Genomic DNA, 115,343 nt, shown 5'->3' with positions numbered 1-115,343 from the left:
GCCGAATTGGCCTCTGCCCGAGGCCAGCATGAAACGGCTGCGCTGGCTTTCCTACGCGCCGCCGCGCTCTACAACGAGCCCGACATCGCGCGCCGCGGTGTGCGGGAGGCCCTGGCCGCCGGGCGCGAGGATCTTGCCTACGAGCTCGCTCAGCTTTGGCAGGACACCGGCGACTCCCCGTCCCAGAGCCACGCATTGCTGCTGCGACTGGCGGTTGATGCGGGAGATGCCGAGATGGCGCGCCGTCACCTGGAGCAGGTCGTTCAGTCCGCGCAGGACGAAGGCGCCCCCGGCTACCGCCCCGTTGTACGCGCCCTCGGCGATGTCCAGCAGGCGCACAGCCTTGCACTGGATGTCGTGCAGACGCATATCGAGCAGATCAGTCGCGATGACCCCGAAGCCTGGTTCGCACTGGGATTGCTGGCCTATAACTACGAGCGCTTCGACCGCGCCCGTGCCGCCATTGAGCGCGCCGTGGCGCTGGACGCGCCGGAGATCGAGAACCGTCATCTGCTCCTGCTGGCCGGCACACTGTTGCGGGGCAGCGATGCCGCCAGCGCGATCGATGCGGTCGAGTCGCGCATCAACACCGTCGAGGAACCGGTTGCGCTGCGCCGCGACTTTGCCCAGCTGCTCCGCCAGAACGGTGCCTTTGCCGAGGCACGATCGCAGCTGGAGGCTTTGCTGGCGGCGGAACCGGGCGATGCCGACGCCCTGCTCAGTCTTGGCACCATTGCCCGCGAGCAGGGCGATCCCTCGGCCGCCGAAGACTACCTGCAGCGTGCGCTTGCCGCTGAAGAGGGCGACCGCGCGGAAATCAGCTATCAGCTGGGTGTGCTGGCGCAGTCGCGGGGCGAAAGGGATGCGGCACGGCAATGGTTCAACACGGCCGCAGAAGCCGGCGATCTGTTGCGGGCCGAACTTCGGCTGGCGCAGATTGACGCCGAGAGCGGAGACCTGACCGCCGCACGCGAGCGGCTTGACCGGCTGCGGCGCGAGAATCCCGGCATGGCTGCGCGCCTGCTCGCCGCCGAAGGCGAGATGCTATACCGAGCCGGCGCCTTCGAGGAAGCCGTGTCATTACTCGAACAGGCGCTGTCGGCCTACCCGGACCATTCCGAACTGCGCTACAACTATGCTCTGGCGCTGGAACAGGCCGGCCGCATGGATGCCGCGGAGCGCGTGTTGCGGGCACTCATCGACGAGGATGCCGACAATGCCGCGGCGCTGAACGCCCTGGGTTATATGCTGGCAATCCGCGGCCAGCGCCTGCAGGAGGCCGAGCGCTTCATCCGGCGGGCCCTCGCCATTGCCCCGGATGATCCCGCCATCATCGACAGCCTCGGCTGGGTCCTGTTCAAGCAGGGGCAGCCGAAGGAAGCCCTGGCCTATCTCGAACGGGCCTATGCGACCTACCCCAACCCCGAAGTGGCCGCCCATCTCGGCGAAGTGTTGTGGGTCTTGGGAGAACGGGAGCGGGCCCGCACGCTGCTCGAAGCCGCGCTGGCCGAGCATCCGAACGACGCCACGCTCCAAGAAACCACCCAGCGCCTTTTGCAGTGAGATTGTTCAGGCGCGCGAGCGGCGCTTGGGTGCTGACCTTGCTGCTGTCGGCCTGCGCCACCACCTCGATGCCACCCGCACGCGTCGACCGAAGCGACGCGTGGCTGGTGCACTTCTCTACCATTCGCGAGATTACGGCCTTCGTCATCGACGGACGCTTGAGCGAGGGTGGCGTCGGCTCCGCCACGCTGTTCTGGCGGCAACGCGGCGAGCAGTTCTCTGCGCGCGCCTCCGGCCCCTTTGGCAGTGGTGCGATCGCCCTTTCGGGGACGCCTTCAGCGGTCACCATCCGCGACGGCGACACGCGCATCATCACCACCCAACCGGAAGCATGGATGCAGCAGCAATTGGGTTGGCAACTCCCGATCGCAGGACTACGATTCTGGGCAGTGGGACGCCCGATGCCCGGTCGGCTGGCACGCTATGCCTATAACGACGCCGGCCAGCTCGCCGTTCTGGAGCAGGCCGGATGGCACATCCACTACGAAGCCTACGAGCCACAGGAGGAAGGGCTGTGGTTGCCGAGCCGCATCCGTTTCGTTACCGGGGAGCAGAGTGCCCTGCTGCGCATTGCGCGCTGGCGCGACATTGAAAGGAATGGAGACTGAGGCCGCAGACAGACTGGGCGCATTCGGCGCGGCGCGCTGGCCCGCGCCTGCCAAAATCAACCGCTTTCTGCACATCACGGGCCGGCGCCCCGATGGTCGCCACAACCTGCAAACCCTGTTCCAGTTTCTTGGCTGGGGCGACGAGCTGAGCTTTCGGGTGCGCCGCGATGGTGTACTCCAGCGCCAAGGTGATACCGCGACCATTCCCGAAGACGACGACTTGGTGCTGCGCGCCGCCCGCGCACTGCGCGCCGCGACCGGCGCACCGCACGGCGTCGACATTGCCGTACACAAGCGCATTCCGATGGGTTCCGGACTCGGGGGCGGCTCGAGCGATGCCGCCACCACGCTGATCGCGCTCAATACGCTGTGGAACTGCCGACTGGATACGGCCACGCTGGCCCGGATCGGGCTCGATCTGGGTGCGGATGTCCCGATATTCATCCAAGGCCGAGCCAGTTGGGCCGAGGGAGTCGGCGAAGAGCTGACGCCGGTTGCCCCGGACGAGCCCTGGCTGCTGCTGGCCATGCCCGATTGCACCGTCTCCACCACAGAGGCCTTCGCCCACCCTACGCTGGAACGTGCAGCGAAACCGGTAACAATGGATGACTTCGCCGCGGGTCGCTGTCGCAACGTGTTTGAGCCGGTGGCGCGCACACTCGCCCCGCAGGTCGGCGAGACCCTCGATGCACTGGCGCAGGCCGCCGAACGCGTCGAAAGCAACACCCGTCCCCAACTCAGTGGAAGCGGAAGTGCCTGCTTCCTGTGTTTGCCAGATCGCGCAACAGCGCGGGCTGCGCAGGCCTTCGTGCCGGTCACACTGCCGACGCTGGTCACCCGGGCGCAGAATTCTTCGCCTCTACATGTGGCAAGCCTGGGTCCAATCGGGCGATAATGTCGTAGACATGACAGCCGATGGGGCGTAGCCAAGCGGTAAGGCAACGGGTTTTGATCCCGTGATGCGATGGTTCGAATCCATCCGCCCCAGCCAACTAGCAGGGCCGCGCGCTGACGCGGCCTTTCGCATTGCAGCGACAGTCACTGGCGCTGCCGTGCAACGATTGATTCTTTCTCGGGGAAACGGCACAGAATGAGCGACGGCCATCTGATGATCTTCAGCGGCAACGCCAATAGGGCGCTTGCCAAGGATGTAGCGGCACACCTGAAGCTGCCACTGGCCAGCGCCACCGTCGGGACCTTTTCCGACGGGGAAATCAACGTCGAGATCCATGACAATGTCCGCGGCCGCGATGTCTTTGTGGTCCAGCCGACCTGCGCCCCCACCAACACCAACCTGATGGAACTCGTGATGATCTGCGACGCCATCAAGCGTGCGAGCGCGGGGCGCATTACCGCCGTCATCCCCTATTTCGGTTATGCCCGTCAGGATCGGCGGCCGCGCTCATCCCGGGTTCCGATTTCGGCCAAGGTCTGCGCCGACATCCTGACCACGGCCGGTGCCGACCGTGTACTGACGGTGGACTTGCACGCCGATCAAATCCAGGGCTTTTTTGATTGCCCGGTAGACAACGTCTACGCCTCGCCGGTCCTGCTGGGCGACATCTGGCGGCAGAAATACGACAACGTCGTGGTGGTATCTCCGGATGTGGGCGGCGTGGTGCGCGCCCGCGCTGTGGCCAAACGCCTCGATGACGCCGACCTGGCGATCATCGACAAGCGCCGCCCGCGCGCCAACGAGGCGCGCGTGATGAACATCATTGGCGACGTGCGCGACAAGACCTGTGTCATGGTCGATGACCTGGTGGATACCGCCGGCACCCTCGCCAAGGCGGGCGATGCACTGAAAGCGGCGGGGGCGCGACGCGTGGTGGCCTATGTGACACACCCGGTGCTCTCCGGCGCCGCGGTGGAGAACATCAGCGGTTCGCAGATCGACGAACTTGTGGTCACGGATTCGATCCCGCTGGCACCGGCTGCAGCGAACTGCGGCAAGATCCGGCAGCTGTCGATCGGTGCCCTGCTCGCCGAAGCCATCCGCCGCGTATCAGCCGAGGAGTCCGTTTCTTCGCTGTATTCGGACTGAGGCACGCCTGCGCTACTGGCGCCTACCTGCCGCTTCCACTACACTGCGCGCCCTTCGTGGCCTGGTCGCGGGCCGTGGAGCGTCTATTTCCCTTTTTGGAGCAAGAACATGTCCGATGAATTCGTCGTCGAGGCGAAGTCGCGCGAGGCGCAAGGAACGGGTGCGAGCCGCCGTCTGCGCCGTGATGGCTGGACCCCGGCCATCGTCTACGGGGGCGGCAAGCCTCCGCAGTCGATCGTTGTAAGCCATCGCCAGCTGTACCGTCAGATGGGCTACGAAGCCTTCTTCTCGCACATTCTGAAGCTTGAGATCGACGGCCAACCGGAGTCCGTGGTGATCAAGGCCGTGCAGCGCCATCCGGCGCGCAAGCAGGTCCTGCATGCCGATTTTCTGCGCGTACGCGCCGACCATGCCATTCGTGTGCGCGTGCCGCTGCACTTCGAAGGCGAAGCCGTAGCACCGGGTGTGAAGACCGGTGGCGGTGTCGTCGAGCACATGATGAACGACGTCGAAGTCGAGTGTCTGCCCAAGTATCTGCCCGAGTACATCGCGGTGGACATCTCCAAGCTGGAACTGGATCAGACCGTCCATCTCTCCGAGATTCCCCTCCCCGAGGGCGTCGAGCTCGTCGAACTCAAGCATGAGAACGACGCCGGCGTGGTGGCCATCCACCAGCCGCGCAAGGTGGAAGAGGACGAGGAAGACGAAGCAGACAGCGGCGATGAGGAACAGGCGTCGGACGACGAGGAAGCGTCCGAGGACTGATCCCCTCGTTCTCCCGTCATCGTGTCTCTTCCTGTCCGGTTGATTGCCGGGCTCGGTAACCCCGGGCCCGGCTACGCTGCCACGCGGCACAACGCCGGGTTCTGGTTTGTCGACGCACTCGCAACCCATGCCGCGACTGCGTGGAAGACCGAGCGGCGCTTCTCGGGGGAGACCAGCCGCCTCCCCACGGGCGTCGGAGACCTCTGGCTCCTCAAGCCCGACACCTACATGAACCGCAGTGGCCAGGCGGTCCGCGCAGTCTGTGACTTCTACAAGATCGCCGCACCCGAGGTCCTCGTGGTACATGACGATCTCGACCTGCCGGCTGGCACCGTGCGCCTGAAACGCGGCGGCGGACACGGCGGCCACAACGGGCTGCGTGACATTCACCGCCATCTGGGCACACCGGACTACTGTCGCCTCCGCGTCGGCATCGGGCATCCCGGGCAGCAGCAGGAAGTGCTGAACTACGTACTGGGCAAGCCCACAGCCGACGAATCACGCGCCATCGGCGACGCCCTGGTGCGCGCCGCAGAGGCACTCGATACGCTGCTCAGCAATGGCTGGGAGCGCGCCTGTACCCAGTTGCACACCGCCCCGACGCAGGCTTGAAGCCGTCGCTGTCCGCTCGGTGGTGCGTCTAAGCCCTCATTCCAACATTGCCCTAGGGAGTTAGCAGCGTGGCCATTCAATGCGGCATTGTCGGTCTGCCCAATGTCGGCAAATCGACCCTTTTCAACGCGCTGACCCGTGCCGGTATCGGTGCCGAGAACTACCCCTTCTGCACCATCGACCCGAACGTAGGGGTGGTGCCGGTACCCGATCCGCGCCTGCAGACCCTGGCCGGAATCGTCAAACCCCAGAAGCTGATCCCCACCGCTGTGGAGTTCGTCGACATCGCCGGTCTGGTTGCCGGTGCCAGCAAGGGCGAAGGCCTGGGCAACCAGTTCCTCGGTCATATCCGCGAAACCGACGCCATCGCGCACGTCGTGCGCTGCTTCGAGGACGACGACATCATCCATGTGGCGGGCTCCGTCGACCCGCTGCGCGATATCGACACCATCGCCACGGAACTCGCGCTCGCCGACCTCGAAGGCGTCACGCGCGCGCTGGACAAAGTCTCGCGCCAAGCCAAGTCGGGCGACAAGACGGCACAGGCCCGCGCCGACCTGCTCAAGCGCGTGCACGATCACCTCGACGCCGGGCATGCAGTGCGCAGCCTGTCCATCAGCGAAAGCGAGCGTCCCTGGTTGCGGGAGCTTTTCCTGATTACCGCCAAGCCGCTGATGTACATCGCCAATGTCGACGAAGCCGCGCTCAGCGAAGGCAACGAGGCGCTGGAGCGCGTGCGCCAACGCGCGGCCGAGGAGCACGCTGTCGTGGTCCCGGTCTGTGCCGGCATCGAAGCCGAGCTGTCGCAGCTGGATGAAGCTGACCGCGCCGAGTTTCTCGCGGATCTCGGCCTGCAGGAACCCGGCCTGGATCGCGTCATCCGTGGTGCCTACGACCTGCTCGGTCTGCAGACCTTCTTCACCGCCGGACCGGCCGAAGTCCGCGCCTGGACCGTTCGCAAGGGTGCCAGCGCGCCGCAGGCGGCGGGCGTCATCCATACCGACTTCGAAAAAGGCTTCATCCGCGCCGAAGTGGTCGCCTACGACGACTTCGTCGCCTACAAGGGCGAAAATGGTGCCAAGGAAGCCGGGCGCTGGCGGCTCGAGGGCAAGGAGTACATCGTCCAGGAAGGCGACGTCATGCACTTCCGCTTCAACGTCTAGGCCCACATCCCTGCGTAAGCCCGTGCCTCCTCGGCAAAGGGGCCGGCGGGACAACTGGCTTGCAAGCCTCCGCAGGCCGCGCTAGCGTCTGCGCGAGCCTTGCAAAAGGGGTGCGTCATGACGCCGATTCTGCGTTGGCTGTCACGCCGCTTCACCGATGGGCGGCTTGTCATCGAGTGTCCCGACGTCGACGACATCGTCGTCGGCAGCGGATCCCCTACAGCCCGACTGCGATTCAAGGATCGCGCCGTGCTGCACTGGGTGCTGCGCGACCCGCAGATGCGCTTTCCGGAAGCCTATGTGGAAGGCTTGTGGGAGCCCGAGGACGACGACCTGATGCCGGTTCTGGAGGTGGCCATGCGCAACAGCAGCCACCTGCTGTCACCGAAGACGCGGGCCCTGCGCGTACTGCGCGCCCGCCTCGGGGAGCTCAACTCCGCGGTCAGCGCCAAGCGCAACATCCAGCATCACTACGACATTGATACGCCGGTCTATCGGCTGTTTCTCGACCAGGACCTGCACTACTCCTGTGCCTACTTCCCCCAGCCGGAAATGAGCCTGGAGGCGGCGCAGCAAGCCAAGTGCGCCCTCATCGCCCGCAAGCTCCATCTGCGGCCGGGTGCGCGCGTGCTCGATATCGGGTGCGGGTGGGGCAGCAACGCGCTCTACCTCGCCCGCCACTACGATGTGCACGTCACCGGCGTCACCTTGTCCGAAAATCAGTGCGCCATCGCCCGCGAGCGCGCCGAGGCAGCGGGCCTGTCGGACCGGGTCAGCTTCCGGTTGGAAGACTATCGCCAGACGCAAGGGCAGTTCGACGCGATCGTCAGCATCGGTATGTTCGAACACGTCGGGCGCCCGCAGTATCCGGTCTTCTTTGATCGGGTGCGCGATCGCCTGAAGCCGGATGGCGTGGCGCTGCTGCATACCATTGGCAGCCGTCATCCCCCGGATCAAGGAAATCCCTGGATACGGAAATACATCTTCCCCGGGGGACAGATTCCGGCAGCCTCCGAGGTACTGGCTCCCCTCGAGCGGAGCGGACTGTGGATGACCGACCTGGAAGTTCTGCGGCTGCACTATGCCACCACGCTGGCGCACTGGCATGCCCGTTTCCAGAAAAACCGAGTCGCTATTGCCGACATCATGGGCGAACGCTTCTGCCGGATGTGGCGCTTCTATCTGCAAGCGTCAGAGGCGACCTTCCGCTGGGGTGGGCTCGCGGTGTTCCAACTGCAGCTCGCGCGCAGCCTGGACCGGCTGCCACTCACGCGTAATTATCTATTTTCTGACACGGTTTTGGGTTGACAGGGCTAGGCGAATCCCGCCAAATCGCAACGAACCCTAGTGATCGTTCATTCATGCCGCGATATCGGCGATTCGCGAGCCCGCTGTGGCTCTTTGCGTGTTTCAGCCTCAGCCTGGCGGGGAGCGTGCAGGCCGACATTGGCAATGCGGGCGCCAGCGAGGACAGCCTGCTGCACTACTACCAGGCGGCGCTGAACCAGAACGCCAACTACCGCGCCGCACTGGAGGACTATCGCGCCGCGGCCGAAGCCGAACCGCAAGCCCTTGCCCGGCTGCTCCCCAAGATCGGCCTGGAAGGGGCCTACAACCGTATCCGGCAGGAGATCGATGGCGAGTTCTTCGGCATCACCGACGTCGATGAAACTGACTACTTCGATAAATTTGCCTACGGGGTGTCGCTGCGTCAGCCGATCTACCAGCGCTCCGCCCTGCTCGGCCTGGATCGCGCCGAGCTCGCTGTCGGCCAGGCCCGGCTGCGGCTGACCGCCGAGCGTCACGATCTCATGCTGCGCACGGCCGAGGCCTATTTCGGCGTGCTGGCAGCCGGCTATGAACTCAGCTTCATCCGCGCCGAGAAAGAAGCCATCGCGCGCCAGGTCGAACAGACCGAAAGCCGCTTCGACTCTGGCCTCGTTGCCGAAACCGACCTGCTTGCGGTCAAAGCCCAGCTCGACAGCGTCAAGGCCTCGGAAATCGATGCCGAGAACGCACTCGACATCGCGCGTACACGACTGGAGTTCATCAGCGGGCAGCGCCCGGACCGCATCAGAACCCTCAATGGCGACGCCGAGTTGCCGGCGCTGGATCCGAATCAGGTGGAACCCTGGCTGGAACGCGCGCAGCGTCACAATACCGACCTTCTGGCCGAGACCGTTGGTCTCAACCTGGCTGAAGTGGACACCGACATCGCCCGCGCCCAGCGCTGGCCCACCCTCCAGCTCACCGGCTCGCACGCCTTCTTCGACGCCGACGGCGGCTTCGAGGGCGCGCGCGAGGATACCGACAGCCGCATAGGCCTGTCCCTGCGCATGCCCTTGTACGAAGGCGGCATGGTGCGCTCGCAAGTCACCGAAGCGCAGGCCCGGCAACGCGCCGCAGCCCACCAGCGGGACAGCGCAGAAACCCAGGCGCGGCTGGCCACGCGTACGGCCTTCCTCAATACCCGCGCCGCCCTCGCCCGCGCCGACGCACTGGTACAGGCGGTCGACTCCGCGCAGGCCGCCGAGGCCTCCGCGCAGATCGCCTTCGAAGTGGGCTCGCGCACAGCGGCCGACTACCTTGCCGCCGTGCGCGAGCGCTTTCGCGCACAACGCGATCTTGCGCGAGCGCGATACGACTACCTGCTCGGCCTGCTTCGACTGCGCAAGGCCGCGGGCGTCCTGCGCATGGCCGACCTCGAAGCAATGAACCGCGTGCTGCAATGAGCGGCGCCGCCTGTCGTTCCTGGCCGGTGCGCCCGGACGGCATCCAAATGAACTCTGGAGTGGACTCCCGGTGACTGCGTCTTCCCACCTTCGTTTCATTGGCCGCGTTGCCGCGGTTCCCGCGCCCAGTGGCACTGTCATCGTTGAGGCCCCATTCAATGGTGCGCGCTATCGGCTCAGCGACGATGAATACCGTATGGCGCAACTCTTCGACGGTGCGCGCGATCGCACCGCGCGCATGCGGGACGCCGGCGACAACGAGCGCGAAACGCTGATCGATCGACTCGCCCTCGAGCTCTCTGAAGCAGGGTTGCTCGAGGCCGGCAGCGAGGAGCCGCTGCCAACCCCACCTCAGATGACAGAGGATGGCGCGCCTCCCAGCGGGGCTCCCGAACAGCACCCGGCTTCATCAACCCCGGGGTCCTTGGCTGGTCCCGGCCTGCCCGGCGATTACGGTTCCGCCGCCAGTCGCGAGCGCGGGGGTGCTGCTGGCGGTATGGCTGTCCCCATTGGCCCCCTCCGCGCTCTCGGCCGGCTGATCAATCTGTTCGTCGGCCAAGCGGCGTTGCGTTGGCTGCTGTGGCTGGCCGGAATCGGTGCGTTGGGCGCCCTATGGCATCTTCGCGACGATGCCGCCGTTCATATCACTGCCGTCCTGTCGCCCTACTGGATTGCCCTTGTGGGCCTACCCTCAGCCCTCGCGATCAATCTGCTGTCGAGCGCCGCGCGCGCCGCAGCCATCGAGCGCTGGACCGCGGAAAAAGCCCCTGTGCGCCTGCGCCTGGCGCTGGGTTTCCTACCCCACTTGCATGTGGATACCGAAGGCCCCGCCGAACGTGCCGACCTCCCCGGCCGACTGCGCATTCTCGGTTCGACCCTGCAAAGCGGCGTATTGCTCTTCGTCCTGGGCATCGGCGGCTGGCTCATGCTGCGCAACAGTGGCGAGTTGCTGGCAACCTATCTGCTCGTCTTCGGCCTCATTGCCGCGGTAGGGACGCTGCTGCGCGCCAACCCGCTCGTCCCGCGCGAGGGCTATTTGCTGCTGGCGCACCGCCTCGGTGTACCCGATTTGCGCGATCAGGCCTGGATGGCGATTTTCGGCTGGGATCGCCCATGGGCCCGAAGCGCACCCCCGCCACGGCGCGCGCTGCGCCTTTTCGCCGCCCTGGCCCTGCTCTACATCGTTGCCGTCGTGGTTCTGATTCTCGCCTTCCCTGCGCGATGGTTGGGAATGGTATGGGGCGGCGTGGGTGTGGCCGTGGTGCTGGCCGCACTGCTTTTTGTAACCGTGGCGCAGATTCGTCGGGTGCGCTCACAACGCCGTGCATTGGCGGGCACCTGGGGGCATAAGGGACGATCCGGTCCACCCAGTCGCCGCACCATCGGCTGGCTGGCGCTGATTGCACTGGTGATGGTGCTGCCCTATCGCTACGACGCCAGCGGTAAGCTGACCGTGCTGCCCGCGGAGCGGGCCGAAGTCCACGCACTGGCCGCAGGCGACGTACGAGAAGTCTTTGTGGCCGAAGGTGACCAGGTCGAGGCCGGTGACGAGATCGTTCGCCTCTACGACGCTGCCCAACGCGCCGAAGTGGCCATGGCCAAGGCGGAGGTCAGTCGCCTGCAGGCCCAGCTTGCCCTGGAGCAGGCCGGGGCCCGCAGCGAATCGATCGCACTGGCCGAACAGCGTGTCGCCACTGCCGAGGCACGGCTCAAGGCCGCCGCCAGCGAAGCGCGCCGCGCCGAAGCCGCCTATGAGCGCAATGGCATATCGGCCCAGGATTACGAGCGCGCCATCAGCAACGCACAGGTACGTCGCGAGGAACTGAAGGAGGCCGAGCGACAACTGGAGGTCACCAAGGGCGGCATCCGCCCGGAACGACTGGAAGCCCTGCAGGCTCAGCTTGAAGCCGAGCAGGCCGAACTGGATTTCCATCAGCAACGGCTGCAAGACACCCGACTCCGCGCCCCGATCAGCGGGACCGTGGTATCGGATCAACTGCGCCATGCACGCGGCCAATACCTCGACATCGGTGATCCCATCGCAACCATCGAACAGCATTCGCAGATGCTGGCGGAACTGGAAGTCCCCGAAGCTCAGATTGCGATCGTCGAGGAAGGGGCGGAAGCCCGTGTCCGCATCTGGTCGCGACCGACCGAGGTGCTGCCGGCGCGGGTACTCTCCATTGCACCCAATGCCGAGGAGGCGCCTTACGGACGCGTGGTGCGCGTCACGCTGGCTGTCGAGGATCCTGACCGCCGGCTGCGCTCCGAAATGACCGGACGCGGCAAGGTCGACGGTGTCTATGAGCCCGTCATCGTCGTCTTCAGCAAAGCCATCGTGCGCTTCGTGATGGTGGAAGTCTGGTCCTGGCTGCCGTGATACCGGAGTCGCCGCCGCTATCCCAGGACCACTTCCGGCTCACCGGCCCCAGTGGTTTCGGTGACGGCATGAATCACTATGGCCACAGCATGGCCTGGTTCCATGGCAAGCTCTTCGTCGGCACGACCCGGGGCGCCATGCACATGAACAAGACCAATGTGCCCCGCCCGGACCTCAAGCCCTGGCCGGTGGATTGTCCCAACGACATCTACGACGCAGACCGCAATGCCGAGATCTGGTGCTTTGATCCCGCCACCCGGCGCTGGACACGGGTCTATCGCGCACCCGATGTGCCCGGTCGGAACGGGCGCATGGTCCCCCGCTACATCGGCTACCGCGGCATGGCGGTCTTCCAGGGCGCGTCGGATACGCAGGCCTGTCTCTACGTATCGAGCTGGGCGCCGGCAGCCACCGACCCGCCCGAGATTCTGCGCTCGGAAGACGGCGTGCACTTTGCCCCTGCTGCGCGTCCCCCATTCTCCGATTTCGTGCGCAGCTTCCGGACGCTGCAACCCTATCGCCGACGCATCCATACCAGCCCGACCAGTTCGCGCAACATCCACGACCCGGAGCAGCGTGCCCAGGACAGCGTCGGCAGCGACGCCACCATCTACGCCACGCACGATATCCCCAGCCAGGACTGGCGCCCGGTCAACGAGGCCGGCTTCGGCAATCCCGCCAATCTCACCATCTTCGAGATGGCCGAGTTCGAAGGTCGCCTCTACGCCACAACAGTGAATCCACAGGGTTTCGAGCTTTGGCGCACCGAGGATGATGGCGTCGGGCAGCTGCCCTATCGGTGGAAACGGGTGCTGCAGCACGGTGCCGGACGCGGCCCCTACAACGAGGTGGGCGTCAGCCTGTGCGCTTTCAACGGCGCGCTCTATGTCGGCACCGGCGTGCTCAACGGCGGCTTCCATCGCAATCTGCGCATCGGCCCCGCGGCAGCCGAGGTACTACGGGTCTGGCCCGATGATTCCTGGGAGTTGCTCGTGGGCCACGCCCGCGTGACCCCCGAGGGCATCCGCTACCCGCTATCTGGACTCGCGCCGGGTTTCGACAATCTCTTCCAGGGCTATGTCTGGCGGATGTGCGTGCACGACGGCTGGCTTTATGTGGGCACCTTCTGCTGGGCCAATCTACTCCCCTATCTGCCCGTGCACGTCTGGCCCGAGGACGTCATGGTCATGGTGCGCCGTTGGGGCATGGACCGCTTGGCCTACCAGCACGGCGGCAGTGAACTCTGGCGCACACGGGATGGCGTCCGCTGGCAACGCGCGGTACGCAACGGCTTCGACAACCCCTATAACTGGGGCATTCGCAACATGATGTCGACGCCCTACGGGCTGTTCGTGGCAACGGCCAATCCTTTCGGACCAACCGTGGCGCAGCGCCGCGATGGTGAATGGCGCTATCTGCCCAACCCGCGCGGCGGCACCGAGGTCTGGCTGGGCAGTGCCTTTGCGGATGCCGCATGACGCCGACCCCGATCCTGATGCTGGCACCTCCGGGCGGCGACATCGCCTGGGCCGCAGGCACCCTTGGCCGCGGCGAGCGGATGCTGGCCCTGCCCGAATTGCGACTTTCTGCGGCAAAGACCGTAGGCGAGGCGCTGGCGCTGCATGCCCGTGCCGAAGACCGCGCCGGCGACGGCCTGTTGCGCACCGTCGCACAGCTACGCTTCGGCGCCCAGCGCCTCGATACCATCGAGGCGGCCCAGGCCTGGCTGCAGCGGCGTGCGGAATGGCTCATACCTACCCTACTGGACTGGCTACTGCGCCACGCCGGCCCCCGTCATCTCGTGCTGCATGAACCCCACGCCGCGCTGCGCATCAACGACACCGAGCAACTGCTGCGCGCGCTTCCCGATGCGCTGGTCGTGCAGCTCGTCGAGCCTGTGGCACGCTATTGCGGACGCCTGCACCGCGACATGCACGGGCGGCTGTTCACGCCGCCAGAAGCGCAGCACCACGTCGGCACCTATCCGGTGCTTGCCCCTTCGCTGATGTGGTACCGGGTGCATGACACCCTGCTTCGTGTGCGCAAGGAACAGCCTGAACGCCGTTGGAGAATGCTGCGTGCCGACCTGCTGCGCCACCGGCCGGACCGCGTTCTTCCGCCGCTGTGGACCGACATCGGCCTGAACGCTGCCAGCCCTCCTCTCAGCCCCTTGCCCTTCGCCCATCCCGGGCCGGCCAATGCGCCCCTGGGGGACGATGTCAGCTATCTGCGCGCACCACAGGACTGGCCCGACCCGCCAGACGCACCGCTCGATCCCGCCATCGCGCATCCCGATCTTCGGGCACTGGCGGAGCGCCTCGGTACCCCGCTCTCACAGGGAATCGTGTCATGACTGCACTTACTGGACTCCGCGTCGTCGAGTTGGGCGGCGACGTCGCCAGCGCCTACTGCACCAAGCTGCTCGCCGGCTTCGGTGCCGAAGTGTTGCGCGTCGCGCACCCGCGCTGCGAGCGAAACGGGCCGCTGGCGCCTGCCGACACCGACAGCGCCGACTGGCTGGACACGGGCAAGAAGCGGGTTGCCTGCGATGACGACGCGCTACGTGACTTGTGCGCCAGTGCCGACCTGATCATCGATGGACTGGGTCCCAATGGACTGGAGACACTGGGGGTCGACACCGATCCCGAGCGGCAGAGCCGCGACGGACGCATTGTGGTGCGAATTGCGCCCTTCGGCCTCAGTGGCCCAATGGCGCACGCTGCCGCCTCCGACATCAGCCTCTATGCCGCAAGCGGCCTCATGAACTCGACCGGCCGAGGCGATCGCGAGCCACTCAACGCCGGTTTCCCGCTGGTCCAACTCGGCGCCGGGCTGCGCGCCTGCTGCGCTGCCCTGATGGCGCTGCACCGCCGCGCGCACGACGGCCAGGGCGACCTCATCGAAGTATCGATGCAGGAGACTGGCCTCGATACCTACGAAATCGCGCTGGTCGAACACCTGCGCACCGGCAAGGTTGCCCGGCGCAATGGCGACGAGCACGCCCTGGTGCCCTGGCGCACCTTCCGTTGCCGCGATGGCTGGGCCGCTGTGGTCGGTGGGCCTATGCGCAACTGGGGCCAGGCCAGCGCCCTGTTCGAGGATGCCGAACTCAGCGCGCCGCGGCTGGCGCACATGGCGGAGCGCATTGCCCACCGCCAGGAGGTCTACCAGCGCATGCAGCCCTGGTTGGCACGCACGGACAAGCGGACGATCTTCCATAGAGGACAGGAAGCGGGCCAAGCGTGGACTTACCTTGCCACCCTTGCCGACGCGGCCGAAGACCCCCAGTTCAGCGCCAGAGGTTTCTTCACCGCCCTGCGACCGGACACACCCGAGGCCGGCCGGGTTCCCGGCGCGCCCTTCCGGCCCGAACGCAGCCCGTGGCAGCGCCGGTCTCCCCCAACCGAGTCCCACACGGCGGCGCGGCTCGCGGGCAAGCCCAGCACGCAGTGGCGCGGGGATGGCACCGCGATTGCCCAGCCCCTGGCCGGCCTGACCGTGCTCGACTTCACCCACGACTGGGCCGGTCCGCATGCCGCACGATTGCTGGCGGATTACGGTGCCACCGTCATCAAGATCGAATTCCCGGCGCGGCTGGACGGCATGCGTGGTGCCTACAAGGACCGCATCAATGCCCACCCGCGCGTCCATCAGTTGCACCGCAACAAGCAGTCGATCACCCTCGACCTGCGTCTCGCTGAGCACCGCGAAGCCTGCCATCGGCTTGTGCAGAAGGCCGACATCCTGCTCGACAACTCGCGGCCAGGCGTCATGGCGCGCAAGGGCTTGGCACCGGACACCCTGCGCCAGTTGAATCCACGCTTGATCGCCGTTTCGCTATCCGCCTTTGGCGCCACCGGCCCCTACGCCCGCTATGCCGGCTATGGCGGCAGCATCGAGGCCGTCAGTGGCCTTCAGGATCTGACCGCCTACACCGACGATGATGAACGCTTCCGCGTGCGCGAGATGGACGTGCTGAATGGCGTGTTCGGCGCTCTGGCCGCGCTGCTCGGACTTGTTCAGCGCGACCACGATGGCGAGGGGCAGTGGATTGACCTCGCCGAAACCGAAACCACGGCCTGGCTGATCGGCGAGCATTTCCTGCGCTATTTCCGACTCTCGCAGGAGCCCGCTCCGCAGGGCAACAGCGATTCCCGCTTCGTCCTGCAGGGATGCTACTCCTGCGCAGGCGAAGACCAGTGGCTCGCCCTGACTGCCGTCGACACCGACCAGGCCCGCACACTGCGCACGCTGGTGGGGGGCGAACAAGCCTTGGAGACCGATGTCGCGCGCTGGTGCGCTGCGCTGGACGCGCAGCAGGCGGAGCAACGGTTGCTCGAGGCCGGCATTCCTGCCGCGCAGGTGCGCAGCGCCGCCGACCTCGCGCGCGACGCACACCTGAAGGCGCGCGCCTGGTGGCTCAAGCTCGACGACGAAGGCTTCCCAGGCATGCCCTTCCGTTTCGGTCGCGGCGGTGGCGCGCTGCACCGGAGAGGTCCCGACCTCGGGCAGGACAATGCCTCACTGCTGCCGGAGCTGGGTCTGGATAGCGCGCAATGGTGTGATCTCTCGGCCGATGCGCTGGGTACGGCCTACGACACTGAGGACCAGCGCGCCTGAGGTGGCACCCTAGAGGCTGTCGCCCTCGCCCGTTGCGGCCGGCGCGACCGTAAAGCCAGCCGCGCCTACGGATACCAGGTACTGCGGTAGTTCCAGCCGCGCAAGCCTGCCTGCGGCCAGCGCGTCTTCCAGATAGCTGGTGGTGTCCGCAGGCTTGCGAAAATCCACACAGTGCTTGTGTGGTGCCAGATCGTATTGCCACCACTGCAGGGCGCGCAGTCGCTCGATGAGGGCGTCGTCAAAGCGCATGCGCTTCACGGTTGCTGGCACGCCGGCGACGATGGCATAGGGCGGTACATCGCGATTGACCACGCTGCCCGCACCGATGATGGCGCCATCGCCGATGCAGACACCCCGCCGCACGATGACGCCCGCACCGATCCAGACTTCGTGCCCGATGCGCGTCGTCAGCGGCACTCCGGCGGTGTAGTGGTAGGCCTCGCTGCCGTCGGGCGCCAGTCGCGTGAAGTCCGGATCGTCATACAGATTCGGAAATTCCTCCGGCCGCGTGAAGCCGAAGGGATGGGTCGTGAACCAGTCGTGCGGGTGGTCAGGCGGGCCGATGATGGCGGATTCGGCGCACTGGAAATACCGCCCGGCCTGTACGCGGTAGAAGCTCGAACTGCCCCGCCCGTTGACGTAGCTGAAGGCACCAAAGCGGCAATGCCGAATCTGACGCGGACTGAACAACCAGAGCGGGCGTTCGTAATGCAGGCTGCCGGCGATGCCGCGGCCATCACCTGCGTAGAGGCCGTAATCGCGCAACTGCTCTACGCTCAGGCCTTCTTCCGGCGTTGAAGGCGCCATGGTCGTTTCGTTCACGCTTGCACCTGCTGGCGCTGCGCTTCAGGCGGCTTCCGGCTTGCGCGCGCTGACCAGCACATAGTCCTCGCCCGCGTCGACATAGGACTGCAGGCGATCGCACATGCGCTCGAAAGCGGCGCGCCGCTCTCCCTCCGAGCGCTGTGCGTACTGGCGCAGGGCCGCGATGAACGGGATGCGCGTCTGCTCGAGGATCGACTCGACCTGGACATCCTCGAAGCCAATCTCGCGCAGGATGCGGCTGTACTCGTCGGCGTCATAGGCGTTGACGGGCATGTCGAGGCACTGCCCGCTCAGGAACGCCCGATTGCCCTGCATGTAACGCTTGGGGTCGACGCCCCGCTTCGGAATCAGATCGGTGAGCGCCAGCCGGCCGCCCGGCGTCATGACCCGGAAAGCCTCCGCCAGGAAGGTGGCACGGGTATCGAAATGGAAGGCGCATTCGACGGAGACCACGGTGTCAAAGCTGGCGTCCGGGAAATCCATGGCCGTGGCATCGCCCAGTTGCAAGGTGATCGTGTCGCCAAAGCCGCATTGAGCAACATAGTCCTGCCCCGAGGTGATGCGCACATCGGTGACGTCGATCCCCACGACAGTGCGCGGCTTGTGGCTGCGGGCGAAGACCACTGGCCCAGCGCCATAGCCGCAGCCGACGTCGAGCACACGGGATGCCGGTCCCATCTTGGCGGTCGTGGCAACCAGCCGGGTCAACGCCTCGGCAGCGCCCTCTATGCTCTGATCCGGCTCGACCCAATAGCCATAGTTGGCAAAGGGCTGTTCGCCATAGAGATCACCGCGTGCCGTGTGCCGCGCCGTGTAATGGGCGATGACAGCTTCTCGGGGCGAATTGGCGGGCGTGCTGTTCTCGGTCATCGAAACGCTCATTCAGGTCATCCGTGGTGGTAAAAGCAATCCATTGCTTGCGTGATGCCCGACCTTCAGCGTTGTCCCGCGGCGCGCTCCAGCAGGTCGAAACCCTGGATCGTCGCGTCGAAGTCCCGACTGATGGGGCCAAAGGCGTTGAAATCCAAATCGCTTTGGTCGTCGTATCCAGGCCAGTGATGCCCACCGTCATTGACGGTGACAAGGAAGCTCCGGAATCCCCCCGGATTTTCGCACTGTGGAAATTGCTCGATGATGACGTCGCCAGCAGAGTCCCCTTCCACGGTGTCACGGGACACGACCGTTTCCTGCAGCGACCCGCTGCACCCGTTGTTGGGGGCAAAGACATCCAGGAAGAGACCCTCGTCGCTGCCGAGCACCGGGACGAGGGCGCTGAGCGCAAAGAGATCATCCAGCAGGCTCTGATTCTGCTCGCTCTCGAAGGAGTCGGCGATATCCGCGACCTGCGGGTCCTCGAAGCTTTCGGGCGCCACGTCTGTTGGCAGCCCGAGGCCAAGCGGGTCCAGGCTGCCGGGGCTCAGCAGCCCACTGAGCACACCAGGCCCACCACCGCCACGGACCGGATAGGTCAACCCGCCGCCATAGGGGGCGAGCACATCCACGGTGCCGTGCACCTGCACGGTGCCAACCGGCGCGCCATTCATGCAGGCCTCGGACTCCGCCGGGCCAATGCTTCCGGCCACGACCAGTGCCGCCTTGAACAGCTCCGGTCGCCGACAGGCAAAGCGCGCTGCATAGATCCCGCCGTTGGATAGCCCACTCACATAACGCGGAAGGCTCTCTCCGCCAAACTCGGCGAAGGCATCGAACATGGCCAACTCGATGTAGTCCAGATTGTCTTCTACCGACGCGAAGTCCAGAGAAAGACTGCTCACCAACCCGGATAGCGTCTCCCCATTCAGACTGTCGAACAAGGCGCCCAGCCCGCTTGCCGGCAAACCCGCTTCCTCCGCAGCCACGAGCAGTTCATTCTCGTCGCTGATGAGACCGAGCTGCGCCAGTGCATCATTGAGGGGCAGCCCCGCCAGCAGGTCATTCGTGTTGTCGGTCACCGTGCTTTGCGGCCAGTTGCCGGTGGGTGAGCCTGGCAGGATCACCATGACGTTGCGGGCCTTGACCAGTTCGGACTTGCGCATCAGCGCCGCGTAGGTTGCGGCTGCGGTCTGCGGATCCCGACCCAACTGACGGAAATGCAAGCTGACCAACACACTGCTGGGAGCTCGGTTGGCGGGCCTCAGCACGATGTAGTCCAGGGTGCCGGAAAAGCTGTTCTCCACGTCCGACTTCGAAACCACCTGAACATCCACGCCATCACAGGCCGGGACGCTGGTGAAACCAAAGCCGAGCTGATCCGGTTCGCTCCTGGGGCATTGCTCGAAGTAGCGTGGCGCGCAGTCCTCGCCGCTGTCCACTCGCTGGGTCGAGAAATCGCTCTGACAGCTGCGCGAAGCCGACGGCCCCGGTTGCGCCGTGCCGCCATCCGATGACCCGGGAGGTGTTCCGCTGTCGCTGTCGCTGCCACCGCCACCACCGCCACCGCCACCGCCACCGCAGCCAGCAAGGGCAGTGGCGAGCGCCGTCGCGACAAGCATTCGTCGCCATGCATGCGTGCGTGGGGCTGTCGATGTTGTTGGGTGTGTCATAGGGGTACTGCCTTGTTGTTATCGAGGGGTCGCCACCGCGGTGCGGATTGCTGCTTGCCTTCTCGTAGCCCGGTGCTCGCCCCGAATTGTAACGATTTCGTGTTGACCCAACGCCTTACTTACTCGATGAGAAGAACTGAAGAATTGTGGACGTCGCGTCGAAGTCCGATCGGTTGGGGCCGAGCAAGGCCTTGAAGTAGGTCTTGCCACCCGGCCACTGGTGTCCCACCCCATCCAGCACGCACCATTGCACGGGGCCTTGGCTGCAGCCGCTGCGCTTCTCGCAGCCGCCACCCAGGGCTGCCGCCTTGGCGACGTCGTCGTCGCAGCGATTGCGCTTGGCCAGCACCTTCACCTGATCGGCGATGGACGGCCGGAAGCTTTCCTTGAACATGCCGCCCTGCCAGGGAATGCGTTCATCCTGCTTGCCAACCACCAGCAATGCCGGGATGGCCGCGGCACCAGGGCAACCCTCGATCATCGGCCCACCGGCCACCGGTGCGATGGCGTCGAAGAGCGTGGGCGCATCACAGGCAATGCGGTGGGTCATCATCGCGCCGTTGGAAAAGCCCGTGCCGTAGACCCGATCACCGTCGATGCAGGCCGCATCGCCCAAGGTATCGACCAGCTTTTCGATGAAGCCGACATCGTCGATCTTCTGCTCCATGGGCTTGCCGCAACAGCTTCCCGCATTCCAGGCACGTGACACACCGTCGGGATAGACCACCGCGAAACCCCGTCGTGCCGCTGCTTCATCGAGCCCCGTCTGCTCGGCCATCAGCTCGCCCGTACCCCATCCCCCGTGCAGCGCCACGATGAGGGGCAGTGCTTTGTCGCCGGAAGCGGATTTCGGAACGTAGAGCCGATAGCTCCGGTCCCTGCCTTGGTGGTTGAGACTGCCCTGCTGGGCCTGATCACGTACCGCGCAGACATCCGCGGCAGATGCCGGGCCTGTGTTGACCGCACAGGCGGCGACACCAAATGCGAGCAATACACTGCCCAGGCTGCGCTTGATAGTTGTGTGCTGGATCAAACCGTTGTCTCCGTGCGTTGTTGTTCCAGAAAGTCTCCGACCCATTGCGCGACCACCGCAGCATGGCTCAGCGGGAAGAAATGCCCCGCGTCCGGGATCGTATGCAGCTGCGCGTTGGGCAGACATTTCACAAGCGCTTGCGCACTCGGCAGGTTGCGCGAATGTGCACCGTAAAGCAGCTGCACCGGAATATCGAGCGTTTGCAGCGCATCGCGATCCGCGCCGAGGCGTAGGAAGTCCTCGCGTGCCGTGGTCTCATCCAGCAGGCGGCAGAAGGCCTTCGCGCCGCGCTTGCCGCCCTTGCCATCGGCAAAGGGAGTGAAAGGATCGCGCTGACGCGCCTCGAAGCCGGCGACCCGAAGTCGGGCCATGGCCTCCAGAAAGGCAAAGCCAATCTGGCTTTCCTGATCCCAGTCGCGGCCATCGGCGCGGGCCACCTCGTCCTCGAAGGCGGTGAGATAAGGCGCATCGGCCAGCCACTGCTGCGGCTGCAGTCGATTGATGCGGGCATCCATCAGCACCAGCGCCTGCGGCGGTCGCTGCGCCATCACGGCGTGCTCCAGCGCAACCGAACCACCATAGCTATGCGCCACCACCGCCAGCGGATCCAGGCCAAGATCGTCAATCACGGCCTCCAGGTCCTTGGCCATATCGTCGGCGCTGTAGCCACTGGCGGGCATGTCGGAGTAGCCATGACCGCGCAGGTCGAACAGCGTGACCCGGTACCGCGCACGCAGGCTCTGCGCCAGATTCGCGTACCAGAAGGCGCGGTTGGTGGCCAGTCCGTGCACCAGAACCACGTCGGGCCCCTCGCCCAACTGCTGGACTGCAAGCCGGGTATCCCCGGCCTGCACGAAGCTCATGCGAACTGCTCGTGCAGGAAGTCCGCGATCTGGCCCACCGAGAGATCATCTACGTAGCGGCCCTCGTGCATCAGGACCTGCTCGAAGGGCAATTTGCGCTTGCCGAAGGCTTCTTCGATGGCGACCACCAGCTGGATGATGTCGATCGACTCGAAGCCCAGATCCTCCAGCAACTTGGTGTCGCGCCCGATGGGGGCCTCAAGTTCGGTGTCCCAGTCCTCGATGAAGTCTTCGAGTACATCCTTCAATCGCGCCAGGATGGCTTCTGGCGGTATTTCCGCTTGGGCTGCATTCGTCATGGTCAAGCCTTACTCCATGTATCCGAGCATTTGCAGCTGCTCGATGATTTGCTGCTTCTCGTTGTCATCCATTTCCTCGATGTCGCGCTGGCCGGCGGCGGCAGCCGTGGGCGCGCCAATGATGATCGGGTGACTGGCGAGCCATTCACGATCATAGAAAGGTTTCGGCACCTTGCCTTCCAGATCCTCCGGCACCGGCAATCCCAGGCTGTGCAGCAGCATGCAGGGGACGTCGGCAATCTGTCGACGCGGGCTCATGCCCCGCGCCGCGATCCCCTGGCCATAGGCCATCAGGATGCCGTCCGGGTGATGCGTGCCCGCCGGGCGTTCGCGCTTGATGACGGCCGGCTCGCGATGACGGATCGAGACGAAGCCGTGGTCGCGCAGCACCAGCGTCAGGTCCGCCGCGTATTTCATGTATGGCCCCGGGAACCAGTCCTCGCGCTTGAGCACATCCACGATGACCGGCTCTCCGTCCTCATTACGCAGCGCCTTGAGATCCTCGATGAGCTTGTCGCGGAAAGCGTCGTACTCCTCCGGCTGGATGCCTGGATCGCCTTCCTTTTCCGCCACACGAATGTGTACACCGTTGGAGCTCGGTGTACGGCAGTAGGCCAGCGTCTTGTCCCAATCCAGATTGGCGAAATCGGAGGCCTCACGCCGCAGGGCCTGCTCCGATCCATCCGACTCGGCCCAGGTCAGGTAGCCCAGATCACCGAGATAGGTGTTAATGCGCAGCTGCTCGAACTGGGCCGTGAAGCCGTGGTCCGAGCAGAAGAAGACGCGCGCCTCGGGTCCGGCGGTTTCTACCAGACTCTCGATGAAGCCATCGAGCTTGCGGAAGTACTCGACGCAGACATCGCGCATGCGCTGCTCCCACGGCGTGGGATTTTCCGGGATCAATGCCGGGTCGAGAAACTCCCAGGCCTGATGCTGGATCTTGTCGACGCCATCGAACATCACCGCCAGCAGATCGGGCTGCTCGTTGCGCAGCACATAATCGGCCACGCGATACCACTGCTCCTCGCGCGGCAGGTGGTAGCGCACCCAGTTCTCGGTGGAATCCTCGTCGAGGGCTTCCAATGCCTGCTTCTCGGATTCGAAATCCCAGGCCAGTTCCTTCGGGTCGAAACCGGGGATGTCCTGCTTCATGCGTTCGAACAGCTCCCGCGGATGCGTGTTGCGGCGCATATGCTTGGCCGGAATGAAGCCCGGCACACTGCAGCCATTGATGTGCTCGGGCGGGGGTGCCGACAGCGGAAAGTTCAGGCAGGCCACCTTCTTGCCCTGGCGGGATGCAATCTGCCAGATGGTTTCAGCGTCGATATCGCGGCTGTCATACAGCGTCCAGTAGACCTCGCCGCCCTTGTCCTCGGAACGAATGAAGTCGAAGACGCCGTGCACGCCGGGGCCGCGCCCCGTCTGCATCGTGGTCCAGGCCGGCGGCGTCAGCGGGTTCGGCGTACTGCGCAGCTTGGCGCGCGTGCCTTCCTCCATCAGGCGCTTCATGAAGGGCATCACCACGCCCACACCGGGCTGTTCGCTCGTCAGGTGATCGAGCACCGTGAAGGTACAGCCGTCGAGTCCAATGAATAGCGTTGAAGTCTTGCTCATTACGGGCAGTCTGCTTTAGCGGGAGTACATGTTCATGACTGCAAGGCGACGGATGCCGTCGTCTGCGCAGTCATGTCGGGAGAATCGGTCGTGGCGGCCAACGCCATCATTGCCTGGGCCTCGACGCGGGCCAGAAGCACCGACACCGTCTGCGCCCCATGGACGATGTCGACACTGCCATTGCCCTGCGCGTCCAGCGCTGCGCGCTTGACCTTCCAGTCGAGCGGGCGCCCGAGCATACCGGTATGCAGGGCCTTCGAGGTGGCTTCCTTCGCGGTCCAGAGTGCGAGGACGGTCGCGTCGGTGGCTCCTCCCGCCAGGACAAGATCCTGCTCGGAAAGCGCGCCCTTCGCCACGTCCTTCAGATCCACGCCTTCGGTTCGCTGGTAATCCACACCGGGGCACATGCCAGGAGGCGCCGCACATCCCACGGCGTGGCCGCGCGAATGCGCCAGACTGATCGCGGGCGGCAGGCGGCCATCCAGATGCGGACTGACTGCATAGGGCGCTCCATTCGCATCTTTGCAGATCTCGATATCGGCATTGGCCAGTGCAAGTCCGTAGTGCTCTGCAATCCATGCGCGAGCGGCTTCCTTCGCGGCGATGCGGCCGAGCAGCCATTCCTCGCGTCGGCGCCCTTTGGCGGGAAGGGCGTTGTACTGCGTGCGCTCGGCCCGATTCAGCGCCATGTGCGCCAGCATATTCTTCCAGATGCCGCCACCTTCTTCGAGAAACTGCGGCTCAAACGCGGGGACATAGCGAAGGACCCAACCCTCCGGAACCGCCATAGCCGATGTCGAAGAAAGAAAACGCGCCGTCGGCTCAAGACGATAGGCGTACAGATGCTCGGGGACCGAGAATTTGCGATCTTCCCAGCCCTCGGCCCGCGCCAGCACGGTGCCATCCGGCAGCACCAGATCAAAGGCCGCCGACAGCACATGATCACTGGTCATCGCCAAACGGCCGCGACAGAACACGCGCGTTCCCACGGGGGGCGTTTGCGTATAGACCCGGAAACGGTCCAGCTTGAACGGGAAGCAGTTGAATCCCCACGTATATTTCTCGGTCAACCAGTAGCCTGCCAACTGTCCGGCCGCATCGAGGAGTGCCGCATCAAACTGGAAGCGGGGCGATTGGGTGTGTGCACAGTAATTGTGGGTTGGCAGCACCTCCAGCTCCGCATCGATGGCGTCGTCCGACCAGCGCAGGATGCGCTTCACTCCCTGAAGGCGCGGGCCATGGAACATCCCGTGCTCATAGAGCTGCCCTTCGGGGTTGTTGACTGCGTCCTTCGATAGGCCATCGCCCCATGCCAGTGGCTCCGGTGCCCGCGGCAGCGTGGCTGCGAAGCGCACCACGCCTTCGAAGACCAGAAGACCGGTAGGCAACAGGCTGTCGCCCCGATCGAGGAAGATGCGCCCGGAAACGGTATCGGCACTTTCGCGCTGGACCGTGATACGCACTGGCAATGTGCCGTCGTCCAGTGAAAGCCAACGATGGCCACGGGCGCTGTCCATACCAGCAAAAACACGCTCGGTTCCCATCAGACGCGCGGCGGCCTCCGCAAGAATCTCCATGGAGAAGGTGAACGGAACCACCGGAACCGGACGCAGTTCGCTGTCCAGTCGCGATGGCCGGCCTCCAATGGTGTGGTCCTGCAGAAAGCAATCCTGCTCCAGCGTATAGACGCGCCGGATTTCCAGACCGTCTGGCGTCTCCTCGACCTCGCCCAGCAAGGGGAAGGCACTGGCGCTCGCCGATCCCTCTGACGCCCCTGCCCCCTGCTGTGGCGTCGCCGGAGCGGCGCCGGAGGCCGCAGCCCATACGCGCTGCTGCTGCGCGAGGAAATCCTGCATGAGTGCGAAATGGCTCTGTACCCATGCCGCACGGGGGTCGCTGCCTGCTGCGGCCGGCGCGGGCGTCGCGGTCTGCGTCGGAATCTGCGACGGGCCCTGCATCGCCGCAGACGGCGCGCTGGCCGTCGCTCCGGCGTCCTGCTGATGCTCGGAGGGCGACTCGGCGGCTGGCCCCGAATGCGCAGCGGCTTCTGGTGTGGACTTCTGCGCTGGAGCCGCTGCGGCTTCAGCGAGCGGGGGCGCCGGCAGCAGCTCGGGGCTGAAGCGCATCGCCGGCAAATGCAGGTTCAGGTGCATGACCGGCCGTCGCGCTGCCTCGGGCACTTCCAGCGTCACCTCCGCTAGATCGCGATGCGCGAACAGTGCCGATGGCGTCATCGGGCATCCCACCGCCCACAGCTGTGCCATCGCACTGTGGAAATGCTTCACATCGGGTTGGCGACGACTGTTGGTCGCGATCGAGACGATGTCATCGCGACCGCGCAGGATATCCCCGACAAAGGCCGACAGATTGGCGCTCGGCCCCACTTCCACGAACACGCGCACGCCGTCGTCGTACAGCCGCTCCACGGTTTCAACAAAGCGCACCGGCCGTGCCCACTGGCCGCAGGCGGTATCGCGGATGGCATCAGGCTCCTTCGGGAATGGCGCCACCGTGCTGCAGCTATAGAGTTCGGCCTCGCCCACCTGCATGTCGACATTGGCATAGAACTGACGGAATGCCTGCGCCACCGGCTCGAAATAGGGCGTGTGATAAGCCCGCCCGAAAGGCAGCTCGGCACAGATGCCGCCGGCAGCGGTCAAACGCTCGTGCGCGGCACTGACATCCTCAGCCGCGCCGAAATACACCGCCTGATTCGGACAATTGTCCATGGCCAGCGTGAGGCGATCAGCCAAATCGCCGAGCGCCTGCTCACGCGCCTGGGCATCCAGCGCACCGACTGTCAGCAAGCTGCCGGTGTGGATCCGGCCCTCGGCCTCAAGCTCGCGGTAGATGACATTGAGGTCATGTGCGATTCGCCCCAGTGTTTCCATGTCCTGGGCGCGCATCGTGTTCGAGGCGACCAATGCACTGTTCTCTCCGGTGGAATGCCCGACCATGATCTCGGGCACCACGCCTGCCTGACGCAGCAGCCCGAACAGCGCCTGACTGGCCGTGAACACCGATTCGGAGGCGAGGTCCATCTCGAACAAGGGACGCTCCAACTCCGCGCGCTGGTCGGCGTCCAGCCCGTTGGGCGGCGGCAGAATCGCCTCGCTGGGGCGGTAGTCGCGCACATCGGCGAAGGTGCGGTCCAGGAAATCAAACCAGGACCGGACCTGCGGATAGGCCACCGCCAGATCCGCCAGCATGCCCGGATACTGCGCGCCCTCTCCTGGAAAGATGAAAGCCACGCGCCCCGGCACTGCGCCACTGCCAGCGCTCAGACCGGTGCGTGTGCGGAAGTCGGTCTTGCCTTCGGCGATTCGCTCACGGGCCTTGCCAATTTGCTTGATGGCATCCGTCGCGTCGGCTGCCACCAGCGCGAGGCGTGTCGTGGCACCGGCAGCGACTGCCGCCTCGGCGCGCTCCGCCAGGGTCTTGGCAAGCCCGCCCAGTGAAGGCGCCGGCTGCGCCTCCAGTCGTTGGATCGCGGCATCGACGACCGCCACCAAGGCATCAGCATCCTCCGCAGCGAAGACCAGAAGTTCGCTTCCGAAGCCGTGCCACTGGGACGCAGCGGGAACACTGACCGCAGAGGACTTGGCCTGTGGCTGATACTCCTCGAGCACCACATGCGCATTGATACCGCCGAAACCAAAGGCGTTGACCCCGGCGCGACGAGGGGCCGCCTGGCCATGCACCCAGGGTCGTGTTTCATTGTTGATGAAGAAGGGCGTCCGCTCGAGGTGCAGCTCCGGGTTCACTTCATCGCACAGCGTGGGTGGCAGCACCTTGTGGTGCAGAGCCAGGGTCGCCTTGATCAGTGCCGCGCTGCCCGCGGCCGGGATACAGTGCGAGATCATCGACTTGACCGAGCCCAGCGCCACGCGCGGCGCCTTGGCGGTGCGCGCGCCGTAGACCTCGGACAGGGAAGCCACCTCGGTCTGGTCACCCAGCTTGATGCCGGTTCCGTGCGCCTCGACGAGCCCCACCGACTCGGGATCGATGCCTGCGGAGGCATAGGCCCGCTTGAGCGCCAGCACTTCACCTTCAAAGCGCGGTGCCAGCAGGCCCTTGGCGCGGCCATCGCTGGAAGTCCCGATGCCTTTGACGACGGCATAGATTCGATCGCCATCAGCCTCAGCGTCGGCCAGGCGCTTGAGCACCAGCATGCCAGCACCTTCGCCGAGCAGCGTCCCCCCCGCCTCGGAGGAAAAGGGCCGAATGCGCCCGCGGCTCAAGGCATTGATCTGACAGAAGATCATGAACAACTGGGGTGGCGTGTGGGCTTGTACGCCACCCGCCAGCACCATGCTGCAGCGCCCTGAAAGCAGCTCACGCGCTGCCAGTTCCACCGAAATCAGCGATGAAGCACAGGCGGCATCAATGATGTAGTTCGGGCCCATCAGATCGAGCCGGTTGGCGATCATGCCCGTGGTCACATTGGGTACCAGACCCGGCGCCATTTCCGCATTGAAGGCAGGAAGCTGCGCCTTGAGCGCGTCGCGCACGCGCTCGATTTCGTCGTTGCCAAGATCCGGGCGCGCGGCACGCAATGCGTCCAGCGTCTGATCCACCACCATGCCGTGCTGCATCAGCGTGGTGTAGCCACGATTGATATAGGTGCCCCGCCCAAGGATCACACCCGCGCGTTCCGGGTCGTAGCCACCGCGACGATAACCGGCGTCCGCCAGAGCATCCGTGGCGAGCTTCAACGCCAGGTAGTGGTCCGGCTCCCCCCCATCGATGGACGACGGCATGATGCCGTGCTCGGCCGGGTCAAACTTCGCCAGATCGTGGAGAAAGCCCCCCTGATTGGTATAGATGCGATCGTTGCGCGATGTTTCAGGGTCGAGATAGGGCCCGGTCCACTCCGCATCGGCTGCACCGACGGCGTCGACCTTGTCCAGAATGTTCTGCCAGAAGGTCCGAACGTCCCCAGCGCCGGCATAGCAGCCGGACATGCCAACGATGGCAATGTCACCCGCTGTTGCTGCCATATCAGGCGCCAGCCAACCGGTTCAAAGCGCGTGACGCCGTGCCTTCCGCATCCTCGACCGACAACACCACATGGCCGGTGGCATCCACCACCCAGGCGTCGTAGTGCACGTGATCGGCCGTGGAACCCTGGCGCGCGCGCCAACGAATGGTGAGCGGGCGCGACAGGTCACCTCCGGAATAGCGACGCACCACCCCCAGCCGTGACGGCAAGGCCGTGGTGTCATGCTGGGTGCGCGACCAGACAATGGCGAGCTGCGGAATCACGTCCAGCAGTCCCGGGTCGAGCAGCCACTGCCCTTCACCGAGACCGAACTGCATCGGGCTGCTTGGAATCACCTCCGCATCAATGCCGGCAGCGTTCACCCGCAGACTGTCCTTCAGTAGCTGGAAGCAGTCGCCATGGAACAGGAATTGACCATAGGCATCCTTGGCCGCGAGCGCTTGCGTACTGCCGCTGAGAGCCTCCACGCTGGCAGATGGGGCGCGTTCCAGACGTTCCACGATGCGCGCCGACGCTCGATAGCAGATCCGTCCCTTTTCGGCCGGGTCCATGATCTCCAACTTGACGATCTGACCGCCGGCATCCGAATGGCTTGAGGCACGCGCGCGCAACCGCAACTGACGAGCGGAATGGCCAGCAAGCCGCACTCCCGAGAGCACGCGCACGTCCTGCAACTCGGCCACTTCCCAGCCGGGCCAGCCGGCCTCGGCCATCTGCGCCATCCATTCGGCGGCCCCAGCGGCAGGTAGCACCGGCTCACCGTCGAGCTGATGATCACGCAGCCAGGGGTCACGCTCCACCGAGAAGGCCTGCTCCAGTTGCAAGGCCCCACCGGCGCCGATCTGCAGATCGCTGCGAATCAGCGGCGGTGTGGCGGCATCCTGCGCCTTCGTACCGGCATCCTGACCGCCTTCCATCTGCTGCCAGGGCCCCTCGCCGATGACCACCTCCACCTCGTGCCGCGGCCCGCAGGCCACCTCCTGGAGGAAATACTCACAACCACCGCGCAACGGGATTGGGATGATGCCGCGCTCGCGGAAGCTTTTCTTGACGGCCTCCGTCGCCATGCCGGCATCCCACGGTCCCCAGTTGAGGGAAACCACGCGTGTCTCTGGCCAGGCGCGAGACAACCGCCATGCCATGCGATTCAGCGCCTCGTTGGCAGCGGCATAGTCGCCCTGGCCACGATTGCCATAACGACCAGCGACCGAGGTGAAAAAGACGAGCAGCTTCAAACCATCGGGCTTGATCGCGTCAGCCAGCGCCACGGCGCCATCGACCTTGGTGGAGAAGACACGCTCGAAGGACTCCGCGGACTTGTCGGCCAGCAGCTTGTCCTCGATCACGCCTGCCCCGTGGATGACGGCATCGATGCGTCCATACCGCTGGTAGACATCGTCGACCAGCGCCTGCACAGCCTCGGCATCGCGGGCATCCACGGCGCGGTAGTCCACGATCGCACCTGCGGCTTCCATGGTGTCGATGGCATTGCGGATCTCGCGGTCGGCCAGCACGCGCGCTACGGCACGGTCGATCTCGACCGGCTTGGGCCGCTCGCCGCGAGCGGCCGCCTGCTCGACAAAGTGACGCTTCAGCGCCTTGTCATCCTGTGCCTGCGCCAGAACGGCCTCTTCCGGCTCCGGCCGGGCGCTGCGCCCAACGACGACGAAGGTCATGCCGGGTCGAACCATCATGGCCGAGATGCTGGCCGTGATGCCGCGCGCCCCGCCAGTCGCGAGCACCACCCAGTCTGCGTCAGGCGTGATATGCGGCGCGAAGGGCGTGTCCTGCAGTGGTTCGGCGATGGTGGTGCTGGTGTAGCGCGCATCCCCGACGTAGCCCACCTCGGGCAAGGATTCCGCACTGGCGAGCTCGGCCAGCAGGATCCGCGCCGCGCTTTCCGGACTCTGCCCGTTGAGGTCAACGGGGCGAAGATGCGCCTCCGGATACTCGAAGCGGGCACAGTTGAGAAGGCCAACGACGCCGCCAGCGATCGCCGAGCCGTCCGCAACTACATCCCGCCCGAGCGTGCCGCCAAGGCGTGTGGCAACCACCAGGCGCGCATCCGCTCGTTGTTCTGTCAGCGCCGTAACCGCATGGAAGGCCGCCATCACGGCGCGCTTTCCAACCGCCTTCTGCGCGACCCAGTCCGTGGCGTCCACCGGTGCCAGACCGTGGATCAGCACAACACCCGCCAGCGGCCCCGGTACATCAAGGAGCGCGGAGCGGATGGCCGCCGTGTCGGAGGCATCCGCGCAGACAGGCTTCAGGCCTGCTTCGCTACAAACCGCGCGCAATGCCTGCGCGTTCGCTCCCTCCTCGCTCTCACCCAGGATGAGGACGCTGCCTTGCAGCGTCACCTTGGACTGGATCGGCTGAATCTCGCGCGGACGCACGACATAGCGCTGCGGGAGTCCCTCCGTTGCCGGTGTTGTGGCACTGGGCTCTGCGCTGGCTGTACGTGCTGCCGGGGCTGTATTGTTTACTGCCGGGGCCGCAGCCGTAGGTGCAGCCGTGGCTGCCTGTACTGGCAGAGCGGCCAGCAAGGCGCTCAGGGAGCGTGCTCCCGTATAGCGATCCATGTCGGCCTGCATGGCTTCGGCCAGTGCGGCCGGTGTCTGCTTGGCAAAAGCGCCGACGATCTCCACACGTTTGATCGAATCAATACCCAGATCCGCTTCCAGATCGGCGTCCAAGCCAATCATGTCCTCGGGATAACCGGTGCGGTCCGCCACCAGGGCAAGCAAGGCCGCCTGCGCATCGAAGGCCGGAGCCGCATCGGCAACTGCCGGGGTTGAAGCCGTTGGCGCAGCCGTGGCCGCCTGTGTTGGAAGGGCCGCCAGCAAGGCGCTCAGCGAACGCGCACCCGTGTAGCGATCCATGTCGGCCTGCATGGCTTCGGCCAGTGCGGCCGGCGCCTGCTTGGCAAAAGCGCCGACGATCTCCACACGTTTGATCGAATCAATACCAAGATCCGCTTCCAGATCGGCGTCCAAGCCAATCATGTCCTCGGGATAACCGGTGCGGTCCGCCACCAGGGCGAGCAAGGCCGTCTGCGCGTCAAAGGCCGGAGCCGTCTCGGCCGCCGCCGGGGCTGCCGCTGTTGGCGCAGCCGCCGCCTGTGCTGGCAGGGCAGCCAGCAGGGCGCTCAGCGAGCGCGCACCGGTGTAGCGGTCCATGTCCGTCTGCATGGCCTCGGCTATAGCCGGGGGGGCCTGCTTGGCGAAGGCCCCGACAATTTCGACGCGCTTGATCGAGTCGATGCCCAGATCCGCTTCCAGATCCGCGTCCAGGCCAATCATGTTCTCGGGGTAGCCGGTGCGATCCGCCACCAGGGCGAGCAAGGCCGTCTGCGCGTCAAAGGCCGGGGCCGCATCGGCAACTGCCGGGGTTGAAGCCGTTGGCGCAGCCGTGGCCGCCTGGGCTGGCAGCGCCGCCAGCAGGGCGCTCAGCGAACGCGCACCCGTGTAGCGATCCATATCGGCCTGCATGGCTTCGGCCAGTGCGGCCGGTGCCTGCTTGGCGAAGGCCCCGACGATCTCCACCCGCTTGATCGAGTCGATGCCCAGATCCGCTTCCAGATCCGCGTCGAGGCCAATCATGTCCTCGGGATAGCCGGTGCGGTCCGCCACCAGGGCGAGCAAGGCCGCCTGCGCGTCAAAGGCCGGCGCGGCTTCTGTAACCACTGGTGCAGATGCGGTGGGCGCAGCGGTAGCCGCCTGGGCTGGCAGCGCCGCCAGCAAGGCGCTCAGCGAACGCGCACCCGTGTAGCGATCCATATCAGCCTGCATGGCTTCGGCCAACGCGGCCGGCGCTTGCTTGGCGAAAGCGCCGACGATCTCAACCCGCTTGATCGAGTCGATGCCCAGATCCGCTTCCAGATCCGCGTCGAGGCCAATCATGTCCTCGGGATAGCCGGTGCGGTCCGCCACCAAGGCCACCAAGGTCGCCTGCGCATCGAAGGCCGGCGCGGTTGGTTCTGGCTGGGGCGGTGCCGGTGTTGCGACAGCGGGCATTGTCTGCGCAGCCGCAGCCGATGGCTGCGCGCCGTCCGTCGCCGCGGGGGGCGACATGGGGGCGACAGCCGGTGCCGGCTGCGGCACGGTGGCAGCAAGCGACGGTGCTGCGGGCATCGCAGCCGCGGCGCTGGAGGCCTGGGTCGGCGGCGCACCGCTGAGCACCTGTGTCATCACCTGTTCCTGCAATTTCAGGAACTGCTGCATGGTCTGCTGGTAGGCCGCCAGAGCTTCCTGTCCCATCGCCGAGGAGGCTGCATGGGACTGCACCGCAGGCGCGGCTGGCGCGGAGGTCGGATGCGGTGGAGCCGGCTGCGCCGGTGCGGCTCCGGGCGCTGACTGCGCGCTGGCCGCAGGTGGGGCCGCTGCAGTGACAGCCGTCTGCGCAGCCTTGTCGCGCGCAGCCTGCTGGCGCTCAAGCGTCAACGGTGGCTGGCTGCCCATCTGCCGCTCTTTGCTCGTCTGCGGGCGCGCGCAGCCGCCCGAGAGGAAGAAGGCAGTAGGAGAAATCTCGGCGGCCTTGAGCAAACGCGGCAGTGCTGACGCACTATGGCGTGTCAGACCACGCCCCGCCATCAGGCGCGATACCGGAATCTCCACTCCCGCGCACAGCAGTTCCGCCATGGCCTGAAGCAGACCGCGCAGGCCACCCCCCTGCCCGTCAAGGCTGACGATGGTGACATCGCGATCCGCCAATGTGGCACGGGCCATCCCGGAGCAGATCGCCTTGGGCCCGCATTCGATGAAGCAATCGACGCCGTCATCGGCCATGGCCTGCAACTCGGCGACGAACTCCACTGGCGACAGCAAGTGCTCCTTGAGGCGTTCGGCGATGCCGACGGCGTCGTCGCTGTGTACCGCGCCGTGGTTGCCATAGACCCGACAGCGCGGCGCCTGGAAGTCGGCGGCATCGATCGCCGCATTCAACGGGGTCTGCGCCGAGGCAACCAACTCCGTATGGAAGGCACCTGACACCGGCAGGCGCGTGGCGCGCATGCCTGCGGATTGGGCGCGTGCGATCAAGGCGTCCACCGCACCAACCTCACCCGAGATCACGACCTGCTCGGGCGCATTGTGATTGGCAATCCAGACGCGCCCCGCATCGGTGAGCAAGGATTCGACATCACTGCGTGCGGCCTGAATAGCCGCCATGGCGCCGGCATCCTCCGCCGAGGCGTCGGCCATGGCCGCGCCACGTGCAGCGGAAAGACGCAGAAAATCCGCACGACTGAGCACGCCTGCGGCATGCAAGGCGGTGTATTCGCCGTAGCTGTGCCCGGCGACCGCGTCGGCCGACACGCCCAACCGCTGCAGCAGATCCAGGTATCCGGCGGAGAGCACGCCGATGACGGGCTGCGCGTGCCGGGTGTTGGTGATGGCGCGCTGCTGTGCATCGCGCGTGACGTCGCTAAAAGCCGCCTGCGGCCACATCATGCTCGACAGAGGCGATGCAAACTGCCCGTCGAAGGCTGCATCGGCTGCTTCGACGGCCGTGCGCAACTCGGGCGTATACAGGGCCGCTTCGCGCCCCATGCCGACGGCCTGCGCGCCCTGGCCCGGGAACAGCAAACCAATGCGCCTGCGTGGCTGCAACGACAGCGTGCAATGCACACCCGGGGGCAATGTCTGACCATCTGCGACATGCGCGCGCAAGCCTTCAAGCTGGCGGGCAAGAGCGTCGTGGCTATCCGCGACGAAGGTCGCCACGCAGCCCGCCCCCTTGGCCTGGTCGGCCTCACCCGCGAGGGCGAAGGCGATTTCGGCCAATGCGAGACTGTGCCCTCCCTGCAGTGCCTGTGCCAGACGCTCGATCTGCTGCTGCAGCCCGGCACGGTCCGCAGCCTTGAACACGAAAAGTTCATGCGGCCAGCGGCGGGCGCCCACCGGCTCGGCCGCGGCATAGTTGCCGCGATACTCCTCGAGTACCGCATGGAAATTGGTGCCGCCGAAACCGAAGGCCGAGACCGCGCCGCGGCGCGGGTGGTCGGCACTGGCCAGCCATGGCCGGGCTTCATCCAGCAAGTAGGCAGGTGAATCGTCCGCGGCAATGACGTCAATCGGATTCTCGACGCCCACATGCGCGGGCAGCGTGCGATGGTGCAGCGACAGGGCGACCTTGATCAGTCCGCTCACGCCCGCGGCACACTTGGTATGGCCGAGAATGGTCTTGATGGAGCCGAGCGCCACACTCTTTGCAGGCGCGCCGTGCTCGCGCCAGGTACGCGTGATGGTCTCCGCCTCGGCCCGGTCGCCGACGGGCGTGCCGGTGCCGTGGGCCTCCACCAGCTCCACCGTCTCCGGCCCGAAACCTGCCTTCTGGTAGACACGATGCAGCGCGCGCATCTGCCCTTCCGGACGCGGTGCGGTCATGCCCAACGCCTTGCCATCAGACGAACCGGCCGCCGCCTTGATAACGGCGTAGATACGGTCGCCGTCGGCTTCCGCGTCGGCCAGCCGCTTCAGAACGACCATCGCCACGCCTTCGGAGATGGCGATACCGTCCGCCGCCTTGTCGAAGGTGCGCGGCCGCCCCTTGGGCGACAGCGCCTGGGTCTTGGAGAAGCAGAGGAAGCCGAATGGCCCCTGCACGGTATCCACGCCGCCAGCGATGGCGACGTTGGATCGACCCGCTTCGAGTTCCTGGGTGGCGATGGTCACTGCCGCCAGGGAGGAGCCACAGGCCGCATCGATGGTGAAGTTCAGCCCGCCGAAATCCATGCGGTTGGCAACACGGCCCGCCGCCACGTTCTGCAGTACGCCGGCAAAGGATTCGTTGGTCCACTCGGGCAGGCGCTCCCAGGCGCCGTCGTCGGGGATCTCGACGAAACGCGGCAGTTCGGAGCGCACTCCGTACTGCATGCCCAAATCGCCCACGCCCCCGCCGGCACCGAGGATGATGGAGGTGTTCTCGCGGTCGAAGTCGTCGTCGAATCCGGCGTCTTCCAGCGCCCGCGCCGTGCACTCCAATGACAGCAGCTGCATGGGATCGATGGAGGCCATCGAGCGCGGCGGAATGCCGAAGCGCAACGGATCGAAGGTGATCTCATCGAGAAAACCACCCCACTTCGAATACACCTTGTCCCGGGCGTGCATATCCGGGTCGTAGTACAGCCGCCAGTCCCAGCGTTCCTTCGGCACCTCGCGGATGACGCTGACCTTCTGCATGACGTTGTGCCAGAAGCTGTCTGCGTCATCGGCACTGGGCAGCACCATGCCCACGCCGACGATAGCCACGTCGGAAGGTTGCGCTTGCTGGATGCGGGCCTCGACCTCGGATTCCAGATCCACCAGGCGGCGCGTACCCTCATGGCAGAGCGTTGCGTGCAACTCGGCCACCGAAATCACCTGATCGCGCATGGTGGCGACCTGGCCGATCATGTACATGCCGTCACGCTTCTGCTGCTCGGCATCGATTTCGATGATCGTGCCGCTGTCGTCGCGGGTCTTGCCCTTGGAGGCCAGGCGCAGACGCCCCAGATTCAGGTCTTCCAGCCGATCGCGAATCTCTTCGGCGGCCTCGCCGGCGGCCAGTAGTGCGCGCCGCGTGTCTTGGAACTCGCGCGCGAAGGGCGTATCCACGCAGCGCGTGGCATGCCCCGGTCCGGTTTCCAGGCTGGTGGTGTGGCGACAGGCCAGCGCTTCGTCCTGGAAGCCCTGCACGATGGCGCCACTGGACACGATCTCCTGCGTGAACAGATAGGCCGTACCCATGAGCCCGCCGACGCGGATGCCGCGCTCGGCCAGCGGGGCCGTCAGCGCCGCCAGCATGGCACCGGACACCGCATCCGACAGGCCGCCCGCGAACAGGACATGCACCTCGGGCGCCGTCTTCGCATCGACCGCTTCCAGCAGTGCAGCAATCATCTGCTCCCACAACGGGAAGCTGGCGATCGGCCCGATATGGCCACCGCATTCGCGGCCTTCAAAGACAAAGCGGCGCGCGCCCTGCTCGTAGTACATCTTGAGAAGCTGCGGCGCCGGGACGTGGATATAGGCGGGAATCCCGCGTGATTCGAACTGCTTGGCCTGGTCGGGGCGCCCGCCAGCGATCAATGCAAAGGGCGGCTGGTGCTTCCAGATCGCCTCGCACTGTTCATCGCGCAGCGCCTGCGGCACAAAGCCGAGCAGCCCAACACCCCAAGGGAGATCGCCCGCCTTTTCCTTGGTCTCGGCGAGCAGCGCATCCACCTGCTCCCCGCGCATCAGAGCCAGTGCCAGGAAGGGCAAGGCGCCGGCCTGGGCGACGTCGACGGCAAACTGTGCACTGTCCGACACCCGTGTCATCGGCCCCTGCACCAGCGGGTAGCGGGTGCCATGGGAGCCCGCCAGCGCGCCGCCTTCGTCCAGATGCCGTTGGGTGGCCGCCACCCGCAATGAGGCAAAACTTTGCGCGCGAACGCTCTTGATCAGCCGGGCTACGCGCTGTGCACCCTGCGCCACCGCCACGCCGATGCCCTGGCCAATGGGCCTGAGCTGGTCGGCGCCCCAGCCCACCTTGGGTGCGAGCCGTTCCCGCCACTGCGTCGCTGCCAGGCCTTCCCCTTCCGCCTTTTCCAACATCTCCGTGGCTGCCTGCAGCACAGCACTGCCCGGCCGCGCGTAGACGCGGCAGGGTGCGCCCAAGGGCTCACCCAAACTGCGCGTTTCCGAGCCATTCAGACGGCCGATTTCCTGCTTGAATTCGGCGTCAAGGGGCGTTTCGGCGCAGAGCAGGATCTGATCGTCCAGCACCACACCCGCGGCGCCGACAGCGCGCAGCGCAGCCGCCGAATGCGGCCCCACACCGCCACGCACGAGCAAAGGCAGCTGCGTGTGTGCCAACCATTTCTGAGCCAGAACGTAGCTGGAATCCTCGCCGCCCCAGCCTGGCGCCTCGAAACCGCGCGCGATGATGCCGTCCGGCTTGAACTGACCCAGCTTGAGGCTGCTCTCAGCGGTTTCGATCAACAGCCGGTCACCCGCTTCCTGGCCGCGCTGCTTGCGCAGGGCACGCGCCAGCTTGACGACGCTATCGCCTGGTCCGGCTGCGATCAGGACGAGCGGACGTGCCTCAGGTGCTGCGCCGAGGATACTGATTGCCAGGTCCGCCTGCTCAGGGGTGACGCGTAAGCCGATTTCGCCGTGACCGCTTTCCTTGAGCGTGCGCGCGAAATGCGCCGCCGCTCGTGCGGCGTCCTCGCAAAATTCGAGATCCAGGATCCCCACCCCGCCGGCGCGCGCAGCGGCAACTGCCACTCCGGGATGCGCCCAGCTGGCTGGACTCAGCGTAATGACGTCAAACGATGGCCGTTGCGTCATATTGTCACCCTCTCTTCCGTATCAACGGATCCCAAGCATTGGTCTGCGGACGGCCGTGTCGCCGTTCGTGTGCTACGTGTGCTAGCGCTTCTTGCCCTCAAGGAAGGGCACTTCCATGACTTTCTCGTGGACGATCGGGCCGTGGCCGAAATATCCACCCTCGCCAAAGCATTCCCCGTGGTCTGCGGTCACGATGAAATGCGTGTTGACGGGAGCCTTGCTGATCAACTCATCCAGAATCGTGTCGACGTGTTCGACGGTCTTAACCTGCTGGGCGTGCAGATCGTGCATCTGGCCCTCATCAAAGAACCGATCCTCGGCCTGGGCACCCATATCGTCGTCCATGCGCTTGAACACGCCGTGCACGCCGGAAATGTGCGGCAGGCTGTCGCCGTCGAGCATGTAGGGGTAATGGGTTTCGCCCAGATTGCAGAAATAGAAGGAAGGCTCGTCCTCATCGAAAGCCATCTCCTTCACCATGCCGCCGAAGTCGTTGTGATCCTCCATCAACTTGTAGTCGTCGAAATGGCGGTTCAGATGCGACTGCGGATTGAGCACCGGCAGGGAAACCCTCGCCACGGTGCGATAGCCCTCTTCCTGCAGCACATGGGGTAGCGAAAGCTGCGGCACAAAGCTCTTGAAGGACAGCCCCTCAATGCCAGTGCGATCCACCCAGAGCGCGAAGTCTTTCTTGTACACCTCCGAGGCAAAGACACCGCGTGGCGAGGCGTGCGGAATCATCCCCATGAGATAGGAGTAGTGCGACGGCGATGTCCACGAAGCATAGGAATACCGACGAGCGCCTTCCCCCAGCCGATCCATGCTGGGCGTGCGCGCGCGTTGCCAGCTATCGAAGCGGCAACTGTCCATGACGATGTAAATGAGGTTGTTTGGCAGCACAGGTCTGAGGCCTTGACCGAACGATTAGTAGTTTTTCAGGAGACTGCCTACCCTAACGTGAACCGCACTTATCGCGATGTAGGCAAATTTCGACATCGCAGACGTAATATGGGTTGCAAATCTGAGCATTGCCGCAGTCCGCGGGGAGACTGGCGGGCTTAAGGCGTTTTGGTCTAGAATCTCGCGCCTTCGGCGGCAAGGTAGCTCAGCTGGTTAGAGCGCGGCACTCATAATGCCGAGGTCGCGGGTTCGAGCCCCGCCCTTGCTACCAATAAAATCAATAGCTTGCGGCATTGCGCTGCTGGTCATTCTTTGACCACTGTGCCAAAATTGTGCCAAACGGTGGCACACCCGGCCTAAGCCGGTTCCTGCCAATGCACGCGTTCGGCGTGCGAGAGCAAATGGGCCGACGATAGGTGGGCATAACGCCGCACCATCTCCGCCGATTTCCAGCCGCCCATCTCCTGCAACACGTTGAACGGCGTGCCCGCCTGAGCGTGCCAAGACGCCCAGGTATGCCGAAGATCGTGCCACCGGAAATCGTGCAATCCCGCCCGAGCCACTGCCGCCCGCCACGCCTTGGTATTGACCTGTGTGACCGGCTTGCCTCGATAGGTGAACACGTACTCCGGATGCTGCCCTTGCCTTTCCCTGAGTACCGCCAACGCATTGGCATTCAGGGGTACGGCAATGGCATTGCCCGTCTTCGACTGGTCGGGGTGGACCCAGGCGCACGCCCGTTCCATGTCCACGTCCGCCCAAGCAAGGCGACTGACGTTGCGTTGACGAAGGCCGGTGGCGAGTGTGAAGCGCATCATCGCCGCCAAGTGATCCGGAAGCTCGGCAAGAAGTTTTGCGGCTTCTTGCCGAGAGATCCATCGGGTCCTTCTGGAATCCACCGAAAGCATGGGTGCCTTCGGGACCCGGTCGATCCACTCCCAGACCTCGCAGGCCCGCCGAAGCACAGCCCGCACCAACGACATGTGTCGATTGGCGGTGGACGGACTCGCCTCGGCGGCCTTGGCCTCCAATATCTCGAACAGGAGGACGCGATCGATCTGATCGAGCCGTTTGCCTCCGAGATAGCGGTCTACCCAACGAAAAATCTCCTTGTCCTTCTCTAGCGAGGCTTTGTGGCTCTTTTCCTTGAGCCACTGCACCACCGCCATTTCCCAGGTGTACCTCGGTCTTTCCTCGATGTTCCCTTTACGCCACGCTTGGCTTCTCAGCCGGTCGTGGAGTTCTTGGGCCGCTCGCTTGTTCGTAGTCCCAGCAGACTTTCGTACTCGCGAACCATCGGGGGTTGTGAACCGAATCCACCAAATGTCGCCGCGTTTGTATATCGACATGCTCCAATCTCCAACTTGGAGCCACTTAGCGGCGCTTGCCGAGAGGCAGCGTATAACCGCCCCAGGTAGTCGGCAAGGTCGTCTTCGAGAAAGACCCACCGCTTGCCCGGCTTCGCGCCTCTGATCTCCCCTGCGGCGGCCTTACGACGAAGGATGGTGGGTGACATGCGCAGGAAGTGCGCGGCCTCCTGAAGGTCATAGGTTCGCATGGCATCACTCCTGATCTCCATCGAGGCCGGGGATATCCGCGTCCCAATCCTGGTCCCAGTCGTCGGACTTGTCGCGCAGGTTGCGCTTGGTGCGCTGGTATGCCTTTCGCTCGGCTTCCTTGAACTGCTCTTCGCCCTTTTCCAGATAGTCGTGGAACGGCAGATGCCATTGCTTGGCCTTCAGAGCGGCTTTCTTGCGCAGATGGTCCTCGAAGCCCTCATCACGAACGAAGTACATGCCGTCGTGAAAGTCGACTGCTTTTCCGAGCAGTTTGGTATTGGCGAAGAATGGGTCCGCAATGTCGTACTTCGCCATGACACCTGTAATCGCGCTGACAAAGCGTGAGATGAGAACTTCATCGCGGGGTGCTCGTGCTATGTGTACATCGACCCGCTTCGCGGTCTCCGACCCATCCCAAGCTAGCTCTGCAATCGTCTGCCAAGCCGGATGGGTAGGCCAGCGGCTACGCGTGGTGTCGCCCTCCACAGGGACAGCCAACCGCAACCACTCCGTGGTGCAGTAGCGCCACAGTTGGCCGGCCTCCGTAAACAACTTGTCGAGGCTTTGAAACCCGAGCGACTTCAACGCCTCGCCACGCAACTGAAACTCAACCCGAATAACCCGCTTTGGTGGCTCCCACCCAGCTTGGTGCCACACCACCTTCCAATAGTCCTTGCCCGAGTGCTTGATTTCTTCGGTCTTGTCATAGATGCGCGCAAGAATGACGCCGCGTCGCCCGAAGACGAAGCCTGTCCGCTTCGCTACTGAGCCAAAGTCCTGGATATCTCTTGCCCGGCACACCCAGTCCGACCGGTTCATGGAGTCCAGGTCAAACGGCTCGCAGGCGTCTACGTAGAGATCGACGCGGCTAACATTCGGGCCGCTACCGTCACGCTCTATCAATGCATCAATAATGGCGGTGAGCTTCCGGACGGCTTCTTCCTGCCCATCTCTAAGCAGGCATGCGCTCGACACCTTGCAATACGCTTGCGGGAACTTCGTTCCTGGGCGGTCCGCGATGCCGAGGTCGAAATCTGTATTGCGAAGAACGAACCGATACCCCTTCCGTCCATGGGACGCGACTTCGAGCCTTTCATCGGCAAGCAGAATTTGAGCTTGTGCCCGCAAACCCAGGTCGGACTCGCAGGCTTGCTCCTTCTTCGCATCCAGGCGCCGCTGCATGTCTCCGTACACGCGCCCGTAGTAGGAGAGATAAAGACTATCTAACCCCGCCTTGAGGACAAGAGGCTTACCGCCTCTGTCTCCTGAATTGCAGTTACCGGGTGCTGTGTTACTAGGGGGCGCACCCGCGCCGCTGCGCGCGGCGGTTGTCCTGCCGGACAAAGCGCCGCCCGCCGCGGCGTAGTCGTTGCTCGGGAGGAAGTGTGATTGATCCAGCATGTCGAAACCTCAACTTAGTGAATGAGGTTCCAAACACTATTGCCGGCCCCACCAGAATCCGACCAGTCAAAACATCCAATTCACGTGGTTGACTCTTTCCGCCATTCGTAAAAGCGCGAGAAGAGCCCTTTCATCGCGTCGGCCTTCCGATGATCGTATTCCCGTAGCCTATCTACGACCAGTTCATAGATGCGTTCACGACCTTCTGCGAACGCTCCAACCTCCTCCAGCAGCAAGTGAAGCAGACGAAGTCGTGAGTACGGCTTCCGAGCCTCCTGCGGCCCCTTGAGTGCCGTCCGCACCCTACGTGCCATCGCCTTCCTATCTGCCAGGCAGCCATGCGCCAACACACGCGCCATTGTTGGCGACGTAAGCGAAACCGGATCCACACGGATCGCATTCTTGAAAGCCTCCCAATCACCCTCCCCCGCGCGCTCGACGAGCCTGTTCATCGACGTCGAGTAAAGCGACAAAGCCGAAAGAGAATAGGTTGCGCTCACTAGAACGCCGAGCAACACGGAGACTTCTTCACTTGACAGGCCCTGAAGGTGGTCAAAGAATCCGGGTTCGTCGGATGCCATTACAAAGGCCACCAACCCTTCTGCATGGCGTTCATATCCGAGAATTCGCTCAATCCACTCTGCAAAACCAAACAAAATAAACAGTAACCCGATAAGCAACGGGAACTGAATCTCATAAAACTCTGACCACTCTACCACCAAGCACTCATCCGCCTCCTTATCTTTAGCGCCAACTCTTAACGCGATTTCCGGCGCCAACGCCTTGAACTCCGTAGTTAAGGAATCAAACCAAACGAGAAATTGCCTTAACTCGTCCTCAGAAGCTTTACCGAAAATATCATTCATTGCGGCGCTCATCTAACGAACAAGACCCTAAATGTACACCTTTGCCGTGGGCCAGTCATGCAACTCTCTTAAGTTAACCATCGACTGCGATGTTATGTTCGCCAATCCTGGATTCGCTGCAACATGGCTGCCAGATCCTTGGGTACGAGACGAATTCTTCGCATAGCGTTAATGAGGCGAGGCAAGCTCAACACTTTCACGCCTCCAAAGGCTGCTTGGTAATGCCGCTCCAAGTCATGGCCACGCTGACAGATCATCCAGTCGCGGTATTGAAGGGTCACTCCATTTGTAAACTCTACAGACCTATGAGGTTTGTTGGCATCCGGGTTGAAGGTAGGGTTGGCTTCAATCTTATCTCCAAAGAATTCAATTATTTCTTGAAGGACTGATTGTTCCTTGGATTCTATCAGGTGCTCATTTCCAACGGTGACCCCAATGTCTGGGAGGTCGCTCGTTAGATGACTATCAAGCAATACACCGAACACATTTATAGGGTCGAAAAGATAATTTTCAATGCTATAACGGTCAGATACAAAGATGCGACCTTCTTCTTCAACATGACCATCATGATCAACCACACCGAGAATAATATGGTCGAGCGGATGTGCATCAAATTTGTCTACCCATTTACGGACGACACTCGAACCTCCGCCAGTTTTCTCCACGCCAGAACCCGTTGATGCAGGTAGAAAGACAATGCTTGGAGCAGGAGCAAGGGCGCAACGATCCCTTCTTGGCCCGTATTCAGACAAAATGCTTTTAACTGCAGAGTAGAATTCCACATCGCCTTGGTCTTCTACGAGAACGTATCGCGTAGCCTCACCGACAGTAACCAACCCTGAAGTTAAAAGTCCTACGCTATGTGATTTTGAAGGAGGGCGGGAGATGCGTGGTGCATCGCGTGACATCACGAAAATAGATGAAGCAGGGCTCATTGCTACCGTCGATGGAGAGTGCGTCGTGAGTATCACGCGTACACCATAACGATCCACAAGCACATCCTTTAGCACACTCATAAAGTGCTGTGTCATGGATGGATGTAGGTGTGCGTCAGGCTCGTCCAGTAATAGCAGCTTTGGGAATTTCCTGTAGTTCTTTGCATTGTATAGCCACATTACGACACCCAAAATCATTTGCTCACCAGAAGACAGCCTCTGGGGGTCAATGCAAATGTCTTTTTGAGAATCATACAATTGAAGACTGTATCCACTTTCCAAGTCGCTGTGAAGAGGGGATGTGACCTCGTATGGAAATCCAGAGGCTCGAAAAACTTCGTTCAAAACTTCCCAAGGAGGGGGGCCAATTTGCGCCTCCCACTCAGCCTCAGGCACACGCCGCTCATACAATTCGAACTTTTTAAATCGATACGCAAAGAATATATCGGCAAGCCCTTTTGTTACGTTAGTGTAATCCAAAAGGTGCCAGTTGCGATCAGGCATTGCTTCGATAACTTCTTCGGTCGTATATTCCGTTATGGGTCTATCTAGAATACCCTCGATTCTTGCACGCGCCTCTTTCTCCTCATGATTGCGTGGGGATTTAATAATTTGCCTAAGTCGTTCTCTTTGCTCTGTGACCGTCTCCAGTCCCGCTCGCCCACCACCATTCACCTTCCATGTATTAGGTATATAAGCAACGTCACCGGGAGAGAAACTATCACCTTCTATATCTAGCGCCATATTAGCCATAGGTGGCTTTGATGAATCAGGCAACTTTTTTAGCTTATGGGCGAGAAAGTCGAGTAATTGCGTTTTCCCCGCCCCGTTCTCGCCAGTTAAAACGGTTAGGAGGGGTATATTCCGCCATTCCAATGAGCCAATTGAATGGTAACTGGCCCCATCATTAGGATTTATTATTATATTTATGACATCGCTTTTTGAGGCACTTGTTGATGCTTCACTTTCGACCAAGACGAACCCCCATAGTAAATGAGACGACCGAATAGCTTCCCGGCGCTTCTCCATACAAGAAGTATTCTTTGCGTACGGAGAGAAACTCGAAAAGCAGGTTATTGCAAGTTAGCATAGGGGCAACAGAACAGTAGCGTCCATACTAGAAACTGCCACTGAGATGACACAGAACCGGCGCGGTCGCAATTGGCGAGCATCACAAGCTCCTGCCGCAATTGACGTTCCTAACCCACCCTCACGCTCTCAACGTCAAGGGTTGTGCGGGTATCCCCAAATATGAAAGCCGCTCTCAAGGAGCGGCTTCCGTTGTCACCTACCCGGCTAGCGCCAACTACCTAGCTTTCACGGACATCCGTAGACGGCGCATTCTTCTTCACAGACTCGATCCCGTTGTCGCGGCTCGATGCTGAGGTATACATCTCACTCTTGCCGATGGTCTGGCCGTTGCCGGCCTTGAGAAGGAACCAGTAGTTGCCCTTGTCCGACGACTTGCGCTCATAACGGTCATCGTTCGCACCGTTGCTCCGTACTGACGCGATACCGTTCTCAGCGCCGGACTTGGCTGTGTAGCCTTCCGACTGCAAGATGATCTCGTGGTTGCCCGCCTTGAGGTTGAAGTACCACTCCCCGCTCTTCTCGCTCTGGAACAACGTGTAGTAACCAGCCATACGACCCTCCTTCTTCTTCTTGGAAAAACCGACTGTCAGTCAACTGGATTGCGGTCTTATGACAGTCGAGTAATGCAGGAGGCTAGCATGGTCTTTGACTGCGTAGTCATGTGCTCTACCAAAGGCCACCGAAGTGGCACAAAATTGGCACAGTGGGGGTCGGCAAACGCCGCAAGTGGCTGTTTCACTTACGGTTTATGAGCCAGCAAACACGCTCTCATAATGCCGAGGTCGCGGGTTCGAGCCCCGCCCTTGCTACCACGCAATTCCCTCACTGCATTGGCGAACCGCGCTGGCCACAAAACCCGCGACGCTTGCAAGCAATGCACGCTGTCAGCCTGGTGGTGTGCCTGCGCAGCCGGGCTGGAATGCGCCCAAAGGTTCGAAGGGTTGTTTTGGCCCCTCCTCGAGGCCTGTGCTGCTCTGCCCTGTGCCCTGTGCCCTGTGCCCGTCGCAGCTTCGCGCGCGACACGATCCTCACGCTGCCTGCCTGAATGTGGCGCCCCCACAAAAAAGAAATGCTGCGGTCCTGTGCCCGGGTCAGGAGGATCCTTCCGGGACAGGCCGCAGCCAAGGGAGGAGACTGGTTGTCGCGTCAGCTGCCGCCGAGCTTGTTGAGTGGCAGCTTGAGGTAGGCAATGCCGTTGTCTTCCGGTTCTGGCAACACACCGGCGCGGACGTTCACCTGCAGTGATGGAAGTATCAGCACCGGAGCACGCAGCCCTGCGTCGCGGTTCTCGCGCACTTCCACGAAGCTGTCCTCGTCTACCCCGTCGCGAATCATCTTGTTGTACTGCCGGCTCTGCGACACGGTGGTTTCCCACTGCGGTTCGCGTCCGCCTGGCATGTAGTCGTGGCACATGTAGAGGTGCGTATCCGCAGGCAGACGGTGAATGCGCTGGATGGAGCGGTACAGCGTGCGCGCATCTCCGCCCGGAAAATCGGCGCGTGCAGTGCCGTAATCCGGCATGAACAGGGTGTCGCCCACAAAGCAGGTGTTTTCGATGACGTAGCTGATGCACGCCGGGGTATGCCCCGGCGTGTGCATTACCCGGCCCTTCAGCTTGCCAATGGAAAAGCTCTCGTCATCGGCAAAGAGATGGTCGAATTGCGACCCATCCGTCGGGAAATCACCGCCAAGATTGAACAGGCCTGCAAAGGTCTGCTGCACCTGGCGGATATTCTCACCAATCGCGATCTTGCCCCCGCAATGCGCCTTGATCCACTGTGCCCCGGTCAGATGATCCGCGTGGGCATGCGTCTCGAGGATCCACTCCACCTGATAGCCATGCTCACGGATGGTGGCTGTCAGCTGCTCTGCCGACTGGTGCGACGTTCGCGCAGCGCTTGGATCGTAGTCCATCACTGGATCGACCACTGCGCAGACGCCAGTCTCTGGATCGGCAACAACGTAGCTCACCGTAAAGGTCGCGCGGTCAAAGAATGCGTGAACCGTTGGTATTGGCATCGAATCCTCCTGTGGCGGGATGTCGGCCTGCGCAGGGGTGGCAAGGGTGCTGTCGTCCATGGCGATCTACTCCGCGTCGGTCAATGGCGAGCGCTTCGTTGCGGGATCACGATATATACCTATTTATACATATCGTTATTCCTTCATGAAAGCTGGGTGAAGGCTATCCCTGGCGGAAGATTTGTGCCTTGATCTAGATCAAGGCGCGCATTCACCGCGCCGAACCGAGCCGGGCTATGGTGCGTAGCACCCGGTCTGGCCTGATGGAGGTTGCATTTGCCCACGGACATCTCAGCAGTGGCCATCGCACAACTGGCGATAGGGCTGTTGCTTCTGCTCGGTTTGGCCGCGGAAGCCATTGGCCGTCGTACCGCCGTGCCAGGCGTGACACTGCAGCTCTGCCTCGGCATTGCGGTCGGACCCGCGGCCTTCGATCTTTTGCCCGCCGATGCACACCGATGGTTTCCGGTTGTCACCGATATCGCCCTCGTCATGGTGGGCTTTCTCATCGGCGGCGAGTTCACGCGGGAGCGGATTCACACACTCGGCCGTACCGTGCTCATCGCCGCGGTGGCGCAAGCCGCGGTGACCTTCGCGCTGGTTGCGGGCGGCTTGCTGCTCCTGGGTTTCGGCACGCCCTTGTCGCTCACCCTGGCAGGGATCGCAACGGCGACCGCCCCCGCCGCCACCGTAGCGGTGGTGCATGAACTGGGTTTGCAGGGACGCTTCTCCCGCATCCTGATGGGCGTCGTGGCCGTCGACGACGTCATTGCCCTGCTCGCTTTCGCCTTGGCACTGAGCGTGGCCAGCGGCACGGGTACGCCCCTGGAGGCGGCGCAAGAGGCCGGAGCAGAGATTCTGGGAGCTGTGGCCCTGGGCGCGGTCCTGGGCATGCCAATGGCATGGCTGACCGGCCGCATTCGACCGGGCTACCCGAGCCTTGAAGAGGCGTTGGGCATCGTGCTGATTCTGACCGCCCTGTCGAGCACTTTGGCCGTCTCTCCCATTCTCGCTGCCGTGGTGCTGGGCGCGGTCGTATCGAATCTCGCGCGCCATCACGAGCGCCCTTTTCACGAGATCGAGCACATTGAGCGGCCCTTTCTGGTGGTGTTCTTCGTGCTGGCGGGTGCCAGCCTGGAGTGGGACATGCTGCTCGCCTCCGGTAGCCTCGGTATTGCCTACGTACTGCTTCGTTCCGCGGGCAAGATCAGTGGCGGCTGGCTCGGCGGAGCGCGCGCCGGCCTCCCTTCGGGCGAAGCGGCCTGGCTGGGGGTGGCGCTGCTCCCACAGGCCGGGGTCGCGCTTGGTCTGGCACTGGCGGCATCCGAGCGCCTGCCGGAGGGCCCACAACTCCTGTCGGTCGTGATCTTCGCCACAATTGTCTTTGAGCTGACGGGGCCCATCGGGACCCGCGCCGCGGTCGAACGCGCCGAGGGCCGCAGTGGTGACCACTCCCAGGTACTTCCCCCGCGCAAGCGCCGCCCTCGCCATCTGCCGCGCTGGCTGCGTCGCGGCACCGGTCCGCGCTGACACGGCCGGGGTGGCGGTCAGCGCGCCACCGGCACGCGGTGCACGAGCACCGGAGCGTGCGCGCTGCGCACCACCTTGTCGGCCACGCTTCCCAGCAGCAGACGTCCCGCCGTGGACATGCCGGTGTTGGACACGATGATCAGGTCCGCCTGCCGCGCCTGTGCCGTTGCGACGATCTCCTGATCCGCCAGCCCCAGGACCACCACCTGTTCGGCGTCGGTCTTTAAGCCAAGTTTCCGCACAAAATCCGCGAGGGCGCGCCGACCATTGGCAGGGTCAATGTGGGGCGCAATCATTACAGCGTCGTAGGGATCGACCATGGGCGGCACCATGACATGCACGATGCAGAGACGGGCGCCGTGCGCCTGAGCCAGTGCATCGGCTTGGCGCAATCCTGACGCGGATACCTCAGACAGGTCCGTGCTGGCGACAATGCATTTGATCCCGTCCGCATGCGTCCCTTGCTCGTCCTGACCCGCAACCAGCACCGAGCAGGACGCGGCATGCACCACCTTGCTCGCCACGCTGCCGAGCAGAAAGCGCTTGACTGCGCTCAGGCCGCGTGAGCCAACAATGATCAGATCGATTTGCTGCTCCTCGGCGTAGTCGAGGATCGCATTGGCGGGCGACTGGTCATTGCGCACCGAGCGCACCAATGACAGGCCGGGTTCGTCCTGGAAGTCCTCCAGGGTATTGCGGCAGGCCTCGACCACCTGCAGGGCATAGGCTTCGATGCCGGACAGGCCGCGATACTGCAAATGCTCTGCCGACAGCACATTGACGTGCAGCACGTGCAGCGTGGCGCCATCGCGCCGCGCCAGACTGCGTGCCAGCGCGGCGGCGCTATCGGCGCTCGGAGATAGATCGGTGGCGAGAAGAATGCGGCGATACGTCATGGTGCGCTCCACCTGCGGGCGGTGTGTGTCGTCGTGGTTCTGCGGACCCCGGCAGGGAGGCACGCCCTAGCTGTCAGGTCCCGAGTGATTACGAACAGCTTTTTTGAATATGTCCGGCTTGTGCGCCTGCCAGTCCTTCATGATTTGAATGGGCGTGCGATGGCTGATCGCCTTTTGTGGCAGATGCTGGTTGTACAGCCAGACATAGCGCTTGAGCGTGGTTTCGAGGTCGTCGCGGCTGCGGAAGTGGTGCGTGCGCAGGACGTCGGCAATTCGTCCATTGAAGCGCTCGACCATGCCGTTGGTTTGGGGCCGGCCCGGCGGAATGAGCCGGTGCTCGATGCCGAGTTCGGTGCAGCGCCGATCAAAGCCGTGCGTCCCGGTGGGCTGCCGCTGGCCGTTGGCGGTGAAGCGGTCGGTGAATTCCTTGGCGTTGTCGGTCAGGATCGTGTGGATATTGAACGGGGCCGCCTCGTGCAACGCCTTGAGAAAGCGCTCGGCCGAGCGCGTGCTCTTATCGGCCATCAATTGCACATAAACCCAGCGCGTGGCGCGGTCGATGGCCACAAAGGCGTAGCGCCGCGTGTCCTCGTCGCGCATCTGGGGCAGGTACTTGATGTCGATGTGCACGAAGCCCGGCTCGTAGGGCTTGAAGGGCTTGCTGGGCTTTGCCTCGGCATCGGCTTCCTTCGGCAACTTCGAGACGCCATGGCGCCGCAGCATCCGGTCCAGCGCCGAGCGACTCATCTGCGGGGCAATGAACTCGCGCGTGACTGCCAACAGATCGTCCAGGGGCAGGCGCAGCGTGGTGCGCAGATACAGCACCAGCGCCTCCTGCCCGTCGTTCAGCGTCTTGGAGAGCCGGTGCGGCGTGTGACTGCGATCCGCCGTCGACTCCCGGCGTCGCCACTTCATGATGGTGTCGCGCGACTGCCCGAAGCGCGCCGCCAGCTCGTCAACGGTGCCTTCGGCCTCTCGAATCGCTTGGCGCGTCGCCGGCGTGGTGGTCGCGTTCTTGTGCAAGCTCAGCAGCATCCCGGATCCTTCTCCCATCGTGCCAAAACTCCCGCCAGGGCTTCACGGCCCATCAGCAGTGGGCGCCTATTGTGAAGAAGGTGATCATCCGGGACCCGACACCTAGCCGACGCCGGCGGAAACCCTCGCCACGCCGGAAGCGGCACTGTCCACGTCGGTCGGCCATTCATGGTGAACCAGAACGGCGCAGGGAGTGGTGCGCAGTACGCGCTCGGTCACGCTGCCCAGGAAAAGCCGCTCGACCCGTCCAAGTCCGGCGCGGCCCATGACGATGAGATCAATTTTCTTGCGTCGCGCGAACTCGGTAATGCAGCGATGCGGCGTGCCGCGCTCGATCACCCGATGATGCTGCACTGGCAACTCGGCCGCCTCCACAAAGGTCTTCAGTGCCGCTTCGGCGTGCGCCGCATTGTCCTGCTCCATGTGCTCCAGCGGCAGGTAGGGCGGCAACGCTAGCGGCTCCAGTGCCAGATAGACCGTCAACCCGGCACCAAGGCGGGACGCCAGATCGCCGGCCGCGCGCATCGCCTCGCCGGAGGAAGGCGACAGATCCACTGGTGCCAGGATGCGCTGGATTCCAATGGGCGCATCGCCCCCCTTCCGCCGACCCTGGGTCACCAGAACATCACAGCCGGCCTCGCGCAGCACGCCGTGCGCCTCGTTGCCGAGGAAGGGCACCGCCAGATCGTGATGACCGTGCTGGCCGAGAACAACCAGGTCGGCGCGCTCGTCCTTGGCGTAATGCAGAATCTGCGGCGCGGCGTCCTGCCTGCCCGCAACCACGCGCATGACGCTCACTTCCTCCTCAAAGCCTGCGGCGCGAATCCAGGCACGTACGGCGCGATCCCCCATCAGTTCGGCCGTGGGATTGTCTATGCCGAGGGTCGTGGACACCACGCTCTGCACGGGGGAACGCACATGCAGCACATGCAGTTGTGCATCGTCGCGGCGGGCCAATTGCGCGGCCGTGGCGAGCGCGGTCTCCGCCGTAGGGGACAGGTCCGTGGCGACGACGATGCGGCGGTATCGAATCATGGGGGGTCCGGATACAACGTAAGGAATGGCACTCAGTCTCCATCGCTGCCGTTGCCACCACATTGACCTGCGTCAAGCTGCCGCAGCCCTTGGTTGGGCGCGCGCTACACTACGGCCATGGTCCCCCGCCCCGTTGAGCAAGGCATCCGTCCTGTCGCCACCGACCGCTTCGAAGCGCTGCTCGATGCAGCCGTCGATGCCATCGTCCTGATCACCCGCGAGGGGCGTATCACGCGCTTCAGCCGCTCGGCCGAGAAGCTGTTCGGCTATCGCGAGCAGGAAGTGATCGGCCAGAACGTGAATCTGCTCATGCCCACCCCAGAGCGCGAGCATCACGACGGCTATCTGCGCAACTATCGGGAAACCGGCGAAAAGAAGATCATCGGGATCGGCCGCGAGGTCATGGCCCGCCACCGGGATGGCAATACCTTTCCCATCGAACTCTCGGTGGGTGAATTCGAAAGCCAGGATGGCCACGGCTTTGTCGGCATCCTGCGCGATATCTCGCAGCGCAAGGCCCAGGAAGCCCAGCTCACGCAGCAGGCCGAGGAGCTGCGCCTGGTTTTCTCCAACGCGCCCATGGCCTTTGCCGTCACCGATCCGGATGGGCGCGTGGTCAACGTCAACGCTGCCTGCTGCACGTTATTCGGGGGTGTCAGCGACGACTTCCTGCAGCGACCCATCAGCGCGTTGATGCACGAGGAGGATCGCGATGATGGCACGCGTGCGCTCAATTCACTACTCGCGGTCGGTGGCAGTGTCCGCCGTCCGCTGCGTTTCGTCGATCACCTTGGCGAAACCATCCATACCCAGATGTACGCCGCTGTCGGACGCGACAATGACGGGACGCCCCGCATGCTCATCGTGGCGCTGATGGATCGCGGCCCGCTGATCCGCGCCACGCGTGAGGCCGAGGATCTGCGCAATCGACTCACGCACGTCGGGCGCCTGGGCACCCTCGGCGAAATGGTGAGCGGCATCGCCCACGAATTGGGGCAGCCGCTCAGTGCCATCGTCAACTATGCGCATGCCTCGCGGCGCATGCTGGATAACGACAGCATCAGCAGCGACGAGCTCAAGGAGATCCTGCAGAAGATCGCCGCCCAGGGCGAACGCGCCGGGCAGGTTATCCGTGGATTGCGTGCCCTGCTGCGCCGTCGGGATGAATCGCGCGAGGCTCTGGATTGCAGCGCCCTGGTACGAGAGGTGGTCCAACTGTGCGAACACGATATCCGCCAGGCTGGCTTCAACCTGATGCTTGACCTCGCCCCGGACCTGCCACCGGTGCACGGTGATGCCATCCAGATCCAGCAGGTGATTCTCAATCTGTTGCGCAATGCCCTCGACGCCATGCGCGAGCACGCCCGCGACGACCGCATCATCGTCAGCACGCGCTCGACAGGTGGGGATGTGCTCGTCGCGGTGGCGGACGGGGGGCCCGGTATCGAGGAGCAGCATGACGACCGCGTCGGGGAGCCCTTCTTCACGACCAAGGAGGAAGGCCTGGGGCTCGGTCTCTCGATCTGTCATTCCATCGTGTCGGCTCACGACGGCAGCCTGCGCTTCGAGCGCAATGCCCGCGGCGGCACCACGTTCCGCCTCTGCCTTCCCAAGGCTACGGACCGAAATAGCCATGAGTGATCAAGCCGCTGATCTACAACGTTCGACCGTATTCATCGTCGATGACGAGTCCGCCGTTGCGGACAGCATTGCGCTGCTGCTGCGCTCTGTCGGCATCCAGACGCAGGTTTTCTCGAGTGCCGCCGCCTTTCTCGACGGCTATCAACCAGAGGCGCCCGGCTGCCTGCTGCTGGACGTACGCATGCCGCGCATGAGTGGGCTCGAACTGCAGAAGGAAATCACCAGCCGCGGATGGTCACTGCCCATCATCTTCATTACCGGCCACGGCGATGTCCCGATGGCGGTAGAGGCCATGCGCGCCGGTGCCACTGACTTCCTGCAGAAGCCCTTCAACGACAACGAACTCATCCGCCGCGTCCAGCACGCGCTTGAGCAGGACCTGCAGGATCGCGCCGAGCAGACGCAGCGCCGTTCCATCCTGGAGCAGTACGGCAATCTCACGACGCGCGAGCGCGAGGTCGCCTGGATGCTGCACGACGGGCTCGCCAACAAGGCCATCGCCCTGGATCTGTCCCTGAGTGAACGCACCGTCGAGCAGCATCGCGCGCAGATCATGCGCAAGATGCAGGCGCGCTCGCTGGCGGCCCTGGTACAGATGCTGACCACCATCCGCCAGACCCAGTCCGCGAGACAGAATTGACGCGCACGCCGCAAGCGGCGGCTGCGCGCATAGGCCGGGATGGCGTCAGCTCAGGCGCTTTCGCGTTCCGGCACCAGGACCGCCGCGCCGGACAGGCGCCCCGCGCGCAGGTCATCCAGCGCCGTGTTGGCAGCATCCAGCGCGTAGGTCACGGTGTGCGTGCGCACGGGCACTTTGGGCGCCAAGGCCAGGAAGGCCTCCGCATCGGCCCGCGTAAGATTGGCCACGGACCGCACGCTGCGCTCACCCCAGAGAATGCGGTAGGGAAAGGCGGGAATCTCACTCATGTGGATGCCTGCGCAGACCACAACGCCGCCGGGCACCACCCGGCGTAGGGCTTCCGGCAGCAGTGAGCCAACCGGTGCAAACAGGATTGCAGCGTCCAATGCTTCGGGCGGCGCCTGGTCGGAACCCCCCGCCCAGTGCACGCCCAGGCTACATGCAAAGCGCTGTGCAGCCGCATCGCCCGGACGGGTAAAGGCGTACACCCGGCGCCCCTGATACAGCGCCACCTGCACCACGATATGCGCCGCCGCGCCGAACCCATAGATGCCAATCACCTGCGCACCGCCCGTCATGGTCAGCGCCCGATAGCCAATCAGACCGGCGCACAGCAAGGGTGCCGCCTCCACATCGCTGTAGCTGTCCGGGAGGGGGAAACAGTAGCGCGCGTCCACGACGACGTGATCGGCATATCCACCATCGATCTGATAGCCGGTGAAGCGCGCGTCGGGACAAAGGTTTTCCTGACCGGCCATGCACCAACGGCAGCATCCGCAACTCCAGCCCAGCCAGGGGATCCCGACGCGGGTACCCGGTGCGTGGCCATCGGCCCCCTCGCCCCGCGAGAGCACGGTACCGACAATCTCATGACCCGGCACCACCGGCCGGCCGAGATCCGGCAGGTCACCATCGACGACGTGAAGATCCGTACGGCAGACACCGCAGGCATGTACTCGCACCAGCAGTTGCCCGTCGCCAGGCTCCGGCAGCGGGCGTTCCGCGAGGCGCAGCGGTGCGCCCACCTGATCGAGCTGCATCACGCGCATGGGCACTCCTGATGGACGAACCCCTTCATTCAGCCCGTTCTTGTGCACACCCGCAACACAACTACGTAGTTTCCACTACGCCCGCGGGGGAAACACCGGATAGTACGCAGCGCAACCGGCGCGCACCATGGCACCGTCTACTGAGGAGAGACCCATGCACCTGCATCGCGCCCACACCACGGAAACCCGCACTAGTACCCACGCCGCCCGTCCGGCCTCGCAGGCCTGTGACTATTGCCCGGTACACGCGCAATGCCTGGTGCGCGGCTGCGACCGCAGCACCCTCGCCCTCTGGCAGTCCATGCTGCAGCCGACGCCTCCGCTGCGTCAGTCGGGCGCCTGCCTGTTCGAGACCGGCGACGCCGCCGATTCGCTTTACATGGTGCGCTCCGGATGCATCAAGACCTACGCCCTGGATCGCGACGGCGCCGAGTGCGTGCGCGGACTGTATCTGCCGGGTGACATTGTCGGTCTCGACACGCTGGATGCGGATGTGCATCGCGTCACGGCCGTCGCCGTCACGCCTTCGCAGGTATGTGCGGTGCCGCGCGACCGCGTCCTGTCGCTGATGGAGGAAAGTCCGTTGTTGATGCGCCGCCTCATGCAGCGTCTCAGCCACGACCTCGCCGAAGCGCAGGCGCTGGCCGGCAACCACACCGCCGAGGAAGGCGTAGCCGCCTTCCTGGTCTCCATGATGCAGCGCCTGCCGACCGGCCCCTCGGGTGCACTGCAACTGCCGATGACCCGCCGTGACATTGCCAACTACCTGCGCCTGGCGACCGAGACCGTGTCGCGCGTCATGACCCGCTTCAATGAACGCGGCCTGATCAGCAGCAGCCGCCAGCGCATCCTGATCACCGACCGCGCGGCCCTGGAGGAGCTGGCTTCCGCCGTAGCCCTACCGACGCCGCTGGTCGAGACCGAGCCCGCACGCCGCGCCGCCTGAGGCAAATTTGCGGCGCATCCGCGCCGCCACGGCATGACGCGCTATCGTGGCGCGGCATGGACACCGCCTGCGCTCATGTCTGACACCGCCTTTGCGGCCAAGCGACGCATCACACTGGCCGGCGCCGCCATCGACGCGGCGCTGGCAGTGATCAAGGCCGTTGGCGGGGTGATCGGCCAATCCCAGGCGTTGATTGCGGATGCCGCCCACTCTGCCTCCGACCTCGCCAGCGATGTGCTGGTCTTGTGGGCCGCTCGCATTGGGGGGCAGCCGCCGGACGCCAATCACCCCTATGGGCACGAGCGATTCGAGACCGCGGCCACGCTCGGTCTGGGCGCCACATTGCTGATGGTGGCGGGGGGCTTCGCCTACGACGCTGCCACGCGCCTACTGCATCCCGAACGCATTGCCGAACCGGGATGGCTGGCGCTGAGCATTGCCTGCCTGTCAGTGATTGCCAAGGAAGGGGCCTATCGCTTCACCATGCGTGTGGCGACCCGCTACGACTCGGACCTGCTGCGCGCCAATGCCTGGCATTCGAGAAACGACGCACTGTCTTCCGTCGTCGTCATTGTCGGGGTGCTCGGATCGCTGGCCGGCTTCGCCTATCTGGACGCGGTAGCGGCACTGGCTGTGTCGCTGCTGATTGGATTGACGGGTTGGCGCCTGGGTTGGCGGGCGGGCGAGGAGCTGGTGGACACGGGTCTGGATGCGGAGACGACCCAAGGGATCCGCGCAGTCGTGCGCTCCGTTCACGGAGTCATCGGGGAGAGCAATCTGCGCACGCGAAGGATGGGGCACCGATTGCTGATCGACGTGACCGTGCAAGTCGATCCAAACATCACGGCCGCAGCCGCCAATGACATTCTTTGCGGAGTCCGCCAGGCCCTCCGGCGCCATCTCGAACGCCGCTGCGACGTGGTGGTGAGCATGCGCGTCGACACTCCGGTTCACACCGAAGCGCCTTGAACGGATTCGCTCGGCACTTCCCCATCACTGCGGGGGAGGCCATCCCGACGGATGAAGCAGGGCATTGGGTCATGCGGCAAGTTTTACCACCGACAGCAAGACGACAGAAACGCACGCAAGGTCTACGCATCCTCGCGATCGCCATGCCTCCACCCCGGCCCTGGCGCCCCCTCTGCAGGCCGAGACGCGCTGAGCCATCGGATGCAGCTACGATCACTCATCATGAACGTGATGAACCAGCCCCCACCGCCTCCCGCTGGGGCGGACACCCTGCCGACTGCGGCAAGAGAACGCTTGGCGGCTCTCAGCCAGCGGATCGCGGGCGCGGCGCGCGGTATCCACGTTCTTGGCGCCCTGTCGTGGCCGATCTCCGTGCGCGAGCAATTCCTGAGACATTGGCGGCGTGGCGCACCCGAGCTGCCGCAGGTGCCGTTCCAGCGACCCGACCACTCTGCCGCCCGAGAGGCACTTTGCAGCATTGCCCAAGAAGCGGCACGCACTCATCACCCAGCCTTCCGCATCGTTCGGGAAACGGCGCTGAGCTACATCGACGCCATTGATCTGCTGGATGCCCAGGGCACCCCCAGCTTCACTGCGCTCTCCCAGAAAATGTACGGCCGACCCGTCGCCAACATCCGCTGGATGGGTCGCTCGTCCGCGGCCGTGGCGCAGTACTTCGTGAAACAGGCGGACCGCTTCCAGGTCGACTTTCGCGGCCCCGACGCAGCCACGCACCTCAACGCCGAAGAGGTCGCGCATCGCATTCGCGCAGGCATGGCGGAGACCTTCGGCGAGCAGAGCATTCCCGTCCTGTTGTCACCCGAGCTGGCCTCGAAGGCCGCGGCAGGAGGCACCCGCGTGCGCCTGCGCGCCGGTGCGGAATTCTCGTACTACGACGCCGAACAGCTGTTGCAGCACGAAGTGATGGTGCATTCCCTGACGGCGATCAACGGCCGCCGACAATCCGTGCTTCCATCGCTGGGTCTAGGCGCCCCCCGCACCACCGCCACCCAGGAAGGCCTGGCGACCTTTGCGGAAACCATCACCGGCACCATGGACCTTGCACGCATGAAGCGCATTTCGCTGCGCATCGTTGCGATCGACCACGCCCTGGAGGGCGCGGATTTCATCGACATCTTTCGATTCTTTCTGAGCCATGGGCAAAGCGAAGAGGAAAGCTGCGCATCAGCCATCCGCGTCTTTCGCGGCGGCGATGTGCGCGGACGCTACCCCTTCACCAAGGATGCGGTCTATGCCGAGGGCTGGCTCAGCGTGATCGCCTTCTTCCTGTGGTCGCTGCGCAACAATCGCCTGGATCTGGCGCGCCATCTGTTCTGCGGGCGTGTGCATCTGTCCGATGTCTTCACCCTGTCGGATCATGCCTGCAACGATCTGCTCGATGAGCCCGCCCTGCTCCCGGATTGGTTTCGACACGTGCACACCCTGGCGGGCAGCCTGGCGATGATGAATGTACTCAATGGGCTGCACATCGAAGACGAACTCTGCATCGACCAGTTCCGCCACAGCCGTTGACGGTGATGAGGAGGCGCTGGATGCCGCCAACATCGAGATTCCTTCCGCCCATCGCAGCCTGTACGCGGGCCAGGCGACTGCGCCCTTCCCGATTCGCATCGTCGAGGATGTGGCTGCGTCAGCCTGGGAAGCAGTTGCCGGTTGAGCCCCACGCATCCCTGATGCGGCCCAATCCGCAGCCGGTAACGGCAGCTTGCAGCGTGCGCGCCTAGGGCTGCTCCTCGCTGACCGACCATTGATCGCCCTGGCCGCGGGTATAGCAGACGCGATTGCGCAGGCGATGCCAGCCCGTAGACCAGAAGCGGATCAGCTCCGGTGCAATGCGGAAGGCGCGCCAGCCCTCAGGGCGCGGCACATCCACCGCGCTGAAGCGTTGGCGATAACTGCGCAGGCTGTCTCGTGGGGCGGCCGCCTCGCCGTCCTCGTGGGCCGCTTCGGAGGCCCAGACGCCGAGCTGGTCGTCTCGCAGCCGCGCCTTCCAGTAATGATCCGATGCCGCATCGTCCAGCAGCACGGCCTCGCCCTCCAGCGTGATCTGCTCCTGCATATGCGGCCAGAAGAGACAGAGCCCGACATGCGGGTTCTCGATGAGCTGCCTGCCCTTGCCGCTGTGCAGACTGGTCATGAAGATGGGGCCGTCGTCCTCGACATGCACGAGGTAGACCATGCGCACCGACGGCTGCCCGGACAGGGTGGCCGTGGCAAGGGCAGCACTCTGGTACTCGGCCTCACCCTGCAGCGCAGCCTGATCCATCATGCTGCGCAGCTTCTGCATCGCTTCATCAAGCACGGTTCCGCATCGCTCCTTCTCGCATTCCAGCCCGCCTCTTCGTCGGGTCATGTCAGCCCATCAGGGACGCAGCCTGCCGCGCCTCAGGCGGGGACACAATGACCCGTATCAATCCGCCATTTCCCAGCGCCGTCGATGACGACGGCCCCCCTCACCACAGGGCGTCATCGTGCCCGGCCTGACGCAACCGCTGATGGTGTACCTGCCAGTCGGGCATGGCCTGAGCGACCAACTGCCAGAACTGCCGATCATGCCGGGCAACCCAGAGGTGCGCCAATTCATGGACCAGCACGTAGTCCAGACATTCCACGGGATGCGCAATCAGTCGCAGGCTGAGATTCAAGCGTCGACGGCTGGTATTGCAGCTACCCCAGCGGCTGCGCATATTGCGGATTGACCAGTGTTCCGCGCGCGTATTCAGGCGCGACTCCCAGCGCGGGAGACGCTGCGCGATTTCCGATTCGAGGGTGCGACGATAAAAGGCATGCACGGCAGCCTTGCGGCGGTCCTGGCTGCTGGCCGCAGCCTGCGGCAGATGAATGCCCTCTGCCGCCTCCGCCTCGCCGGCGGGGCCGTAGCGCAAGGGCGCCATCACTCCCCACAGCGGGACCGCAGAGCCGGGCAGAAAGGTGTGCGGCGGCCGTTGCCGCGCCACACAGCGGGCCTGCTGGTCCGCAATCCAGTCGCGTTTGGCGTAGACAAAGCGCTGCACGTCGCGATCGCTGACGCGAAAGGGCACGGAGGCGTGGAGACTGCCTTCGGGCGCGCGCACGCGCAAGCGCAGCGCCTTCACGGCCTTGCGTTGAACATGCACGGTGAAGCCACCGACTTCCAAGGGGTACTGCGTACGGCGACTCACGACGGACTGGACGCGCCCAGACGCTCCTCCAGACCCGCCGCTGCGACTGCCTTGCGCAGCCGGGCCTGGGCGTTGGCTCCGAGATCCGCCCAGACGGAATCCAGCAACGCCCACTGCCGGGTGGCCTCCAGCGCCTCGGGCAGCCCTTGCAGCGTGCGCTCCGGGGCAACACCCAGCAGGGCCATCATCTGCGTCCGCTGTTGCGGCGCCATGGCCGCGATGATGGCGAGCAGCGACTGCCACTGCCCTTCGACCGATGCCACCTCGGCAACGCGCAGCAACTGCTCGCCATCCAGGGCGTCGACCTGCTGCGCAACGGCCGCGCGGGCGGTGTCGTCCATCTGCTCGACCACGGGCAGCATCAGATGCCAGGTGCCCTCACGGTCGGCCGCCTGCAGCGCCGAATGCAGCATCGCGGGTTCCTGCATGCTGGGATGCATGGCAAAGCGCGCCTGGCTCTCAAGCTGCATACAGCCGACAACGGGCAGCACCACGGACCAGAGATCCTCCGCCACCACGGAGCGGATCATGCTGTCGAGTACATGATCGTCCAGCGACGCAGCCAGATCCCCCAATCGTCCACGCCAGCCATCGCCCACATGTTCCATCAGGGACAGTGCCTCCGGCCAGAGATCGTTGCGCGCGGCCGCCAATTCAATGATGCGCACCAGCCGCGCCTCCGGCATCAGCGCCAGGATGCGCTCAAGACGCGCCTTGTTCTCGACGAAGAAGGCAATGTGCAGCAGCGCGGCGTCGTCCTCCAGATCCTCGAGCACGCCGCGAATCGCTTCTTCGGTCACGATATCGACAAAGCGCGCCATGGTGACGTACTCGCCCTGCGCAGCCAGCACGCGCGCGACATCCCGAATGCGCTGCGTCGGCATGGCGCGGATCAGGTCTTGCGTATGCTCCGGATCGAGACTCAGGCACAGCTCGGCGAGAAAGTTGGTAGGCAGGCGCTGGGCAATGCCCACGCCACGATCCACATCCATCTGCCCCGCCACGCGCGCCGACAACATCGGCCCCAGCACCTTGCCCGCCACCGTGGCGAGCAGCGACACTGGCAGCAGTCGCGAGGCGGCCACCAGCCGCTTGAAAAAGTGGTGGTCGGAGGCAAAGAAGAAATGGGTGACCTGGGCGCGAAGCGCGCGGATATCGGCCGCCGGCACCTCGCCCAGCATGTCCAGTGCTTCGGCCTCCACGTCCAGGAAGCGGGCCAGCTTCAGGACCTCCGCCTCATGCTCCAGCCGGCTCACAGGTCCCCCTTGGGGAACAGCGCCCGCCGAACCGGGCCACGCAACAGTCTGGGTAAGTGGCCCAATGCATCCTTGAGCGCCTGCTGCAGCCGCTGCTGCTGATGGCGTCGCGAATCCGCCAGCAGGGTGGCCAACCGCTGCTGCTCGTCCGCCGGCAAGCGCATCACGCTCTTCGGCGGGACATCATTGACCGCAGCCCGCAGTGCCGGCTCCAGCGACGCCTCATGTTCCCCCATGTACTGTCTCCTTCTCCCTGAAAGACGCTGCGCACTACCCTAGCGCAGTTGCCCGACACACGGTGGGGACCCGCATCAGGCCGCCTTGCGGTTGTACTGCTCGGCCAGGGCCTCGACGCCTTCCAGGAAGTGGCGGTTGTCGTGGTCCCAGGGATGAAAGCCGGGACGGAAGTAGTCCAGATACAGCGGCAGTATGCGCCGCAACGCGCCGGGCTTGAGGAACTGATAGCGCGCGGCCGTCCACCAGCCCTTGAGCTTGAACAGCCCGCCGGTGCGTGCCACGTTGTAGATGTAGAAGGGGTAGCACAGCGACCAGAACATCACCGTGGCAAGAAACATGGTCACGACCCGATTGGCGTAGCCACGCAGCTTCTTGTCCTTGTAGACCTCGCGAAAGACGTCATAGGCCACCGCCTTGTGCTCGGTTTCCTCCAGCGCGTGCCAACGCCAGATCGCCTCGAAATGCGCATCCGCACCATCGAGCATCTCCGGGGTATCGAGCAGCACATGCGCCAGCGTGGCGGTGAAGTGCTCCAGGGCGATGGTGCCACCCAGTTGATAGCTGCGCGGAAAGATGCGCTGCACGCCGCGCAGGATGATGTCGACCAGCTTCTCCATGCGTTCCGCCGGCACGCCGGCTTCAGTGTAGGCGGCGTTGTAGGCCTCGTGTTCACGGCCGTGCATGGCCTCCTGGCCGATGAAGGCGCGGACTGCCTGCAACAGGCGTTCGTCCTGAATCACGCCCTGGTCGCGGTAATGACGTACCGCATCAATGAAGAAGCGCTCCCCCACTGGAAAGAAAATCGACAGGGTGTTGTAGAAATGCGCCATGTGCGGGCCGGCGGGATGCCAGTTCAGCATGGCATCGGTGGGAAGCTCGAAACTCAGATCGCGTCGCATCGGCATCATGGCAGGTCTCCTCATTACGTTGTCATCGAATGCTGTCACTGTTACGCATCCGAAGCAAGTCGTGGAGTAATAAAAGCGGCTATCCGCCAAAAACCCTTTGATGCAGCAGACCCAAATGCTCCTTGAGCACGCGCGTACTGCGATGCAGTGCCTGCGTGTCAGGCAGCCAATCGAGCACGTTGTCATAGCGCAGCAGCTCGAAATCGGCCGGTGCGGCGATCGGCCGCAGTCCCGCGGCGCGGAAGTTGGCGATGGCGCGTGGCATGTGCAGGGCCGAGGTCACCAGCAGAAAGGCGGCATCCGCATCGTCGAGCAAGGCCCGCACCTTGGCCGGATGCTGACGGGTATTGCGCGCTTCCGGCTCCAGCACCACGACCTCCGACGGGACCCCCATGACCTGCAGCCAATGGCGCATGGCGTGCGCCTCGGTCCAGCTCCCGGTGCCATAGGCGCCGGTGACGATGATGCGCGGCGCCTTGCCCGCTTTCCAGAGCTCGGCCGCGCGCAGGATGCGATCCACGGCCGCGGTGGCATCGGTGCCACGACTGCCGTCCGCCGCCGGCCGCACGCCCCCGCCCAAGAGCACGATGGCCTGGCTGCGGCCGTATTGCTCGACCGGCTGGTCCGGATAGCGGGCATTGAGCGAAGCCGCCAACTGGTCCGCTGCCCAGGGCGTGCTGATGACGGCCGTGACCACTACGGCGGTCAACGCCAGAGCGCGCAACAGCCAATGCGCAAACAACACGGCAGCCACGCAGAGCAACAGGGTCAGGCCGAGCGGCTGCAACAAGGCGAATACGATCTTGAGCGGGTCGACGACCATGACTATGCCTCCCGGGTGATGGCCCAGCATTGATGCGCAGGGGGTGGTCGACGGAAATCCTCGTCCAGGGTCTGGCGGGTGCGCTCCTGGACCAGCAATCCCTGTAGCTGATCGGTCTGCATGCGGAATCGGCGTCGGTTGCACGAGAAGTACAGCACACCGCCGGGCGCCAGCAGCTGCGCCGACTTCTGGATGAGCTCGACGTGATCGCGCTGCACGTCGAAATCTTCCTCGGTGCGCTTGGAATTCGAGAAGGTGGGCGGGTCGCAGAAAATGCGCTCGAAGCGCAGGCGCGGATCATCTACCGCATTGCTCAGCCAGCGCAGACAGTCACCGCGCAGCAGTGCGTGGGTCGACGGCAGGCGTCGACTGCGGCCATCGCCGATCTCGGCCTCGAATCCATTTGCCTTGAGATTCATCCGCGCCCATTCCAGATAGGTATTGGACAGATCCACCGACACCGTCTGCCGGGCGCCGCCAACGGCCGCGTGCACGCTGGCCGCGGCTGTGTAGCAGAACAGATTGAGGAAACGCCGGCCGGCACACTCTTCCTGCAGCTGTCGACGGATCGGGCGATGGTCGAGGAAAAGACCGCTGTCGAGGTAGCGGTCGAGGTCCACCCGCAATCGACAGCCGTGCTCGGAGACCCAGAAGGCGGTATCGGCCTCCGATTCGGTCTTGACGTATTGCGCATTGCCCTTCTGCGCGCGCCGCTGCTTGAAGTGCAGATGGGCCGGCTCGACGCCGGTGACTTCCACCAGGGCGGACAGTGCGCCGCGCAGTCTGGCCTCCGCACGCGCCGGTTCCACGGTTTTGGGAGCAGCGAACTCCTGCACATGCAGGTGCTCCGCACCGTCGTCGGCCCGATAGCGATCAATCAGCAGCGGATACTCGGGCAGATCGGCGTCATAGAGGCGGTAGTTATCCACACCGCCGCGCCGCGCCCAACGCTCCAGGTGACGCATGTTCTTGCGCAGACGGTTGGCGAAGTCGGGTGCCGGCGCCGCCGGCGCTTCCTCATCGCTGCCGCGCGCATGCAAAGGGAATTGCAGCAGCTCGCAATCAAGCTGACCATTGAGAAAGGCGTGGCGGCGCTCGGCGCGCAGACCAAGGCGCTGGGCATCGCCATCGGCGCCGACCAACAGCGCCGCATGCCATCCACCGAAGTGCCGCTTCAGGCGGTCCCCGAGCAGGCTGAAGAGCTTGACCAGCTCCTGGCGACTGGCCACGCGTTCGCCGTAGGGAAGATTGCTGATCAGCAGCCCCGGCCCTGGGGGCGGCGTGACCGTGAGCGCATCGGCGGCCACAAAGCGCGTGATGGCCGCTACCCCCGCACGCCGTGCATTGGCGACAGCGATGGCCACCACCTCCGGATCCAGATCGCTGCCCTGCAACGGCGGCCCTTCCCAGCGCTGGACCGCTGCGTCCGCCTCGGCGTGCGCGGCGCGCCAGACCTGCGCATCGTGGCCACGCCAGCGCCCCGGTGGCGCGGTTCGTCGCAACAAGCCGGGGGCGGTGTGGGTGGCCATCAGCGCTGCTTCGATGACCAGCGTGCCACTGCCACAGAAGGGGTCGAACAGGGCCTCCCCCCGCGCGGCGCGCTCCGGCCAACCGGCCCGCCAAAGTAGGGCAGCCGCGAGATTTTCGCGCAGTGGCGCGCGACCGCCGGTGGTGCGATAGCCGCGACGATGCATTGGCCCATGACCCACATCGATGGCCAACAGCGCACGGCGGCCCTGCAGATGCAGCAGCACGCGCACGTCTGGGCGCTCCGTATTCACGCTCGGACGCTGGCCTTCACGTTCACGAAAGACGTCGACGATGGCGTCCTTGACGCGCAGCCCAGCGAAACCGGTGTGGGCAATGAGCCGGCTATGTCCGGCCACTTCCACCATGAAGCCGTGCTCCAGACCGAAGTGCGCATTCCAGTCCACCCCCTGGGCGGCGGCGTAGCAGGCGTCGCCGTCCGGCTCCTCGAAGCGCACCAGCGGCAGCACCATGCGGCTAGCGATGCGGCTGCCCAGCAGGCAGCGGTAGAGCAACGGCAGGTCCGCCTGGAAGCGCGCGCCCTCGCGGCACTCGGCGGCGTCTTCCGCGCCCAGCGAGCGCAGCTCCTCGGCAAGCAGCGGGCCCAGCCCACGGGCGGCAGTGGCAATGAATTCGGCGCGATCACTCATGCGGCGCAATGGTATGCGCTTCCCGCCCATGGAGTACGTGACGCAACCATTCATCCTGCCGCGTCCACCGATGAAGCCGGCGCCCCGCCCCGTCGTGGTGTATCTACGCCAGCCTCGCACAACACCACCACAAGGAGACACCATGAGCCCCGAGCAGATCCAACGCGTCCAGCACAGCTTCGCGCTGGTTGCGCCTATTGCCGATCAGGCGGCAGCGCTGTTCTACGACCGTCTGTTCACGCAGCATCCCGAGGTGCGTCCGCTGTTCAGTGGCGACATCAAGCGCCAGGGTGCGATGCTGATGCAGACCCTGGCATTGGCTGTAAAGCACCTGCACGAACCGCAGGAGATCATGGAGCCGCTGCGTGCCCTCGGCCGTCGTCACGTCGGCTACGGGGTGAAAGAGGCGCACTATCCGCTGGTCGGCGATGCGCTGCTCTGGACCCTGGAGCAGGGCCTGGGTGAGGCCTTCGACGCGGAGACACGCGAGGCCTGGGCCGCCGCCTATGGCCTGCTGGCCGGCGTGATGTGCGAGGCGGCGGCGGACGCGCAAGCCGCCTGAGGAATCCCGCGTGGGCACGATGCGGCGAGCCGATCCGGCTGCCGCGTCGTAGTCGCCTAGGCCGCGTCGCCGTCGCTTGGCGTCAAGGCCACCAGCAACTGTCGCGCGCGCACCTGCTGGCCGGCTTCCACCTCGACACTCTGCACCGTGCCGGGCACCGGCGTGCTCAGGTTGAATTCCATCTTCATGGCTTCCAGCACCACCATCGTCTGCCCGGCCTTGACGGTATCGCCCGGCTCCACATGGACAGCGGCAATCTTGCCGTCGCTGTGCGACAGGATGCGGCCATCCGAACCGGGCGCCGCCCCTTCGGCTGGCGCCAGCGTCCGGTCCTGGTAACCGAAGGTCGCGCCTTCGGCTGACAGCCAGATGCTGTCCTCGCTGCGCGCATAGTCGACCAGCCCCGACACCGCATCGCCATGAAAGCGGAAGCGCCCCGGACTGGCGTGTTCCACACGCACCTCGAGCGCCACCTCGTCGATGATGGCCGAGAACACGCTGCCGTGCGCCACGAAGAGCTTGAAGGCGTAGTCCCTTTCTCCCCAACGCAGGTGGAAGGCGGCAGGCGCCTCGTGTGAGCTATGCCAGCCGCGGTACTCCTCGCTCAGTCCCTGCTCGGAAGCCAGGTGCAGCGCATCGTCCATGTACAGCGCCACGGCCGCCAGCAGGATATGCCGCGGCTGCGGCGCCGTATCGGCCAGGACCTCGGGCGGAAAATGGGTCCCGATGAAGGCTGTGGTGGCGTCGCCGCTGGCAAAGGCCGGGTGCGCGACGATGGCGTGCAGAAAATCGCGGTTGGAACGCACACCGGCGAGGAAGGTGTCTTCCAGAGCGCGCAGCAGCCGGATGCGGGCAGTCTCGCGGTCCGCACCCCAGGCGATCAGCTTGGCCTGCATCGAGTCGTAGTAGGGGCTGATGAAGGCACCGCTTTCCAGGTAGGTGTCGTTGCGGATGCCCGGCCCTTGCGGCGCCCGCCAGGCCAATACCGGGCCGGATTGGGGCACGTAGCCAGCGGAAGGATCCTCGGCACACAAGCGCACCTCGATGGCGTGGCCATGGCGTCGGGCGTCGATGGACGCCTGATCCAGCGGCAAGGCTTCTCCCCGCGAAACCCGAAGCTGCCACTCGACCAGATCAACGTCGTAGACCAGCTCGGTGACCGGATGCTCGACCTGCAGGCGGGTGTTCATCTCCAGAAAGTAGAAGGCACCGTCGGCGCCGAGCAGGAACTCCACCGTGCCGGCACCGACGTAGCCCACGGCCTGCGCAGCCGCTACCGCGGCCTCGCCCATGCGCTGACGCAGCGCCGCATCCACTGCCGGCGACGGCGCTTCCTCCACCACCTTTTGGTTGCGCCGCTGCACCGAGCAGTCGCGTTCGCCGAGGTGCACGACCGCGCCGTGCATGTCGCCGAAGACCTGAATCTCCACGTGGCGGGCGTCGACCACGGCCTTCTCGATCAGCAACTGACCCGAACCGAAGGCATTCTCGGCCTCGGAACGCGCCGAGTCGATGGCCGCTGACAGATCCGCCGGGTCCTCCACCAGACGCATGCCGCGGCCGCCGCCACCTGCGGCCGCCTTGACCATCACCGGCAGGCCGATGCGCTCTGCCTCGGTGGCCAGGGTCTCGGTGCTCTGGTCCTCACCCTGATAGCCCGGGACGCAAGGCACACCGGCCGCCAGCATCCGCTCCTTCGAGGCGGACTTGTTACCCATGGCGTCGATGGCATCCGCCGGCGGTCCGATCCAGATCAGGCCGGCGGTCTGCACGGCGCGCGCAAAATCGGCGTTCTCCGACAGGAAGCCGTAGCCCGGATGGATGGCCTGCGCTCCCACCCGCTGTGCGGCCTCGATGACGGCGTCGCCCCGCAGGTAGGAGTCCTTGGCGGGTGCCGGACCGATATGCACGGCTTCGTCGGCCTCGCGCACATGCAGCGAGGCGGCATCGGCATCGCTGTAGACGGCCACGGTGCGATAGCCCAGACGGCGGGCGCCCCGAATCACGCGAACGGCAATCTCGCCGCGGTTGGCAATCAGAACCTTGTCGAAGCGATTCACACGGGTCTCCATTCGTCTGACGCTTTTAGCTCGTTAGGCGTCCTTGAAACTGCGGCAAATGGGATGCTGACGTCGCCATCATTGGCGGCATGCCGCGCCATAACAGGCCCCTGGGCGGCCATCCATGGCCGCCCGCTCGCGGGTAAGTGATGTCCACTGGACATCAATTACGGCTCGCCCACTTCGCGGTGCGCTTCTGCAGAAAGGCCGAAATGCCTTCGCTGGCCTCGGGCCCGCGCACGGCCTGGGCGAATTTCTCGGCCGCCATGTCGAGCACCTGATCCATGTCCATGTGGCCGACCGAGAGCACGATGTCCTTGGTCATGGCATTGGCCTGCGGCGCGCACTGGCGGATGTCTTCCAGGATGCGGTCGAGCTTGTCATTGAGCTGGAAGTCATCGGCGAAGCTCTCATGGACCAGGCCCAGGGCTTCGGCGCGCCGGCCATCGAAGCGGGCGCCGGTCAGGCACAGGCGCCGCGCCTGGGTCAGGCCGATGCGTTCGACCACGAAAGGCGCAATCTGTGCCGGCGGCAGGCCGCGCGTGGTCTCGGGCAGCCCGAAGCGCGCATCGATGTGTGCCAGGGCGATGTCCGAGACGCAGGCCAGGCCGAATCCCCCCCCCAGCACCGAGCCTTCGATGACCGCGATGACCACCTGCGGGGCATGCGCCACCTTGCGCAGCAAGCTGCCGAAGCCGCGGGAGAACTGCTTGATCGGATCGTCCTGCCCCGCTGCCGGCGCCTGAGTACCGCCGGCCATGACCTCCTTCAGGTCCGCGCCAGCGCAGAAGTGTCCGCCCGCCCCGCGCAGGACGACGACCCGTACTGACTCGCGCATGGCGATGGTGTCGAAGACCGTGCCCAGTTCCTCGACCATGGTGCGGTTCATCGCATTGCGCGCATCGGGGCGGTTCAAGGTCACGTGCAGGACGCCATCCGCGAAGCTGCATTGCAGGGATTCGCATTCGGGCAGGGACACTTCGCTCACATGGACTCCATCAGGCTTGTGAAAAGGGCGCAGACCATAGCCGAATCGGCGCGCATTACAAGCGGGCGACGCCGAAGGTATTGCCGTGTACCGTGCGCTGCCGCGATTCGCGACAGATCGACAGGCACATGCCGAGCACCTTGCGCGTGTCGCGAGGATCGATCAGGCCGTCGTCGAACAGACGGGCACTGGCGGCGAAGGCATCGGATTCAGCCTCGAATTGATCAATGATCTTCTTGCGGTAGGCCGCCAGCATCTGCTCTTCCTGCTCGCCCGGCGGCTTGCCCTGCTTGGCCAGCTTCTCGCGGGTGATGATGTCCATCACGCCGGCGGCCTGCTCGCCGCCCATGACCGAGGTGCGCGAATTGGGCCAGGCGAAGATGAAATCCGGACCGAAGCCACGCCCGCACATGCCGTAGTTGCCAGCGCCGAAGCTGCCGCCCATGACGATGGTGATCTGCGGCACGGTGGCATTGGCCACGGCCTGGATCATCTTCGAGCCGTGCTTGACGATGCCGCCCTGCTCGGATTCCGAACCCACCATATAGCCGGTGGTGTTCATCAGGTAGACGATGGGGATGTTGGAGTGGCAGCACTGCTGGATGAAGTGCCCCGCCTTGGTCGCCCCCTTGGTGGTAATCGGTCCGTTGTTGGCGATGATGCCGACCTGGTGCCCCTGGATGACGGCCCGGCCGCAAATGGTCTGGCTGTCGTACTCGATCTTGAAGTCGAGAAATTCCGAGTCGTCGGCGATGCGCGCGATGACCTCGCGCGGGTCGTAGGGCTTGCGATAGTCGGCCGGCACCACCCCGCAGAGCTCATCGACTGCATAGCGCGGCGCGCGCACCTCGCGCAGTTCCAACTGCGGCCGCTGGGCATTCCATTGCAGGCTGGACACCACCTCGCGCGCCAAGCGGATGCCGTCGGCGTCGTTCTCGGCGATGAATTCGGAGGTGCCCGCCACCTGGCAGTGCATTTCCGCGCCGCCCAGATCCTCGTCTTCGGCGATTTCGCCGGTCGCTGCCTTCAGTAGCGGCGGCCCGGCGAGAAAGACCTTGGCCTGCTTGCGCACCATGATCACGTAGTCCGACAGCCCCGGCATGTAGGCGCCGCCCGCGGTACTCGAACCATGCACCACCGTGACCTGAGGAATGCCGGCGGCCGACAGTCGGCACTGATTGGCAAAGGTCTTGCCCCCAGGAATGAAGACCTCGGCCTGATAGAGCAGATTGGCCCCACCGGATTCGATCAGCGACACCACGGGGAGCTTCTGTTCGAGCGCGATTTCCTGCAGTCGCAGTGTCTTCTGCACGCCCCAGGGCGTCATGGTGCCGCCCTTGATGGCCGAATTGCTGGCTACCACCAGGCAGCGTGTACCCGAGACATAGCCGATACCGGCAATCTGGTTGCCCCCGGCCAGCGAGCCATCCTTGTCGTCGTGCTGCTTGTAGCCGCACAGGGTCGAGAGCTCCAGCCAGGGACTGCCACGGTCGAGCAGCAGGTGCACTCGCTCGCGCGGCAGGATCTGTCCCCGCTTCTCGAAGCGCTCGAGCTTGGAAGCTTCCTCGCTGCGGCCCTTGGCCTCGATGTCGCGCCAGGCTTGAATGCGCGCGAGCATTTCCTCGCGATTCTGGGCGTATTCCGCGCCGTCGATATTGACGCGCGATTCGATCATTGCCATGTCCCCATCTCCATCAATCCGCCGCAGCCAGGCGCGCCGCGCCGGATACTACAACAGGCTTTTTGGAAATGGCGCTTACCCGACGCCCGCTAGTTCCGACGCGGACGGTCCCGCGCTTCGTCGGGAAGACTCGGCGCATCCTCACGGTGCAGCGCTTCCGGACGCATCACGGTCTGCTCGGGTGAGCCTTGGTTCAGGACCTTGCCTTCGTGCAGCACAACGACGCGATCCGCGAGCCGACGCACCTCGTCGACGCGGTGACTGACATGGATGACCGGAATACCGATGCGGTCGCGCAGCCCGTCGATGTAATCCAGCAGCTCATGCCTGCGGGCCTCATCCAGCGCCGCGGTGGGTTCGTCCAATAGCAACAATTGCGGTGCACTGAGCAGGGCCCGCCCGATGGCAACGCGACGCGCCTCTCCCCCGGACAAGGTGGCTGGCTGACGCGGCAACAGCGCTTCCAGCCCGAGCAGCGCGACCACCTCGTCGAACTGCACCACACCGGGCGCGGCCTGTCGCCGGCGAGCCCCGTAGAGCAGATTGCTGCGCACACTGAGGTGCGGAAAGAGTCGGGCCTCCTGGAAGACATAGCCAATGCCGCGCCGATGGGGCGCGACATCGACGCGCCGTTCGGCATCGAACAGGAGCCGCCCGTCGAGCAATACCTGCCCTGCCGTGGCGCGCCGGAGCCCGGCGATCAGATCCAGCGCCGTGGTCTTGCCGGCACCCGAGTCGCCGAACAGGGCGGTGATGCCGCCACTGATACTGAACGCGCATTCCAGCGAGAAATCACCCTGCGCGTGTTCCAGCCGTACCTGCAGACTCATGCCGGTTCCAGCCGTCGCTTGGCCACACGCGCCAGATATTCGGATAGCACGAGCGCTCCCACCGCCAATCCGACCGACAACGCGACCAGCCGGATCGCCTCCTGCTCACCGCCCGGAATCTGCAGATGGGTATAGACCGCAATGGGCAGCGTACGCGTCTCCCCGGGGATATTGGCCACGAAGGTAATGGTGGCGCCAAACTCGCCGAGGGCCCTTGCAAAGGCGAGGAAGGCACCGGTGATCACACCCGGAAGGGCGAGCGGCAACGTCAAAGTGAGGAAGACCCGCCCGGGTCCGGCGCCAAGGGTGGCTGCGGCGGATTCCAATCGTTGGTCCACCGCCTCCATGGACAAGCGAATGGCGCGTACCATCAAGGGGAATCCGACAATGGCCCCCGCCAGTACCGCGCCGGTCCAGCGGAAGGCAATGCTGATCCCGAAGGTCGCCTCCAGCCAGCCCCCGATCAGACCCTGTCTGCCGAACAGCACCAGCAGCCCGTAGCCAGTCACCACAGGGGGCAGCACCAGCGGCAGATGCACGGCCATGTCGATCAGGGTCTTGCCGCGAAAATCACGGCGCGCAAGCAGCCAGGCAACGGCAATGCCGACCGGCAGACTCAGCAGCACCGCCAGCAGCGCCACGCGCAGGCTCAGCAGAAGCGCATCCCACTCGGTGGCTTCCAACCCCATCATTCAGGCGGCTCCGTGAAGCCCCAGCGCGCAAAGATGGCGGACTGGGCGTCGGCCCGCAGGAACTCGATAAAGTCCTGGGCCGCTCCGTGCGTACTCCGACTGACGCGCGCCGCGGGATAGCGAATGGCCGGATGCGCCTCGGCCGGGATCCGACCCACGATCTGCACCCTGAAGCCCGCTGCCACGGCGTCGCTCTGGTAGACGAGGCCGAGCCGCGCCTCACCGCGCACCACCAGCGCAAGCGCGGCGCGCACATCCTCGGTGGTGACCACATTGCCCTTCACGGCCTCCCATAGGCCCAGGTGGCGCAGTGCCGCCTCCCCGTACTGGCCCGCCGGCACCGAACGCGGGTGACCCATGGCGAGCGGGCCGTCCGCCAGCCGACGTTGTAGTTCGCCGCTGTCGCGCCAGAGCGCTTCCGCTGGTGCTGCGTCGGCCGGCGCGATCAAGACCAGCCGATTGCCCAGCAATGCCACCCGGCTGTCGGCCGCGACCAGGGCGCGCGCCTGCAGAAAGTCCATCCAGGCTGCATGGGCCGAAACAAAGACATCGGCAGGCGCGCCCAGCGCGATCTGTCGTGCTGCCGTCGCACTGCCGAGATAGATGCGGCGCACTGCAATCCCTCGGCCTGCCTCGAAACGGGCGGCTGCTTCATCAAGGGCATCGCGCAGGCTGGCGGCAGCGAAGACGTTGAGCGGCTCTTCCGCCGCGCGCACCGCCGACAGGGGCAGACAGAACACGCACGTCAGGATCGCCGTCCAGCGCATTACATCGCGTCGATCTGCCTGCACCGCCCCTTCTCCTGTCTACCGCGCAGCGGTCACAATACTGGCTGCTGGCGCATGGCGTACAGCAATCCTCGCCGTCATGAGAGCGTGCTCCATGCAGAATCGTGATCTCGCTGGCTATACCGTCGCGGTACCCGAAACCCGGGAACTGGACGTCTTCGTGGCCATGCTCGAACGCCGTGGCGCCTGCGCGCTGCGCTGCCCCCTGGTGGCCATAAAGGACGCGCCCGCCCCTGCCCCCGTGCTGCAATGGATTGAGTGGTTCTGCCAAGGGCCCTGCGACGACCTGATTCTGCTGACGGGCGAAGGTCTGCGCCGTCTGCTGGGCTGTATCGACCAACACGCTCCGCATCAGCGCGAGCCCTTTCTGGCACGTCTGGCGACGGTGCGTACCGTCACCCGCGGCCCCAAGCCGGGACGCGTGCTGCGCGGTCTTGGCCTCAAGGCGGACTGCATCGCCGATAGCCCGACCACGCAAGGGGTGATCAGCACGCTGCAACGGGAGGATCTCCGGGGGCGCGTCATTGGGGTTCAGCTCTATGGCAGCGAAGTCAATCAGCCGCTGCAGGACTTCCTGACGGCTGCCGGTGCCACCATCCACACGGTGGCGCCCTATGTCTACGCCGATGCCATCGAGCAGGCGCAGGTCATCGAACTGATCGACGGAATCACCAGTGGAGCGGTCGATGCCATCGCCTTCACCAGCATGGCGCAGGTGCAGCGACTGTTCCGGGTGGCCCGCGACAGTGACCGCGAAGCGGCCCTGCTGGAGGGCCTGCGCGCCATTGCTGTGGCAGCGGTCGGACCGGTCGTGGCCGACAGCCTGCGTGAGCACGGCTGCCAGGTGGATGCCATGCCGGGCGAATCCTTCTTCCTCAAGCCGATGACCGGCGCCCTGGCTGAGTTGCTCGCCCAGCAACGCAGCATCGACGCGCCAGATTCCTACACGCAGTGACCCCAATGCGGGGCCGCACTCGGCTAGAGTGCAGCTTCGACTGCCTGGAAGCTGATCATGCCGCGCCCTCAACAATTCGCGTGTCTGCTGTGCGTCTGTGCAGCGCTCTGGCTGCCGCTGACGGCGCTGGCACTGGAGGCATCGAGTGACGACTCCGATCGCGCTGGCGAGGACTGGGGTTCCGGGCTCCGTGACGGCCTGCGCCAACTCAGCGAAGGCCTGAGCCGTACCGGCGATCAGCTCAGCGAGAACCTGAGCGCGGCCGGCAATCGGCTAGCCGAGAATCTGGGCGAAAGCCTTGACCGCACCGCCGGCAATCTGCGCGCCATCCTCGACGGTAGCGGCAGCGGTCTGGTGGCTGCCCTCGGCCGCCTCAATGCGGGGGGCTCGGAACTGCTGCAACGCCTCAGCGGGCGCTTCGTGGAGGATGTCCCCGGAAGCACCCATTTCGAAATGGCGGTTCCGCACCAGGGGTTGGGACGGCGCGTGGTCGTCATCCGGCCCGAGCACGACACGCCGGGCGACGCCCCCGTGCTACTGCTGCTGCACTACGCCAATGGCAATCCTGCCCATATGGCCAACCTCACGCGTGTCGGGCGCCTGGCGGCCCAGCACGGGCTATGGGTCCTGCTGCCCGAAGCGGTCAATGGCCAGTGGCGTGAAGACCCCAATGGACTCGATGGCATTGACGACGTCGGATTCCTTGATGCGGTCGTGTCGACAGCGCTGCGCGACTTTCCGCTCGATCCCGCGCGCGTCCACGTGGCGGGCATGTCCAAGGGCGCCTTCATGGCCACGCGCCTTGCCTGTCAAGGACAGACGCGCATCGCGGGCATGGGCCTCGTCGCCGGGAGCCTGCGTCGCCAGCAGGCCCTGCAGTGCCCCAACGAGGCCCCGAGACGGGTCATGGCGATCCACGGAACCGATGACCGCATCGTGCCCTACGACGGTCGCTTCGGGCTATTCTCGGCCGCCCGCAACTTTGCGCACTGGGAGCAGGGCAATGCCTGCGTCCCGGATGCCGCCAGCGAGGAGAGCCTGCCGATCCGTCGTGATGACGGCACCCGCGTACGTCTTCTGCGTAACACCGAGTGCGCCGAAGATGGCGCTGTCGCGTTGGCCACGGTGGAAGGCGGCGGTCATACCTGGCCGGGGAGCGACCCCATCGGCGGCGCCCTGCTGGGTAACGTGAGCGCCAACATCGACGCAACTGAAGCGCTCTGGACCTTCCTCGACGGACAGCCCTGAGAGCCTCGCTACGCTGCTTCAATCGAGCAGCTCGGCGTTCTCGCGGGCGCTACGCGCGATCTCGTGGGCGGTGATGACGCCGACCAGATCCTCCGGTCGTCGCGAGCCCCGCGGGTTGAAGACCAGCGCGATATCGGTGTCCTTGAAGCGCAGGCCGCGCATGATGACCGCCCAGGCCGTGCCCGGTTCGGCCACGAAGTAGTTGGTGTTCACCACCCGGTCCGGCGCCTCGTCGCGCAGCAGATACAGCAGCTCGGGCCGCGCCATGCCAAGCACCAGACCGTCGCGGCAGATCACGGTATGCGCCTTGCCCTCTCCGGGCTGGTACTGCGCCTGCCACTGGCCCAGTTCCGCCGCGTCGATCAACTGAAAATCCCGCGACATGATGGCCTGGGCATTCTGTGACGCGGAGACCGCGGCCTGCAGCCCCTCCGGCACGCTGTGCCCGCGCCGGGCGAGGTTCAGGGTGTAGATGCTGCGCGCAACCAGGCGCACACGCACCATGTGCGCCAGAGCGACCGTGGCGATGATGGGCAGGATGGCGCCATAGTCGCGGGTCTGCTCAAAGGTCATGACGATTGCGGTAATGACCGCTCCGCTCGTACCCGCCACCATGCCGGCCATGCCTGCCACCGCAAACAGCACCGGATCGACGCTGAGGCCCGGCACGAGCTGACATAGTTGACCGAAGGCCGCGCCCAGGGTCGCGCCCAGGAACAGCGATGGGGAAAAAACCCCACCGGACGCGCCGGAACCCAGGGTCAGCAGGGTGGCGAGCAGCTTGGCGGCTGCCAGCAGCAGCAGGAAGAACGGGTCCGTCAGGGCGCCGCCGAGCACACCCAGCACGGTCGGATAGCCGATCCCGGCGACGTGATACTGGCCGGTGGTCAGCACGAAGGCATAGATCAGCAATCCCACCCCCAGCATGCCCGTCATGTGGCGCAGGTAGGGGTTGGCGAAGCGCTGGGTGAAGCGATCCTCCGTCCAGTACAGAGAGCGGATGAAGAAGGCGGAGACAAGGCCCATGGCGACGCCAAAGGGCAGGCAGAGCAGCAACTCGTACAGGCTGGTGAGCGGCCCTTCGAACTGGGCAATGCGGGGGACATCGAAGGCGGGTGATTGGCCGCTGTACAGCCGGCCAATATAGGTTGCCGTGACGCTCGAGACCGCCACCAGTGAGACTGTGCGTGCGCTGATCGACACCAGCAGCAGTTCCAGCGCGAAGGCCAGACCGCCGATGGGCGCGTTGAAGGTGGCGGCCACCGCCGCCGCCGCGCCCGCACCCAGCAGCGTGATGCGCTGGCGTACCGGAATGGCGACCACGCGCCCGATCATGGAGCCGAAGGCCGAGCCGATCTGGACCATGGGCCCCTCTCGCCCCGCGGAACCGCCGCTGCCCAGTGTCACCGCCGTTGCCACCGCCTTGGCGATGACCACCACGGGCCGGATGAGGCCGCGCTCGTAATAGATCGCATTGATCACCTCGGGAATGCCGCCGCCGCGGACTTCCGGCGCGACCCGATTGGTGATCCAGGTCACCACCACCGCACCGAGCACGGGAACCAGGATGACGCCGGCACCCCAGGGACTGGGGGCGAGCATGGCCGTGGGATCGAATGCCAGGCTGAAGCGGCCGAGGAAGAGCAGGTTGTAGGTGAAGGCCAGAATCGCCTTGAAGGCGATGGCGCCCAAGGCGCCGGCCACACCGACCAGGATCGCCAGCGCCAGCATGACGATGCCCGGCAGCGCGCGGCTTGGGTCCTCGGGGTCCGGTGCGACCCGTGTCGGCGGCGAACGCTTCGGCACTGCCATGCGATATCGCGCCAGCGCGGCGCGCCTCCTTCATACTTGCGCGCCCCAACGGCGCCTTGCCGTACCTTGCCAAATCCTGTCGCCTCACGACGCTGTTCGCCGCCATGTCCTTTTCCGACACGCCCCTGCCCGCCCGCTGCGACGTTGTCATCATCGGAGGCGGTGCGGCCGGCCTGATGTGCGCGCAGGAGGCAGGCCAGCGTGGCCAGCAGGTGGTGGTCATCGAACACGCCAATCGCGTCGGCAAGAAAATCCTGATGTCGGGCGGCGGGCGCTGCAACTTCACCAATCTGGACGTCCGTCCCGAGCATTTCCTGTCGGCCAACCCGCACTTCTGCAAATCCGCGTTGGCACGCTATCGCCCGGAGGACTTCATTGCGCTGGTCCAGGCCCACGGCATTGCCTACCACGAGAAGGAACGCGGTCAGCTCTTCTGCGACGACAGCGCCAAGCAGATCGTGGCCATGCTGATCGCCGAGTGCGCCAAGGGCGATGTGCGCATCCGCACCCACTGCGCGGTGGAATCGGTGAGACAGCGCGAAGGCGCGTTCGAAGTGCATACCGCCGCAGGGCGCGTGCGGGCGCCCGCCCTGGTGGTGGCCACCGGCGGCCTGTCCATCCCCAAGATGGGCGCGACCGGTTTCGGCTATACGCTGGCGAGCGACTTCGGGCATGCCGTGCGCCCCACCCGCGCCGCACTGGTGCCGTTGACGCTCAGCGGCCGACCGCTGGAGGACTGGCAAGCGCTGGCCGGGGTCGCCCTGCCGGTGCGCGCGCAGGCGCAGGGGGCAAGCTTCGAGGCGCCCATGCTGATCACCCACCGCGGGCTGAGTGGACCGGCCGTACTGCAGATTTCGTCGTACTGGCAAGTCGGCAACGCCTTGGGGATCGATCTGCTGCCCGACGCCGATGCGCACGAGTGGCTGGAGCAGGCGCGTCGCGAGCGCGGCCGCACCGATCTGGCCACCATCCTTGCCGAGCGCCTGCCGCGTCGATTCGCGCAGCGCTTCTGCGCGGTCTTCGAGGCCGAAGGCACGGTGGGCAGCGTGCCGCAACGCCGGCTGCGCGCGATCGCCGAGGCGCTCCACGCCTGGCCGGTTGCGCCCAGTGGGACCGAAGGCTACCGCACGGCCGAGGTCACGCTGGGCGGCGTGGATACCGCTGAGCTTTCCTCGGCGACGATGGAATCAAAGCGGGTTCCTGGCCTGTATTTCATTGGCGAAGTGGTGGACGTCACCGGCCACCTCGGGGGCTATAACTTCCAGTGGGCATGGGCCTCCGCCCACGCCTGCGCCGAGGCGCTTTCGACGTCCTAGGCGCTTCCCGATTCGGCGTACACCGTCGCCAGAAATTCCATCACCACTGCATTGAAGGCATCGTTGCGGTCACCCGCCACCATGTGTCCGGCGCCGCCGACGTCCTCGATGCGCGCGTCCGGGATCAGCGCCTGGAGACGCTCCGCACCCTCCGCGCTGACCACGTCGCTCTGTGTGCCGCGCACCAGCATGGTGGGCACAGCCACCGCGCGCGCCGCCGCGGTCATCCTGGTCTCGAAGGTATCGAGATAGGCAGCGTGCTCGTCGAAACGGTCGCTGATGATGCGCGGGTCCCAGTGCCAGTACAGCCGGCCATCCGTACCGGTGCGCAGATTCTTCATCAGGCCGCTGGGGTCGCGTGGCCGCGGCCGCTCCGGGTTGTAGGCCGCCACTGCGTCGGCCACCTCTTCGAGGTTGGCGAAACCTTCCGGGCGGGCGGTCATGAAGGCGCGGATGCGCGCCACCCCTTCGCGCCGGATATGCGGCGCCACGTCGACCAGTACCAGAGCGGCGGCGTCTGGCAGCGCCCCTTCGCCGATGGCGGTCAGTGAGGTGATCCCGCCCATGGAGGCGCCGACCAGGGCAACCGGTGCGGCCAGATGCGCCTGCACGGCGCAGAGGTCCGCCACCAGCGCGTCGGTGCTGTAGTCGCCCTCCGGGTCCCAGGCGCTGCCGCCATGGCCGCGCGCATCGTAGGACAGCACGCGATAGCCCGCCTCGGCCAGGGCGTGAAAGGCGCGCGACCAGGCGTGCCGGGTCTGTCCGCCGCCATGCAGCAGGACCACGGCAGGCCCGGAGTCGGGGCCGGCGATATCGGCGTCAAGGGCGAGGCCGCCACGCCCCAGGATGCGGATGGTCTCCATGCACCCGGATGATACGTGCAGACGGCGCCTTACCGCGCTTCGCGCAGGGCCTGCGAGAAGGGGTGCAGATCCGATGGCGTGTTCAGATTGCGCAAGTCCACCGCGTCTGCTGGCAGGATCGTCAGCGTGAGTGTCGCCGCAAAGCGCTGGACCGAAGCCTTTTGCGCGGGATCGTTCAAGATCGCTTCCAACTGCCCGAGCATCTGATCGTCCGCGCGCAGTGCGAGGGGCAGCGGGTGCCCTTCGAAGCACGCCGCCGCGCCCTGCCCGCGCACACTATCGATCAGACGTCGGAGGTCAGATGCGCACAGGCCGGGTGCATCCACCGGCAGCACGATCAGCGCGCGCCCCGGCGCGAGCGGACGCGCCCGCAAGACGGAGGCCAGTCCCCCCAGTGGTCCACGCCCCACCCAGTGGTCGGGCACGCTGTCATAGGGTGGACGGTGCCCGCTGACCACGATGGAGCCCGCACCGGCCTGCCGCAGCAGGTCCACCGCGCGATCCAGCAAACGCCGACCCGCGACTTCGAGCAGTGCCTTGTCCCGCCCCATGCGGGTCGACTTGCCACCCGCCAGCACGACGCCTATGAATCCGGGCGCTTCTTCATCCATGCTGGCAGAGGGCATGTCCCTGGACCCATTCACTATCGCCGTCGACATAGTGTTCCTGCTTCCAGATCGGCGCGCGATGCTTCATCTGCTCCACCAGGTAGCGACAGGCAAGAAAGGCTTCGTTGCGGTGTGGTGAACTGGCCGCGGCGATCACGCTGGCTTCGCCCACTGCCAGTCGACCGGAGCGATGCGCGAGCCAGAGGCGCAGAGGGTGGCCCCACCGCTCGTGCGCTTCGCCGCAGATGGCATCGAAGACGCGACGGCACAGCGCCTGATGCATGTCATAGCTGACGGCACGCACATCCCTGCCCTGATTGCGATTGCGCACGCGTCCAATGAACAGATCGACGGCGCCATGGCCCGGGTCCGAACAATGTTCGAGCGCGGCCTCCGCATCCAAGGGGTGTTCGCTCAACAGCGTGATGGCCTGCATGCTGCCTCGCTATCCGCCGCACACGGGTGGCAGTACGGCGAGCGCGCCCACCGTCGGCACGGGGTCCGTGTCCGCCAGGACGCGCTCATCGTCCGCAAAGGCCGACGCCTTCAACAAAGCGGTGGCCTGCTCACTGTTCAGTTGGCGTGCAAACGCCGCGCGCAGATCCGCGACGGTCGCCGGTCCGTCCAATGCCACTTGCACCGTCGCCCCCTGCCCATACTGGCGAAAGGCACCAAAGAGTTGCACCTCGACGCTTCTCATTACCGGCCCTCCGAGGTCAGGAGATCGTCGGGCAGCGCCGGCACACCGTCGGGATGCTCCCAGCGCCCGGATCGCCCCCCTTCCTTCAGCAGTAGGCGGACCCCGTCGATCGCCAGCGCGGAATCGACCTGCTTGGCAAGATCCCAGATGGTAAGGAGCGCGCTCTGCACACCCACCAGTGCCTCCATCTCTACGCCGGTTCGTGCCGACGTCGAGGCGCAGCAATAGACCGTCACACTCTGCTCACCGGCATCGAGCGCGATCGACACGCTGACATGGTCGAGCCCCAGCGGGTGGCAGAGTGGAATCAAGTCGGCGGTGCGCTTGGTCGCCATGATGCCGGCCACTTCGGCGAGTCGCAGCGGATCCCCCTTGGGCAGCGTGCCATCCCGCACCATCGGAAAGGCGACCGGCCCAAGCCGGATGCGTCCCGTGGCAACGGCGCGGCGCTGCGTTACCTCCTTGCGCCCGACGTCTACCATGCGATACGCCGCATCCATCGTTCCTGCTGTCTCCACGTCAATCATCCTCCAGTCATGGCGAGATGGGGCGTATCGCCGTAGTCACCCTCGTTCAGACGGTGACCCGCCTGCTTGTGAAACAAGGCGGCAAAGACACTCTCGCGAAACGCTGCTTCCTGCTGGTCGTTCTGCAGCAAGGGGCGCAGGTCGTGCGTGCCAGTGCCGAACAGACACAGGCGCAAGCCGCCGCGTGCCGTCACGCGCAGCCGATTGCAGCCGTCGCAGAAGCCCGCGGCATAGGGGGTGATGAAGCCGATGCGCCCGAGGTAATCGCTATGTGAAAACTCGATGGCAGGTCCATCGGTGCCGCCGCGTTGCTGTCGCTGCCACCCTTGCGCTTCCAACTGTTGCGCAATGTCGCGGGCGCGCACGTGCCGCTTGTCAAAATACTCGCCGTTGTTGGCGGTCTGCATCAACTCGATGAAGCGCACCGTGATCGGTCGATGACGGACGTACTCGACAAAGTCGGCGACCTCCCCGTCATTCAACCCACGCAGCAGCACACTGTTGATCTTGACGCGCTCAAAACCCGCCGCGAGTGCGGCCTCGATGCCTTCCATCACGCGCGCGTGCCGCTGATCGCCGGTGATGCGCGCGAAATTCTCGGGATCCAGGCTATCTAGACTGATATTGAGGGTATTCAGCCCCGCTTCGCGAAGCGGCCCAGCCATGTCGCTCAGGCGATAGGCATTGGTGGTCATCGCGAGCGTCTCGATGCCGGGTGCGCCTGCGGCATCGCGCACGATGTCCAGGATATCCCGGCGAATCAACGGCTCGCCACCGGTCAGCCTGAGCTTACGGATGCCCAGTCGGGAAAAATGGCGAATGAGTCGGCCTATCTCCTCACGGCTGAGAAAGCCGTGCGGCGTGCCCTGATAGCCGTCGGGGAGACAGTATTCACAGCGGAAATTGCACACATCCGTCAGCGACAGACGCAGATAGGCGAAGCGCCGTCCGAACTGATCCTCCAGCGATTCGTCACGCATGGTTGCACTCCCCATCGCAGGTCGAGACACCGTAACCTCGACAGCTCGGCGATGCATGGCTCGTTAGGTACGACAGTGGGTCGCGGCCTTGGAAATCTTCTGGCGCACATCCTCCTGTATCTGCACTCCGTATGCGCAACCCAGTATCGCGCTCCGCAACGCAGGCATTCTGTCGGCGGCAAGGGGCGTCTCGACCCAGGCGAAGATGGGATCGCGCCAGCGTCATGTTCCTCATTCCCGCAGGCGTGGCAGGAGCGACACGAAATTGCAGGGCGCGGTGCGTGCGTCGAGCTGGGAAGCGAGAATGCGCTCCCAAGCGGTCCGGCAGGCCCCCGTCGACCCGGGCAACGCGAATATCAGGGTCGCATTGGCGAGACCAGCCATGGCCCGCGACTGTATCGTCGCCGGACCGATCTCCTCCAGCGAATAGTGGCGGAAGAGTTCGCCGAAACCGGGAATCTCGCGATCCAGCAAGGGTTGCAGCGCTTCGGGCGTATGGTCCCGCCCGGTCAGGCCGGTGCCGCCTGTCACCAGGACAACGTTGACGTCTTCCCGGGCGATCCATGCCGACACCACGGCGCGTAACTGATAGATGTCATCGGGCAGCAGGTCGCGGTCCGCGAGGACGTGTCCCGCCGCTTCCAGGCTGGCCTGCAGCACATCGCCCGAGGTGTCGTTGTCCCGTGTCCGGCTATCGGAGACGGTGAGCACCGCGATGCGCAGCGGCTGGAAAGCTTTGTGGGTCGGGTCGGAATGACTCATCGAGGGCTCGCGAAGGGGAAACGGTCGGCAGGCAGTCTGAGCATCTCAATGCATCAGGCTATCGAAACCGAAATACTCGATGCCATCGTGCTCCGCAACTGTCGTTTGGGAGGGGACCCGCGCCAGACCGTCCGCCCAGACGGCCGAGCTGAGCACCCCCGAACCCTGATGCGGAAACGCTTCCAGGCGCCCGTTGCGAAGCCGAACGCGCAGGAACTCATCGCGCTGAATCGGCTTATCGCGCGTAAATCCGGCACGATGGATCACCGGCTCCGGAAATAGGCGCGTCCGCCCCTGCAGCCGTCTCAGCACCGGAGCGGCAAAGAGCAGGTATGCCGCAAGCACCGACACCGGATTGCCCGGCAGGCCGATGAAAGGCACGGCGCCGACACGACCGAAGGCCACCGGCTTGCCCGGCTTCACTGCGATCTTCCAGAGATCCAGCGTGCCCACCGCTTCCATTGCCGCGCGGACGTGATCCTCTTCCCCTACCGACACACCGCCACTGCTCACGATCAGATCGGCCGTCGAGGCCGCGTGCTCGAGCGCGAACTGCGTGGCATCCAATGCATCGGCGACGCGTTGAATCGGCAGGACCTCGGCGCCGATCGTCCGCAGCAGGGCCTCCAGCAGGGCCGCGTTGCTCTCGAAGATCTGTCCAGGCCGGAGCGACCGTCCTGGCGGAACCAGTTCATCGCCAGTGACCAGGATCGCGACGCGGGGCCGAAGCACGACCTCCAGCGCGGCGCAGCCCACCGTGGCCGCCAGTCCGATATCGGTCGGTTTCAGACACTGCCCCGCGGGCAGGATCTCGCTCCCGCTCACGATGTCCTCGCCGGCGCGACGAATGTTGTCCCCCGTCGCGACCGTGCCATCGACCTCCAATCGCCCGTCGTGAACCCTGCAGCGCTCCTGCATGACAACGCTGTCGGCGCCCGCCGGAATGCAGGCGCCGGTGAAGATGCGCGCCGCCGTACCGGGCTCCAGCGGCGAAGGCATGACACCGGCGGGAATGCGCGCGGCAATCGGCACGGCCCGGCCCGGCGCGATGTCGTCCGCGCGCACGGCATAGCCGTCCATGGCGCTGTTATCCGCCGGGGGCACGCTGCAGCCTGCCTGCAGCGGTCGCGCCAAGACGCGGCCCAGTGCTTGCGCCAACGGCACCGTCTCAATGGCCTGCAAAGGGGTTACAGAGGACAGCATCCGCTCCCGGGCAAGATGAACCGGAACGGCAGCGTGACTGCCTGCATCGTGTGCCATGGACTCGCGCTCCCTCCTCGTCTAGGCCGGTGATCTTGCCCGACCGTGCATCACTTGGCGCCCGCCATTCTGGACCCTCCGACAGCGCAGCAACAGCGCCCCCCAATAGGGCACCGCTCGGGCATTGCTTGCGCAATCGCTCAGGACGGGCGATAGACCGCGGCATGCCGCGGCCCATCGCCCGTCCATAGCCTGACGCCCCGCGCTGCCAGCCGAAGCCCGATGCCGCGCGCGGGCTCTCGCCCCAACCCCGACTATGCGGGGACGGGGCGCTCTTGTCCCGGGGCGTGATCTTCCGCCGCGCGTGCATCCAGTGCCGCCTTCAGCAGCGCATCTTCCTCGGCCTGCGTTTCGTCGCTGAAGCGCACCGCGAAAGCACAGAAGGAGCAGACCACCACCGCGCAACCGAGAAAGAACAGGCCCTCGCTATAGCTCAGGCCCTCGGACTTGAACAGAAAGCCGGCCGCGACCGCGCCCGCGTTGCCCCCGGCGCCGACGATGCCGGCGACGGCGCCCAGCGCCTTCTTGTTCATGAACGGTACCAGGCCATAGGTCGCGCCTTCCGACATCTGGGTGAACAGGCTGAAGATGATCATGGTGGCAATCGCCAGGACGAGCACCCCCATCTGCGAGAACACAATCAAGGCGACACCTTCGACGAAGAGCGCCAGAAACAGGAATTGCACCCGCCCGCGCAGCCCCCGGTTGCGTGCGAAGAGATCGGAGAAATAGCCACCCAGCGTGCGCGCGAAGAGATTCATCAGACCGAAGAGCCCCGCAATCAACCCGGCCGTCTTCAGGTCCAGGGAGAACTCGTCGAAGAAGTAGATGGCGGCGATATTGTTGATGGTCAGCTCGACACCGAAGCAGGCCGCATAGACGATAAACAAGGCCCACACGCGATAGTCCTTGGCCGCGACCTTGAAGCTGCCCCAGCTACTGCGTTCGGCCTTGGCTGGTGGAATGACGCCGGCTGCGCGTAGCGCGTCGTAGTCGCCGTCCGGTGCATCCTGCGTGAACAGGTAGTAGGCAATCCCCATCGCAAACAGAATGACGCCGGGCACCACCATCGCAAGGCGCCACCCGACGAATTCCGACACGCCCATGCTGACGATGGCCGCGAAGATCAAGGGCATGACGATCTGGGTGGTTCCGCCGCCGAGATTGCCCCAGCCGGCCGTGGTGGCATTGGCGGTACCCACCACATTCGGCGCGAACATCACCGAGGTGTGGTACTGCGTGATCACGAAGGAAGCGCCGATGGCGCCAATGGCGAGCCGGGCCAGCAGAAAGGTTTCGAAGCTATCCGCCAATCCAATGCCCATGACCGGGAGCGAGCCGACTGTCAGCAGGGTTGCGTAGGTCCGGCGGGGGCCGAACTTGTCGCACAGGGGGCCGATGATGAACCGCACCAGCACCGTGATCGCGACCGACGCAATGATCGTCCAGCCGATCATCGACTTGTCCAGCTGCAGATCCTCTCGGACCACCGCCATCAGTGGTGCGATACCAAACCAGCCAAAGAAGCAGAGATGGAAGGCCAGCCAGGTGAGATGGAAGGTGCGCATCTGTACGGAGCGCAGATCGAATAACCGGATGCGGGTTGCCTTGTTTGCAAGTTCCATGATGGCTCCTGGATATGCTCAAAATGTTCCTGAGCCCCCGCTGCGACCCACGCCAACCACGGGCGTTGACGGGACGGTCCGGCGCGCGCGGTGGGGCTGGCTTGACTTGCCCCGATCGCGACCCCAACCGACCAACGCAAAACGCCCGCAACCGGAGCAATTCCAGTTGCGGGCGTCTTTGCCCTTTCGACGTGTCGTGCCGACCTCGGCACGTGCTTGGAGACCCATGCAGCGAACGCTGCTGCCTTGACCCCCTAATAAGCAGGATGCGTGCCAGCTTTGACCAGAACAGCAACGGCCTCGGCCGCTGGTCTGCGCTCGCTCAGCATGCGGGGCTGCACGCCCGGACGATGGAGGGAGTCACGCGCTGCCTTGGCGCAGATGCACCACTTGGATGCAGGCACGCACCGTTGCGCAACGCTACTGCGCGGCGGGTGTCGCGAGATCGTCGATCAAGGCGCGAATCTCGGGCAGGCAGGAACCACAGTTGCCACCCGCCTTCAAATGCGCGGTCACTGCTTCGGCCGTGCGCAATCCCTGTTCCTGGATGGCCTGGCAGATGGCCGCGCGTCCCACGCCAAAGCAGGAACACACCGTGGGGCCGGAATCCACGGCATGCGGTGCTTCGCCTGCGAGCAACCGGGCCCGTCGGGTCGCCCCGCGGTGTCGGTGGGCCATCTGCCCGGTCAGCCAGTCGCGCGCCGGAAGGGCCCCATCCTGCGTCAGGAACAGACAGGCCAGCACCCGATCCTCCGCATCGAAGCAAATGGCCCGGTAGCTACCGGCCGCGCGGTCCGCGTAGACAATCCAGTCGGCCGTTTCCGGCAAGGCGGTCAGTGCCTTGGCGAAGGCGTCTATATCGTCCGGCCACTGCAATCCGGCGAGTTCGTAGCGCAGGCAGTCCGGCGCCTGGATGCGGACCCACCAGGTCACGCTATCCAAGGCGGCGGGGCGCCGGGTAAAGAGAAATCCTGTCCACGCGGATTCGAAAGGTGCAATGGCCGCTGGCGTGTGCTTGAACTCCGGTTCGCCCGACAGCGGGTCCACTACCGGGTTGACCAGGGCCCCTACCCGTGCATCGGAGGCAGTCTGGCCATTCCAGTGGATGGGGATGAACAGCTCGCCGCGCTTCATGTCGCCCGAGGTCACCGCGCGCACCACCATCGTCCCCCAACACGTGCTCACCCGCGCCAATTGCCCGGGGCGGATTCCGTTGGTGAGCGCATCCTCGGGATGGAGGTCCACGGTCGGCTCGTCGCGGTGCTGTGCCAGCGTCGCCGACAACCCCGTGCGGGTCATCGTATGCCACTGGTCGCGCACGCGACCGGTATTCAATACCAGCGGAAAGCGGGCGTCGGGCGCGTGCTCGGGTCCGCGCGGTTGTACCGCGACGAAGCGCGCGCGTCCATCCGGATGCGAGAAGCAGCCGTTCGCGAAAGGACGCTCAGACGCGGAGCGCTCACGCGTGCGGATGGGCCATTGCACCGGTTCCAAGGCGTCGTACTCCGCACGCGACAGCCCGGTCAATCCGCCGAGATGGAAATAACGCGGATAGCGCCCTCCTTCGCGGTCTTCACCCGATGAACCCGGCGCTGGGTTTTCCAATGCCGACAAGCGGGCGTGCTCATCAAAGATGTCGGCGGGGTCCTGATAATCGAAGGCCTCTGCATAACCCAGGCGCTTGCCGAGATCGCACAAGGCCCACCAGTCAGGCCGCGCCTCACCGGGCGGCGACCGAAACGCGCGTTGCCGCGAGATCACCCTTTCTGAGTTGGTCACGGTACCTTCGCGCTCACCCCACGCCGCTGCCGGCAACAGGACGTCCGCGTGCGCGGCGGTATCCGTGCCGCCATCGACTTCGGACACCACGACCAGGTCGCAGGCGTCCAGCGCCGCACGCACCCGATCCGCATTGGGCAGACTCACGACCGGGTTGGTGGCCATGATCCAGATCGCCTTGACCTGTCCGCTGTGTACCGCCTCGAAGAGGTCCACCGCTTTCAGCCCTGGCTTCTGCACCATGCTTGGGCTGCCCCAGAAATCCTGCAACAGGCGCCGTTGATCCGGGTCGTCGAGGCGAAGATGCGCGGCGAGCTGGTTCGCCAAGCCCCCCACCTCACGCCCGCCCATGGCATTCGGCTGCCCCGTGATGGAAAAGGGTCCGGCGCCCTTCTTGGCCAGACGCCCGGTCAGCAAGTGACAGTTGATGATCGCATTGACCTTGTCGGTGCCCTGGCTGGACTGGTTGACCCCTTGCGAGAACAGGGTGATGGTGCGCGGACACTCTGCGACCCACGCAAAGAAGGTACGCACCGCCGTCTCCTGCAGCCCGCAGCGACGGGCGACGACCGCGATATCCGCACAGTCCACTGAGGCTTTCAACGCGTCTTCCACACCGCTGGTATGGCTTGCAACAAAGGGCGCATCGAGACAATCCGCACGCCAGAGGTACTGCAGCAGCCCATTGAACAGGGCGACATCGGCGCCCGGAGCGATGGGCAGATGGAGGTCAGCGATATCGCTGGTCGCCGTGCGACGCGGATCGATGTTCACCACCCGCATCTCCGGCCGCCGGCGCTTGGCTGCCACCAGCCGCTGGTAGAGCACCGGATGGCACCAGGCCAGATTGGAGCCCGCAAGGATCACCAGTTCGGCGTCGTCGAGGTCGGCGTACTCGACAGGCACCACATCCTCGCCGAACGCCCGCACGTAACCCGCAACGGCCGATGACATGCACAGACGCGAGTTGGTGTCGATATTGCCGCTGCCGATGTAGCCCTTCATCAGCTTGTTCGCGACGTAATAGTCTTCGGTCAGCAATTGCCCGGAGACATAGAAGGCCACGGCATCCGGCCCGTACGTCTCGATAGTGCGCCTGAAGCCCTCCGCCACGTGCGCCATGGCGGCATCCCAGGTGACTGAGACGCGCTCGGCCGCCTTGCTCGGGCGGAGCATCGGATGGAGCAGGCGACGATCGTCGACCACCGTCTCAACCAAGGTGCTGCCCTTGACGCACAGCCGCCCTTCATTGGCAGGGTGTCGGGTGTCGCCCGCAACGGACCACGCCTGCTCGCCACTGGCATGGACGGTGATGCCGCAACCCACCCCGCAGTAGGGGCAGGTACTGCGCAGACCCAGGCTGGCTTCCGAGGAAGTCTTTGCCTGTGTCACCGGATGCCCCCTTTCCGGGCGACAACTACGGCCCGTTGCAGGCCTGTCGCTGCGGGTTGATCCCTCATGACCGGCTAGGCAGCTTCTTCTTCGCAATAGGCCTCGCCGAACAGCAGGCGCGAGCGCATTGCCGAGATATCCACCTTGGCACGCAGGAGGTCGAAATACCAGGGTCCGTCATCCACCGCCCCAACAAGCATCGCCCCCACAATACGGTTGTCACGCAAGGTCAGACGCTTGTAAAGGCCACGCCTGGGGTCGTGCATGACCAGATCCTCGGTTTCCGCTTCGTCGGTAGGAAGGCCGGTCGAGTAGACACCGGTGTCGCCCAGTTGCAGGTGCATGCCCGCGACCGAACCGCGATAGCCGCGCACGCTTTCGCCCGCCAGCTGCATGGCACAGATTCCCGCCTGCTCGGAATGCGGCGCGTGCAGGCCGTAGCAGGTGCCGCGATGCTCGATGCATTCGCCAATGGCGTAGATGCGCGGGTCGAAGCTTTGCAGGGTGTCACTGACAATAATGCCGCGATGGCAGGCCAATCCGGCCTCCGCGGCAAGCGCGATATTGGGCTGCACGCCCACCGCGACGACGACCACATCCGTGTCCAGCGCCGGGCTGCCCGCAATCCGGACGCGCTCCACCCGACCCTCATCGCCTTCGAGCGCGAGGAGCTCCGCGCGCAGGCGCACCTGGATACCAAGGTCTTCGAGCTGTTGCTTGAGCATCTCCGCCGCCGTGGCGTCGAGTTGTCCGTCGAGCAATTGCGCGCCGCGATGCACCAGCGTCACGGCCATGCCGCGCGCGCATAAGCCGTACGCCGCTTCCAGGCCCAGTGCCCCACCCCCGACGACCACGGCCCGCTCCTTGTCGCGCGCGACTTCGATCAGGTAGTCGACGTCGTCGATGCTGCGGTAGGTGGTCACCCCTTCCAGATCCGCACCGGGCCAGTCCGGCATGGATGGCACCGCGCCCGTTGCCAGGATCAGTCGATCGTAGGGCACGCGCTGGCCGGAGGCGGAAACCACCATCCGACGGCCGCGGTCGATCTGTACGACCGGATCGCCCCGGTGGAGGGTGATGCCACGTTCGCTGTACCAACCGGCATCGCGCATTTCCAGTGCGTTGCGCGGCTGCCTCCCGGCGAGCACCGCCGACAAGCCGATACGGTGATAGTGACCGTGCGGCTCGGCGTCGAAGACCGTGATGGAATACTGATTCGGGGTGCGCTCCTGCAATTTCTCGATCGCCTGCATCGCTGCCATGCCGTTGCCCACCACAACGAGCGCCATGGCACTCTCCGGCGCCTGGCGCAGCGAGATGTAGCGTCGCTTCGGCCGGGCATCGAGCCAAATCTGCCCATCGAGCACGCGTGCCTCGTAGGCGCGTATGGATTTGCCGGGATCTTCCAGGCAGCGCCCGGTGGTCAGGCTGAAATGCTGCTTGTAGATGGGGGAAGCCACCACCGCCTCGCCTTCAATGTCGCCCACGATCCCGCGCGCCAATACATTTGCCTGAGACCACGGGTCCCACTGGTCCACCGCGCGGACACTGTCGTCGCCGAGGCGAAAGATGGCGATCTGATGGCCATTCACGCGAGCGCAGACGCCGGTATTGGGAAGAAGACGGTCAAGCGGGCAGATCTGCTGCCAATCGTGCTCTGCCTGGGTCATCACGCTTCCTCCACGGTGATCGGAATGCCCTTCATTTCCGCCTGCTCCTGGGCGTTCGCCGGCCGCTTCTGGCCACGCTCCTCGACCATCAGGATGGCTTCATCCCCGCCTTCGGCATTGACGAAGGTCTGAAAACGCGCGCGAGTGGCCGGATCTTCGATCGCGCGCTTCCACTCGCAGGCGTAGGTCTCGCGAACATGCGCCATGCGCTCCTCGAGCTGCTCGGCGATGCCCAGTGAATCGTTGATGATCACGTCCTTCAGGTAATCCAGACCGCCCTCGAGACCGTCGCGCCAGGTGGCGGTGCGCTGCAGCCGCTCCGCCGTCTGCGCGTAGAACATCAACAGGCGATCCGTGTAGCGGAAGAGGGTCTCGGTATCCAGGTCGGCAGCGAACAATTCGGCGTGCCGCGGCTTCATGCCCCCGTTGCCGCAGACATAGAGGTTCCATCCCTGCTCGGTTGCGATCACCCCGATGTCCTTGCTCTGCGCCTCGGCGCATTCGCGCGTACAGCCCGATACGCCAAACTTGATCTTGTGCGGTGCGCGCAGCCCCTTGTAGCGATTCTCCATGTCGATCGCCATCGTGACTGAATCCTGCACGCCATAACGGCACCAGGTCGAACCCACACAGGACTTCACCGTGCGCACCGCTTTGCCATAGGCGTGTCCCGACTCGAAGCCCGCCGCAATCAATGCCTCCCAGATGAGCGGCAGCTGATGCACTTCGGCGCCGAAGAGATCGACGCGTTGGCCGCCCGTGATTTTGGTGTAGAGACCATATTTCTTGGCCACCTCGCCGAGGGTCATCAGCTGATCCGGTGTGATCTCTCCGCCAGGCACGCGCGGCACCACCGAATAGGTGCCATTGCGCTGAATATTGGCCAGGAAGTAATCGTTGGAATCCTGCAGACCGGCGTGCTCCGGCTTGAGGATGAAGTCGTTCCAGTGCGTGGCCAGCATGCTGGCCACCGCCGGCTTGCAGATATCGCAGCCGCGTCCCCGCCCAAAACGATCGAGGAGCGCATCGAAGCTGGTGATACCCTCGACGCGCAGCAGATGGAACAACTCCTGACGCGTGTACGGGAAGTGCTCGCACAGATGGTTGTTGACCGCGATGCCCTGCTTCTCGAGCTCGGCATTGAGGATCTTCGTGACCAGGGGCAGGCAACCGCCGCAGGACGTGCTCGCCTTGGTCGATGACTTCAGCGCGGCCAGGGTCTGATTGCCTGCAGCAACGGCCGCGCATAATCCACCCTTGGTGACGTCATTGCACGAACAGACCTGGGCGCTGTCCGGCAGGGAATCCACGCCGGCGGTCGCCTGGGCGGCGTCATCGCCGGCACCAACCAGCAGGTGTTCGGGGCGATCGGGCAACGGAAGGGCGGACTGCACCATCGTGAGCCAGTCCATGTATTCCGATGCATCACCCACAAGCACGCCACCGATCAGGCGCTTGCCTTCGGCGTCGGTCACGATCTTCTTGTAGACGCCAGCGCGCTCGTCGATGAAGGACATCGTACGGGCACCGTCGCTCCGCCCATGGGCATCCCCCACCGAGGCGACATCCACGCCCATGAGCTTGAGCTTGGCGCTCATGTCGGCGCCCTCGAAGCGGGCATCGGTACTTCCGAGCAAGTGGGCTGCGGCCACCTTCGCCATGTCATAGCCCGGTGCCACCAGGCCATAGATGCGCTCCTTGTGCAGGGCGCATTCGCCGATCGCGTAGATGTCCGGGTCCGAGGTCAGACAATGGTCGTCGATGCACACGCCACCGCGGGCCCCCATTTCAAGGCCGGCATCGCGAGCGAGATCGTCGCGCGGGCGAATGCCAGCGGAGAACACCACCATGTCCGTTTCCAGTGATCCCTCATCGGCGAAGCACATGCGCAGGCGCCGCGTGTCGCCATCGACAATCTCCTTCGTGTTCGTGCTGGTATGGACGGTGACCCCCAGCGCCTCGATCCGGCGCCGGAGCAAGGCACCACCGGCATCATCCACCTGCACCGCCATGAGGCGTGGTGCGAACTCAACGACATGGGTTTCCAGCCCCATGTCCACGAGCGCCTTGGCCGCTTCCAGACCCAGCAGGCCACCACCCACCACCGTGCCGACGCGCGACTTGTGGCCGGCCGCCTTGATCGCGTCAAGATCCTCAATCGTGCGATATACGAAGCAACCGTCCTTGTCGGCACCGGTGATCGGCGGCACGAAGGGGTATGAACCGGTGGCGATGACGAGCTTGTCGTAAGCCAGCGTTTCTCCTGCCGAGGTCGTGACGGTGTGGCCTTGGCGATCAATGGCCGTGACGCGCGTATTCAAGTGCAGCTGGGCTACGCCACTGTCGTAGAAATCCGGGGCGACCAGCGACAGCTCGTCGGCGGTTGTGCCGCTGAAGTAACTGGACAGTTGGACCCGGTCATAGGCTGGCCGGGCTTCCTCTCCGATGACCACGATGGAACTGCCCTCCGGCAGCGCATCAGTCAGCCGTTCGACAAAGCGCTGACCGACCATTCCATTGCCCACCACGATGACGCGTCCGAGCATATTCGTTGACTCCTTGTGCCTTGCTTCCACCGCCGCGGAGGGGAGGAAGGTGTGTCGTATCCGGGCGCTCTCGCGCCTGACATCGGAGATACGGGCAAAAAAAAAAGCGCCCACGGAGCAATGCTTGCTCTCGTGGACGCCATTGTCCGAAGCCCTGCTCTCTTAGCCGGGCTCTATCTCTTGTGTCGACGCGTACGCCGTTACCCACCTGTAGCGAAGCAGGAACCATGCCAACCTCCGCCACCGCGATGACGACGTTTGCGCGGGAGAGCACAGCCGCCCCGCCCAATACCGGGGCGCCGCACCCCCTTCCCGCACAGGACTGGTGCAGCCGCGGACACAGGTCGCTGTAGCATTCGATCGAGCGCGCCATGGCACGCAAATTGCTTGTTTCCGTCGCGTGACTGCAGACCTTCGGCGGCGTCGGCGTCCAGTGCATGCCTCGACAGTGCGCCACGCACCTGCGAGTTGACGAGAGATGCGGAGGCAGACAGTCGTCTGCTAGCCGCCGCACCCAGCGGTCCGAAGTGGAACAAAGCGCGGCGCTTTTCGACGCTGCCGGAAGGAAGGACTTTCACCGCGGCAATGCGGAGGCTTAAGGGGCTCTATGCGAATCATGCTGGTGGACGATGATCCCGATCGCTGTGCTTCGATCGAAGCCTCATTGCGCGCCCTCGGCCACGAGATCGTCGCAATGGCGCCCACCGATGCCGACCTGCTTACTGCGGTCCAGCGGCGACAGCCGGATGTGATCCTGATCGATGTCGACGCGCCCAGTCGGGATACGCTGGAGTCGCTGCGCCAGGTGCACCGCAATCTGCCGCGGCCGATTGTGCTGTTCGCCGAAAACTGTGAGCCCGCCACCATCCGCCAGGCTGTCCGTGCTGGCGTAACGTCCTACGTCGTCGACGGAATGAGCCCGGAGCGCCTCAAACCCATTATTGACGTCGCGATCGCGCGCTTCGAAGAGTCCGAGGCACTCAAGCGCGAACTGGAAGATGCGAAGCACAAGCTGGCCGATCGACGCGATGTGGAGAAGGCCAAGGGCCTGCTCATGAAACGACGGGGCCTCGACGAGGAAACGGCCTACGCCCAACTCCGCAAGCTGGCGATGACACGCAATCTGAAGATGGGCGACGCCGCGCGCGCCATCATCTCCGCCGCAGAATTGCTCTAAGGACACACGATGCCACTGAACCCTGAGGCCAGCACCGTACGCATTGGCATCCTGCCATTGACCGACGCAGTGCCCATTGTCGTCGCGCGCGATCTCGGCTTTTTCTATCGACGCGGCATCGACGTCGAGATCAGTGTGGAATCGTCATGGGCCAGCGTGCGAGACAAGCTGGCTGCGGGCATCATCGATGCCGCCCAGATGCTCGCGCCCATGCCACTTGCGGCGAGCTGCGGCCTGGACGGCATCGGCGTGTCCATGATTACCGCCATGTCGCTCAATCTCAACGGCAATGCCATTACCGTGTCGCGCTCGCTCTACGAGCGCATGAACGTGCAGGATCCGGACCCGCTGCAGGCCGGTGCCGCGCTCAAGCGTGTGCTGGATGCCGACCGATCCGTTGGCGCCCCACCCCACGTCTTTGCGCACGTCTACCCGTATTCGCCGCACCACTATGAATTGCGCTACTGGCTGGCAGGATGCGGCATCGACCCCGATCAAGATCTGGAACTGGTCGCGATCCCGCCGGCGCAGATGGTGGCGCATATGCGCGAGGGCCGCATCGATGGCTTTTGCGTCGGCGCCCCATGGAGCACGCAGGCGGAGCGCAATGACACGGGACGCATTCTGGTCAGCAAGCATCAGATCTGGAACAACAGCCCGGAAAAGGTTCTGGGTGTCACCGAGCATTGGGCCGATACGCATCCCGATACCCATTTGTCGCTCATCGCCGCTCTGATCGAGGCAGCACGCTGGCTCGATCTGCCCGAGAACCGCGATACCGCTGCGCGTTTGCTCTCGGCCAGCGGCTACCTGGAGGCCGAAGCCGACATTCTCCGGCACTCGCTGACACCCGGTTTATCCCGGCCGGACAGCGACCCGGGCCTCGTCTTTCACGCCGGGGCCGCCAACTTCCCCTGGCGCTCGCACGCCCAGTGGTATCTGCAGCAGATGCAGCGATGGCACCACCTCGATCCCGAGGCGGATCGCAAGGCGATTGCCGAATCGGTCTATCGCACCGACATCTATCGCGCGGCGGCGCGCATCGTCGGCGAGCCCGCACCCACAGTGGATGTGAAGCCGGAAGGCCTGCATGCGACCCTGTGGCAGGTGCCGACCGAGAACGGTCCCTTAACAATGGGTAGTGATCGCTTCTTCGACGGACAGCGCTTCGAGCCAGAGGAATAGCGGCCGCCCCCGATTGCGCTGGGGGGCCAGCTCTTTCGTCGGCGGGCGCCTAGCGGCGCTGCGGCTGCGTGCGCTGAAATGCGCGCAAGCGCTCGTACTGATGCACGCGCGCCGGCACATCCTCGATGCGCAATGCCTCGGGCCGCATGTCGTGGTGCCGGGGCGGACGGTCGATATCGCTCACCGCTTCCTCGCGCCAGGGGCGAAGGAAGAGGCCGATGGCCGCCTCTTCTTCGTCCCCGATCACCGTACTGCCGCGGTCGGCTTGCGCACCTGCCGTCTGCGCGGCAGCCGCGGGTGCGATCAACAGCAGCAGAAGGCCCCAGCACAGCGCCGGACGGTAAGCCGCGCGCGTTCTCATGGCTGTGCTCCAGTGCCAATCGCAGCGACTTCCGGCCGCTTGAGGGGGTCCGTCTGCAGGGTCCGCAACCAGACCTCCGCCATCAGTGCATCGCCGCCCTGTGCGAGTCTGCGATAGGCCTCGTAGTGGCGCGCCGCATCGGGAGGACGGTCGAGATACAGATCGTAGAGCAGCGCGAGATTGCGATGTGCCAAGGCGTAGTCCGGGCTGGCTTGCAGTGCTGCCCGATAGTGCCGCTCGGCTTCTGCGTAGTCCCCTTGCTTGCGATACAGCACACCCATCCAGTTGTGCGCCGTCGCGTTCTCGGGGTTGGCGGCAACGGCTGACCGAAAGTGATCGAGGGCGCGCGCCGCATCGTCGTCCACCCGCGCGGCGAGAATGCCGAGATTGGTATGCGGACCGGACATCTGCGGATGGCTTTCCGCCAGGGTCGCAAAGATCGCGCGCGCCACATCGAAGCGCACCCGCTGCATGGCCGCCACCGCTTCCGCGTAACGGGCATGCGCCGCTTCCGATGGCGGCGTCGCTTCCCCGGCGCGCGCTCGGGATTCCGACGGTTCAGTCCCGATGGGCGCGCGGGCGCCTTCCGCGGCGGGGCGCCTGGTCTCCACGGTGCTGCACGCCGACAAGATGGACAGGCTCAGCGCCGTGGCAAGCACGAGACCACGCCGCGGGACGCGGTGTGCGTTAGTCGAAGGGGACATAGACATCCTCCTGCCGTTCCTGGCGGGCATAGCGCGCGGGGACCAGTTGCGAGAGCGCTTCCGCACTCTGCAGGACCCACGCATCCCAGAGCCCCTCGCCGAGATATTCGAGATTGCGGCGATGGGCTTCGATCGCCAGTTCCTCCACCGGATAGATTTCGTCTTCGAGCAGCAGCTCGTAGGCGTCCTTCTCGAAACCGCGAAGTCCTGGCGGACGCTGCGAAGCCTGAAGGCCGCGCACTAACTCCTGATAGGTCGCGCCGATGGCGTAGCTCGCCAGCGTGACCAGATCGTCAAAGCCCGAAGCATCCGCCTGGCGGAGATGCGTAATCGCCTCCTGCATCAGGCCTTGCCGTTCCCGCAAATGTACCGCCAAGGGCTGACGCAACCGGATGCCTTCGGCGCGGGCGGCAAGCTGACGGCCCAATTGGAGGTGCGCGCGGGCTGCAGCCAACTCCGAGAAGGGCGTGCGCTGGGCACCTGCAGCGCCATCCACGGCAACGATCTCGCGCCACCATTGCATGGCGTTGCCGGGCAGACGCGGATGGTCACGGGCAATCTCAGCGAGGCGCAGCCGGGCCTCCTGCGCGTGATCCATCGGCATCGGATAGGCCGCCACATAGTGCTGGTAGGCGCGGTAGGCATCTGCCGGGGCCGCGCTCTCGTCGTACAACTGCGCCGCCTTCCACTGTGCGGTGCGGCGCACCGCGGCGGGCTCCGCCCCGCGTCGCGCGATGCGCTCGTAGACGTGCGCGGCCGCGCCCGGCTGCGCATTCTTCTGGTAGGCCGTCGCCAGCCATTTGTCGGCGTCGGGCACCAAGGCATGCGACGCATAGCGCGCCCGGAAGTCGTCGAAGATCTCGGCGGCACGGGCCCAGGCCTGCGCATCGACCATCACGGCCCCGGCATCGAAGTGGGCAGATGCCGCCAGCGCCGTGCCCGGCGCCTTTTCACCCACACGCAGAAACATCTCGGCGGCGCGCGCCTGCGCCCCGGCCGCGCGCGCGGCTTCTCCCTGCCTGTAGATCGCGGTTGCATAGCGCTGCATGACAGCCCCGCTGTCGAAGCGGCTTGCCACCGGACCCGCCAGCGCCGCTTCAAAGCGCGACTCGGCTTCGGCGTAGTGCCCGCTGACGAGATGACTGTCAGCGAGCAGCAACTGCGCATCCGATACCAATGCGGCGTCGCTCGGCAGGGGCTGAAGTGCATCGCTGGCCAGGGCGATGGCGTCATTGTGGCGGCCCAGGTTGAAGCTGTCCTCGGCCGCGCGCAGCAGGATACGGCTGCGCTGCGCATGCGCCGGCTCGCGCCCGGCCAGTCGGCGGCTTGCAGCGATAGCGTCCAGGGTGGCATCGGTCGCCAACGCCCCTTGCGCGCGCTCCGCGATGCGATATCGGGTCTGCACCTCGGCCAGCGCGGCCTCGTCGGAGTGCGGGAAGCCGGGTGTCTCATAGGCCAGCCGGCGATAGGCATCGGCCGCCTCGGGGAGTGCGTCGCTTTCCAGCAGCGCATCGGCAAGTCGCAGCCGGACCGCATGGCGCTCGGAACCCTCGGGCAAGAGCGCCAACCAGCTTCGATACCAGCGCGTTGCCGCATGCGCGGCGGCCCGCGACGCCGGTAGATCGGACGCCGACAAGGTCTGGGCCCGGGCGTGATGATGGCTGGCGAGGCTGTCCAGATGGGTCCGCAAGGCCTCCTGGACGGCGTCAGTGGGGGCGGCGCCCTGCCAGTACGGTGCGCCGGCATCGAAGGTCTCGACGAAGTCCGCGCGCGCGGTCATCGCCGCGGTTGCAAAACCACCCGCATGGTAGCTGGCGATGACCCGCTCCCCGAAAATGGGCGCCCAGCGGTGGGCTGGGTAGCCTTCAATGAAAGCCGCAAAGGTTGCCGCTGCATCGTGAAATCGCTGGCGCTCCTGCAGTGCTGTGGCCAGTGCCCAGTAGTAGACGGGTGCACGCGCGTCATCCAGGGCCCGAGCCGCCAAGGCATCGACGCCCCCCTGCGCCATCAAAGCCAGCGTGAGCCCGCGCAACGCATCCTCGCCCAGCTCCGGATGGGCGGCCATGCCCTCGCCCCGCGCCAGCGCGCGCAGGCAATCCAGCGCACAGTCTGCTTCTGGCTCCGGCAGCAGCCCTCCGAGCAGATCGATGAAGACGGTGGCTGCCTCTTCGTGCCTCCCCGCCATGAACTGCGTCCATCCCAATTTGTAGCGTGCCAGTGGCTGCAGCGATTCCGCCTCGGAACCGCGCGCAAGGACGCGCCTGTAGGCCTGCGCGGCCTGGCTCAGCGCGCGCTCCTGGTAATACAGCTCGCCTGCGCGAAAGGCTGCGTCAACGTAGAGCGGCGACGCCGGATGGTCGTCCAACAGGCGAGACAGCGTATCGGCCGCCTCGGCGCGCTGACCCAGCATGTCGTAGGCGCGCGCCATCTGGTAGCGCGCAGCGTCATTGCCCGGGGCGCCCGGAAACTCCGCGAACAACTGGCGGTAATGGTCGAGTGCGGCGCGCAGAAGCGAAGGGTCCTGAAGATCGCCCTCGGCGGCTTGCCGTATCCGCAGATAGGCGGCGCGGCGCAGGGCCTCGGCCCGCAGCTCGGCGGGTGCACCCGGCAACGCCAGCAAGGCTGCGTAGTGTTCGAGCGAGACCGCCATGGATCCCGCCGCCGGCGCCGTGCGCTTGGGCGAGACCAAATCGGCGCGGTCGACAACCAGCCATCCCTCACCCGCGCCGAGGCTGCCAGAGGCGCCCACCATCGTGCCCACGCTCGGACTTTCGCGTCCTTCCGGCGCGATCGCCTGACAAGCCGTCAACAGAACGGCGGCCATCATGCTCAGGACCGGCACGCGCGTCATGACGCGCCCTCCCCCGTCAACACCGTAGCGTCTCGCGCAAAGGCGTCGGGCTCGTGCATCCGCGCGATCGCGAAATGTGCTTCCGCGAGCAGGGATTCGATGCGCGTCTGCCGTTCCTGCAACAAGTCGATGGCATGGGCTTCGATCGCCGTCTCGGCCTCGCGCACCACGGGCGCGAGCCGCTCCAGAATCCCAGCCGCCTCTGCCGCGCCGTCACGGGCGGTGGCCACCGCGCCACGCAGATGCGCCCGCACCGCGTAGATCAGCTGCAGGCGCTCGGCGGCAGCCGCGAAAGCATGATCGGCAATGAGATAACGCGCGTAGAACAGCGCGAGCGGTGAGCGGTCGTCTCCGATCCACCAGCGACTGGCACGGCGTTCGACCGTCCACCAAGGCCAGTGCACGACCGGGCTGGCGCTGCCCCGGGCGATCGCCGTGACCAACTGCTTGGAACGCACATGTGCCATCGCAGTGCCAAGCAGCTCGCGTCCGCGGGCGAGCACGCTGACCGTGCGCTCGTAGTGGTGCAGTGCGCGCTGATGATCCCCCATGTGCTCCAAGGCGTAGGCAAGCGCGAGCTGCCCCTCCTGCACCGCCAGATCCAACGGGTCCCGTCCGATCAGTTCCTGCCAGATCCGGACCGATGTCGCGAGATCGGCGGCACGTTCGCTGCGTGCCACACCTGCGTAGCTTCGAAAGGGGGTCTCGCGACGCAACTGCGCGAGCACCTCCGGCGACGAAGCCCGCAGCGGCAGTGCACTCGGCGCCAGCAGCTTGCGCGAGGGCGCGTCCGCCTCGGCATCCACGCGCACAGGCAAGAGATAGCTCCATCCCAGCTCCAGCAGCGCCTCGGATGACAACGGGCCGGGACTGCTGATCGACTGGTAATGCTCGCGGGCGGTTTCGACGCGCCCCGCGCGCAGCGCGATGCGGGCCAGCAAGAGGTGGCAGGCATCCCGCAAGTCCATCGCCTCCTCGTCCTCGCGCGCCATGAGCCCTTCAAGCACCGTGACGGCACGCTCGGGATGCCCGTCGGCGAGGTGCGCCTCCACGGTCTCGAGCGAGGCGTGCGCCGACCCTTCAGCTGCTGAAGGCGCTGGCATGCGCAGCAACGTGTCGATGGCGGTACGGGTCCGCGCTTGCAATCGCTGCCGGCGCTCCAGCGCCGACGGATCGGCATAGGCGGGCGGCATCTGCTGCAGGACGACGGCGGCGCCGAAGGCATCGCCGCTGTCCAGAAGCCACTGGGCATAGGCCAGTTCAGGCTGTGACGCTGACGGCATCGCCATGCCCGGCAGCATGCCTCCGATCAGGACCGCAACGGTCCGCGTTCGGTGGAAAGAGCGACCGCGGCTCATGAAGCATCCCGCTCGCGTGGCTGCAGCACGGGGCGACGCAAGACGCCGTCCCGCGTCAGCATCAGTTGCGGCGGCGCCATATCCGTATCGGGAGCCACGGACAGCGCGTGGGTCAGGCGGACCAAGGTGGCACTCATCGCTGCGTCGGTGCGTCGTGTCAGCACCTCCACCACGAGCGGCTCGTCTTGGCCGGCCTTCGCATCGGCGAGTGCTCGGGCACAGTCGCGCGTCGCGCTGGGACATTGAATCCGCAAGCGCAGCATGCCGCCGCGGTGCAAGGCGGCGGCTGCGCGACCTCCTACCTCGAGGCGGGCCAACAGCGCATCGCCCATCGTCACCTGGGCCGACTGCACGGACAGGTCGTCGATGTCAGTCCCGATGTAGATGTCGAGCGTTTCGATCGATGCGGCCGGCAGGGACAGCGCCGCCTGCAGCGCCCGCTCCAGCGCGACCGAATCGCCGGCGTTAACCGGCACGGCAAGGCCAAGCCACAGGACTGCGACGGCAATGCGCAGCACAGAAGCGGACCATCGCGAAACAGGAAGGAAACACGGCATGTTGACGCCCTCACGCATAGAAAGCTGCCGCTGGAGCGGCCTCGATGCAGCGGACGACGTTGTCCTGCCCGACCGGCCCTGGCCGGGGAAGCCACACCAGAGTGTTGAGCAAGTGGCATGCCAATTGGCTCCGGCCCCTGCCACCGCGGTTCGGACGCTTTGCCGTCCCGCGAGCACCATCGACGGGCACCTTGCGCCCTGTGTTGGTGCGGTGCAGCAACAATGCAGCGCATCGGCGGTGCCTGCCTACGCAATGCCCCGCGCCTGAATGGCGTCGGAGGCGGACTTCCGCAGGATGGCACGCGTTTTGCTTCCAGAACGCCAACGCCTCTCGAGGCAACAATTTGTCCCGGTCAATGGCGACCGGCGCAGGGATAGCGACGTCCACCCCGCTCAACACACAGAGCCGGGTGGATTTTTTTTGTCCATCAGAACGATGCAGCAGGCATCCATGGTCATCGTCAGGGGGAAGGAGCATGCAGAAGATCATTCGCAAACCAAGTCGCGGCACTACCGTCGCCGCCGTCTCAGCCGTGGCGGCAGCGCTATCGACCGGGGTTGCCGGTGCCAGCGAAGCAGGCAACTACATCGCACCCATGGCCTCCTACGTATTCGCCGACGATGAACGCGGCACGGACGACGCCTATGGCGGCGCCGTCGCCCTCGGTCGCCGCCTGACTCCCTACATGGGCGTTGAACTTCGCGCCAGCTACCTGGACTACGGCGAAGTCAAAGAAGGGCTGAGCTTCGGTTGCGAGAACTTCGGCAACAACTGCCCGGACGACATCGAGCTTTATGGTGGTGGTCTCGGGCTCAATCTCTATCCTTTCCGCGGCAACCTCTATGTCCACGCTGAGGCGTTGGCGGGGAACCACGCCCACTACAGCGGCGGACTTGGCTACGCCTTCGGGAACGTCGTCGGTGGCTTGAGCTTTGTCATCGAAGCGCTCTACCAGAGCGCGGACGGCTTCGATGAACCGCGCATCAACGCCGGTTTGCTGCTGCCCTTCGGCCGCAAGGCCGAGGCGGCCCCGCCCGCCCCGACACCGGCGCCGGCGCCCCTGCCCGAGCCGCCGCGCGAACCCGTGCGCGTGGTCGAGGCGCCCTGCGCGGTCTCCGCGCCCGACGATGTGGTCGATCTCGCTGGCTGCGAGGTCGGTGACACCATCCTTCTCGAAGGCGTGTATTTCGCCGTCGACAGCGCACAGCTGAATGCAACCGCCTCGCAGACCCTGGACCGGGTGGCCGAGGCGCTCACCGAACGCGATGACCTGAAGGTCGAGGTGCGCGGTCACACGGACTCGACCGCCTCCGATGCCTACAACCAGCGACTCTCGCTGCGTCGCGCCAAGGCGATCAAGGACCACCTGGTAGAGGCCGGCATTGCCGCCGAGCGCCTGACCATCGAAGGCTTTGGGGAATCACAGCCTGCAGCCAGCAACGATACGGAGGAAGGTCGCGCGCGCAATCGACGCGCCGAACTGCACGTCCTGGACGCCGATCCGGACGCCGCGTCCGACGCCAGCACCGCGTCGCCGCAGCAGGATCCGGCAACAGTACCCGACGCTCTCGGCTCGACGGTGCGGATCGAGGATTTCACCTTTACGCCTTCCCTGATCACGGTGTCCCAGGGGACACGGGTCAAGTGGACCAATACCGGTAACAGCGATCACACCATCAAATTCATGGATCGCGAGAGCTTCCGGATTCCGCCCGGCGAAAGCTTCAGCCGGACCTTCGACACCGCAGGTGAGTACACGTACCGCTGCGGTATCCACCCAAGCATGACCGGAACCATCCGGGTTGCACGCTAAGCAGAGGAATTCCCTATGCGCACACACCCTTGCACCAAGCCCTCGCAGTTCGCCCTAGCCGTTGTCCTCGGCCTGGCCGCGAGTACCACCTACGCCGCCGACGGCCACGCCGAAAAAGCATCGGTCCCCGAAGACGCCGTTCAGGTGGAAATCGTCGACTTCATGCGCTTCGAACCCGAAACGATTGAAGTCGAGGCCGGTACCACAGTGGTCTGGACCAACTACGACGGCTCCAACCACAAGGTCAAGCTGCCCGGCGTTGCGCCAAGTCCGCGCATGCACATGGAATCCACCTGGATGTACACCTTCCAGGAGCCCGGAACCTATGACTATTCCTGTGCCATGCATCCCAAGATGAAGGGCACGGTGGTGGTGAAGGCACCGTAGGACGCAAACCGGTTTGCCGCGGGACGGCGAACGCCCAACCAGTCTCTCCCGGTCTAGCAAATGGAATTTGCAATGACCATTGCCCCGTTCTTACGGGGCTTTTTTATGGCGCGGACTTCGGAGGGCCGTGCGACCCAGCCAGACTTCCCTCAGCTTTGCGCGCGCTACATGCGGCGCTCGCGCAAGACCAGCAGGGCCGGCAGGACCACCATGGTGGCAATGAACGCCAGCAGTATGGCCAGCGCTGTGACGATGCCAAACCGTTGCAGCGGCGGTGAAATCGCAAGCGCCAGCACACCAAAGCCACCGACGGTCGTCGCCGTACTGCCGAGCAGGGCACCGCCAGTGCCGGTGAGCACGGTCTCCATGCGCTCTGCGAGCGAGGATGCGAGCCTTGCTTGCGCCAGAAAGCGTTCGCCAATGTGCACGCTGTAATCCACGCCGATCCCGATTGCCAGACTGCTGATGACGACCGTCTCCGAGTTGAAAGGGATATCCAGCAGGCGCATGGCACCCAGCAAGGCGGCCAATGCAATCAACACGGGCGTCAGGAGAATGGCGCCGAGCCCGTAGGCGCCATGAAGCCGCCCGTACAGCACGGTGAGCATGAGGCCGATCACGCAGAGCGTGATCGAGAAGCCGACCGCGAGCGTGTCAAACAGGGCGTTCTGGACGTTGGCGCGGATCACGGAGGCTCCAGTGGCAATCGCGTGCACGGGCGCGTGTTCCGACAGGTGCTTCGCCACCGCGCGGATGTCGGAGGCAATCGCCTCCGATTGCGCATTGAGCAGCAACGCAACCTCCAGTCGTGCGGATACATAAACGCCGTCGACACGGTGCAGCACGCGGGCCGCGCGCGCAGGCGCCAGGTCGAATAAGGCGTCATAGAGCGGCACGAGATCCCGGTCGGGCAAGCCATCGCCGTCCTCATCCCGCGCCTGCACCGCCTGCGCAAAGCGCGCATCGTGGAACGCCGCCAGACGCATCAGCGATGCGGGGCTGTCCGTAATCAAGGTCCCCGACTCGGTGGCCCGGCGGCGTGCGACACGCTCGATGGCGTGAAGAAACGCCGGATCGGTCACCTGGCCCTCGACCAGGATCTCGGCATCGAGCAGCCGACTGAGCAATCGAAAATGGTCCACGAGGTAGTCCACGTTCTCGCGCACTTCATAACGCCCGGGGGCCATCCAGGACGGAAGGGCCTGCATCCACTGCGGTGGTGCGTCCGGAATGAAATCCGTGCGATCGAAGCTGGTCTCCAGGCCGGTGGCTGCCACCGCCCCGGTCACCGTCAGGATGGCTGCCGCGACCGCGATCGATCGGGGACGGCGCACGGTGAAGCGCGCCAGTGCCGCGAGCCATCGACGCGACCCAAGCCGACGGCGCCCCAACGCCCATTGCACCCGCATTCCTTTGCGACCGGCGCAGCCTTTCTCGACCTCGGTCTTGATCGCCGGAATCATCGCCGAAAAAATGAAGAAGGTGGCGACGATGCCCAAGCCACTGACGACGGCGAAGTCACGGATCGACGCGAGCGGGCTGAAGTAGTTCGCCAGAAAGCCCACCGCCGTGGAAAAGGCGGCCAGGGTGAGTGCGGGCAGAACCCCGAGCAGCCCCCAGCGCATGGCCTGCTGTGTCTGAGACGCATCCGGTGCCCCCTGCAGGTCTTCGAGCTGCTCCCGATAGCGCATCACCACGTGCAGGCTGTAGTCGATCGCCAGGCCCACCAGGAGAAACGGCACCGCAATGAGGATCGAGGTCGACGGCACCTGGAGCCAGCCCTGTACCCCCTGCAACCAGAGGAGCACCAACATCAGTCCGAGCAGGCAGAACACCATATCTCTCAGGCTGCGGAAGGTGATCACCAGCAGGACGATCAGCAACAGACCACCGATCGGCGCGATATAGCGGAAACTCTCGCCCACCGCCCGTGCGGATTCGGCCTTCACGATGCCTTCGCCATACATAAAGGCATCTGCAAACCAGCGCGGCAATTCGGCCTGCATGGCGAGTTGGGCCGCGTGCACCGCTTCTTCCGTCAACCCGACCCGTGCCGGATTGTGCTGCGACACCACCAGCGCGCGCGCGCGGAAGTCATTCTCAATGCCTTCGTCGACCTGTACCGGCAGATAGAGGCCGAGGTTCGCGCCCACCGGACTGCTCGACGGCGATAGCACGGCCTCGCGCAAAGCCGCGTAGTCAGAGCCATCCATGCCCTCGAGTCGTTTGATCTGCACCGCGAGGGGGCAGTCGCCCTGCGGCACCCGACCTGCTGGCTCCCAGGGTCTGCGACTCGCCGCCGACGCTTCTGGTGCACCATCGAGCGCGCATAGTGCCTGGCCGATCAGATTCTCGAAGCCGCGCAGACCGTCTCCTGGTCGCAGGCTAGCCGCGACCTCCGGTCGCGCCCACAAGGCGGCTTGAAAGCGCAAGCCCTTGAGCACCTCCGCCTGTGACAGTGCGTCGCCGTCGGCGTCGTCTTGCGACATGCGCACAATGACATAGGAGTCGACGGGCTGGCTCAGGTCGTAGCTCTGCTGGATGCGCTCAAGCGCCTGATGTGCAGGCGTGTCGAGCTGCGCCTCCCCGATGGCCATCGGTGCCACCGCATCCCGCCAGAGGCCGAGGGCCACCACCACGGTGGTCAGCAGACCGATGGCGATAACGCGCCGGCTGTGCCCCGTGACATACGCTGCGTATCGTTCGAAGATCGTCATAGTCCTGCTGCGCCCACGCTGATGGCGGAGTCGACTGCCGTATTGCGGCAACCGGATATCCGCCTGCAAGAGTTGCTGTGAGAAACGGTGGTGGGAAATCGCGCAATGCGCCCGCCGAACCACCCTTCGAGCCCTCGTCGCTCGCGTGCAGACCCTCTTTGGCCGCGTTCACTCGCCTGCAGAAAGAGCGGATGAACCACGGTCAGGATCAGCAAGACATATGCCAAGGACCGCCTCGGCACCCGATCCGCAGCCCGCCTGTCGGCACGCTGCGCCATGGGGTGTGGCCGCCCCTGCGTCGCGCCCGTGCTGGCCCCATCGTGAGCCGCTTTGGCGCGCCCTGCTCGTGAATGGTGCAGCGCCGCATCGTTCGGAGGCTTCCACGAGCTGCTGCACCCACGCGGAGCCGGTCCGACAGCGCGCGCACAGTGCCGCTGCGCGACGCAGGTCGGATGGGAGCGACAGGGCGATGACTACACTCTTGTTATTCCTTGCTTTTTAAATCGAACGATCGTTCTGGCACGCACTTTGCTTGATATCTGGCGCAAGCCGAAGAAGGCGAAGCCACAACTGGTTTGATCGGCAGCGTTGCTGATCCATCGACGATGAAGTCCGCTCTCACAGCCCTGTGCTGGAGGTGGACTTTTTTTTTGTTCCATTGCCAGGGGGTCCGGTTCCAGAACCACGAAGCCTGGCCACTAGGGAGCAGTTCAACAATGAAGACTATGACGCAGACCCGACGCACGAAACTCATGTTCACGCTGGCCCTGGGCTCCATCCTGGGGGCCTTCTCGGCCCCTGCCATGGCGCAATACGGCGACGGCAAGGTATTGCTCACCGGCGGTGTCGGCGCTATCGACGGAGCAGGCGGCGGCGGTATCACCCCCTGGGCCACGATTACCGGCTACGGCACCCGCGACGAAATCAATGGGGGTATCCGCTACACCTTCGCCGAGTTGCCCAGCTACCAGCTCAATACCCTCGGCGCAGCGGTGGGCTTCTATGATCGACTGGAGTTGTCGTACACCCGCAGCACCCTGCCCACGGGGGGCACCTTCGACACGGTGGGACTGGTGCTTGATGCGCTCAACGCCGACGGCGCCGGTATCGAGCCCTTCAATACCACCATCAAAATGGATGTCTACGGCGCCAAGCTGCGGCTCTTCGGCGACGCGATCTACGACTCACAGAACCTGATCCCGCAGGTCGCCTTTGGCGGCTTCTACAAGGTCAACAAGAACGAGCGCCTGCTCGAAACCTTGCAAGCCAACAAGGCGGAGGACTACGAGCTCTATATCGCCGCGACCAAGTTGTTCTTCCCGATCAGCACCCTGTTCAACGTCACCGCGCGCTACACCTCGGCGAATCAGACGGGCCTGACGGGTTTCGGCGGTGGGGATGAGAACGACAAGGAGATCCGCTTTGAAGGCTCCATCGCACATCTTCTAAACAAGACCACCGCCATCGGCGTCGAGTACGCGCAGCACGGCGACAACCTCGACGGTCGCAGCATCTCCCTCGGCGGCACCGATATCACCGCCCTCACCGGCGTGCTGTCCAGCCTCGGCCTCGGCGTCGGCGACACCTTGCGTCAGCTTCCGGAAGACGACTGGATCGATGTGTTCTTCGCCCACGCGTTGAACAAGAACCTCTCCATCACCGTGGCGGCCGCAATGCTCGGGAACATCACCCTGACACCCGATCAGACCGGCTTCTATCTGTCGATGCACGCCACCTTCTAACCCACTTTCAAGCGCTTTCAGCGCCATTCGGCGCAAGGCAACTCCACACCTGGTACTCCGGAGAACGACTATGCAACTCCCCTCCTTGAAGAAGGCCATCACGGGCGCCACCGTCGCACTGGCCGTCCTCGCATCCACCCCCAGCTTCGCCCAATCGGGCCCCGCCTACGACGACACCGGCAAGGCCAAAGCCTTTCCCGGCATTCCCAGCGGCACCGTCGAGGCTATGGGCGGTGAGGAAGGTCTTCGCACGTGGGTGGAAGCACTCTTCCACTACATCCTGCTGGATCACCGCATCGCCCCCACCTTCCGCGAGTTCGGCAACATCGAACGGCAGATCGCCCTGAATACGCAGCTTGTTCAGCGGGTGCTCGGCGGCAACGTGGAATACATGGGCGCGAGCATGTCGGCAGCGCACTCGGATCTTGGCATCACCATGACCGAGTTCAACGCCGTCGTGGAAGCGGCCTACAACGCTTGTGACCGCGTGAACTATCACTACTACCACTGCAACCAGATCATTGCCGGTCTCGCCCCGTTCACCTTCCAGATCGTCACGAAGTAACGGCCCTACTGAACCAACGAACTCCGGCGGACCCTGGCGGCGCGCGAAATCGGGCGTCGCCGGGGCTTCCGCCGGCCTCGGGTTCGAAACTTGCAACGCATTAGTCCCCAGGACCCGGAGCCGGTCATGCAAAAAACCATCAAGAACCGAGGAGAGCAATCCCATTCCATCGTTCGCGCCCGCCCGCGCACCCGCCGGCTGGCCGCCATCGACTTCCTTGGCATCGCCGCGCTATGCGTGGGTATGGCGATCGTCCTCCTCGACTACATCACCAATGTTGCTCAGGCCGAACAGAAGTTCGAGTTCTACATCTACTTCCAGGAGCCCGAAGAGTTTCTGGCGCAACACCTTGGACCGGAACCGCCGCCGCCGCAGGTGCTGACGATCGACAGTGCGGCACAGGAGCGCATCCGTTCGGTCTACGGTCGCCCGTTCCCCAAGCCCCGGCTCTACTACTGGGCCGCGGATGGCAAGACGGCCTGGATCTTCGACGATATCGGCAAGGAAGGCTATCAACCAACAACCAGCGGCTTTGTGGTTGAGGATGGCCAGATCGTTGCTGCGCGCGTGCTGACCTATCGGGAATCGCGCGGAGAGGAAGTCGGCGAAGGCTTCTTTCTCGAACAGCTCGAAGGCGCACGTGCCGAAGGTCAGGCCCTGGACCAGCCGGTGGACAACATCTCGGGCGCGACCGAATCGGTAGAAATGATGAAGCGGATGGCGCTCACCGCGATCGCCTTCGACAGCCTGGTGAAATGACGATGCCAGATACCTCCTATCATCCAAGCCGAGCCGAATCTGGCGACGACGGGACCACGGAGACGCGCTTCAACGGCGCCATCCCGGCGGCCGTTCGCCACATGCGCAGGCGCATGCGCGCTTCGACCGCCGCCGCGGCGAAGCCGGTACCCGCACGACGGAACCTGTCGGTTTTTCTGCGCACCTGGCACAAACGCGCTGGGCTGTTCGCCTTTGCCTTCATGATCTGGCTGGGCGCGAGTGGCTTTTTGATCAACCAGAGCGCGGAATGGGGGTATGACACCACCCGCATCGACTGGCCGGTGATTACGTCGCTCTACGGCATGCGCGCCTCGCCGCCGCGCGAAGGCTTTGTGGCTGGCGATGCCTGGCTCGCCCGCGGTGGCGACGATGTCTTCCTCAATGGCACCCCCATCGACTATACGGTGGGTGACCCCGTGGGCATGATCGCCAGCGACGCGAGTGGCCAGCCCCTGTTGTATGTCGCCACGCGGGAATCCGTGCTGCTTCTTCAGCAGGACGGCAGCGTGTATGACGAATTAAGCCCACCAATCCTCCCCGTACGTGAGGTACGCGCGATCGGCACGACAGGCAAGGGCATCGTCGTCCAAGGGGCACAGGACACGCTGCTCAGTACCGATGGCGGCCTGCGCTGGACGGCCGTGGGGGATCAGGAAGTGCAATGGTCCACCGCGAGCCCGCTCGCAGACTCGCAACGCGACGTGCTCGCGCCCTACTCCATGCCCAGCCTCCCGCTCGAACGCGCGCTGCTCGATCTGCATAGCGGACAGATTTTCGGCGACGCCGGGACATGGGTCGTCAATATTGTCGGTCTGATGTCGATCTGGCTGGGCATCAGTGGCCTGTGGATGACCCTGCGCCTGCAGCGACAGCAGAAACGCCGCGCCAAGGCGTAAGCACGAGCAGCCTCCGTCTGGCCACATCGCGCCATGAGGGCGGCAACAGCCACGCTGGCACGCTAGCGGCGGCAGGTCGCCGGCACAAAGCGCTCCGGCACGCCTTCTGACCCGCTCTCGGACGCGCATTGCCAGCGGAGGCTGCCGCCCGCAAACTCCGCCGTCAGTGTCAGGCGCTTGCCTTCAATCGGCGGCACCCGGTAACGGATGCGAATCTGTTGGGCGGCCTGATTCCACCAGATGCGCTCGACATAGGTCCCGGACCCGGCCCCGTGCGCGGTGCTGACCGGCAGACCCAGTTCGCGCAGCAGGGCAAGCCAGTTGCTGGCGGTGGGCAGATGGCCGTGCACGGCGTAGTACTCAGCCACCGCGGTCTTCACGGGGGCGATCAGGGCGAGGCCTTCACTGACCTGCGCGCGGGTGACGTGGTCGCGATAGGCAGGGATGGCCAGACCGGCCAATACGCCCACGATGGCGAGCACGATCAGCAGTTCGATCAGCGTCAGACCCCGCGCGCTCCGCCGCATGGCTGCCTCCTGCATTGCTGCCGCCTATCACACCGAGCAGGCAGCCTTCTGCACAGAGGCTAGCGCGCGCGAAGGCCGTCGGCGACCGCCACGCGCACCGCTGCAGCATCAGTCGATGGCCTTGGGCCGCCGTGCGCGGTGGAAACCCGTATAGGGCTTGGAGCGGTCGTGTTCCTGCAATGGGAAGGCCTTGGCGCCGAGGGAACTGCCGCCATCGATCTTGATGCAGGTGCCGGTCACAAAGGCAGCGCCTTCGGACAGCAGCCAGCAGATCGCGCTGGACACCTCGGCCTCCTCGCCCATTCGCTGCAAGGGCGCCAGCTTGCTCAGGCGGGGAATCACTTCCTTGGCGAAGGTCGGGTCGTAATGGTCCATGCCACTGGATGCGATATAGCCCGGCGCCACGGCATTGACGCGCACGCCCGCGACGCCCCACTCGGTAGCAGCGGTCTCGGTGAAATTGAGCATGCCGGCGCGCGCCGCGCCCGAATGGCCCATGCCGGGCATACCGTTCCACATGTCCGCGATCATGTTGACGATGGCGCCACCGTTGGCCTTCATGGTCTGCACGTAGCATTCGCGCGCCATGAGAAAGCCGCCGGTGAGATTGTTGGCCACCACCGCCTCCCAGCCCTTCTTCTTGATCAATTCCAGCGGCGTCGGATACTGCCCGCCGGCATTGTTGACCAGTCCATCAATGCGCCCGTGCGTCTCCAGCACCTGCCGCACGGCCGCGGTCACGGCCGCCTCGTCACGGATGTCGAAGGCCAGTGTGCTGACGGCACCGCCGTCCTCGCGGATCTCCGCGGCGGTGGCATCCAGCTTCTCCTGCTTGCGGCCGGTGATGACCACATGCGCACCGAGGCTGGCAAGCTCATGCGCGGTGCAGCGTCCAATGCCGCTGCCGCCGCCAGTGACCACCACCACCTTCCCCTCGAACTGATTCGGTGCAAGCACCGAGCGGTAACCCATCGTACTGACTCCTTGAACCAAAAACGCCCCGGCGACGGGCCGGGGCGTGGGACTGCGAGACTGCCAATGCAGTCGCGATCAGAGCTTTTCGGCCAGCTGCGGCACGACCTCGAAGAGATCGCCCACCAGGCCGTAGTCGGCGACTTCGAAGATCGGCGCTTCCTCGTCCTTGTTGATGGCCACGATGGTGCGCGCGTCCTTGATCCCGGCGAGATGCTGGATCGCGCCGGAAATGCCGGCACAGATGTACAGTTCAGGCGCGATGATCTTGCCGGTCTGCCCCACCTGCATGTCGTTCGGCACGTAACCGGAGTCCACCGCGGCGCGGGATGCACCCACCGCGGCGCCGATCTTGTCGGCCAGCTTGTAGATGATCTCGAAATTCTCGGAGGATCCCAGGGCACGGCCACCGGACACCACGCGCGGTGCGGACTGCAGGTCCGGGCGATCCGACTTGTGGATTTCCACACCCTGGAAGCGCGTGTGGCCCGGAATCTCGGCGTCGACGCTGACCGCCTCGACGGGCGCGCTGTTGTCGCTGGCCACCGGCTGGAAGGAGGCCAGACGCACGGTGCCGCAGATCAGCGGCTCGGCGGGGGCTTCCACGGTGATGATGGCGTTGCCGGCGTAGATCGGTCGATCAAAGCTGTTGGGGCCGTGCACCGCCATGATGTCGGTCACCTGCGGCACGCCCAGCAGCGCGGCCACGCGCGGCATCAGGTCCTTGCCCTGCGTGCTGTTGGTAGAAATGACGTGGCTGTAGCCGCCCTGCTGGGCCAAGGCCACGATCTGCGGCGCCAGGGTGGCCGCCATAGGATGCGCATTGGCGGCGTTGTCGACCACCAGAACCCGCGTGACGCCGGCCAGCTTGGCGGCCTGCTCGGCTACTGACTGACCCGACTCGGCCAGGATGGCGACATCGACGTCGCCGCCGATCTGCTGGGCGCAGTCCATGGCCTTGGCCACACCGGCGTTGAGCTGGCCTTCGGCGTGCTCTGCGATAAGAAGAATCTTGCTCATGCTATTTCCCGAAATCTCGAATGGAAGGGCGGGCGCGGAAGCATCAATGTTTGATCAATCCGCGCGGCGCACACATGCCTGGCTTCAGACCAGGCCCTTGGACTTGAGCTTCTCGACCAGCTCGTCGACATCCTTGACCATCTCGCCCTTGCTGCGCTCGGGCGGCGGTGCGGTCTTGGTGACCTTGATGGCCGCGGCGGGCTCCACGCCCAGCTCGTCCAGGCTGGTGGCGTCCACCGGCTTCTTCTTGGCCTTCATGATGTCCGGCAGCTTGAGATAGCGCGGCTCATTCAGACGCAGGTCGGTGGTGATCACCGCCGGCAGGTCCACTTCCAGGGTTTCCAGTCCGGCGTCGATTTCGCGCGTCACCGTGGCCTTGCCGTCGGCAATCTCGACCTTGGAGGCAAAGGTGGCCTGCGGCAGCCCCAGCAGCGCGGCGGTCATCTGGCCGGTCTGGTTGGCGTCATCGTCGATGGCCTGCTTGCCCATCAGGAAGATCTCCGGCGTTTCTTTCTCGAACACCGCCTTGAGGGTACGCGCCGCGGTCAATGGCTCAACCGCTTCCTCGGTCTTGACGTGAATGGCGCGGTCGGCTCCGAAGGCCAGCGCGGTGCGCAGCGTCTCCTCGGACTTGGCGCCACCGATGGTGACCGCCACGATCTCGCTCACGATGCCCTTCTCCTTTAAACGGACCGCTTCTTCCATCGCGATCTCGTCAAAGGGGTTCATCGAGTGCTTGACGCCGTCAGTGACGACGCCCGAGCCGTCGCCCTTCACCTGAATGCGCACGTTGTAATCGACAACGCGCTTGACGCTTACCAGAGCCTTCATGAAAAACCTCTCTTATCTGCTTGATTCAAAATATTTTTAATGCGTCACCGCAGGGCGCGCAGGAATCACATGGCGCCGTAGTTGGGCCCGCCCCCGCCTGCGGGTGCCACCCAGGTGATGTTCTGCGAGGGATCCTTGATGTCGCAGGTCTTGCAGTGCACGCAGTTCTGGGCGTTGATCTGGAATCGTTGCCCGCCGCTGCCGTCATCGACCACCTCATAGACGCCGGCCGGGCAGTAGCGCTGGGCAGGCTCGGCATAGGTCGGAAGATTGTGTTCGATGGGAATGCGCGTGTCGCTGAGCACCAGATGCACGGGCTGGTCTTCCTCGTGGTTGGTGCTCGACAGGAAGACCGAGGACAGCTTGTCGAAGGAAAGCTTGCCGTCCGGCTTCGGGTACTCGATATGCGTCGCCTCAGAGGCCGGCTTGAGCGTGGCGTGGTCCGGCTGACGATCGTGCAGCGTCCAAGGCACATGGCCGCGGAAGATGGACTGCTCGATGAAGTTGAAGGCACCACCGAAGAAGGCGCCCATCTTGTGGATGGCAGGGCCGAAGTTGCGGCTCTGCTTGAGTTCCTCGTACAGCCAGCTCTGCTCGAAGTCCGTCGTGAACCGCTCGAGGGTGTCGCCGCCTTCGGCGCCTTCCATAAGCGCATCGCCACAGACCTCGGCCGCGATCATGCCGCACTTCATCGCGGTATGGCTGCCCTTGATCTTGGCGAAGTTGAGCGTCCCCGCGTCGCAGCCGATCAGCATGCCGCCCGGGAAGACCATCTTCGGAAGCGCATTGAGCCCGCCCTTGGTGATGGCGCGCGCACCGTAGGAGACGCGCTTGCCGCCCTCCAGATGCTTGGCCAGCACCGGGTGGTGCTTCAGGCGCTGGAACTCGTCGAAGGGTGAGAGATAGGGGTTCTCGTAGGACAGGTCGACGATCAGCCCGACCGAGACCATGTTGTCCTCAAGGTGATAGAGGAACCAGCCACCGGGGTTGTCGTCGTCGAGCGGCCAGCCGGCACCGTGTACCACCAGGCCGGGCTCGTGCTTCTCGGCCGGGATTTCCCACAGTTCCTTGAGGCCGATGCCGTAGTGCTGCGGGTCGCGGTCCTTGTCCAGCGCGTACTGGCTGATGAGACGCTTGCCGAGATGGCCACGGCAGCCCTCGGCAAAGAGGGTGTACTTGGCGCGCAGCTCCATGCCCGGGTAGTAGTCGTCCTTGTGGCTGCCGTCGCGCGCCACACCCAGATCATTGGTGACGATACCGCGCACGATGCCGTCGTCATCGATGATGGCGTCCTGTGCGGCAAAGCCGGGGTAGATTTCCACACCCAGTGCCTCGGCCTGCTCACCCAGCCAGCGCACGACCTTGCCGAGGGAGATGACGTAGTTTCCGTGGTTGTGCATCGTGCGCGGCACAATGGCATTGGGCAGCTTGCTGCCCTTCTCCGGCGACTTGAGCAGATGCATCTCGTCGCGCGTCACCGGCGTCAGCAGGGGGGCGCCGCGCTCCTTCCAGTCCGGAAAAAGCTCATCCAGGGCGCGCGGCTCGAAGACCGCACCAGAGAGGATGTGGGCGCCGACTTCCGAGCCCTTCTCCACCACGCAGACGCTGATCTCCTTGCCCGCGCTTTCCGCCTTCTGCTTGAGTCGGCAGGCCGCCGACAGGCCGGCCGGGCCGGCGCCGACGATGACGACGTCGTACTCCATTACATCGCGTTCTTCAGACATCCATCACCTCGTGTGTGTGACTGCTCGTGCCGCGCTTCATGGCCCGGCGCAGCCTCGGTGAAAGCCTCATATTGTAGCGCGCCCGGCGTCACCACCGTGGCGATTGGGACAATCTCTACTGTCGCGGTACCAGTGCCTTGGGCACACGTACCGGGCAGTCCAACAGCATCTGCGCGAAGGCCTTGCCCTGCGGATCGGTGCGCAGACTGGCCGCGCCGCCACCGCCCAGTGCGTGGCGAAGCAGGAAATTCAGGCTGTCCGAGCCCGGCAGATACCAGCGCTGCACGCTGCCCCGCTGTGCATCGATCAGGTGGGCGAAATAGGCCTGCACGGCCTCCGCCGTCAGCGTCTGGGCAATCCAGGGCAGCAGCTCGGGGCTGCGGGCGATGACGCCCACATTGGCGTGGTCGCCCTTGTCGCCCGAGCGGGCGCAGGCCACCTGCACCAGGGGCACC

General features: G+C 65.0%; 91 protein-coding genes, 2 tRNA genes and 1 pseudogene (2 of these 94 cut by a window edge). 34 read left to right on the top strand and 60 right to left on the bottom strand.

Features of this window, described 5'->3' with window-relative positions; all coding sequences use genetic code 11:
* The 14 genes from ACOOFO_RS08710 to ACOOFO_RS08645 form a co-directional block, all read left to right on the top strand.
* Nucleotides 1-1,563, top strand: partial view of a tetratricopeptide repeat protein gene (locus ACOOFO_RS08710; RefSeq protein ID WP_420426393.1) — the 3' portion only. Its footprint begins 222 nt before the window's first position; 1,563 of the gene's 1,785 nt are visible here — the last part of the coding sequence; the start codon falls outside the window, past its left edge; it ends in the stop codon at nucleotides 1,561-1,563.
* A gap of 29 nt (nucleotides 1,564-1,592) precedes the next feature.
* Nucleotides 1,593-2,171, top strand: a complete 579-nt coding sequence (gene lolB / locus ACOOFO_RS08705) for a lipoprotein insertase outer membrane protein LolB (protein WP_420426392.1) — start codon at nucleotides 1,593-1,595, stop codon at nucleotides 2,169-2,171.
* Nucleotides 2,161-3,066, top strand: coding sequence for a 4-(cytidine 5'-diphospho)-2-C-methyl-D-erythritol kinase (ispE, locus tag ACOOFO_RS08700; protein ID WP_420426391.1), 906 nt, complete (start codon nucleotides 2,161-2,163; stop codon nucleotides 3,064-3,066). Before lolB ends, ispE begins: the two co-directional genes overlap by 11 nt.
* Nucleotides 3,067-3,087: 21 nt before the next feature.
* Nucleotides 3,088-3,162 (top strand) — tRNA-Gln (locus ACOOFO_RS08695).
* 99 nt (nucleotides 3,163-3,261) lie between these two features.
* Nucleotides 3,262-4,215, top strand: a complete 954-nt coding sequence (locus ACOOFO_RS08690) for a ribose-phosphate diphosphokinase (protein WP_420426390.1) — start codon at nucleotides 3,262-3,264, stop codon at nucleotides 4,213-4,215.
* Between the two features lie 108 nt (nucleotides 4,216-4,323).
* Entirely contained in the window at nucleotides 4,324-4,980 is a 657-nt protein-coding gene (locus ACOOFO_RS08685) for a 50S ribosomal protein L25/general stress protein Ctc (protein ID WP_420426389.1), read from the top strand.
* Between the two features lie 21 nt (nucleotides 4,981-5,001).
* Nucleotides 5,002-5,592, top strand: a complete 591-nt coding sequence (gene pth, locus ACOOFO_RS08680) for an aminoacyl-tRNA hydrolase (protein WP_420426388.1) — start codon at nucleotides 5,002-5,004, stop codon at nucleotides 5,590-5,592.
* Between the two features lie 68 nt (nucleotides 5,593-5,660).
* Nucleotides 5,661-6,755 (top strand): redox-regulated ATPase YchF, encoded by a 1,095-nt coding sequence (ychF, locus tag ACOOFO_RS08675; protein WP_420426387.1) that lies wholly within the window; start codon nucleotides 5,661-5,663, stop codon nucleotides 6,753-6,755.
* A gap of 117 nt (nucleotides 6,756-6,872) precedes the next feature.
* Nucleotides 6,873-8,063 carry a class I SAM-dependent methyltransferase gene (locus ACOOFO_RS08670; protein ID WP_420426386.1) on the top strand — a complete coding sequence of 397 codons (1,191 nt, stop codon included), beginning with the start codon at nucleotides 6,873-6,875 and terminating at the stop codon, nucleotides 8,061-8,063.
* Between the two features lie 125 nt (nucleotides 8,064-8,188).
* Nucleotides 8,189-9,487 carry a TolC family outer membrane protein gene (locus ACOOFO_RS08665; RefSeq protein WP_420426385.1) on the top strand — a complete coding sequence of 433 codons (1,299 nt, stop codon included), beginning with the start codon at nucleotides 8,189-8,191 and terminating at the stop codon, nucleotides 9,485-9,487.
* A 70-nt stretch (nucleotides 9,488-9,557) separates the two neighbouring features.
* Nucleotides 9,558-11,867: an HlyD family secretion protein gene (locus tag ACOOFO_RS08660; protein ID WP_420426384.1), complete on the top strand. Its 2,310-nt coding sequence runs from the start codon at nucleotides 9,558-9,560 to the stop codon at nucleotides 11,865-11,867.
* Nucleotides 11,864-13,345 (top strand): hypothetical protein, encoded by a 1,482-nt coding sequence (locus ACOOFO_RS08655; protein WP_420426383.1) that lies wholly within the window; start codon nucleotides 11,864-11,866, stop codon nucleotides 13,343-13,345. Before ACOOFO_RS08660 ends, ACOOFO_RS08655 begins: the two co-directional genes overlap by 4 nt.
* Nucleotides 13,342-14,220 carry a hypothetical protein gene (locus ACOOFO_RS08650; RefSeq protein ID WP_420426382.1) on the top strand — a complete coding sequence of 293 codons (879 nt, stop codon included), beginning with the start codon at nucleotides 13,342-13,344 and terminating at the stop codon, nucleotides 14,218-14,220. Before ACOOFO_RS08655 ends, ACOOFO_RS08650 begins: the two co-directional genes overlap by 4 nt.
* Nucleotides 14,217-16,487: a CaiB/BaiF CoA transferase family protein gene (locus ACOOFO_RS08645; RefSeq protein ID WP_420426381.1), complete on the top strand. Its 2,271-nt coding sequence runs from the start codon at nucleotides 14,217-14,219 to the stop codon at nucleotides 16,485-16,487. The genes ACOOFO_RS08650 and ACOOFO_RS08645 overlap by 4 nt, the downstream gene beginning before the upstream one ends.
* Before the next feature lie 9 nt (nucleotides 16,488-16,496).
* Here the strand turns inward: ACOOFO_RS08645 and ACOOFO_RS08640 are convergent, their stop codons facing one another.
* The 10 genes from ACOOFO_RS08640 to ACOOFO_RS08595 all read right to left on the bottom strand — a co-directional run bounded on the left by ACOOFO_RS08640 (nucleotide 16,497) and on the right by ACOOFO_RS08595 (nucleotide 38,877).
* Nucleotides 16,497-17,309 (bottom strand): CatB-related O-acetyltransferase, encoded by an 813-nt coding sequence (locus ACOOFO_RS08640; protein ID WP_420426380.1) that lies wholly within the window; start codon nucleotides 17,307-17,309, stop codon nucleotides 16,497-16,499.
* A 24-nt stretch (nucleotides 17,310-17,333) separates the two neighbouring features.
* The gene (locus ACOOFO_RS08635; RefSeq protein WP_420426379.1) at nucleotides 17,334-18,182 is read right to left on the bottom strand and encodes an SAM-dependent methyltransferase; all 849 of its coding nucleotides are present in this window, start codon (nucleotides 18,180-18,182) and stop codon (nucleotides 17,334-17,336) included.
* 65 nt (nucleotides 18,183-18,247) lie between these two features.
* Complete coding sequence (locus tag ACOOFO_RS08630; RefSeq protein ID WP_420426378.1) at nucleotides 18,248-19,804, bottom strand: hypothetical protein; 1,557 nt, start codon at nucleotides 19,802-19,804, stop codon at nucleotides 18,248-18,250.
* 166 nt (nucleotides 19,805-19,970) lie between these two features.
* The gene (locus ACOOFO_RS08625) at nucleotides 19,971-20,888 is read right to left on the bottom strand and encodes an alpha/beta hydrolase family esterase (protein WP_420426377.1); all 918 of its coding nucleotides are present in this window, start codon (nucleotides 20,886-20,888) and stop codon (nucleotides 19,971-19,973) included.
* Nucleotides 20,885-21,751, bottom strand: coding sequence for an alpha/beta fold hydrolase (locus tag ACOOFO_RS08620; RefSeq protein ID WP_420426376.1), 867 nt, complete (start codon nucleotides 21,749-21,751; stop codon nucleotides 20,885-20,887). Before ACOOFO_RS08620 ends, ACOOFO_RS08625 begins: the two co-directional genes overlap by 4 nt.
* Nucleotides 21,748-22,050, bottom strand: coding sequence for an acyl carrier protein (locus ACOOFO_RS08615; RefSeq protein ID WP_420429702.1), 303 nt, complete (start codon nucleotides 22,048-22,050; stop codon nucleotides 21,748-21,750). Before ACOOFO_RS08615 ends, ACOOFO_RS08620 begins: the two co-directional genes overlap by 4 nt.
* Before the next feature lie 9 nt (nucleotides 22,051-22,059).
* Nucleotides 22,060-23,664, bottom strand: a complete 1,605-nt coding sequence (locus tag ACOOFO_RS08610) for an alkaline phosphatase family protein (RefSeq protein WP_420426375.1) — start codon at nucleotides 23,662-23,664, stop codon at nucleotides 22,060-22,062.
* 32 nt (nucleotides 23,665-23,696) lie between these two features.
* Nucleotides 23,697-28,664 carry a beta-ketoacyl synthase N-terminal-like domain-containing protein gene (locus tag ACOOFO_RS08605; protein WP_420426374.1) on the bottom strand — a complete coding sequence of 1,656 codons (4,968 nt, stop codon included), beginning with the start codon at nucleotides 28,662-28,664 and terminating at the stop codon, nucleotides 23,697-23,699.
* Between the two features lies 1 nt (nucleotide 28,665).
* Nucleotides 28,666-37,980 carry an SDR family NAD(P)-dependent oxidoreductase gene (locus tag ACOOFO_RS08600; protein ID WP_420426373.1) on the bottom strand — a complete coding sequence of 3,105 codons (9,315 nt, stop codon included), beginning with the start codon at nucleotides 37,978-37,980 and terminating at the stop codon, nucleotides 28,666-28,668.
* An 81-nt stretch (nucleotides 37,981-38,061) separates the two neighbouring features.
* Nucleotides 38,062-38,877 (bottom strand): sulfatase-like hydrolase/transferase, encoded by an 816-nt coding sequence (locus ACOOFO_RS08595; RefSeq protein ID WP_420429700.1) that lies wholly within the window; start codon nucleotides 38,875-38,877, stop codon nucleotides 38,062-38,064.
* 197 nt (nucleotides 38,878-39,074) lie between these two features.
* On the opposite strand from ACOOFO_RS08595, the gene ACOOFO_RS08590 reads away from it, so the two are divergent.
* Nucleotides 39,075-39,151: transfer RNA gene (locus ACOOFO_RS08590), tRNA-Met, on the top strand.
* A gap of 85 nt (nucleotides 39,152-39,236) precedes the next feature.
* On the opposite strand, the gene ACOOFO_RS08585 is transcribed toward ACOOFO_RS08590, so the two are convergent.
* From ACOOFO_RS08585 to ACOOFO_RS08555, 7 genes are all read right to left on the bottom strand, one after another.
* A complete protein-coding gene (locus tag ACOOFO_RS08585) occupies nucleotides 39,237-40,049 on the bottom strand; it encodes a tyrosine-type recombinase/integrase (protein WP_420426372.1) in 813 nt (270 codons plus the stop codon).
* 56 nt (nucleotides 40,050-40,105) lie between these two features.
* Nucleotides 40,106-40,438: a helix-turn-helix domain-containing protein gene (locus tag ACOOFO_RS08580; RefSeq protein ID WP_420426371.1), complete on the bottom strand. Its 333-nt coding sequence runs from the start codon at nucleotides 40,436-40,438 to the stop codon at nucleotides 40,106-40,108.
* 4 nt (nucleotides 40,439-40,442) lie between these two features.
* The gene (locus ACOOFO_RS08575; protein ID WP_420426370.1) at nucleotides 40,443-41,840 is read right to left on the bottom strand and encodes a hypothetical protein; all 1,398 of its coding nucleotides are present in this window, start codon (nucleotides 41,838-41,840) and stop codon (nucleotides 40,443-40,445) included.
* A gap of 80 nt (nucleotides 41,841-41,920) precedes the next feature.
* The gene (locus ACOOFO_RS08570) at nucleotides 41,921-42,706 is read right to left on the bottom strand and encodes a hypothetical protein (RefSeq protein ID WP_420426369.1); all 786 of its coding nucleotides are present in this window, start codon (nucleotides 42,704-42,706) and stop codon (nucleotides 41,921-41,923) included.
* Nucleotides 42,707-42,798: 92 nt separating this feature from the next.
* The gene (locus ACOOFO_RS08565) at nucleotides 42,799-44,616 is read right to left on the bottom strand and encodes an AAA family ATPase (RefSeq protein ID WP_420426368.1); all 1,818 of its coding nucleotides are present in this window, start codon (nucleotides 44,614-44,616) and stop codon (nucleotides 42,799-42,801) included.
* Between the two features lie 335 nt (nucleotides 44,617-44,951).
* Nucleotides 44,952-45,284 (bottom strand): YegP family protein, encoded by a 333-nt coding sequence (locus tag ACOOFO_RS08560; RefSeq protein ID WP_420426367.1) that lies wholly within the window; start codon nucleotides 45,282-45,284, stop codon nucleotides 44,952-44,954.
* Between the two features lie 595 nt (nucleotides 45,285-45,879).
* The gene (locus tag ACOOFO_RS08555) at nucleotides 45,880-46,752 is read right to left on the bottom strand and encodes an MBL fold metallo-hydrolase (RefSeq protein WP_420429698.1); all 873 of its coding nucleotides are present in this window, start codon (nucleotides 46,750-46,752) and stop codon (nucleotides 45,880-45,882) included.
* A 276-nt stretch (nucleotides 46,753-47,028) separates the two neighbouring features.
* Here ACOOFO_RS08555 and ACOOFO_RS08550 point away from each other — a divergent pair, with 276 nt between their 5' ends.
* The gene (locus ACOOFO_RS08550) at nucleotides 47,029-48,282 is read left to right on the top strand and encodes a cation:proton antiporter (RefSeq protein WP_420426366.1); all 1,254 of its coding nucleotides are present in this window, start codon (nucleotides 47,029-47,031) and stop codon (nucleotides 48,280-48,282) included.
* Nucleotides 48,283-48,299: 17 nt separating this feature from the next.
* Here the strand turns inward: ACOOFO_RS08550 and ACOOFO_RS08545 are convergent, their stop codons facing one another.
* From ACOOFO_RS08545 to ACOOFO_RS08530, 4 genes and pseudogenes are all read right to left on the bottom strand, one after another.
* On the bottom strand, nucleotides 48,300-48,674 hold the full coding sequence (locus tag ACOOFO_RS08545) for a universal stress protein (RefSeq protein WP_420429696.1): 375 nt from the start codon (nucleotides 48,672-48,674) through the stop codon (nucleotides 48,300-48,302).
* A 99-nt stretch (nucleotides 48,675-48,773) separates the two neighbouring features.
* Nucleotides 48,774-49,178: pseudogene (locus ACOOFO_RS08540) on the bottom strand (universal stress protein); the annotation flags it as partial.
* A 66-nt stretch (nucleotides 49,179-49,244) separates the two neighbouring features.
* Nucleotides 49,245-50,213, bottom strand: coding sequence for an IS481 family transposase (locus ACOOFO_RS08535; RefSeq protein WP_420426365.1), 969 nt, complete (start codon nucleotides 50,211-50,213; stop codon nucleotides 49,245-49,247).
* A gap of 102 nt (nucleotides 50,214-50,315) precedes the next feature.
* The gene (locus ACOOFO_RS08530) at nucleotides 50,316-51,248 is read right to left on the bottom strand and encodes a universal stress protein (protein WP_420426364.1); all 933 of its coding nucleotides are present in this window, start codon (nucleotides 51,246-51,248) and stop codon (nucleotides 50,316-50,318) included.
* A 117-nt stretch (nucleotides 51,249-51,365) separates the two neighbouring features.
* Between ACOOFO_RS08530 and ACOOFO_RS08525 the strand changes: the two genes are divergently transcribed.
* On the top strand, nucleotides 51,366-52,889 hold the full coding sequence (locus ACOOFO_RS08525) for a PAS domain-containing sensor histidine kinase (RefSeq protein ID WP_420426363.1): 1,524 nt from the start codon (nucleotides 51,366-51,368) through the stop codon (nucleotides 52,887-52,889).
* Nucleotides 52,882-53,529, top strand: a complete 648-nt coding sequence (locus tag ACOOFO_RS08520; RefSeq protein ID WP_420426362.1) for a response regulator transcription factor — start codon at nucleotides 52,882-52,884, stop codon at nucleotides 53,527-53,529. The genes ACOOFO_RS08525 and ACOOFO_RS08520 overlap by 8 nt, the downstream gene beginning before the upstream one ends.
* Before the next feature lie 50 nt (nucleotides 53,530-53,579).
* On the opposite strand, the gene ACOOFO_RS08515 is transcribed toward ACOOFO_RS08520, so the two are convergent.
* A complete protein-coding gene (locus ACOOFO_RS08515; protein WP_420426361.1) occupies nucleotides 53,580-54,578 on the bottom strand; it encodes a zinc-dependent alcohol dehydrogenase family protein in 999 nt (332 codons plus the stop codon).
* A gap of 154 nt (nucleotides 54,579-54,732) precedes the next feature.
* On the opposite strand from ACOOFO_RS08515, the gene ACOOFO_RS08510 reads away from it, so the two are divergent.
* The 4 genes from ACOOFO_RS08510 to ACOOFO_RS08495 all read left to right on the top strand — a co-directional run bounded on the left by ACOOFO_RS08510 (nucleotide 54,733) and on the right by ACOOFO_RS08495 (nucleotide 58,171).
* A complete protein-coding gene (locus ACOOFO_RS08510; protein ID WP_420426360.1) occupies nucleotides 54,733-55,524 on the top strand; it encodes a Crp/Fnr family transcriptional regulator in 792 nt (263 codons plus the stop codon).
* A 75-nt stretch (nucleotides 55,525-55,599) separates the two neighbouring features.
* Nucleotides 55,600-56,493, top strand: a complete 894-nt coding sequence (locus tag ACOOFO_RS08505; RefSeq protein WP_420426359.1) for a cation diffusion facilitator family transporter — start codon at nucleotides 55,600-55,602, stop codon at nucleotides 56,491-56,493.
* Nucleotides 56,494-56,715: 222 nt separating this feature from the next.
* Nucleotides 56,716-58,026: a tyrosine/phenylalanine carboxypeptidase domain-containing protein gene (locus ACOOFO_RS08500; protein WP_420426358.1), complete on the top strand. Its 1,311-nt coding sequence runs from the start codon at nucleotides 56,716-56,718 to the stop codon at nucleotides 58,024-58,026.
* A complete protein-coding gene (locus tag ACOOFO_RS08495; protein WP_420429825.1) occupies nucleotides 57,971-58,171 on the top strand; it encodes a hypothetical protein in 201 nt (66 codons plus the stop codon). Before ACOOFO_RS08500 ends, ACOOFO_RS08495 begins: the two co-directional genes overlap by 56 nt.
* A 63-nt stretch (nucleotides 58,172-58,234) precedes the next feature.
* On the opposite strand, the gene ACOOFO_RS08490 is transcribed toward ACOOFO_RS08495, so the two are convergent.
* The 7 genes from ACOOFO_RS08490 to rlmKL form a co-directional block, all read right to left on the bottom strand.
* A complete protein-coding gene (locus ACOOFO_RS08490; protein WP_420426357.1) occupies nucleotides 58,235-58,867 on the bottom strand; it encodes a pyridoxine/pyridoxamine 5'-phosphate oxidase in 633 nt (210 codons plus the stop codon).
* Nucleotides 58,868-58,967: 100 nt separating this feature from the next.
* Nucleotides 58,968-59,675, bottom strand: coding sequence for a M48 family metallopeptidase (locus ACOOFO_RS08485; RefSeq protein ID WP_420426356.1), 708 nt, complete (start codon nucleotides 59,673-59,675; stop codon nucleotides 58,968-58,970).
* Entirely contained in the window at nucleotides 59,672-60,931 is a 1,260-nt protein-coding gene (locus ACOOFO_RS08480; protein ID WP_420426355.1) for a hypothetical protein, read from the bottom strand. The genes ACOOFO_RS08485 and ACOOFO_RS08480 overlap by 4 nt, the downstream gene beginning before the upstream one ends.
* Nucleotides 60,928-61,167, bottom strand: a complete 240-nt coding sequence (locus ACOOFO_RS08475; protein ID WP_420426354.1) for a hypothetical protein — start codon at nucleotides 61,165-61,167, stop codon at nucleotides 60,928-60,930. Before ACOOFO_RS08475 ends, ACOOFO_RS08480 begins: the two co-directional genes overlap by 4 nt.
* 75 nt (nucleotides 61,168-61,242) lie before the next feature.
* Complete coding sequence (locus tag ACOOFO_RS08470) at nucleotides 61,243-62,076, bottom strand: metal-dependent hydrolase (protein ID WP_420426353.1); 834 nt, start codon at nucleotides 62,074-62,076, stop codon at nucleotides 61,243-61,245.
* A 79-nt stretch (nucleotides 62,077-62,155) separates the two neighbouring features.
* Nucleotides 62,156-62,899: a YdcF family protein gene (locus ACOOFO_RS08465; RefSeq protein WP_420426352.1), complete on the bottom strand. Its 744-nt coding sequence runs from the start codon at nucleotides 62,897-62,899 to the stop codon at nucleotides 62,156-62,158.
* 2 nt (nucleotides 62,900-62,901) lie between these two features.
* Nucleotides 62,902-65,076 (bottom strand): bifunctional 23S rRNA (guanine(2069)-N(7))-methyltransferase RlmK/23S rRNA (guanine(2445)-N(2))-methyltransferase RlmL, encoded by a 2,175-nt coding sequence (rlmKL, locus tag ACOOFO_RS08460; protein WP_420426351.1) that lies wholly within the window; start codon nucleotides 65,074-65,076, stop codon nucleotides 62,902-62,904.
* Nucleotides 65,077-65,218: 142 nt separating this feature from the next.
* Here rlmKL and ACOOFO_RS08455 point away from each other — a divergent pair, with 142 nt between their 5' ends.
* On the top strand, nucleotides 65,219-65,638 hold the full coding sequence (locus ACOOFO_RS08455; protein ID WP_420426350.1) for a globin family protein: 420 nt from the start codon (nucleotides 65,219-65,221) through the stop codon (nucleotides 65,636-65,638).
* Between the two features lie 56 nt (nucleotides 65,639-65,694).
* On the opposite strand, the gene ACOOFO_RS08450 is transcribed toward ACOOFO_RS08455, so the two are convergent.
* The 6 genes from ACOOFO_RS08450 to modA form a co-directional block, all read right to left on the bottom strand.
* Nucleotides 65,695-67,698, bottom strand: coding sequence for a biotin carboxylase N-terminal domain-containing protein (locus tag ACOOFO_RS08450; protein ID WP_420426349.1), 2,004 nt, complete (start codon nucleotides 67,696-67,698; stop codon nucleotides 65,695-65,697).
* 163 nt (nucleotides 67,699-67,861) lie between these two features.
* Nucleotides 67,862-68,677: an enoyl-CoA hydratase/isomerase family protein gene (locus tag ACOOFO_RS08445; protein ID WP_420429694.1), complete on the bottom strand. Its 816-nt coding sequence runs from the start codon at nucleotides 68,675-68,677 to the stop codon at nucleotides 67,862-67,864.
* 64 nt (nucleotides 68,678-68,741) lie between these two features.
* The gene (locus tag ACOOFO_RS08440; protein WP_420426348.1) at nucleotides 68,742-70,367 is read right to left on the bottom strand and encodes an acyl-CoA carboxylase subunit beta; all 1,626 of its coding nucleotides are present in this window, start codon (nucleotides 70,365-70,367) and stop codon (nucleotides 68,742-68,744) included.
* An 89-nt stretch (nucleotides 70,368-70,456) separates the two neighbouring features.
* Nucleotides 70,457-71,197, bottom strand: coding sequence for a molybdenum ABC transporter ATP-binding protein (modC, locus tag ACOOFO_RS08435; RefSeq protein ID WP_420426347.1), 741 nt, complete (start codon nucleotides 71,195-71,197; stop codon nucleotides 70,457-70,459).
* Entirely contained in the window at nucleotides 71,194-71,886 is a 693-nt protein-coding gene (gene modB, locus ACOOFO_RS08430) for a molybdate ABC transporter permease subunit (RefSeq protein ID WP_420429692.1), read from the bottom strand. Before modB ends, modC begins: the two co-directional genes overlap by 4 nt.
* Nucleotides 71,886-72,680 carry a molybdate ABC transporter substrate-binding protein gene (modA, locus tag ACOOFO_RS08425; RefSeq protein ID WP_420426346.1) on the bottom strand — a complete coding sequence of 265 codons (795 nt, stop codon included), beginning with the start codon at nucleotides 72,678-72,680 and terminating at the stop codon, nucleotides 71,886-71,888. The genes modB and modA overlap by 1 nt, the downstream gene beginning before the upstream one ends.
* 91 nt (nucleotides 72,681-72,771) lie before the next feature.
* Between modA and ACOOFO_RS08420 the strand changes: the two genes are divergently transcribed.
* Nucleotides 72,772-73,632, top strand: a complete 861-nt coding sequence (locus tag ACOOFO_RS08420) for a uroporphyrinogen-III synthase (RefSeq protein ID WP_420426345.1) — start codon at nucleotides 72,772-72,774, stop codon at nucleotides 73,630-73,632.
* Between the two features lie 57 nt (nucleotides 73,633-73,689).
* A complete protein-coding gene (locus tag ACOOFO_RS08415; RefSeq protein ID WP_420426344.1) occupies nucleotides 73,690-74,880 on the top strand; it encodes a PHB depolymerase family esterase in 1,191 nt (396 codons plus the stop codon).
* 18 nt (nucleotides 74,881-74,898) lie between these two features.
* Here the strand turns inward: ACOOFO_RS08415 and ACOOFO_RS08410 are convergent, their stop codons facing one another.
* A complete protein-coding gene (locus ACOOFO_RS08410) occupies nucleotides 74,899-76,692 on the bottom strand; it encodes a chloride channel protein (protein WP_420426343.1) in 1,794 nt (597 codons plus the stop codon).
* Between the two features lie 104 nt (nucleotides 76,693-76,796).
* Here ACOOFO_RS08410 and ACOOFO_RS08405 point away from each other — a divergent pair, with 104 nt between their 5' ends.
* The gene (locus ACOOFO_RS08405; RefSeq protein WP_420426342.1) at nucleotides 76,797-78,008 is read left to right on the top strand and encodes an NAD(P)/FAD-dependent oxidoreductase; all 1,212 of its coding nucleotides are present in this window, start codon (nucleotides 76,797-76,799) and stop codon (nucleotides 78,006-78,008) included.
* Here ACOOFO_RS08405 and ACOOFO_RS08400 read toward each other — a convergent pair.
* The 12 genes from ACOOFO_RS08400 to nirB all read right to left on the bottom strand — a co-directional run bounded on the left by ACOOFO_RS08400 (nucleotide 78,005) and on the right by nirB (nucleotide 92,720).
* Nucleotides 78,005-78,871 (bottom strand): alpha/beta fold hydrolase, encoded by an 867-nt coding sequence (locus ACOOFO_RS08400; protein ID WP_420426341.1) that lies wholly within the window; start codon nucleotides 78,869-78,871, stop codon nucleotides 78,005-78,007. The genes ACOOFO_RS08405 and ACOOFO_RS08400 overlap by 4 nt on opposite strands.
* Before the next feature lie 29 nt (nucleotides 78,872-78,900).
* Nucleotides 78,901-79,497: a molybdenum cofactor guanylyltransferase gene (mobA, locus tag ACOOFO_RS08395; RefSeq protein ID WP_420426340.1), complete on the bottom strand. Its 597-nt coding sequence runs from the start codon at nucleotides 79,495-79,497 to the stop codon at nucleotides 78,901-78,903.
* The gene (locus tag ACOOFO_RS08390; protein ID WP_420426339.1) at nucleotides 79,475-79,915 is read right to left on the bottom strand and encodes a molybdopterin synthase catalytic subunit; all 441 of its coding nucleotides are present in this window, start codon (nucleotides 79,913-79,915) and stop codon (nucleotides 79,475-79,477) included. Before ACOOFO_RS08390 ends, mobA begins: the two co-directional genes overlap by 23 nt.
* Nucleotides 79,916-79,924: 9 nt before the next feature.
* Complete coding sequence (locus tag ACOOFO_RS08385; RefSeq protein WP_420426338.1) at nucleotides 79,925-80,179, bottom strand: MoaD/ThiS family protein; 255 nt, start codon at nucleotides 80,177-80,179, stop codon at nucleotides 79,925-79,927.
* Nucleotides 80,179-80,697 (bottom strand): cyclic pyranopterin monophosphate synthase MoaC, encoded by a 519-nt coding sequence (gene moaC, locus ACOOFO_RS08380; RefSeq protein ID WP_420426337.1) that lies wholly within the window; start codon nucleotides 80,695-80,697, stop codon nucleotides 80,179-80,181. Before moaC ends, ACOOFO_RS08385 begins: the two co-directional genes overlap by 1 nt.
* 5 nt (nucleotides 80,698-80,702) lie before the next feature.
* On the bottom strand, nucleotides 80,703-81,686 hold the full coding sequence (gene moaA, locus ACOOFO_RS08375; protein WP_420426336.1) for a GTP 3',8-cyclase MoaA: 984 nt from the start codon (nucleotides 81,684-81,686) through the stop codon (nucleotides 80,703-80,705).
* A gap of 231 nt (nucleotides 81,687-81,917) precedes the next feature.
* Nucleotides 81,918-82,448, bottom strand: a complete 531-nt coding sequence (gene moaB / locus ACOOFO_RS08370) for a molybdenum cofactor biosynthesis protein B (RefSeq protein WP_420426335.1) — start codon at nucleotides 82,446-82,448, stop codon at nucleotides 81,918-81,920.
* 45 nt (nucleotides 82,449-82,493) lie between these two features.
* Complete coding sequence (gene glp / locus ACOOFO_RS08365; RefSeq protein ID WP_420426334.1) at nucleotides 82,494-83,708, bottom strand: gephyrin-like molybdotransferase Glp; 1,215 nt, start codon at nucleotides 83,706-83,708, stop codon at nucleotides 82,494-82,496.
* Between the two features lie 254 nt (nucleotides 83,709-83,962).
* A complete protein-coding gene (locus tag ACOOFO_RS08360) occupies nucleotides 83,963-85,333 on the bottom strand; it encodes an MFS transporter (RefSeq protein ID WP_420426333.1) in 1,371 nt (456 codons plus the stop codon).
* Between the two features lie 420 nt (nucleotides 85,334-85,753).
* Nucleotides 85,754-88,504, bottom strand: coding sequence for a molybdopterin-dependent oxidoreductase (locus ACOOFO_RS08355; protein ID WP_420426332.1), 2,751 nt, complete (start codon nucleotides 88,502-88,504; stop codon nucleotides 85,754-85,756).
* Nucleotides 88,505-88,578: 74 nt separating this feature from the next.
* Nucleotides 88,579-90,174 (bottom strand): nitrite reductase small subunit NirD, encoded by a 1,596-nt coding sequence (gene nirD / locus ACOOFO_RS08350; protein ID WP_420429690.1) that lies wholly within the window; start codon nucleotides 90,172-90,174, stop codon nucleotides 88,579-88,581.
* Nucleotides 90,174-92,720 (bottom strand): nitrite reductase large subunit NirB, encoded by a 2,547-nt coding sequence (gene nirB, locus ACOOFO_RS08345; RefSeq protein ID WP_420426331.1) that lies wholly within the window; start codon nucleotides 92,718-92,720, stop codon nucleotides 90,174-90,176. The genes nirD and nirB overlap by 1 nt, the downstream gene beginning before the upstream one ends.
* 607 nt (nucleotides 92,721-93,327) lie before the next feature.
* Between nirB and ACOOFO_RS08340 the strand changes: the two genes are divergently transcribed.
* Together ACOOFO_RS08340 and ACOOFO_RS08335 are read left to right on the top strand one after the other, a co-directional pair.
* On the top strand, nucleotides 93,328-93,897 hold the full coding sequence (locus tag ACOOFO_RS08340) for an ANTAR domain-containing response regulator (protein ID WP_420426330.1): 570 nt from the start codon (nucleotides 93,328-93,330) through the stop codon (nucleotides 93,895-93,897).
* Nucleotides 93,898-93,906: 9 nt separating this feature from the next.
* A complete protein-coding gene (locus tag ACOOFO_RS08335; RefSeq protein ID WP_420426329.1) occupies nucleotides 93,907-95,082 on the top strand; it encodes a CmpA/NrtA family ABC transporter substrate-binding protein in 1,176 nt (391 codons plus the stop codon).
* Between the two features lie 49 nt (nucleotides 95,083-95,131).
* Here the strand turns inward: ACOOFO_RS08335 and ACOOFO_RS08330 are convergent, their stop codons facing one another.
* From ACOOFO_RS08330 to ACOOFO_RS08310, 5 genes are read right to left on the bottom strand one after another with little or no spacing between them, the layout of a single operon-like run.
* Complete coding sequence (locus ACOOFO_RS08330; RefSeq protein WP_420426328.1) at nucleotides 95,132-95,443, bottom strand: hypothetical protein; 312 nt, start codon at nucleotides 95,441-95,443, stop codon at nucleotides 95,132-95,134.
* The gene (locus tag ACOOFO_RS08325; protein ID WP_420426327.1) at nucleotides 95,440-96,147 is read right to left on the bottom strand and encodes a tetratricopeptide repeat protein; all 708 of its coding nucleotides are present in this window, start codon (nucleotides 96,145-96,147) and stop codon (nucleotides 95,440-95,442) included. The genes ACOOFO_RS08330 and ACOOFO_RS08325 overlap by 4 nt, the downstream gene beginning before the upstream one ends.
* Complete coding sequence (locus ACOOFO_RS08320) at nucleotides 96,131-98,998, bottom strand: tetratricopeptide repeat protein (RefSeq protein ID WP_420426326.1); 2,868 nt, start codon at nucleotides 98,996-98,998, stop codon at nucleotides 96,131-96,133. The genes ACOOFO_RS08325 and ACOOFO_RS08320 overlap by 17 nt, the downstream gene beginning before the upstream one ends.
* Nucleotides 98,995-100,356: a tetratricopeptide repeat protein gene (locus ACOOFO_RS08315; RefSeq protein ID WP_420426325.1), complete on the bottom strand. Its 1,362-nt coding sequence runs from the start codon at nucleotides 100,354-100,356 to the stop codon at nucleotides 98,995-98,997. The genes ACOOFO_RS08320 and ACOOFO_RS08315 overlap by 4 nt, the downstream gene beginning before the upstream one ends.
* Entirely contained in the window at nucleotides 100,353-100,931 is a 579-nt protein-coding gene (locus ACOOFO_RS08310; protein WP_420426324.1) for a hypothetical protein, read from the bottom strand. The genes ACOOFO_RS08315 and ACOOFO_RS08310 overlap by 4 nt, the downstream gene beginning before the upstream one ends.
* Before the next feature lie 458 nt (nucleotides 100,932-101,389).
* On the opposite strand from ACOOFO_RS08310, the gene ACOOFO_RS08305 reads away from it, so the two are divergent.
* Both ACOOFO_RS08305 and ACOOFO_RS08300 read left to right on the top strand, forming a co-directional pair.
* On the top strand, nucleotides 101,390-102,727 hold the full coding sequence (locus ACOOFO_RS08305; RefSeq protein WP_420426323.1) for an OmpA family protein: 1,338 nt from the start codon (nucleotides 101,390-101,392) through the stop codon (nucleotides 102,725-102,727).
* 15 nt (nucleotides 102,728-102,742) lie between these two features.
* The gene (locus ACOOFO_RS08300) at nucleotides 102,743-103,114 is read left to right on the top strand and encodes a cupredoxin domain-containing protein (protein WP_420426322.1); all 372 of its coding nucleotides are present in this window, start codon (nucleotides 102,743-102,745) and stop codon (nucleotides 103,112-103,114) included.
* Nucleotides 103,115-103,278: 164 nt separating this feature from the next.
* Here the strand turns inward: ACOOFO_RS08300 and ACOOFO_RS08295 are convergent, their stop codons facing one another.
* Nucleotides 103,279-105,831 (bottom strand): efflux RND transporter permease subunit, encoded by a 2,553-nt coding sequence (locus ACOOFO_RS08295; protein WP_420426321.1) that lies wholly within the window; start codon nucleotides 105,829-105,831, stop codon nucleotides 103,279-103,281.
* 716 nt (nucleotides 105,832-106,547) lie between these two features.
* On the opposite strand from ACOOFO_RS08295, the gene ACOOFO_RS08290 reads away from it, so the two are divergent.
* From ACOOFO_RS08290 to ACOOFO_RS08275, 4 genes are all read left to right on the top strand, one after another.
* Nucleotides 106,548-107,573 carry a DUF3034 family protein gene (locus tag ACOOFO_RS08290; RefSeq protein WP_420426320.1) on the top strand — a complete coding sequence of 342 codons (1,026 nt, stop codon included), beginning with the start codon at nucleotides 106,548-106,550 and terminating at the stop codon, nucleotides 107,571-107,573.
* A gap of 70 nt (nucleotides 107,574-107,643) precedes the next feature.
* The gene (locus tag ACOOFO_RS08285) at nucleotides 107,644-108,138 is read left to right on the top strand and encodes a group I truncated hemoglobin (protein WP_420426319.1); all 495 of its coding nucleotides are present in this window, start codon (nucleotides 107,644-107,646) and stop codon (nucleotides 108,136-108,138) included.
* A gap of 126 nt (nucleotides 108,139-108,264) precedes the next feature.
* Nucleotides 108,265-108,897: an FMN-binding protein gene (locus tag ACOOFO_RS08280; protein WP_420426318.1), complete on the top strand. Its 633-nt coding sequence runs from the start codon at nucleotides 108,265-108,267 to the stop codon at nucleotides 108,895-108,897.
* 113 nt (nucleotides 108,898-109,010) lie between these two features.
* Entirely contained in the window at nucleotides 109,011-109,814 is an 804-nt protein-coding gene (locus ACOOFO_RS08275; protein WP_420426317.1) for a PepSY domain-containing protein, read from the top strand.
* Between the two features lie 62 nt (nucleotides 109,815-109,876).
* On the opposite strand, the gene ACOOFO_RS08270 is transcribed toward ACOOFO_RS08275, so the two are convergent.
* The 6 genes from ACOOFO_RS08270 to ACOOFO_RS08245 all read right to left on the bottom strand — a co-directional run.
* On the bottom strand, nucleotides 109,877-110,341 hold the full coding sequence (locus tag ACOOFO_RS08270; RefSeq protein WP_420426316.1) for a pilin: 465 nt from the start codon (nucleotides 110,339-110,341) through the stop codon (nucleotides 109,877-109,879).
* Between the two features lie 108 nt (nucleotides 110,342-110,449).
* A complete protein-coding gene (locus tag ACOOFO_RS08265; RefSeq protein WP_420426315.1) occupies nucleotides 110,450-111,313 on the bottom strand; it encodes an SDR family oxidoreductase in 864 nt (287 codons plus the stop codon).
* 78 nt (nucleotides 111,314-111,391) lie between these two features.
* Nucleotides 111,392-112,333: an electron transfer flavoprotein subunit alpha/FixB family protein gene (locus ACOOFO_RS08260; RefSeq protein WP_420426314.1), complete on the bottom strand. Its 942-nt coding sequence runs from the start codon at nucleotides 112,331-112,333 to the stop codon at nucleotides 111,392-111,394.
* Between the two features lie 84 nt (nucleotides 112,334-112,417).
* On the bottom strand, nucleotides 112,418-113,164 hold the full coding sequence (locus ACOOFO_RS08255; RefSeq protein ID WP_420426313.1) for an electron transfer flavoprotein subunit beta/FixA family protein: 747 nt from the start codon (nucleotides 113,162-113,164) through the stop codon (nucleotides 112,418-112,420).
* 65 nt (nucleotides 113,165-113,229) lie between these two features.
* Nucleotides 113,230-114,888: an electron transfer flavoprotein-ubiquinone oxidoreductase gene (locus ACOOFO_RS08250; protein ID WP_420426312.1), complete on the bottom strand. Its 1,659-nt coding sequence runs from the start codon at nucleotides 114,886-114,888 to the stop codon at nucleotides 113,230-113,232.
* Between the two features lie 115 nt (nucleotides 114,889-115,003).
* Nucleotides 115,004-115,343: the 3' end of an acyclic terpene utilization AtuA family protein gene (locus ACOOFO_RS08245; RefSeq protein WP_420426311.1), read on the bottom strand. Its footprint extends 1,457 nt past the window's final position; the window shows 340 of its 1,797 coding nt (coding positions 1,458-1,797); its start codon lies beyond the right edge, outside the window; it ends in the stop codon at nucleotides 115,004-115,006.

The sequence above is a fragment of the Algiphilus sp. genome (assembly GCF_965216485.1).
Lineage (GTDB): Bacteria > Pseudomonadota > Gammaproteobacteria > Nevskiales > Nevskiaceae > Algiphilus.
This window is presented reverse-complemented; position numbering and strand designations above follow the sequence as displayed.

Coding starts and splice junctions, on each gene's coding strand:
- ispE (WP_420426391.1), top strand. CDS start 2,161: ATGGAGACTGAGGCCGCAGACAGACTGGGCGCATTCGGCGCGGCGCGC.
- ACOOFO_RS08690 (WP_420426390.1), top strand. CDS start 3,262: ATGAGCGACGGCCATCTGATGATCTTCAGCGGCAACGCCAATAGGGCG.
- ACOOFO_RS08685 (WP_420426389.1), top strand. CDS start 4,324: ATGTCCGATGAATTCGTCGTCGAGGCGAAGTCGCGCGAGGCGCAAGGA.
- ACOOFO_RS08670 (WP_420426386.1), top strand. CDS start 6,873: ATGACGCCGATTCTGCGTTGGCTGTCACGCCGCTTCACCGATGGGCGG.
- ACOOFO_RS08650 (WP_420426382.1), top strand. CDS start 13,342: ATGACGCCGACCCCGATCCTGATGCTGGCACCTCCGGGCGGCGACATC.
- ACOOFO_RS08645 (WP_420426381.1), top strand. CDS start 14,217: ATGACTGCACTTACTGGACTCCGCGTCGTCGAGTTGGGCGGCGACGTC.
- ACOOFO_RS08635 (WP_420426379.1), bottom strand. CDS start 18,182: ATGACCGAGAACAGCACGCCCGCCAATTCGCCCCGAGAAGCTGTCATC.
- ACOOFO_RS08630 (WP_420426378.1), bottom strand. CDS start 19,804: ATGCTTGTCGCGACGGCGCTCGCCACTGCCCTTGCTGGCTGCGGTGGC.
- ACOOFO_RS08620 (WP_420426376.1), bottom strand. CDS start 21,751: ATGAGCTTCGTGCAGGCCGGGGATACCCGGCTTGCAGTCCAGCAGTTG.
- ACOOFO_RS08615 (WP_420429702.1), bottom strand. CDS start 22,050: ATGACGAATGCAGCCCAAGCGGAAATACCGCCAGAAGCCATCCTGGCG.
- ACOOFO_RS08610 (WP_420426375.1), bottom strand. CDS start 23,664: ATGAGCAAGACTTCAACGCTATTCATTGGACTCGACGGCTGTACCTTC.
- ACOOFO_RS08605 (WP_420426374.1), bottom strand. CDS start 28,664: ATGGCAGCAACAGCGGGTGACATTGCCATCGTTGGCATGTCCGGCTGC.
- ACOOFO_RS08600 (WP_420426373.1), bottom strand. CDS start 37,980: ATGACGCAACGGCCATCGTTTGACGTCATTACGCTGAGTCCAGCCAGC.
- ACOOFO_RS08585 (WP_420426372.1), bottom strand. CDS start 40,049: ATGGCGGTGGTGCAGTGGCTCAAGGAAAAGAGCCACAAAGCCTCGCTA.
- ACOOFO_RS08580 (WP_420426371.1), bottom strand. CDS start 40,438: ATGCGAACCTATGACCTTCAGGAGGCCGCGCACTTCCTGCGCATGTCA.
- ACOOFO_RS08575 (WP_420426370.1), bottom strand. CDS start 41,840: ATGCTGGATCAATCACACTTCCTCCCGAGCAACGACTACGCCGCGGCG.
- ACOOFO_RS08570 (WP_420426369.1), bottom strand. CDS start 42,706: ATGAATGATATTTTCGGTAAAGCTTCTGAGGACGAGTTAAGGCAATTT.
- ACOOFO_RS08560 (WP_420426367.1), bottom strand. CDS start 45,284: ATGGCTGGTTACTACACGTTGTTCCAGAGCGAGAAGAGCGGGGAGTGG.
- ACOOFO_RS08555 (WP_420429698.1), bottom strand. CDS start 46,752: ATGCCAATACCAACGGTTCACGCATTCTTTGACCGCGCGACCTTTACG.
- ACOOFO_RS08535 (WP_420426365.1), bottom strand. CDS start 50,213: ATGCTGCTGAGCTTGCACAAGAACGCGACCACCACGCCGGCGACGCGC.
- ACOOFO_RS08530 (WP_420426364.1), bottom strand. CDS start 51,248: ATGATTCGATACCGCCGCATCGTCGTCGCCACGGACCTGTCCCCTACG.
- ACOOFO_RS08525 (WP_420426363.1), top strand. CDS start 51,366: ATGGTCCCCCGCCCCGTTGAGCAAGGCATCCGTCCTGTCGCCACCGAC.
- ACOOFO_RS08520 (WP_420426362.1), top strand. CDS start 52,882: ATGAGTGATCAAGCCGCTGATCTACAACGTTCGACCGTATTCATCGTC.
- ACOOFO_RS08515 (WP_420426361.1), bottom strand. CDS start 54,578: ATGCGCGTGATGCAGCTCGATCAGGTGGGCGCACCGCTGCGCCTCGCG.
- ACOOFO_RS08510 (WP_420426360.1), top strand. CDS start 54,733: ATGCACCTGCATCGCGCCCACACCACGGAAACCCGCACTAGTACCCAC.
- ACOOFO_RS08505 (WP_420426359.1), top strand. CDS start 55,600: ATGTCTGACACCGCCTTTGCGGCCAAGCGACGCATCACACTGGCCGGC.
- ACOOFO_RS08500 (WP_420426358.1), top strand. CDS start 56,716: ATGAACGTGATGAACCAGCCCCCACCGCCTCCCGCTGGGGCGGACACC.
- ACOOFO_RS08495 (WP_420429825.1), top strand. CDS start 57,971: ATGGGCTGCACATCGAAGACGAACTCTGCATCGACCAGTTCCGCCACA.
- ACOOFO_RS08490 (WP_420426357.1), bottom strand. CDS start 58,867: ATGACCCGACGAAGAGGCGGGCTGGAATGCGAGAAGGAGCGATGCGGA.
- ACOOFO_RS08475 (WP_420426354.1), bottom strand. CDS start 61,167: ATGGGGGAACATGAGGCGTCGCTGGAGCCGGCACTGCGGGCTGCGGTC.
- ACOOFO_RS08470 (WP_420426353.1), bottom strand. CDS start 62,076: ATGATGCCGATGCGACGCGATCTGAGTTTCGAGCTTCCCACCGATGCC.
- ACOOFO_RS08465 (WP_420426352.1), bottom strand. CDS start 62,899: ATGGTCGTCGACCCGCTCAAGATCGTATTCGCCTTGTTGCAGCCGCTC.
- rlmKL (WP_420426351.1), bottom strand. CDS start 65,076: ATGAGTGATCGCGCCGAATTCATTGCCACTGCCGCCCGTGGGCTGGGC.
- ACOOFO_RS08455 (WP_420426350.1), top strand. CDS start 65,219: ATGAGCCCCGAGCAGATCCAACGCGTCCAGCACAGCTTCGCGCTGGTT.
- ACOOFO_RS08440 (WP_420426348.1), bottom strand. CDS start 70,367: ATGGCAATGATCGAATCGCGCGTCAATATCGACGGCGCGGAATACGCC.
- modC (WP_420426347.1), bottom strand. CDS start 71,197: ATGAGTCTGCAGGTACGGCTGGAACACGCGCAGGGTGATTTCTCGCTG.
- modB (WP_420429692.1), bottom strand. CDS start 71,886: ATGGGGTTGGAAGCCACCGAGTGGGATGCGCTTCTGCTGAGCCTGCGC.
- ACOOFO_RS08420 (WP_420426345.1), top strand. CDS start 72,772: ATGCAGAATCGTGATCTCGCTGGCTATACCGTCGCGGTACCCGAAACC.
- ACOOFO_RS08415 (WP_420426344.1), top strand. CDS start 73,690: ATGCCGCGCCCTCAACAATTCGCGTGTCTGCTGTGCGTCTGTGCAGCG.
- ACOOFO_RS08410 (WP_420426343.1), bottom strand. CDS start 76,692: ATGGCAGTGCCGAAGCGTTCGCCGCCGACACGGGTCGCACCGGACCCC.
- ACOOFO_RS08405 (WP_420426342.1), top strand. CDS start 76,797: ATGTCCTTTTCCGACACGCCCCTGCCCGCCCGCTGCGACGTTGTCATC.
- ACOOFO_RS08400 (WP_420426341.1), bottom strand. CDS start 78,871: ATGGAGACCATCCGCATCCTGGGGCGTGGCGGCCTCGCCCTTGACGCC.
- mobA (WP_420426340.1), bottom strand. CDS start 79,497: ATGCCCTCTGCCAGCATGGATGAAGAAGCGCCCGGATTCATAGGCGTC.
- ACOOFO_RS08390 (WP_420426339.1), bottom strand. CDS start 79,915: ATGCAGGCCATCACGCTGTTGAGCGAACACCCCTTGGATGCGGAGGCC.
- ACOOFO_RS08385 (WP_420426338.1), bottom strand. CDS start 80,179: ATGAGAAGCGTCGAGGTGCAACTCTTTGGTGCCTTTCGCCAGTATGGG.
- moaA (WP_420426336.1), bottom strand. CDS start 81,686: ATGCGTGACGAATCGCTGGAGGATCAGTTCGGACGGCGCTTCGCCTAT.
- moaB (WP_420426335.1), bottom strand. CDS start 82,448: ATGAGTCATTCCGACCCGACCCACAAAGCTTTCCAGCCGCTGCGCATC.
- glp (WP_420426334.1), bottom strand. CDS start 83,708: ATGGCACACGATGCAGGCAGTCACGCTGCCGTTCCGGTTCATCTTGCC.
- ACOOFO_RS08360 (WP_420426333.1), bottom strand. CDS start 85,333: ATGGAACTTGCAAACAAGGCAACCCGCATCCGGTTATTCGATCTGCGC.
- nirD (WP_420429690.1), bottom strand. CDS start 90,174: ATGACCCAGGCAGAGCACGATTGGCAGCAGATCTGCCCGCTTGACCGT.
- nirB (WP_420426331.1), bottom strand. CDS start 92,720: ATGCTCGGACGCGTCATCGTGGTGGGCAATGGAATGGTCGGTCAGCGC.
- ACOOFO_RS08340 (WP_420426330.1), top strand. CDS start 93,328: ATGCGAATCATGCTGGTGGACGATGATCCCGATCGCTGTGCTTCGATC.
- ACOOFO_RS08335 (WP_420426329.1), top strand. CDS start 93,907: ATGCCACTGAACCCTGAGGCCAGCACCGTACGCATTGGCATCCTGCCA.
- ACOOFO_RS08330 (WP_420426328.1), bottom strand. CDS start 95,443: ATGAGAACGCGCGCGGCTTACCGTCCGGCGCTGTGCTGGGGCCTTCTG.
- ACOOFO_RS08325 (WP_420426327.1), bottom strand. CDS start 96,147: ATGTCCCCTTCGACTAACGCACACCGCGTCCCGCGGCGTGGTCTCGTG.
- ACOOFO_RS08320 (WP_420426326.1), bottom strand. CDS start 98,998: ATGACGCGCGTGCCGGTCCTGAGCATGATGGCCGCCGTTCTGTTGACG.
- ACOOFO_RS08315 (WP_420426325.1), bottom strand. CDS start 100,356: ATGAGCCGCGGTCGCTCTTTCCACCGAACGCGGACCGTTGCGGTCCTG.
- ACOOFO_RS08310 (WP_420426324.1), bottom strand. CDS start 100,931: ATGCGTGAGGGCGTCAACATGCCGTGTTTCCTTCCTGTTTCGCGATGG.
- ACOOFO_RS08305 (WP_420426323.1), top strand. CDS start 101,390: ATGCAGAAGATCATTCGCAAACCAAGTCGCGGCACTACCGTCGCCGCC.
- ACOOFO_RS08300 (WP_420426322.1), top strand. CDS start 102,743: ATGCGCACACACCCTTGCACCAAGCCCTCGCAGTTCGCCCTAGCCGTT.
- ACOOFO_RS08295 (WP_420426321.1), bottom strand. CDS start 105,831: ATGACGATCTTCGAACGATACGCAGCGTATGTCACGGGGCACAGCCGG.
- ACOOFO_RS08290 (WP_420426320.1), top strand. CDS start 106,548: ATGAAGACTATGACGCAGACCCGACGCACGAAACTCATGTTCACGCTG.
- ACOOFO_RS08285 (WP_420426319.1), top strand. CDS start 107,644: ATGCAACTCCCCTCCTTGAAGAAGGCCATCACGGGCGCCACCGTCGCA.
- ACOOFO_RS08280 (WP_420426318.1), top strand. CDS start 108,265: ATGCAAAAAACCATCAAGAACCGAGGAGAGCAATCCCATTCCATCGTT.
- ACOOFO_RS08275 (WP_420426317.1), top strand. CDS start 109,011: ATGCGCGCTTCGACCGCCGCCGCGGCGAAGCCGGTACCCGCACGACGG.
- ACOOFO_RS08270 (WP_420426316.1), bottom strand. CDS start 110,341: ATGCGGCGGAGCGCGCGGGGTCTGACGCTGATCGAACTGCTGATCGTG.
- ACOOFO_RS08265 (WP_420426315.1), bottom strand. CDS start 111,313: ATGGGTTACCGCTCGGTGCTTGCACCGAATCAGTTCGAGGGGAAGGTG.
- ACOOFO_RS08260 (WP_420426314.1), bottom strand. CDS start 112,333: ATGAGCAAGATTCTTCTTATCGCAGAGCACGCCGAAGGCCAGCTCAAC.
- ACOOFO_RS08255 (WP_420426313.1), bottom strand. CDS start 113,164: ATGAAGGCTCTGGTAAGCGTCAAGCGCGTTGTCGATTACAACGTGCGC.
- ACOOFO_RS08250 (WP_420426312.1), bottom strand. CDS start 114,888: ATGTCTGAAGAACGCGATGTAATGGAGTACGACGTCGTCATCGTCGGC.